Annotated in this window: 105 protein-coding genes, 12 tRNA genes, 1 other RNA gene and 1 riboswitch (1 of these 119 cut by a window edge); of the genes, 60 read left to right on the plus strand and 58 right to left on the minus strand. The window is 60.2% G+C overall.

Annotated features, from left to right (window positions below):
- Positions 1 to 167 precede the first annotated feature (167 nt).
- The 18 genes from ABTW55_RS05590 to cydA all read right to left on the minus strand — a co-directional run bounded on the left by ABTW55_RS05590 (position 168) and on the right by cydA (position 10116).
- Positions 168 to 243: transfer RNA gene (locus ABTW55_RS05590), tRNA-Lys, on the minus strand.
- Between the two features lie 6 nt (positions 244 to 249).
- A tRNA-Val gene (locus ABTW55_RS05595) sits at positions 250 to 325 on the minus strand.
- A gap of 45 nt (positions 326 to 370) precedes the next feature.
- A non-coding RNA gene (locus tag ABTW55_RS05600) (RtT sRNA) lies at positions 371 to 506 on the minus strand.
- A 69-nt stretch (positions 507 to 575) separates the two neighbouring features.
- A tRNA-Lys gene (locus tag ABTW55_RS05605) sits at positions 576 to 651 on the minus strand.
- Between the two features lie 156 nt (positions 652 to 807).
- A tRNA-Lys gene (locus ABTW55_RS05610) sits at positions 808 to 883 on the minus strand.
- Between the two features lie 7 nt (positions 884 to 890).
- Positions 891 to 966: transfer RNA gene (locus ABTW55_RS05615), tRNA-Val, on the minus strand.
- A gap of 29 nt (positions 967 to 995) precedes the next feature.
- Positions 996 to 1071 (minus strand) — tRNA-Lys (locus ABTW55_RS05620).
- A gap of 178 nt (positions 1072 to 1249) precedes the next feature.
- Positions 1250 to 2038, minus strand: a complete 789-nt coding sequence (gene cpoB / locus ABTW55_RS05625; protein WP_060420282.1) for a cell division protein CpoB — start codon at positions 2036 to 2038, stop codon at positions 1250 to 1252.
- Between the two features lie 9 nt (positions 2039 to 2047).
- Complete coding sequence (gene pal / locus ABTW55_RS05630) at positions 2048 to 2557, minus strand: peptidoglycan-associated lipoprotein Pal (RefSeq protein ID WP_025160033.1); 510 nt, start codon at positions 2555 to 2557, stop codon at positions 2048 to 2050.
- Positions 2558 to 2601: 44 nt separating this feature from the next.
- Complete coding sequence (gene tolB, locus ABTW55_RS05635; RefSeq protein WP_004939856.1) at positions 2602 to 3894, minus strand: Tol-Pal system beta propeller repeat protein TolB; 1293 nt, start codon at positions 3892 to 3894, stop codon at positions 2602 to 2604.
- Positions 3895 to 4026: 132 nt separating this feature from the next.
- A complete protein-coding gene (tolA, locus tag ABTW55_RS05640) occupies positions 4027 to 5229 on the minus strand; it encodes a cell envelope integrity protein TolA (RefSeq protein ID WP_033647156.1) in 1203 nt (400 codons plus the stop codon).
- Between the two features lie 81 nt (positions 5230 to 5310).
- Entirely contained in the window at positions 5311 to 5739 is a 429-nt protein-coding gene (tolR, locus tag ABTW55_RS05645; protein WP_004939859.1) for a colicin uptake protein TolR, read from the minus strand.
- A 12-nt stretch (positions 5740 to 5751) separates the two neighbouring features.
- Positions 5752 to 6435 carry a Tol-Pal system protein TolQ gene (tolQ, locus tag ABTW55_RS05650; protein ID WP_004939862.1) on the minus strand — a complete coding sequence of 228 codons (684 nt, stop codon included), beginning with the start codon at positions 6433 to 6435 and terminating at the stop codon, positions 5752 to 5754.
- On the minus strand, positions 6432 to 6836 hold the full coding sequence (gene ybgC / locus ABTW55_RS05655) for a tol-pal system-associated acyl-CoA thioesterase (protein WP_025160034.1): 405 nt from the start codon (positions 6834 to 6836) through the stop codon (positions 6432 to 6434). Before ybgC ends, tolQ begins: the two co-directional genes overlap by 4 nt.
- A gap of 130 nt (positions 6837 to 6966) precedes the next feature.
- Positions 6967 to 7263, minus strand: a complete 297-nt coding sequence (ybgE, locus tag ABTW55_RS05660; protein ID WP_033647158.1) for a cyd operon protein YbgE — start codon at positions 7261 to 7263, stop codon at positions 6967 to 6969.
- The gene (gene cydX / locus ABTW55_RS05665; protein WP_004939868.1) at positions 7263 to 7376 is read right to left on the minus strand and encodes a cytochrome bd-I oxidase subunit CydX; all 114 of its coding nucleotides are present in this window, start codon (positions 7374 to 7376) and stop codon (positions 7263 to 7265) included. The genes ybgE and cydX overlap by 1 nt, the downstream gene beginning before the upstream one ends.
- 17 nt (positions 7377 to 7393) lie before the next feature.
- Positions 7394 to 8533 carry a cytochrome d ubiquinol oxidase subunit II gene (gene cydB, locus ABTW55_RS05670; protein ID WP_019454033.1) on the minus strand — a complete coding sequence of 380 codons (1140 nt, stop codon included), beginning with the start codon at positions 8531 to 8533 and terminating at the stop codon, positions 7394 to 7396.
- A 14-nt stretch (positions 8534 to 8547) separates the two neighbouring features.
- Positions 8548 to 10116, minus strand: coding sequence for a cytochrome ubiquinol oxidase subunit I (gene cydA / locus ABTW55_RS05675; RefSeq protein ID WP_019454034.1), 1569 nt, complete (start codon positions 10114 to 10116; stop codon positions 8548 to 8550).
- Positions 10117 to 10799: 683 nt separating this feature from the next.
- Here cydA and ABTW55_RS05680 point away from each other — a divergent pair.
- Positions 10800 to 12698, plus strand: a complete 1899-nt coding sequence (locus ABTW55_RS05680) for a bifunctional UDP-sugar hydrolase/5'-nucleotidase (RefSeq protein WP_060420284.1) — start codon at positions 10800 to 10802, stop codon at positions 12696 to 12698.
- A 72-nt stretch (positions 12699 to 12770) separates the two neighbouring features.
- Here ABTW55_RS05680 and sucD read toward each other — a convergent pair whose 3' ends face one another.
- The 8 genes from sucD to sdhC form a co-directional block, all read right to left on the minus strand.
- The gene (gene sucD / locus ABTW55_RS05685; protein WP_004939878.1) at positions 12771 to 13643 is read right to left on the minus strand and encodes a succinate--CoA ligase subunit alpha; all 873 of its coding nucleotides are present in this window, start codon (positions 13641 to 13643) and stop codon (positions 12771 to 12773) included.
- Complete coding sequence (gene sucC / locus ABTW55_RS05690; protein WP_025301883.1) at positions 13643 to 14809, minus strand: ADP-forming succinate--CoA ligase subunit beta; 1167 nt, start codon at positions 14807 to 14809, stop codon at positions 13643 to 13645. Before sucC ends, sucD begins: the two co-directional genes overlap by 1 nt.
- A 122-nt stretch (positions 14810 to 14931) precedes the next feature.
- Positions 14932 to 16149: a 2-oxoglutarate dehydrogenase complex dihydrolipoyllysine-residue succinyltransferase gene (odhB, locus tag ABTW55_RS05695; protein WP_033637469.1), complete on the minus strand. Its 1218-nt coding sequence runs from the start codon at positions 16147 to 16149 to the stop codon at positions 14932 to 14934.
- Positions 16150 to 16213: 64 nt separating this feature from the next.
- Entirely contained in the window at positions 16214 to 19021 is a 2808-nt protein-coding gene (gene sucA / locus ABTW55_RS05700; RefSeq protein ID WP_060422263.1) for a 2-oxoglutarate dehydrogenase E1 component, read from the minus strand.
- A gap of 275 nt (positions 19022 to 19296) precedes the next feature.
- Positions 19297 to 20013, minus strand: coding sequence for a succinate dehydrogenase iron-sulfur subunit (locus ABTW55_RS05705; RefSeq protein ID WP_004939885.1), 717 nt, complete (start codon positions 20011 to 20013; stop codon positions 19297 to 19299).
- A 16-nt stretch (positions 20014 to 20029) separates the two neighbouring features.
- Entirely contained in the window at positions 20030 to 21796 is a 1767-nt protein-coding gene (gene sdhA / locus ABTW55_RS05710) for a succinate dehydrogenase flavoprotein subunit (protein ID WP_015376974.1), read from the minus strand.
- The gene (gene sdhD, locus ABTW55_RS05715; RefSeq protein ID WP_004939891.1) at positions 21797 to 22144 is read right to left on the minus strand and encodes a succinate dehydrogenase membrane anchor subunit; all 348 of its coding nucleotides are present in this window, start codon (positions 22142 to 22144) and stop codon (positions 21797 to 21799) included.
- A complete protein-coding gene (gene sdhC, locus ABTW55_RS05720; RefSeq protein WP_004939893.1) occupies positions 22138 to 22527 on the minus strand; it encodes a succinate dehydrogenase cytochrome b556 subunit in 390 nt (129 codons plus the stop codon). The genes sdhD and sdhC overlap by 7 nt, the downstream gene beginning before the upstream one ends.
- 730 nt (positions 22528 to 23257) lie before the next feature.
- Here sdhC and ABTW55_RS05725 point away from each other — a divergent pair.
- Positions 23258 to 24550 (plus strand): citrate synthase, encoded by a 1293-nt coding sequence (locus ABTW55_RS05725; protein ID WP_016928730.1) that lies wholly within the window; start codon positions 23258 to 23260, stop codon positions 24548 to 24550.
- Positions 24551 to 24608: 58 nt separating this feature from the next.
- Here the strand turns inward: ABTW55_RS05725 and nei are convergent, their stop codons facing one another.
- From nei to ABTW55_RS05785, 12 genes are all read right to left on the minus strand, one after another.
- Positions 24609 to 25400: an endonuclease VIII gene (gene nei, locus ABTW55_RS05730; RefSeq protein ID WP_060420286.1), complete on the minus strand. Its 792-nt coding sequence runs from the start codon at positions 25398 to 25400 to the stop codon at positions 24609 to 24611.
- Positions 25401 to 25454: 54 nt separating this feature from the next.
- On the minus strand, positions 25455 to 26099 hold the full coding sequence (gene pcp, locus ABTW55_RS05735) for a pyroglutamyl-peptidase I (protein ID WP_016928732.1): 645 nt from the start codon (positions 26097 to 26099) through the stop codon (positions 25455 to 25457).
- A gap of 8 nt (positions 26100 to 26107) precedes the next feature.
- Complete coding sequence (locus tag ABTW55_RS05740) at positions 26108 to 27127, minus strand: DUF979 domain-containing protein (RefSeq protein ID WP_060420288.1); 1020 nt, start codon at positions 27125 to 27127, stop codon at positions 26108 to 26110.
- Positions 27124 to 27855: a DUF969 domain-containing protein gene (locus ABTW55_RS05745; RefSeq protein WP_015376970.1), complete on the minus strand. Its 732-nt coding sequence runs from the start codon at positions 27853 to 27855 to the stop codon at positions 27124 to 27126. Before ABTW55_RS05745 ends, ABTW55_RS05740 begins: the two co-directional genes overlap by 4 nt.
- Before the next feature lie 62 nt (positions 27856 to 27917).
- A complete protein-coding gene (gene pxpA / locus ABTW55_RS05750; protein ID WP_033647161.1) occupies positions 27918 to 28658 on the minus strand; it encodes a 5-oxoprolinase subunit PxpA in 741 nt (246 codons plus the stop codon).
- A complete protein-coding gene (pxpC, locus tag ABTW55_RS05755; protein ID WP_049221828.1) occupies positions 28648 to 29580 on the minus strand; it encodes a 5-oxoprolinase subunit PxpC in 933 nt (310 codons plus the stop codon). Before pxpC ends, pxpA begins: the two co-directional genes overlap by 11 nt.
- Positions 29574 to 30230, minus strand: a complete 657-nt coding sequence (gene pxpB, locus ABTW55_RS05760) for a 5-oxoprolinase subunit PxpB (protein WP_110621179.1) — start codon at positions 30228 to 30230, stop codon at positions 29574 to 29576. Before pxpB ends, pxpC begins: the two co-directional genes overlap by 7 nt.
- 159 nt (positions 30231 to 30389) lie before the next feature.
- Positions 30390 to 31133, minus strand: coding sequence for a type 2 GTP cyclohydrolase I (locus tag ABTW55_RS05765; RefSeq protein WP_025301873.1), 744 nt, complete (start codon positions 31131 to 31133; stop codon positions 30390 to 30392).
- Positions 31134 to 31151: 18 nt separating this feature from the next.
- Positions 31152 to 32132, minus strand: a complete 981-nt coding sequence (locus tag ABTW55_RS05770) for an MBL fold metallo-hydrolase (protein WP_047568879.1) — start codon at positions 32130 to 32132, stop codon at positions 31152 to 31154.
- Positions 32133 to 32154: 22 nt separating this feature from the next.
- On the minus strand, positions 32155 to 33585 hold the full coding sequence (phrB, locus tag ABTW55_RS05775) for a deoxyribodipyrimidine photo-lyase (protein WP_060420290.1): 1431 nt from the start codon (positions 33583 to 33585) through the stop codon (positions 32155 to 32157).
- 15 nt (positions 33586 to 33600) lie between these two features.
- Positions 33601 to 34557 (minus strand): DUF523 and DUF1722 domain-containing protein, encoded by a 957-nt coding sequence (locus tag ABTW55_RS05780; protein WP_049213575.1) that lies wholly within the window; start codon positions 34555 to 34557, stop codon positions 33601 to 33603.
- Positions 34558 to 34698: 141 nt separating this feature from the next.
- A complete protein-coding gene (locus ABTW55_RS05785; protein WP_004939916.1) occupies positions 34699 to 34908 on the minus strand; it encodes a YbfA family protein in 210 nt (69 codons plus the stop codon).
- A gap of 440 nt (positions 34909 to 35348) precedes the next feature.
- Between ABTW55_RS05785 and ABTW55_RS05790 the strand changes: the two genes are divergently transcribed.
- The 6 genes from ABTW55_RS05790 (at position 35349) to kdpE (ending at position 43286) form a co-directional block, all read left to right on the plus strand.
- Positions 35349 to 35438 carry a K(+)-transporting ATPase subunit F gene (locus ABTW55_RS05790; RefSeq protein WP_016928742.1) on the plus strand — a complete coding sequence of 30 codons (90 nt, stop codon included), beginning with the start codon at positions 35349 to 35351 and terminating at the stop codon, positions 35436 to 35438.
- Positions 35438 to 37126, plus strand: coding sequence for a potassium-transporting ATPase subunit KdpA (kdpA, locus tag ABTW55_RS05795; protein WP_060420293.1), 1689 nt, complete (start codon positions 35438 to 35440; stop codon positions 37124 to 37126). Before ABTW55_RS05790 ends, kdpA begins: the two co-directional genes overlap by 1 nt.
- A 26-nt stretch (positions 37127 to 37152) precedes the next feature.
- Complete coding sequence (gene kdpB / locus ABTW55_RS05800) at positions 37153 to 39222, plus strand: potassium-transporting ATPase subunit KdpB (RefSeq protein ID WP_033637460.1); 2070 nt, start codon at positions 37153 to 37155, stop codon at positions 39220 to 39222.
- 18 nt (positions 39223 to 39240) lie between these two features.
- Complete coding sequence (gene kdpC, locus ABTW55_RS05805) at positions 39241 to 39810, plus strand: potassium-transporting ATPase subunit KdpC (protein WP_060422269.1); 570 nt, start codon at positions 39241 to 39243, stop codon at positions 39808 to 39810.
- Positions 39811 to 39883: 73 nt separating this feature from the next.
- A complete protein-coding gene (kdpD, locus tag ABTW55_RS05810; RefSeq protein ID WP_060420295.1) occupies positions 39884 to 42580 on the plus strand; it encodes a two-component system sensor histidine kinase KdpD in 2697 nt (898 codons plus the stop codon).
- Positions 42581 to 42596: 16 nt separating this feature from the next.
- A complete protein-coding gene (gene kdpE / locus ABTW55_RS05815) occupies positions 42597 to 43286 on the plus strand; it encodes a two-component system response regulator KdpE (RefSeq protein WP_033637458.1) in 690 nt (229 codons plus the stop codon).
- 27 nt (positions 43287 to 43313) lie between these two features.
- Here kdpE and ABTW55_RS05820 read toward each other — a convergent pair whose 3' ends face one another.
- From ABTW55_RS05820 to seqA, 4 genes are all read right to left on the minus strand, one after another.
- Positions 43314 to 43613, minus strand: coding sequence for a DUF3861 domain-containing protein (locus ABTW55_RS05820; protein WP_033655173.1), 300 nt, complete (start codon positions 43611 to 43613; stop codon positions 43314 to 43316).
- Positions 43613 to 44254, minus strand: coding sequence for a PadR family transcriptional regulator (locus ABTW55_RS05825; RefSeq protein WP_060420297.1), 642 nt, complete (start codon positions 44252 to 44254; stop codon positions 43613 to 43615). The genes ABTW55_RS05820 and ABTW55_RS05825 overlap by 1 nt, the downstream gene beginning before the upstream one ends.
- Positions 44255 to 44445: 191 nt before the next feature.
- Positions 44446 to 46089: a phosphoglucomutase (alpha-D-glucose-1,6-bisphosphate-dependent) gene (gene pgm, locus ABTW55_RS05830; protein WP_033638690.1), complete on the minus strand. Its 1644-nt coding sequence runs from the start codon at positions 46087 to 46089 to the stop codon at positions 44446 to 44448.
- Between the two features lie 76 nt (positions 46090 to 46165).
- Positions 46166 to 46708, minus strand: coding sequence for a replication initiation negative regulator SeqA (gene seqA, locus ABTW55_RS05835; protein ID WP_033637454.1), 543 nt, complete (start codon positions 46706 to 46708; stop codon positions 46166 to 46168).
- A 224-nt stretch (positions 46709 to 46932) separates the two neighbouring features.
- Between seqA and ybfF the strand changes: the two genes are divergently transcribed.
- The 4 genes from ybfF (at position 46933) to fur (ending at position 49830) form a co-directional block, all read left to right on the plus strand.
- Entirely contained in the window at positions 46933 to 47706 is a 774-nt protein-coding gene (gene ybfF, locus ABTW55_RS05840) for an esterase (RefSeq protein WP_079656284.1), read from the plus strand.
- Between the two features lie 256 nt (positions 47707 to 47962).
- Complete coding sequence (ybfE, locus tag ABTW55_RS05845) at positions 47963 to 48250, plus strand: LexA regulated protein (protein WP_004939936.1); 288 nt, start codon at positions 47963 to 47965, stop codon at positions 48248 to 48250.
- Positions 48251 to 48514: 264 nt separating this feature from the next.
- Positions 48515 to 49054, plus strand: a complete 540-nt coding sequence (gene fldA, locus ABTW55_RS05850; protein ID WP_025301862.1) for a flavodoxin FldA — start codon at positions 48515 to 48517, stop codon at positions 49052 to 49054.
- A gap of 329 nt (positions 49055 to 49383) precedes the next feature.
- On the plus strand, positions 49384 to 49830 hold the full coding sequence (fur, locus tag ABTW55_RS05855) for a ferric iron uptake transcriptional regulator (protein ID WP_019454058.1): 447 nt from the start codon (positions 49384 to 49386) through the stop codon (positions 49828 to 49830).
- Positions 49831 to 50076: 246 nt separating this feature from the next.
- Here the strand turns inward: fur and ABTW55_RS05860 are convergent, their stop codons facing one another.
- The 5 genes from ABTW55_RS05860 to nagE form a co-directional block, all read right to left on the minus strand.
- On the minus strand, positions 50077 to 52734 hold the full coding sequence (locus tag ABTW55_RS05860) for a beta-N-acetylhexosaminidase (protein ID WP_060420299.1): 2658 nt from the start codon (positions 52732 to 52734) through the stop codon (positions 50077 to 50079).
- A 13-nt stretch (positions 52735 to 52747) separates the two neighbouring features.
- On the minus strand, positions 52748 to 53074 hold the full coding sequence (gene chiQ / locus ABTW55_RS05865; protein WP_004939944.1) for a ChiQ/YbfN family lipoprotein: 327 nt from the start codon (positions 53072 to 53074) through the stop codon (positions 52748 to 52750).
- A 46-nt stretch (positions 53075 to 53120) separates the two neighbouring features.
- Positions 53121 to 54524 (minus strand): OprD family outer membrane porin, encoded by a 1404-nt coding sequence (locus ABTW55_RS05870; RefSeq protein ID WP_033655304.1) that lies wholly within the window; start codon positions 54522 to 54524, stop codon positions 53121 to 53123.
- Between the two features lie 579 nt (positions 54525 to 55103).
- The gene (gene glnS, locus ABTW55_RS05875) at positions 55104 to 56768 is read right to left on the minus strand and encodes a glutamine--tRNA ligase (protein ID WP_060420301.1); all 1665 of its coding nucleotides are present in this window, start codon (positions 56766 to 56768) and stop codon (positions 55104 to 55106) included.
- A gap of 240 nt (positions 56769 to 57008) precedes the next feature.
- Positions 57009 to 59045, minus strand: a complete 2037-nt coding sequence (gene nagE, locus ABTW55_RS05880; protein WP_033647186.1) for an N-acetylglucosamine-specific PTS transporter subunit IIBC — start codon at positions 59043 to 59045, stop codon at positions 57009 to 57011.
- A gap of 334 nt (positions 59046 to 59379) precedes the next feature.
- On the opposite strand from nagE, the gene nagB reads away from it, so the two are divergent.
- From nagB to ABTW55_RS05940, 12 genes are all read left to right on the plus strand, one after another.
- Positions 59380 to 60180: a glucosamine-6-phosphate deaminase gene (nagB, locus tag ABTW55_RS05885; protein ID WP_004939952.1), complete on the plus strand. Its 801-nt coding sequence runs from the start codon at positions 59380 to 59382 to the stop codon at positions 60178 to 60180.
- A gap of 18 nt (positions 60181 to 60198) precedes the next feature.
- Positions 60199 to 61338 carry an N-acetylglucosamine-6-phosphate deacetylase gene (gene nagA / locus ABTW55_RS05890; protein WP_033647188.1) on the plus strand — a complete coding sequence of 380 codons (1140 nt, stop codon included), beginning with the start codon at positions 60199 to 60201 and terminating at the stop codon, positions 61336 to 61338.
- Positions 61339 to 61365: 27 nt separating this feature from the next.
- Positions 61366 to 62586 (plus strand): N-acetylglucosamine repressor, encoded by a 1221-nt coding sequence (locus ABTW55_RS05895; RefSeq protein ID WP_033637448.1) that lies wholly within the window; start codon positions 61366 to 61368, stop codon positions 62584 to 62586.
- Positions 62587 to 62653: 67 nt separating this feature from the next.
- Positions 62654 to 63406, plus strand: a complete 753-nt coding sequence (locus tag ABTW55_RS05900; RefSeq protein ID WP_004939957.1) for an HAD-IIA family hydrolase — start codon at positions 62654 to 62656, stop codon at positions 63404 to 63406.
- A gap of 188 nt (positions 63407 to 63594) precedes the next feature.
- A complete protein-coding gene (locus ABTW55_RS05905; RefSeq protein WP_033655299.1) occupies positions 63595 to 65043 on the plus strand; it encodes a carbohydrate-binding protein in 1449 nt (482 codons plus the stop codon).
- Between the two features lie 284 nt (positions 65044 to 65327).
- Positions 65328 to 66992, plus strand: coding sequence for an asparagine synthase B (gene asnB, locus ABTW55_RS05910; RefSeq protein WP_033637446.1), 1665 nt, complete (start codon positions 65328 to 65330; stop codon positions 66990 to 66992).
- A 219-nt stretch (positions 66993 to 67211) separates the two neighbouring features.
- A tRNA-Met gene (locus ABTW55_RS05915) sits at positions 67212 to 67288 on the plus strand.
- An 18-nt stretch (positions 67289 to 67306) separates the two neighbouring features.
- A tRNA-Leu gene (locus tag ABTW55_RS05920) sits at positions 67307 to 67391 on the plus strand.
- A 30-nt stretch (positions 67392 to 67421) separates the two neighbouring features.
- A tRNA-Gln gene (locus ABTW55_RS05925) sits at positions 67422 to 67496 on the plus strand.
- Positions 67497 to 67540: 44 nt separating this feature from the next.
- Positions 67541 to 67615, plus strand: a tRNA-Gln gene (locus ABTW55_RS05930).
- A 41-nt stretch (positions 67616 to 67656) separates the two neighbouring features.
- Positions 67657 to 67733, plus strand: a tRNA-Met gene (locus tag ABTW55_RS05935).
- Positions 67734 to 67737: 4 nt separating this feature from the next.
- Positions 67738 to 67812, plus strand: a tRNA-Gln gene (locus ABTW55_RS05940).
- An 87-nt stretch (positions 67813 to 67899) separates the two neighbouring features.
- Here ABTW55_RS05940 and ubiF read toward each other — a convergent pair.
- Positions 67900 to 69081, minus strand: a complete 1182-nt coding sequence (gene ubiF, locus ABTW55_RS05945; protein ID WP_033647192.1) for a 3-demethoxyubiquinol 3-hydroxylase — start codon at positions 69079 to 69081, stop codon at positions 67900 to 67902.
- A 197-nt stretch (positions 69082 to 69278) separates the two neighbouring features.
- Here ubiF and miaB point away from each other — a divergent pair, with 197 nt between their 5' ends.
- The 13 genes from miaB (at position 69279) to ABTW55_RS06010 (ending at position 81601) form a co-directional block, all read left to right on the plus strand.
- Positions 69279 to 70703, plus strand: coding sequence for a tRNA (N6-isopentenyl adenosine(37)-C2)-methylthiotransferase MiaB (gene miaB / locus ABTW55_RS05950; RefSeq protein ID WP_049195581.1), 1425 nt, complete (start codon positions 69279 to 69281; stop codon positions 70701 to 70703).
- 118 nt (positions 70704 to 70821) lie between these two features.
- Positions 70822 to 71157, plus strand: coding sequence for a zinc ribbon domain-containing protein YjdM (locus ABTW55_RS05955; RefSeq protein WP_049195580.1), 336 nt, complete (start codon positions 70822 to 70824; stop codon positions 71155 to 71157).
- 234 nt (positions 71158 to 71391) lie between these two features.
- Positions 71392 to 72447 carry a PhoH family protein gene (locus ABTW55_RS05960; RefSeq protein ID WP_033637443.1) on the plus strand — a complete coding sequence of 352 codons (1056 nt, stop codon included), beginning with the start codon at positions 71392 to 71394 and terminating at the stop codon, positions 72445 to 72447.
- On the plus strand, positions 72444 to 72917 hold the full coding sequence (ybeY, locus tag ABTW55_RS05965; RefSeq protein ID WP_033637441.1) for an rRNA maturation RNase YbeY: 474 nt from the start codon (positions 72444 to 72446) through the stop codon (positions 72915 to 72917). The genes ABTW55_RS05960 and ybeY overlap by 4 nt, the downstream gene beginning before the upstream one ends.
- A gap of 84 nt (positions 72918 to 73001) precedes the next feature.
- Positions 73002 to 73880 carry a CNNM family magnesium/cobalt transport protein CorC gene (gene corC, locus ABTW55_RS05970; RefSeq protein WP_004939973.1) on the plus strand — a complete coding sequence of 293 codons (879 nt, stop codon included), beginning with the start codon at positions 73002 to 73004 and terminating at the stop codon, positions 73878 to 73880.
- A 7-nt stretch (positions 73881 to 73887) separates the two neighbouring features.
- Complete coding sequence (gene lnt / locus ABTW55_RS05975) at positions 73888 to 75417, plus strand: apolipoprotein N-acyltransferase (RefSeq protein ID WP_033647194.1); 1530 nt, start codon at positions 73888 to 73890, stop codon at positions 75415 to 75417.
- Between the two features lie 393 nt (positions 75418 to 75810).
- Positions 75811 to 76707, plus strand: coding sequence for an amino acid ABC transporter substrate-binding protein (locus tag ABTW55_RS05980; protein WP_033637439.1), 897 nt, complete (start codon positions 75811 to 75813; stop codon positions 76705 to 76707).
- Positions 76708 to 76920: 213 nt separating this feature from the next.
- Positions 76921 to 77661, plus strand: a complete 741-nt coding sequence (locus tag ABTW55_RS05985) for an amino acid ABC transporter permease (protein WP_033647195.1) — start codon at positions 76921 to 76923, stop codon at positions 77659 to 77661.
- Positions 77661 to 78335, plus strand: coding sequence for a glutamate/aspartate ABC transporter permease GltK (gene gltK / locus ABTW55_RS05990; protein ID WP_033637438.1), 675 nt, complete (start codon positions 77661 to 77663; stop codon positions 78333 to 78335). Before ABTW55_RS05985 ends, gltK begins: the two co-directional genes overlap by 1 nt.
- The gene (locus tag ABTW55_RS05995; protein WP_033637437.1) at positions 78335 to 79060 is read left to right on the plus strand and encodes an amino acid ABC transporter ATP-binding protein; all 726 of its coding nucleotides are present in this window, start codon (positions 78335 to 78337) and stop codon (positions 79058 to 79060) included. The genes gltK and ABTW55_RS05995 overlap by 1 nt, the downstream gene beginning before the upstream one ends.
- 194 nt (positions 79061 to 79254) lie before the next feature.
- The gene (locus ABTW55_RS06000) at positions 79255 to 79716 is read left to right on the plus strand and encodes a hypothetical protein (protein WP_033647196.1); all 462 of its coding nucleotides are present in this window, start codon (positions 79255 to 79257) and stop codon (positions 79714 to 79716) included.
- 99 nt (positions 79717 to 79815) lie between these two features.
- Positions 79816 to 80748, plus strand: a complete 933-nt coding sequence (gene rihA, locus ABTW55_RS06005) for a pyrimidine-specific ribonucleoside hydrolase RihA (RefSeq protein ID WP_060420303.1) — start codon at positions 79816 to 79818, stop codon at positions 80746 to 80748.
- Positions 80749 to 80896: 148 nt separating this feature from the next.
- Complete coding sequence (locus tag ABTW55_RS06010) at positions 80897 to 81601, plus strand: FMN-dependent NADH-azoreductase (protein ID WP_033647198.1); 705 nt, start codon at positions 80897 to 80899, stop codon at positions 81599 to 81601.
- A gap of 40 nt (positions 81602 to 81641) precedes the next feature.
- On the opposite strand, the gene ABTW55_RS06015 is transcribed toward ABTW55_RS06010, so the two are convergent.
- Positions 81642 to 82124: a zinc ribbon-containing protein gene (locus ABTW55_RS06015; protein WP_025301844.1), complete on the minus strand. Its 483-nt coding sequence runs from the start codon at positions 82122 to 82124 to the stop codon at positions 81642 to 81644.
- 285 nt (positions 82125 to 82409) lie between these two features.
- Here ABTW55_RS06015 and leuS point away from each other — a divergent pair, with 285 nt between their 5' ends.
- The 13 genes from leuS (at position 82410) to lipA (ending at position 95899) form a co-directional block, all read left to right on the plus strand.
- Complete coding sequence (gene leuS, locus ABTW55_RS06020; RefSeq protein ID WP_060420305.1) at positions 82410 to 84992, plus strand: leucine--tRNA ligase; 2583 nt, start codon at positions 82410 to 82412, stop codon at positions 84990 to 84992.
- Positions 84993 to 85006: 14 nt separating this feature from the next.
- On the plus strand, positions 85007 to 85567 hold the full coding sequence (lptE, locus tag ABTW55_RS06025) for an LPS assembly lipoprotein LptE (protein WP_033637431.1): 561 nt from the start codon (positions 85007 to 85009) through the stop codon (positions 85565 to 85567).
- A complete protein-coding gene (holA, locus tag ABTW55_RS06030; RefSeq protein ID WP_033647201.1) occupies positions 85564 to 86598 on the plus strand; it encodes a DNA polymerase III subunit delta in 1035 nt (344 codons plus the stop codon). The genes lptE and holA overlap by 4 nt, the downstream gene beginning before the upstream one ends.
- Complete coding sequence (nadD, locus tag ABTW55_RS06035; RefSeq protein WP_015376938.1) at positions 86588 to 87250, plus strand: nicotinate-nucleotide adenylyltransferase; 663 nt, start codon at positions 86588 to 86590, stop codon at positions 87248 to 87250. Before holA ends, nadD begins: the two co-directional genes overlap by 11 nt.
- Before the next feature lie 194 nt (positions 87251 to 87444).
- On the plus strand, positions 87445 to 87762 hold the full coding sequence (rsfS, locus tag ABTW55_RS06040) for a ribosome silencing factor (protein ID WP_016928774.1): 318 nt from the start codon (positions 87445 to 87447) through the stop codon (positions 87760 to 87762).
- A gap of 3 nt (positions 87763 to 87765) precedes the next feature.
- A complete protein-coding gene (gene rlmH / locus ABTW55_RS06045) occupies positions 87766 to 88236 on the plus strand; it encodes a 23S rRNA (pseudouridine(1915)-N(3))-methyltransferase RlmH (RefSeq protein WP_004940002.1) in 471 nt (156 codons plus the stop codon).
- A 38-nt stretch (positions 88237 to 88274) separates the two neighbouring features.
- Entirely contained in the window at positions 88275 to 90170 is a 1896-nt protein-coding gene (gene mrdA / locus ABTW55_RS06050) for a peptidoglycan DD-transpeptidase MrdA (protein ID WP_033637428.1), read from the plus strand.
- A gap of 8 nt (positions 90171 to 90178) precedes the next feature.
- Positions 90179 to 91291 carry a peptidoglycan glycosyltransferase MrdB gene (gene mrdB / locus ABTW55_RS06055; protein ID WP_004940006.1) on the plus strand — a complete coding sequence of 371 codons (1113 nt, stop codon included), beginning with the start codon at positions 90179 to 90181 and terminating at the stop codon, positions 91289 to 91291.
- A gap of 10 nt (positions 91292 to 91301) precedes the next feature.
- Positions 91302 to 92375, plus strand: a complete 1074-nt coding sequence (rlpA, locus tag ABTW55_RS06060) for an endolytic peptidoglycan transglycosylase RlpA (protein ID WP_033637427.1) — start codon at positions 91302 to 91304, stop codon at positions 92373 to 92375.
- A gap of 180 nt (positions 92376 to 92555) precedes the next feature.
- Positions 92556 to 93767 (plus strand): D-alanyl-D-alanine carboxypeptidase DacA, encoded by a 1212-nt coding sequence (dacA, locus tag ABTW55_RS06065; RefSeq protein WP_033637426.1) that lies wholly within the window; start codon positions 92556 to 92558, stop codon positions 93765 to 93767.
- 104 nt (positions 93768 to 93871) lie between these two features.
- A complete protein-coding gene (gene ybeD / locus ABTW55_RS06070) occupies positions 93872 to 94138 on the plus strand; it encodes a DUF493 family protein YbeD (RefSeq protein ID WP_033637425.1) in 267 nt (88 codons plus the stop codon).
- 134 nt (positions 94139 to 94272) lie between these two features.
- Complete coding sequence (gene lipB, locus ABTW55_RS06075; protein WP_033637424.1) at positions 94273 to 94941, plus strand: lipoyl(octanoyl) transferase LipB; 669 nt, start codon at positions 94273 to 94275, stop codon at positions 94939 to 94941.
- Complete coding sequence (gene lipA / locus ABTW55_RS06080; protein ID WP_025301835.1) at positions 94934 to 95899, plus strand: lipoyl synthase; 966 nt, start codon at positions 94934 to 94936, stop codon at positions 95897 to 95899. Before lipB ends, lipA begins: the two co-directional genes overlap by 8 nt.
- A 94-nt stretch (positions 95900 to 95993) precedes the next feature.
- Here lipA and tatA read toward each other — a convergent pair whose 3' ends face one another.
- The gene (gene tatA, locus ABTW55_RS06085; protein WP_004940019.1) at positions 95994 to 96209 is read right to left on the minus strand and encodes a Sec-independent protein translocase subunit TatA; all 216 of its coding nucleotides are present in this window, start codon (positions 96207 to 96209) and stop codon (positions 95994 to 95996) included.
- 218 nt (positions 96210 to 96427) lie between these two features.
- Here tatA and ABTW55_RS06090 point away from each other — a divergent pair, with 218 nt between their 5' ends.
- The 4 genes from ABTW55_RS06090 (at position 96428) to ABTW55_RS06105 (ending at position 100358) form a co-directional block, all read left to right on the plus strand.
- The gene (locus ABTW55_RS06090; protein ID WP_060420307.1) at positions 96428 to 97495 is read left to right on the plus strand and encodes a diguanylate cyclase; all 1068 of its coding nucleotides are present in this window, start codon (positions 96428 to 96430) and stop codon (positions 97493 to 97495) included.
- Positions 97496 to 97750: 255 nt separating this feature from the next.
- Positions 97751 to 97813: riboswitch (Fluoride riboswitch) on the plus strand.
- Positions 97814 to 97892: 79 nt separating this feature from the next.
- Positions 97893 to 98276 carry a fluoride efflux transporter CrcB gene (crcB, locus tag ABTW55_RS06095; RefSeq protein ID WP_039566950.1) on the plus strand — a complete coding sequence of 128 codons (384 nt, stop codon included), beginning with the start codon at positions 97893 to 97895 and terminating at the stop codon, positions 98274 to 98276.
- 288 nt (positions 98277 to 98564) lie between these two features.
- Positions 98565 to 99161, plus strand: a complete 597-nt coding sequence (locus ABTW55_RS06100) for a TetR/AcrR family transcriptional regulator (RefSeq protein WP_060420309.1) — start codon at positions 98565 to 98567, stop codon at positions 99159 to 99161.
- A 6-nt stretch (positions 99162 to 99167) separates the two neighbouring features.
- Positions 99168 to 100358, plus strand: coding sequence for a multidrug effflux MFS transporter (locus ABTW55_RS06105; RefSeq protein ID WP_039566951.1), 1191 nt, complete (start codon positions 99168 to 99170; stop codon positions 100356 to 100358).
- A 57-nt stretch (positions 100359 to 100415) separates the two neighbouring features.
- Here the strand turns inward: ABTW55_RS06105 and cspE are convergent, their stop codons facing one another.
- Positions 100416 to 100625 (minus strand): transcription antiterminator/RNA stability regulator CspE, encoded by a 210-nt coding sequence (gene cspE / locus ABTW55_RS06110; protein WP_004940030.1) that lies wholly within the window; start codon positions 100623 to 100625, stop codon positions 100416 to 100418.
- A gap of 346 nt (positions 100626 to 100971) precedes the next feature.
- Between cspE and ABTW55_RS06115 the strand changes: the two genes are divergently transcribed.
- The 5 genes from ABTW55_RS06115 to ABTW55_RS06135 all read left to right on the plus strand — a co-directional run bounded on the left by ABTW55_RS06115 (position 100972) and on the right by ABTW55_RS06135 (position 106176).
- Entirely contained in the window at positions 100972 to 102135 is a 1164-nt protein-coding gene (locus tag ABTW55_RS06115) for a M20 peptidase aminoacylase family protein (RefSeq protein ID WP_033637419.1), read from the plus strand.
- A 188-nt stretch (positions 102136 to 102323) separates the two neighbouring features.
- Complete coding sequence (locus ABTW55_RS06120; protein WP_047568926.1) at positions 102324 to 103649, plus strand: LLM class flavin-dependent oxidoreductase; 1326 nt, start codon at positions 102324 to 102326, stop codon at positions 103647 to 103649.
- Between the two features lie 244 nt (positions 103650 to 103893).
- Entirely contained in the window at positions 103894 to 104421 is a 528-nt protein-coding gene (locus ABTW55_RS06125; protein WP_033653215.1) for a GNAT family N-acetyltransferase, read from the plus strand.
- Between the two features lie 30 nt (positions 104422 to 104451).
- Positions 104452 to 105339, plus strand: a complete 888-nt coding sequence (locus ABTW55_RS06130; protein WP_033647216.1) for an amino acid ABC transporter permease — start codon at positions 104452 to 104454, stop codon at positions 105337 to 105339.
- A gap of 9 nt (positions 105340 to 105348) precedes the next feature.
- Complete coding sequence (locus ABTW55_RS06135) at positions 105349 to 106176, plus strand: amino acid ABC transporter ATP-binding protein (protein WP_015376924.1); 828 nt, start codon at positions 105349 to 105351, stop codon at positions 106174 to 106176.
- Positions 106177 to 106212: 36 nt separating this feature from the next.
- Here ABTW55_RS06135 and ABTW55_RS06140 read toward each other — a convergent pair whose 3' ends face one another.
- Positions 106213 to 106722: a VOC family protein gene (locus tag ABTW55_RS06140; protein WP_033637415.1), complete on the minus strand. Its 510-nt coding sequence runs from the start codon at positions 106720 to 106722 to the stop codon at positions 106213 to 106215.
- A 165-nt stretch (positions 106723 to 106887) separates the two neighbouring features.
- On the opposite strand from ABTW55_RS06140, the gene ABTW55_RS06145 reads away from it, so the two are divergent.
- On the plus strand, positions 106888 to 107367 hold the full coding sequence (locus tag ABTW55_RS06145; RefSeq protein WP_060420311.1) for a cold-shock protein: 480 nt from the start codon (positions 106888 to 106890) through the stop codon (positions 107365 to 107367).
- Positions 107368 to 107391: 24 nt separating this feature from the next.
- Here ABTW55_RS06145 and ABTW55_RS06150 read toward each other — a convergent pair whose 3' ends face one another.
- From ABTW55_RS06150 to trbL, 6 genes are all read right to left on the minus strand, one after another.
- Positions 107392 to 108840 carry a GGDEF domain-containing protein gene (locus tag ABTW55_RS06150; RefSeq protein ID WP_033653356.1) on the minus strand — a complete coding sequence of 483 codons (1449 nt, stop codon included), beginning with the start codon at positions 108838 to 108840 and terminating at the stop codon, positions 107392 to 107394.
- Positions 108841 to 109610: 770 nt separating this feature from the next.
- The gene (locus ABTW55_RS06155; protein WP_000108283.1) at positions 109611 to 109856 is read right to left on the minus strand and encodes a DUF2274 domain-containing protein; all 246 of its coding nucleotides are present in this window, start codon (positions 109854 to 109856) and stop codon (positions 109611 to 109613) included.
- Positions 109853 to 111133 (minus strand): TrbI/VirB10 family protein, encoded by a 1281-nt coding sequence (locus ABTW55_RS06160; RefSeq protein WP_003092274.1) that lies wholly within the window; start codon positions 111131 to 111133, stop codon positions 109853 to 109855. Before ABTW55_RS06160 ends, ABTW55_RS06155 begins: the two co-directional genes overlap by 4 nt.
- A gap of 2 nt (positions 111134 to 111135) precedes the next feature.
- The gene (gene trbG, locus ABTW55_RS06165) at positions 111136 to 112128 is read right to left on the minus strand and encodes a P-type conjugative transfer protein TrbG (RefSeq protein WP_000776560.1); all 993 of its coding nucleotides are present in this window, start codon (positions 112126 to 112128) and stop codon (positions 111136 to 111138) included.
- Positions 112125 to 112829, minus strand: a complete 705-nt coding sequence (gene trbF / locus ABTW55_RS06170) for a conjugal transfer protein TrbF (RefSeq protein ID WP_001211312.1) — start codon at positions 112827 to 112829, stop codon at positions 112125 to 112127. Before trbF ends, trbG begins: the two co-directional genes overlap by 4 nt.
- 18 nt (positions 112830 to 112847) lie before the next feature.
- A protein-coding gene (trbL, locus tag ABTW55_RS06175) for a P-type conjugative transfer protein TrbL (RefSeq protein WP_023093366.1) crosses the window boundary here: on the minus strand, positions 112848 to 113902 show its 3' portion. 313 nt of this gene lie beyond the right edge of the window; the window shows 1055 of its 1368 coding nt (coding positions 314-1368); its start codon lies beyond the right edge, outside the window; the stop codon is at positions 112848 to 112850.

Below are 113902 nucleotides of genomic sequence, written 5' to 3' on the forward strand. Positions count from 1 at the left end.
GCCTCACCCTGCGGGCAACGCTGCGCGTTGTCGTATCGCTGCGCGATGCTCGAACCTGAGCGCAGGCTCTCACCCGCACGACTCGGTGAACTCTGTTGGCAAGAGGATAAAGCAGAATCTGGTGGCGTAGATGCGAAAAAAGCGCCAAAAGGCGCTTTTTTCTGAATTGGTGGGTCGTGCAGGATTCGAACCTGCGACCAATTGATTAAAAGTCAACTGCTCTACCAACTGAGCTAACGACCCGCAGTGTGGTGGGTGATGACGGGCTCGAACCGCCGACCCCCTCCGTGTAAAGGAGATGCTCTACCAACTGAGCTAATCACCCACTGCTGTGGTACTGCTATTTTTCACACCTTGCTCTATCAAAGAGTGGTGGGTCGTGCAGGATAACTCGGCCTTTGGCCTCGCCCTTCGGGCCATCACCGGAGTGATGTTGTCTCGCTTTGCGAGACTCGAACCTTTACGGCTATCCGTCTATTTCATAGACGGCCCCTTCGGGCCAGCGCAAGCGCTGTTCAAAAGCGTAAACGCTTTTGTCTCATCCTGACGATTTAACACCTTGCTCTATTAAAGAGTGGTGGGTCGTGCAGGATTCGAACCTGCGACCAATTGATTAAAAGTCAACTGCTCTACCAACTGAGCTAACGACCCACTGATGTGGTTTACTGCTGATGGCGAATAGGTTACTGAAACCAACTCGCGGAAAACAAGGATGGGGATGTTCAGGACAACTCGACGGGTACTCGACTCGGACCTTTACTTTGCCACATCAAACCGATTCTGAAGCTGCCATTCTTTCTTAAAGAATGGTGGGTCGTGCAGGATTCGAACCTGCGACCAATTGATTAAAAGTCAACTGCTCTACCAACTGAGCTAACGACCCATAACAGTGGTGGGTGATGACGGGCTCGAACCGCCGACCCCCTCCGTGTAAAGGAGATGCTCTACCAACTGAGCTAATCACCCACTGTTGTGGTTACTGCTACTTCAGAAATTGGTGGGTCGTGCAGGATTCGAACCTGCGACCAATTGATTAAAAGTCAACTGCTCTACCAACTGAGCTAACGACCCAATTTCCCTGCCGCTTTAACATCTTGCAAGATGTCTTGGCAACGGCGGCATATATTACTAATTTATCTTGGCAGCGCAACCTAAATTTTTTACCGATGCGTTCAACTGCTTGTTCTTCACGCGAATGAGCCCAGAAATCGGTCAAATCGACTAACTTCTGGGCTCATTTTTCTGACTGTTAACCGCCTACGCGACTTTTCGCCTGTTTGGCCGCCGCACTGGTTGGGTACTGTTTAATCACCTGCTGGAACACGGCTTTGGCTTTATCGGCCTGCCCTTTCTCCTGCATGATGATACCCACCTTGTACATGGCGTCCGGCGCCTTCGGTGATTTAGCGTAATTCTTCACCACCACCGCAAAATAGTAGGCCGCGTCGTCTTTTTTACCCTTGTTGTAGAACAACTGGCCCAGCCAATAGTTGGCGTTGGGCTGGTAAGTAGACTTCGGGTACTGTTTTACGAAGGACTGAAAGGCGGAAATCGCCTGGTCATACTGTTTTTTTTCCAGTGCCAGAGAAACAGCGGCGTTGTAGTCGCTGTTCTCATCACCGCCGCTCGGCGTGGCGGCTGCGGGAGCGCTGCCGCCCGCATCGGAAGATGCGCCTGCGGCTGCCCCGCCGGCAGCGCCCGCGGCCGCAGAGGCGCTCTGAGCGCCGCCCTGGCTGAGGCTATCCATCTGCTGATAGATTTGCTTCTGGCGTTCAACCATCTGATTCAACTGATACTGGCTTTCCTGGATTTGCCCACGGAGAGAATCAATGTCGCGTTGGTTATCAGAGAGTTGCTGCTGGAGTTGATTTAAAAGCTGGCCTTGAGCATTGCTGATGCGCTCAAGCGAGGTGACGCGGTCTTCGACCGAGCCGGAGCCGACATTACTGATTGGCGCTTGGGCAGTAGCGGCCCAGGGGGCCGCTACGCCAACCAGTAACGACAGACTCAACAGGTGACGTCTGAAGTTACTGTTCATGCGATTCTCTTAGTAAACCAGAACGGCACGACGGTTTTTAGCATAAGCCGCTTCGTCGTGGCCCAGTACTGCTGGTTTTTCTTTACCGTAAGAAACGATAGAGATCTGGTCAGCGGAAACGCCTTTACCCTGCAGGTACATTTTAACGGCGTTAGCACGGCGCTCACCCAGAGCGATGTTGTATTCCGGCGTGCCGCGTTCGTCAGCGTGGCCTTCAACGGTCACTTTGTAAGACGGGTTGTTACGCAGGAATGCAGCGTGCGCGTCCAGCATCTGAGCGAATTCGGAGCTTACGTCATACTTGTCCAGGCCGAAGTAAACGATGTTGTTCTTCTGCAGTTCTTGCATCTGCAGACGAGCTTGTTCTTCGGAAGACAGGTTGCTGCTGCCGTTTTCCATACCAGTGCCAGCGCCCATACCAGATTGGTCGTTGTTTGCGCTTTTGTTAGAACTACAAGCTGCTACAGCCAGAACTGGCAGTGCCAGCAGAAGCCCTTTCAGCACTTTGTTCAGTTGCATTTCTTTGATCCTTTTATAGTTTGCCATACATATTTACACATGCATCACAGATACGGCGACCAGGCAGGGAATTTGACCTGTCCATCAGTTGCCGGAAGACGCGCTTTGAAACGCCCATCAGTTGACACCAACTGCAGCACGGAGCCCATACCTTGCGTCGAGCTATAGATCACCATGGTGCCGTTTGGCGCAATACTAGGCGTTTCATCGAGGAAGGTACCGGTCAAAACCTGAACGGCGCCCGATCCAAGATCTTGTTTGGCGATGTGTTGCGCACCACTGTTGGTGCTGACCATCACCAGGAATTTACCGTCGGAGCTGACTTCAGAATCCTGGTTCTGAGAGCCTTCCCACGTCAGGCGCTGTGCGGCACCGCCGCTGGCGCTGATTTTATAAATCTGCGGACGCCCGCCCTGGTCGGAGGTAAACGCCAGAGACTGGCCATCCGGGAACCAGGTCGGTTCGGTGTTGTTGTTGCGGCCATCGGTCAGCTGCGTGATCTGGCCGGAGCCGAGGTTCATCACGTACAGGTTCAGGCTGCCGCTCTTGGACAGCGCGAAGGCCAGTTTGCTGCCGTCCGGCGAGAACGCCGGCGCACCGTTGTGGCGCGGGAACGAGGCGATCTGGCGGATGGCGCCGTTAGCCAGGGTCTGCACCACCAGCGCGGAACGGCCGCTCTCAAAGGTCACGTAAGCCAGTTTGCTGCCGTCCGGCGACCAGGCCGGGGACATCAGCGGCTCAGGCGAACGGTGCACCGTAAACTGGTTGTAACCGTCGTAATCCGCTACGCGCAGCTCATACGGGAATTTCCCGCCGTTGGTCTGCACGACGTAGGCGATACGGGTACGGAACGCGCCCTTGATGCCGGTCAGCTTCTCGAACACTTCGTCGCTGGCGGTATGGGCAGAATAACGCAACCACTGTTTGGTCACTTTATACTGGTTCTGCGCCAATACGGTGCCCGGCGAACCCGAGGTGTCCACCAGCTGGTAGGAGATCAGGTAGCTACCGTCGGCGCCAGGTTGAACCTGGCCGACAACCACGGCGTCGATGCCCAGCGCAGTCCAGGCCGCCGGCGTCACTTCAGACGCGGAGGTCGGTTGCTGCGGCATGCGCGCCACGTCGATCGGGTTGAATTTGCCGCTGTTGCGCAGATCCGCGCCGACAATCTTGCCGATATCTTCCGGCGGCGTGCCTGGGCCCGCCCATTTAAACGGCACCACGCCAATCGGACGAGCGGAGTCGACCCCTTGGGTGATTTCAATGCGAACTTCCGCGTGCAGCACGGACGCCCACAGAATTAAAAAACCTAGCGCTACTCGAAATGCCTGCTTCATCTCATCTCCCTTATCCAGGCGGGATGCCTGCGATAAATTAGCAGAATTTTAACAAACCAACTTACGTAAAACTACATAATCCCTGTTGGTTACCTTAGTACATCCCTGTGATATCACTCAGTCAATCAACCGTTATTTCGGTTTGAATTCAAGGATAGAATTCTTAAAGTGCTGATACACGGCATCGCTCGGCGGCTTCGGTATATGCGCCAACTTGGCGGCAGACACCGCGGCCTGACACAGAGCCGGATCGCCGCCCGCCGCTTGTACGCTTATCAGCAGGCCGTCCGGCGCCAGCTTGATACGCAGATCGCAGGTTTTGCCGGCGAACGAGCTGGCGTCATAGAACTTGCTCTGAATCGCCCCCTGAATTTGCCCCATATAACCGCTGATATCCGCCCCGCTGGCCCCAGCCGTTTTGGCATTGCCCTGCCCGGCCGGTTTACCGTCGCCCTTCGATTTGGCACCGCCGCCTTTCGGCGCGTTCTTGCCGTCCGCCAGGCCACCAAACAGATCGTTGACCTCCTCCGATTGCTTCGCAGCCTCAGCGGCGGCCTTCTTCTTGGCGTCCGCGGCGGCTTTCTTGGCGGCAGCGGCTTTCTCGGCCGCAGCTTTCTTCTCGGCTTCCGCTGCGGCTTTTTTCTCGGCTTCAGCGGCCGCTTTCTTCTCCGCAGCTTCTGCGGCTTTTTGCTCTGCGGCGGCGGCCGCGGCTTTCTTCGCCTCTTCCGCCTGTTTCTTGGCGGCGGCAGCGGCGGCCGCTTCTTTCTTGGCTTCCGCTTCGGCTTTCTTCTGCGCGTCCGCCTGCGCTTTGGCTATCTTGTCCGCTTCAGCCTTCGCCTTCGCGGCGGCGGCCTCGGCGACCTTCTGTTGCTCTTTGGCCTTGGCTGCGGCGGCTTCCGCCGCTTTTTGCTGCTCGGCGGCCTGTTTCTGCTGCTCCGCCGCCTTCTGCTGTTGCTCAGCCTGCGCTTTGGCGTCCTGCGCGGCTTTCTCCTGCGCCGCCAAACGCTCTTTCTCCAGCTCTTTCAGGCGCTGCTGTTGCTCCGCCTGCTTCTGCTGAAGCTCTTCGGCCTGTTGCTCCGCCTTTTTCTGGCGCTGCTTTTCGGCACGCTGCGCATCGTTGCTCTGCTGCTGCTGGCGATTGTACTGCTCCACCACCGCGCCGGGATCGACCATCACCGCGCCCACCACGGTGCCATCACCGCCACCGCCGGCGCCCATGTCGACATTTTCCTGCAGCGATCCCCAAATCAGCAGGGCAATCAGTATGAAGTGCAGAACGACCGAAACAATAACGGCGCGGTTCAGCTTATCGTTTTGCTCAGTTGCCTTTACCAAAATAGATTCCCAAAAACTGGTGTTGCTTATACGGGGTTCCTGGGCCGCAGCGCAGGAACCGGGTTGCCGTTCGCCTTACGGTCAGATTGGCTGGGTCATCAGCCCCACGGAAGCCACGCCCGCCTGATGGAGAATATTCAATGCTTTGATAATCTCATCGTAAGGGACTTCCTTCGCACCGCCGATCAAAAAGACCGTTTTCGGGTTAGCCGCCAAACGCGACTTGGCTTCGGCCGCGACTTGCTCAGGCGGCAACAGCTCCATACGGTTGTGATCCACCACCAGGGTGTATTGACCTACGCCGGAAACCTCAAGGATCACCGGCGGATTGTCATCGCTGGACACCGTTTTGGAATCGGTGGCGTCCGGCAGGTCAACCTCCACGCTCTGCGTGATGATTGGCGCGGTTGCCATAAAGATCAGCAGCAGCACCAGCAACACGTCGAGCAGCGGAACGATGTTAATTTCGGACTTCAGCTCGCGCCGACTACGTCCACGTACTCTCGCCATGCTACCTCCTACTTATTTGCTGTCGCTGGAGAAGGCCTGACGATGCAGAATAGCGGTGAACTCTTCCATAAAGTTGTCGTAATTCTGCTCAAGCTTGTTGACGCGCTGGTTGAGACGGTTATAGGCCATGACCGCCGGGATGGCGGCGAACAGACCGATCGCGGTGGCGATCAGCGCTTCGGCGATACCCGGCGCCACCATCTGCAGCGTGGCTTGCTTTACCGCGCCCAGCGCGATAAAGGCGTGCATGATCCCCCACACGGTGCCGAACAGGCCGATGTACGGGCTGATCGAACCGACGGTGCCGAGGAACGGAATATGGGTTTCCAGCGTTTCCAGCTCGCGGTTCATCGAAATGCGCATCGCGCGCGACGCCCCTTCGATCACCGACTCCGGCGCATGGTTGTTGGCGCGGTGCAGGCGGGCGAACTCTTTGAAGCCGGAATGGAAGATCTGCTCGGAGCCGGTCAAGCTATCGCGACGCGCCTGACTTTCTTGGTACAGACGGGAAAGCTCGATACCGGACCAGAATTTGTCTTCAAAGGCTTCGGCGTCACGCGTCGCCGCATTGAGGATGCGGGTGCGCTGAATGATGATCGCCCAAGAGGCTACCGAGAAGCATATCAAAATCAACATGATAAGCTTAACCAGCAGGCTCGCCTTCAAGAATAAATCTAGGATGTTCATGTCAGTCACTGCTTAAACTCCGCGACAATAGACTTAGGAAGCGCTCTCGGCTTCATTTGGTGTGGATCAATACAGGCAATCAGGACATCTGCCTGGCTCAGTAGGGCCCCGTCAGAATTGACAATGCGTTGAGCAAACGTGAGAGAAGCCCCGCGCAGACAGGTGATTTCGCTCTGTACCTCCAGTTGCTCGTCGAGACGAGCCGGAGCCAGATAATCCACCGTCATGCGCCGGACGACAAAAGCGACTTGTTCACTGAGCAGCTGCTGTTGATGAAAGTTGTGCTGACGCAGCATCTCTGTGCGCGCTCTTTCAAAAAAGGCGACGTAGCGGGCGTGATAGACCACACCACTGGCATCGGTATCCTCGTAGTAAACGCGAACCGGCCATCGAAACAACGTATTACTCACTCTACTTCCCAGCAATGCAATTTAACGCTGCTACTATACGCAAGACGGATCGGGTTGGGAATGGGTTACAAGATGGGAATGAAAATAATTATGGGCCGTGAGAGCCCATAACATGGGGACATCGGGGAGATTATAAAGAAACGTAAAGTAATCCTGCGCACAAGATCACAATTGCGGGAAGCGGCGCGAAAAAGGCCCGCCAAATGCTGCGCTGCGGGCGGAATCCGAAACCGTGGATCACCCCAGCGCACACCGCCCAAATCAGCAACAGCCCTTCCCAAATCTCCAGCGAGCTGGTTTTGGCGGCGAAACGCGTCGGATCCCAGAACACGCACCCCGCCAAAACCAACGCCAGCACCAGGGAAAGGGCCCGGATCGGGCCCTTGTCGGTGACAGCGTACAGCTTGTCAATCACGGACGAGCTCATCACTTACCGTCTTGCTGAGCTTTGGTTGCTTCGCTCTGCTCAAGCGCCAGCGCCGTGATGATGCCGAAGGCGCAGGCAAGAAGCGTTCCGAGAATCCAGGCAAAATACCACATGGTTTAGCTCCTTATCCTTAGTACAGCGAATGCTTGTTGTTTTCGATGTAGTTCTTGTCGAGGCGACCGAACATTTTGTAGTACGACCAGCTGGTGTACGCCAAAACGATAGGCACGAAGATCGCCGCCACGACGGTCATCACTTTCAGCGTCAACAGGCTCGACGTCGCGTCCCACATGGTCAGGCTGACGTTAGGCACGGTGCTGGACGGCATCACGAACGGGAACATGGTGACCCCGGCGGTGAGGATGACGCAGGCGATGGTCAGCGACGAGGTGACGAACGCCAGCGCGCCTTTCTCCAGACGCGAGAACAGGATGGTGAACAACGGCAGCACCACGCCCAGCGCAGGCAACGCCCACAGCAGCGGATACTTGTTGAAGTTGATCAGCCAGGCGCCGGCCTGATGCGCCACTTCTTTACGCATCGGGTTGGATTCCGCCAGGGTGTCCAGCGCCGACGTCACGACGAAGCCGTCGATGCCTTTCACCAGCCATACGCCCGCCAGCAGGAAGCACACCGCCATGATCAGCGTCGCGATCTGCGCCGCAGCGCGTGAACGCAGGTGGATCTCGCCGGTGGTGCGCATTTGCAGGTAGGTCGCGCCCTGGGTGACCAGCATGGTCAGGCTGACCACGCCCGCCAACAGACCGAACGGATTCAGCAGTTGGAAGAAGTTGCCGGTGTAAAACAGGCGCATGTACTCGTCCATGTGGAACGGCACGCCCTGCAGCAGGTTGCCGAACGCCACGCCGAAGACCACGGCAGGCACAAAGGAGCCGATGAAGATGCCCCAGTCCCACATGTTGCGCCAGCGGCTGCTCTCCAGCTTGGAACGGTAGTCGAAACCGACCGGGCGGAAGAACAAGGCGGCCAGCACCAGGATCATGGCGACGTAGAAGCCGGAGAAGGCCGCTGCGTAGACCATCGGCCAGGCGGCGAACAGCGCGCCGCCTGCGGTGATCAGCCACACCTGGTTACCGTCCCAGTGCGGGGCGATGGAGTTGATCATCACCCGGCGCTCGGTATCGGTTTTCCCGATGATGCGCACCAGAATGCCGACGCCCATGTCGAAACCGTCGGTGACGGCGAAGCCGATCAGCAGTACGCCAACCAGGACCCACCAAATAAATCGCAGTACTTCATAGTCAAACATACGTGGACTCCTGTTTAGCGCGCTTCCTGCACGGCGGCAGTCGGTTGTTCAAAGTGATAGCGGCCGGTTTTCAGGCTGCTTGGACCCAGACGCGCAAACTTGAACATCAGGTACAATTCAGCCACCAGGAACAGGGTGTACAAGCCGCAGATCAGCCCCATCGAGAACAGAATGTCGCCCGCGGTCAGCGAAGAGTTGGCGACCGCCGTCGGCAGCACCTCACCAATCGCCCACGGTTGACGGCCGTATTCCGCCACGAACCAGCCGGACTCGATCGCGATCCAAGGCAGCGGCAAACCGTACAGCGCCGCGCGGTGCAGCCATTTTTTCTGGCCGATGCGGCCGCGGATCACGTTCCAGAACGACAGGCCGATGATCAACAGCATGATCACGCCACAGGCCACCATGATGCGGAAGGCGAAGTACAGCGGCGCCACGCGCGGAATGGAGTCCTTGGTCGCCAGCTGGATCTGCGCTTCCGTCGCGTCGGTGACGTTCGGGGTATAGCGCTTCAGCAGCATGCCGTAGCCCAGGTCTTGCTTGGTTTTGTTGAATTCGGCGCGCACCGCAGGATCGGTGTTGCCACCGCGCAGCTCTTCCAGCAGCTGGTAGGCTTTCATCCCGTTGCGGATGCGCACTTCATGCTGCGCCATCAGATCTTTCAGGCCGGTGACCTGAGTGTCCGTGGAGCGGGTGGCGATCAGGCCAAGCGCATACGGGATCTGAATAGAGAAGGAGTTTTCCATCTTGTCCTGATCGGGAATGCCGAACAGGGTGAAGGAGGCCGGCGCCGGCTGGGTGTCCCATTCCGCTTCGATAGCGGCCAGTTTGGTTTTCTGCACGTCGCCCATTTCGTAGCCGGATTCATCACCCAGAACGATAACGGACAGAATGGCAGCCATACCGAAGCTGGCAGCGATGGCGAAGGAGCGCTTGGCGAAGGCGATGTCGCGGCCTTTCAGCAGGTAGTAGGAGCTGATGCCCAGAACGAACATCGCGCCGCAGGTGTAGCCGGAAGCCACGGTGTGAACGAATTTCACCTGCGCAACCGGGTTAAGCACCAGTTCGGAGAAGCTGACCATCTCCATGCGCATGGTTTCGAAGTTGAAATCCGACGCGATCGGGTTCTGCATCCAGCCGTTGGCGACCAGGATCCACAGCGCGGACAGGTTGGAGCCGAGGGCCACAAACCAGGTTACCGCCATGTGCTGCACCTTGCTCAGACGATCCCAGCCGAAGAAGAACAGGCCGACCAGCGTCGATTCAAGGAAGAACGCCATCAGACCTTCGATAGCCAGTGGGGCCCCGAAGATATCGCCGACGTAGTGAGAGAAATACGACCAGTTAGTCCCGAACTGGAACTCCATGGTCAAACCGGTGGCCACACCCAGAGCAAAGTTAATCGCAAATAACTTTCCCCAGAATTTGGTCATGTCTTTATAGATTTGTTTGCCAGACAGGACATATACCGTTTCCATAATTGCCAGCAAGAACGCCATACCGAGCGTTAATGGGACAAATAAGAAATGGTACATCGCCGTTAAAGCAAACTGTAAGCGCGACAGTTCGACAATATCAAACATCTTGACTCCTTGCTCCTCGCAGGAAGACTCCGACACGCGGTTATCGGCACGCCTCTTTCAAAGCCGCCAGTAACGCCCCGCAGTGAATGCCCTTAAACACAACAAATTTGATCCAGCTTCTCCGCTTTCAACCGCACACTCGGCCAATAGCCCCTCGGGCCCTCGACAAGCACGCCACTGAAAACCGACAACGGGTAACAAATGCAACAAGATCAACCATCCATAATCACAACATGGATGATACTCGCCCAATCCCACACAATAAATAGGTTTTTACGTGACGTGGGTTAGACTTTTGGTTACAGGTCAAATCTTAGCCGAAAGAGGTACTTCGGGCTAATTTGATCTGAGACAATTTAAGCCTATCCGCATCTTATTTCCATATTCATCAGCACATTTCGCATAATTTTCTTAGGGTCATGTTGCGCAATGGTTTAATTGTTTTTTAATGATATTTTTGTGTTAAATAAATGTAATTTAAAAGAGCCGCCATTGTATTATTACGCGCTTATTATGCGACATAATTAACCTTTTATTTCCAATAAGCCGTGACAGTGATAGCAGTCACAAAACAACAAATCTCTCTCCAATATTAGTCTATTTCTCGCGATGGGATCGTAAAGGTTGCGATTTTGTAGCAGAATGACCACTTATGTTAAAATTGCATTGAGTGACAATAACTTATGAAAAAAATCATCTTTGCCTCTGTCTTGGGACTCTCGGGAAACGCCATGGCCGCCGAAACGGTAAATATCACCCTGCTGGGCACCTCCGATCTGCACGGCACCTTCGTGCCCTGGGACTACGCCAGCGACACGGAAAATCTGGCGGGCAGCCTGAGCCAGATAGCCACCCAGGTCAAAAAGGTGCGCGCCGAGCAGCCCAACCTGATCCTAGTGGACGCCGGCGACACCATTCAGGGCAACTTCGTCGAAACCTTCAAGCATGAGGCCGTCAGCCCGATGATGCTGGGCCTCAACGCGCTCAATTATGACGTCTGGGTGATGGGCAACCACGAGTTCGACTTCGGCCTGCCGGTGCTGGCTACGCCGCTCAAGCAGTTCAAGGGCACGGCGCTGGCGGGCAATATCGTCTGGGACAACGGCAAGCCCTATCTGCCGGCCTACACCATCGTCGAACGCCAGGGCGTGAAGATCGGCATTATCGGCATGGACACGCCGATGACCGCGGAATTTGCCAAGGGCACCGATCGCATCAAAGGGCTGAACTTCACCGATCCGGTGCAGGCGGTGAAGCAGGTCATCAGGCAAATCGACGGCCAGGTCGACGCCATCGTGCTGGTGGCGCATATGGGCATCGACAATGAGAACCAGCGCCCCGGCACCGGCGTGGCCGACATCGCCAACGCCAACCCGGAGCTGGCGGCGATCGTCGCCGGCCATATGCATGTGAAGATCGACAAAGCGGTGGTTAACGGCGTCATCATCACCGAACCGGATAAATACGGCCGCGCGCTGTCGCGCATCGATCTGCAGTTTGAGCGCCGCGACGGCAAGTTCACGCTGATCGACAAAAACAGCTACACCTACTCCATCAAGGGGATGACGCCGGACAGCGCCCTGCAGGCGCTCTACCAGCCGTACCATGACATTTTGCGCGCCAATGCCAACCGGGTCGTGGCGAAGCTGAGCGGCAGCGATCTGGTGCCCGCCGACGAATTCCGCGGCATTCCCCAGGTGCACGTGCAGGATACCGGCATCAGCGCGCTGTTCCAGCAGGCCGCCCGCCACTATGCGCCGCTGGCGCAGGTGATCGCCCTACAGATCGACAACGATCGCGCCAAACTGGACGTCGGCGACATCAAGGCCAAGGATATCGCCTTTAACTACCAATACGCCGGCGGCGAGATCACCGTGTATCAGCTCAACGGCAAAGCGCTTAAACGCTACATGGAGTGGTCCGCCGACTATTTCAATCAGCTGCAGCCGGGCGACGTCACCTACAGCTTTAACCCGGCGCGGCGATCGTCCAAATATTCCACCAACGATTTCTTCGACGGCGTCACTTACACCATCGATCTGCGCCAACCCACCGGCGCGCGCATTGTCGATCTGCGCCTGACGGACGGCACGCCGGTCACCGACGATATGCCGATCCGTCTGGGCATGAACAGTTACCGCATGGGCCACCTGACGCAAAAGGGTGGCGCGCTGGAGGGGCAATCCTTCCCGGTGCTGTTCGACAGCAAAGCGCAATACGGTGAAGAAGAAGGCACCATTCGCCACCTGACCCTGCGCTACCTGACGGAGGTGAAACACGGCCAGTATCAGGGCGTGCCGCCGCAGCGCTGGAAGCTGATCGGCATGGAGGGATACGAACCGCAGCGGGCGATCGTCAAACGGCTGCTCAATGAGGGCGTTATCCAGGTACCGACCACCGACGACGGCCGCTACACCAACGTCGCGTCGATCAACGTCAAAAACGCGCTGTTCCGCAACGCCGACGATTACCGCGCCGCCCTCACCTCGCTGGAGCAACAGCGGCAAGCCGCCGTGGATCCGGTGCAACAGCACCGCCTGCAGGATCGGATCGCGCTGATCAAGGCGCTCAACGACTTCTGATCGTCGCCCATAAAAAAGGCCACCCAATGGGTGGCCAAACATGTCGAGATAGTGTTATTTCGTACTAAATGCTTAGCGCTTCAGCACCGCTTTTACCGCGTCGCCGATGTCCGCCAGGCTGCGAACGGTTTTCACGCCCGCCGCTTCCAGCGCAGCAAACTTCTCGTCCGCCGTGCCTTTGCCGCCTGCGATGATGGCGCCCGCGTGGCCCATGCGCTTGCCTTTCGGCGCGGTTACGCCGGCGATGTAGCCGACAACCGGTTTGGTGACGTGTTCTTTGATGTAAGCTGCCGCTTCTTCTTCAGCGCTGCCGCCGATCTCACCGATCATCACGATCGCTTCGGTCTGCGGATCCTGCTGGAACATCTTCAGGATATCGATGAAGTTGGAGCCCGGGATCGGGTCGCCGCCGATACCCACGCAGGTGGATTGGCCCAGACCGGCATCGGTGGTTTGTTTCACCGCTTCATACGTCAGGGTACCGGAGCGGGAAACGATGCCCACTTTGCCCGGCAGGTGGATGTGGCCAGGCATGATGCCGATTTTGCACTCGCCCGGGGTGATCACGCCTGGGCAGTTCGGCCCGATCATGCGCACGCCGGCTTCGTCCAGCTTCACTTTCACGGTCAGCATGTCCAGGGTCGGGATGCCTTCGGTGATGGTGATGATCAGTTTGATGCCGGCGTCGATCGCTTCCAGGATGGAGTCTTTGCAGAACGGCGCTGGAACGTAGATCACCGAGGCAGTGGCGCCGGTCGCTTCAACCGCTTCGCGCACGGTGTTGAACACCGGCAGGCCCAGGTGCTGAGTGCCGCCTTTGCCCGGGGTTACGCCGCCAACCATTTTGGTGCCGTAAGCGATAGCTTGTTCGGAGTGGAAAGTCCCCTGGCTACCGGTGAAGCCCTGGCAAATTACTTTGGTGTTCTTATCGATTAAAATGGACATTATTTACCCTCCACTGCTGCAACAACTTGCTGAGCCGCATCAGTCAGGCTGGTCGCAGCAATGATATTCAGGCCGCTGTCCGCCAGTTTCTTGGCGCCCAGTTCGGCGTTGTTCCCTTCCAAGCGCACCACCACCGGGACGTTAACGCCCACTTCGGCCACTGCGCCGATGATGCCGTCGGCGATCAGATCGCAACGTACGATACCACCGAAGATGTTAACCAGAACCGCTTTCACCTTGTCGTCGGACAGGATGATTTTGAACGCTTCGGTCACGCGCTCTTTGGTCGCGCCGCCGCCAACGTCCAGGAAGTTGGCCGGTTCGCCGCCGTGCAGTTTAACGATGTCCATGGTGCCCATCGCCAGGCCGGCGCCGTTAACCATGCAGCCGATGTTGCCGTCGAGGGCAACGTAGTTCAGCTCCCACTGAGCCGCACGGGATTCGCGCTCGTCTTCCTGGGAAGGGTCACGCATTTCACGCAGTTCCGGCTGGCGGAACAGGGCGTTGCCGTCGGCGCCCAGTTTGCCGTCCAGGCACACCAGATCGCCCTGCTTGGTGATCACCAGCGGGTTGATCTCAACCATCGCCAGATCGCGCTCCAGGAACAGCGTCGCCAGGCCCATGAAGATCTTGGCGAACTGGCTGACTTGCTTACCGGTCAGGCCCAGTTTGAAGGCCAGCTCACGGCCCTGATAAGGCTGTGGACCCGCCAGCGGATCGATGGTCATTTTGTGGATCAGTTCTGGGGTTTCTTCCGCCACCTTCTCGATTTCCACGCCGCCTTCGGTAGACGCCATGAACACCACGCGACGGGTAGAACGATCCACTACCGCGCCCAGGTACAGCTCTTTATCGATGTCGGTCGCCGCTTCTACCAGGATCTGGTGAACCGGCTGGCCCAGCGCGTCAGTCTGGTAAGTCACCAGACGCTTGCCCAACCAGGCTTCCGCGAAGGCACGGATATCTTCTTTGCTGTTGACGACTTTTACGCCGCCCGCTTTACCGCGGCCGCCAGCATGAACCTGACATTTCACCACCCACGGGCCGGAGCCGATTTTGGATGCGGCTTCTTCTGCTTCACGCGGAGTGGTACAGGCGTAACCGGTCGGTGCCGGCATGCCATACCGAGCAAACAGCTGTTTTGCCTGATATTCGTGTAAATTCATGATGTTCTATCCATTCAGTTCTGAAGGTTTTTAGCCGGACCATTATTACGCGGTAAACCGCATGGTTTTCCGGCCACATAGCACAGAGTGCGGGCGCGGCATGCCGCGCCCGGCAAGGGTTACTAGACGTCCAGCAGCAGACGAGCCGGGTCTTCCAGCATCTCTTTGACCGTCACCAGATAACCGACGGATTCTTTACCGTCGATCAGGCGGTGGTCATAAGACAGCGCCAGATACATCATCGGCTGGATCACCACCTGACCATTGACCGCCATTGGGCGATCTTTAATGGCGTGCATGCCCAGGATGGCGCTCTGCGGCGGGTTGATGATCGGGGTAGACATCAGGGAGCCGAATACGCCGCCGTTGGTAATGGTGAAGTTACCGCCGGTCAGCTCTTCCACGGTCAGTTTGCCGTCGCGGCCCTTAACGGCCAGCTCTTTGATTTTCTTCTCGATGTCAGCCATGCTCATGGCGTCCACATCGCGCAGTACCGGCGTCACCAGGCCGCGCGGGGTCGAAACCGCGATGCTGATGTCGAAGTAGTTGTGGTAAACCACGTCAGAACCGTCGATCGACGCGTTCACTTCCGGGAAGCGCTTCAGTGCTTCAACCACCGCCTTGATGTAGAAGGACATGAAGCCCAGACGCACGCCGTGGCGCTTCTCGAAGGCTTCGCCGTACTGCTTGCGCAGATCCATGATCGGCTGCATGTTGATTTCGTTGAAGGTGGTCAGCATCGCGGTGCTGTTCTTCGCTTCCAGAAGACGCTCGGCGACGCGTTTGCGCAGGCGAGTCATCGGCACGCGTTTTTCGCTGCGGCCGGCCAGAGCAGGCTGCGGTGCGGCTTCAGCGGCGGCGGCCGGTTTGGCAGCGGCGCCGCCTTTGGCCAGGTGCGCTTCCACGTCTTCACGCGTGATACGGCCACCCACGCCGGTGCCTTTGATGGCGCCGGCATCGAGATCGTGTTCGGCGATCAGGCGGCGAATCGCCGGGCTGAGCGCGTCATTGCTTTCTTCTTCCAGGCTCGCGGTAGCGCGCTGGGCAGGCGTGGCTTCTTTCTCCTGGCTCTTTTCAGCGGTCGGCTTGCCGGAGCTGTCGCCCGGACGGATGCGGCCGAGCAGCTGGCGAGACAGTACGGTCGCGCCCTCTTCTTCCACGATAGCATCGAGAATGCCCGCTTCACTGGCCGGCACTTCCAACACCACTTTGTCGGTTTCGATTTCAACCAGGACTTCATCACGCTGCACGCTGTCGCCCGGTTTTTTGTGCCAGGTGGCTACGGTCGCATCGGCAACCGATTCAGGAAGGTCAGGAACCAGAATATCTACGCTACTCATTTAGCTTTCCCTTAAGTTTTTTATCATCTGCTTGCCGGCCCCTCGGCCGGCAAGCGAGCGAACATTAGTCAATATTCAGCGCGTCGTTCACCAGAGCCTGCTGCTGCTTCTGGTGCACGGACATATAGCCCACCGCCGGAGAAGCGGAGGCCGGACGTCCTGCGTAACGTAAAGAAGCCCCGAACGGCACCACTTCACGGAAGTTGTGTTGGCTGCAGTACCAGGCGCCCTGGTTCAGCGGCTCTTCCTGACACCAGACGAAATCATGCACGTGCGAGTATTGCTCCAGCACGGCCTGCACGGCCTGATGCGGGAACGGATACAGCTGCTCGATACGCACGATAGCCACGTCTTTCTGCTCGTTCTTGCGACGCTGTTCCAGCAGGTCGTAGTAGACCTTGCCGGAGCACAGCACGACGCGCTTGACCGCTTTCGGATCCAAGTCGTCGATCTCGCCGATCGCCGGCAGGAAGGTGCCGTTGGCCAATTCGTCCAGCGAAGAAATCGCCAGCGGGTGACGCAGCAGCGACTTCGGCGACATCACCACCAGCGGACGGCGCATACCGCGCAGCGCCTGACGACGCAGCATATGGTAAACCTGCGCCGGCGTGGACGGGACGCACACCTGCATGTTCTGCTCTGCGCACAGCTGCAGATAGCGTTCCAGACGTGCGGAAGAGTGCTCTGGGCCCTGGCCTTCATAGCCGTGCGGCAGCAGCATCACCAGGCCGCACATACGGCCCCATTTTTGCTCGCCGGAGCTGATGAACTGGTCGATAACGACCTGCGCGCCGTTGGCGAAGTCACCGAACTGCGCTTCCCAGATGGTCAGCGTGCGCGGTTCCGCCGTGGCGTAGCCGTATTCGAACGCCAGCACCGCTTCTTCAGACAGCACGGAATCCCAGACCTTGAATTCGCCCTGGCCGCTGTGGATGTTCGCCAGCGGAACGTAGACGGAACCGTTTTTCTGGTTGTGCACCACCGCGTGACGGTGGAAGAAGGTGCCGCGGCCGGCGTCTTCGCCGGAGATGCGGATTGGAATGCCTTCATCCGCCATGGTGGCGTAGGCCAGCGTTTCGGCGGCGCCCCAGTCGAACGGCTTGTTGCCCGCCGCCATCTCGGCGCGGTCAGCGTAGATTTTCGCCACGCGCGACTGCATTTCGATCGCTTCCGGCACCGTGCTGATGCGGCGTGCCAGCTCCTGCAGGCGCTTCATCTCAACCTTGCTCGGGTACTCTTCGTCCCACTCGTGGTTCAGATACGGTGACCAGGTGAAGGAGTGCAGGTTCATCGGACGCCATTCTTCAACCACGCAATCGCCGCGGTCGAGCGCGTCGCGGTACAGGTTGACCATTTCCGTGGCATCTTCCAGGCTGGCCACGTTCTGTTCGGTCAGAACGTCAGCGTAGATTTTGCGCGGCGTAGGGTGTTTCTTGATCTTCTGATACATCACCGGCTGGGTGGCGCTCGGCTCGTCGGCCTCGTTGTGCCCATGGCGACGGTAGCAAACCAGATCGATCATCACGTCACGCTTAAAGGTGTTACGGAAATCCAACGCCAGGCGGGTGACGAAGGCCACGGCCTCCGGATCGTCCGCGTTGACGTGGAAGATCGGCGACTGAACCATTTTGGCGATGTCGGTGCAGTATTCGGTAGAGCGCGCATCCAGCGGGTTGGAGGTGGTGAAACCAACCTGGTTGTTGATGACGATGCGCACGGTGCCGCCCACTTCGTAGCCGCGAGCCTGAGACATGTTCAGGGTTTCCTGAACCACGCCCTGGCCGGTGATGGCGGCGTCGCCGTGAATGGTGATCGGCAGCACCATGTTGCTGCGCGCTTCGTCCAAGCGATCGCGACGGGCGCGAACCGAGCCCATGACCACCGGGCTAACGATCTCCAGGTGCGACGGGTTGAACGCCAGCGCCAGGTGAACCATGCCGCCTTCGGTTTCCACGTCGGAAGAGAAGCCCTGGTGATATTTCACGTCACCGGTGCCGAGGTGTTCTTTATGCTTGCCGGCGAATTCGTCGAACAGATCGGCCGGCTTTTTGCCCAGCACGTTGATCAGCACGTTCAGACGGCCGCGGTGGGCCATGCCCAACACCACTTCGCGCGTGCCGTTCTTACCGGCGTGGCGCACCATCTCTTTCAGCATCGGCACCAGCGCGTCGCCGCCTTCCAGCGAGAAGCGTTTGGCGCCCGGGAATTTGGCGCCCAGGTAACGTTCCAGGCCTTCCGCCGCGGTCAGCTCGTTCAGGAAACGGCGTTTTTCGTCGGCGGTAAAGCTGGCGCGCCCCACCACCGACTCGATGCGCTGTTGGATCCAGCGTTTCTCTTCGGTGTTGGTGATGTGCATGTACTCAGCGCCGATCGAGCCGCAATAGGTCTGCTTCAGCGCGGCGTACAGATCGCCCAGCTTCATGGTTTCTTTGCCGATGGCGAAAGAGCCCACGTTGAAGGTTTCCTGGAAATCGGCTTCGGTCAGGTTGTGGTAAGCGGGATCAAGGTCAGGAACTTGCTCGCGCTGCCACAGGCCGAGCGGATCGAGGTTGGCATGCTGATGCCCGCGGAAGCGGAAGGCGTTGATCAGCTGCAGTACCTTGACCTGTTTGGCGTCGGTTTCCGGATCGGTGATGGTGGTGTTATAGCGCGCGGAGTCTTTCGCCAGGCGGCGGAAGTAATCGCGCGTTTGAGAGTGAAGCTGATCGGGTTTGACACCCGCGGTTGGTAGCTGTTGAAAAATGGAACGCCAGCTATCTTCAACGGAACCCGGATCGGTTAAGAAGTCTTCATAGAGCTGCTCTATGTAAGACTGGTTCGCGCCCGCCAGATAGGAGGAATCCAGCCAGGCCTTCATTGCGCCGTTCTGCATCATGATCCCTTAAGCTTTGAAGCTTTAGTTTTCGCCGTGGTTAACATAATTACCGTGATGAATACGGTTTGCCGTAAAACGGTTCACTCGACGTACTTGCGGCCATGACGGCCCGATACGTTCTGTTATGGACCTTGCGGTCCCTTACAAGGAACCTCTAAAAACCGGCGGAAGAACCAGGCTGCATAGCGCCGCAGCCGCGGGTCAGTTTTTAGAGGTTCCCTCCCCTATGGGATGTGCGCCGGAAAAGAGCCCGGCGCAGCATCTCATTCCGTTTATGCGCCGCGTTGCAGCAGCATGGACTTGATATGCCCGATCGCACGCGTCGGGTTCAAGCCTTTAGGACATACACTGACACAATTCATAATGCTATGGCAGCGGAAAACACTAAAAGCGTCGTCCAGATCATCTAAACGTTCTTGCGTTTCCGTGTCACGGCTGTCGATCAGGAAGCGATACGCCGCCAGCAGACCGGCAGGCCCGATGAACTTGTCCGGGTTCCACCAGAACGATGGGCAAGAGGTCGAGCAGCAGGCGCACAGAATGCACTCGTACAGACCGTCCAGCTTGGCGCGCTGCTCCGGCGACTGCAGGTGCTCGCGCGCCGGCGGGTTCTTGCCGTCGTTCAGCAGGTATGGCTTGATCTTTTCATACTGTGTATAGAACTGGCCCATATCCACCACCAGATCGCGCACCACCGGCAGGCCCGGCAGCGGACGGATCACGATCTTGCCGTTACCTTTGCGCAGCGACGAAATCGGGGTGATGCACGCCAGGCCGTTTTTACCGTTCATGTTCAGGCCGTCGGAACCGCACACGCCTTCGCGGCATGAGCGACGGAACGACAGGGTCGGGTCTTTTTCTTTCAGCTGGATCAACGCATCCAGCAGCATCATGTCGCGACCTTCTTCCGCTTCCAGGGTGTAGTCCTGCATGTGCGGCGCGTCATCGACATCCGGGTTGTAGCGATAAATGGAAAATTCGAGTTTCATCTGTCGATCTCCGCAATTAGTAAGAACGCACTTTCGGCGGGAATGCCGGGCGCAGCTTCGGTTGCATGTTCACTTCACGACGCGTCATGCTTTCCGATTGCGGCAGATACAGCGAATGGCACAGCCAGTTGGCGTCATCGCGTTCCGGGTAGTCGAAGCGGCTGTGTGCGCCGCGGCTCTCGGTACGGAAGTTGGCCGACACGGCGGTGGAATACGCGGTCTCCATCAGGTTATCCAACTCCAGGCATTCGATGCGCTGGGTGTTGAACTCGCTGGAGGTATCGTCCAGGCGTGCGTTCTTCAGACGTTCACGGATCACTTTCAGTTCTTCCAGGCCCTTGGCCATCGCATCGCCTTCGCGGAATACCGAGAAGTTGTGCTGCATGCAAGACTGCAGCGCTTTGCGAATTTCGACCGGGTCTTCGCCGGAACGGGTGTTGTTCCAACGGTTCAGACGATCCAGCGAGGCTTCCACGTCGGAGTCGCTGGCGTCACGGCTCACGCCCTGCTCTTCCAGCGATTCCTGCAGGTGCATGCCGGCGGAACGGCCGAACACCACCAGGTCGAGCAGCGAGTTGCCGCCCAAGCGGTTGGCGCCGTGCACCGATACGCAGGCGATTTCGCCCACCGCGAACAGCCCCGGGATCACCACGTCTTCGCCTTTCTCGTTCACGGTCAGCGCCTGGCCGGTCACCTTGGTCGGAATGCCGCCCATCATATAGTGACAGGTCGGGATAACCGGGATCGGCTCTTTCACCGGATCGACGTGCGCAAAGGTGCGGGACAGTTCCAGAATGCCCGGCAGACGGGATTCCAGCACCTCTTTACCCAGGTGATCCAGCTTCAGCTTGGCGTGCGGGCCCCAAGGACCGTCGCAGCCGCGGCCTTCGCGGATTTCGATCATGATCGAACGGGCAACCACGTCGCGGCCCGCCAGATCTTTGGCGTTCGGCGCATAACGCTCCATGAAGCGCTCGCCGTGTTTGTTCAGCAGGTAACCGCCTTCGCCGCGGCAGCCTTCGGTCACCAGCACGCCCGCGCCGGCGATGCCGGTCGGGTGGAACTGCCACATTTCCATGTCCTGCACCGGCACGCCGGCGCGCAGCGCCATGCCGACACCGTCGCCGGTGTTGATGTGGGCGTTGGTGGTGGACTGGTAAATACGGCCTGCGCCGCCGGTCGCCAGCACGGTGGCCTTGGCTTTGAAGTAAACCACTTCACCGGTTTCGATGCAGATAGCCGTAGTGCCGACCACCGCGCCGTCCTGGTTTTTCACCAGATCCAGCGCATACCACTCGGAGAAGATGGTGGTGTGGTTTTTCAGGTTCTGTTGGTACAGGGTGTGCAGCAGCGCGTGGCCGGTACGGTCGGCTGCGGCTGCGGTACGCGCCGCCTGCTCGCCGCCGAAGTTCAGCGACTGGCCGCCGAACGGGCGCTGATAGATGCGGCCGTCGTCCAGACGAGAGAACGGCAGGCCCATGTGTTCCAGTTCCAGAATCGCTTCCGGGCCGGTTTTACACATATATTCGATGGCGTCCTGGTCACCGATATAGTCGGAACCTTTCACCGTGTCGTACATATGCCATTCCCAGTTGTCCTCGTGGCTGTTGCCGAGCGCGACGGTGATGCCGCCCTGTGCGGACACGGTATGGGAACGGGTCGGGAAAACTTTGGACAGCAGGGCACAGGTCGAGCCCGCTTGGGAAATTTGCAGCGCGGCACGCATGCCCGCACCGCCGGCGCCGATTACGACGGCATCAAACTCTCTGACTGGCAGTTTCATTTAAGCACCCCACACTACGATTGTTCCGTACAGTAAATAGACCAGCAACGCGACCACGACAGCCAGCTGCAACACCAGGCGAACCGCCAGCGGCTTGACGTAGTCCGTCAGCACCTGCCACAGCCCGATCCAGGCGTGCACCAGAATCGACAGCAAGGTCAGCAGAGTGAACACTTTCGTAATGGAAGTGGCGAAGAAACCGCGCCAGATGTCATAAGTGAGTTCCGGAGCCGTGACGAAGAAGCCCAGGATATACAGGACGTAAAGGGTGATGATGATAGCGGAAGCGCGCAGCAGCAGCCAATCGTGCACGCCGTTGCGCCCTAATGCAGAAACGTTGTTTACCATACGAGGACTCCAGCCAGAACTGACAGCACGACGGTCAGGCCGATCGCCACCTGGGCGGAACGGGTACCGGCGGCCAAACTCTCTTCGATGTAGCCAAAATCCATTAACAAGTGACGGATGCCACCGCAAATGTGATAGGCCAGCGCCGTGAGGATGCCCCAGAATATGAATTTGACGATGAAGCTATTCATGATGGCGGCCGCCTGCAGGAACCCCTCTTGGGAAGAGAGTGACAGGCCCAGCAGCCAGAGGAGGATACCCACGGCAACGAAGGTAATTACGCCAGAGACTCGGTGTAAGATAGACGCTATCGCAGTTACGGGGAACCGGATCGTTTGCAGATCCAAGTTGACAGGTCGTTGTTTTTTCACGTATTTGCCCACACAGCTCTTATTATTTTCCTTCCTCCGGGCCTGGGCGGGGATCAGACAGCGTTAAGAGCCTAAAACCCTTACACGTCACGCGCTCAAACATCAACATCCTCTGTGCTCAAACGGCGCGCATTTATAACGCTGGGTGCTCCTACTTCAGGGTAATCCGGAGACCTGGCGGCAGTATAGGAGGATCACATTCTGATTACAATTCTCATACAACCGCTTTGATAACATTTCCCCCGAACAGTGATTCAGATCACGGATTTCACAATTAGTGCAAAATTAATTATCTGATTTGACAAGAGATCAACATTTCCATTACATATAGGGGCACAAACGGTCCTATGATGCGCTATGGGTCAGCAGATACACTTCCCCCCGGGTTCGAGTTGTGCAACAGTGTATTTGACGAACCTATCCCAATAGCCGTTGTTTCCCGCTCGATTTTGCCGGCGTCAAAAAGCAAATAAAGCAAATAAAAACAGATTATTGGGATAGGTTCACATCTCTTCGAACAGCTCATAGGTAAGATTAACAGACTATAACGAATTACTATGAATCGTTAACAACTGGTCACCCGTCTCGTTCGCCTGGTCAGCACTCTGTACCCTACCCGCGCACAGTTGCGCAGTCGCTCACAGAGTTAGCGTCCGCACCATTTTTTTGCGGGCAACCTGCAGAGATTTAAGGTATTTCAGTTGTTAGTGGTTTTTAAAATAAGGCGCTAAGGAGACAGTAAATGACTGATAAGAAAGCGACGCTAACCATTAACGACAGCGAAGCTCCGATCGAACTGGGCGTATTGACACCGACACTGGGCCCTGATGTCCTCGATGTCCGCGCTCTGGGTTCCAAAGGTTATTTCACATTTGATCCCGGCTTTACCTCCACCGCTTCTTGCGAATCCAAGATTACCTTCATCGACGGCGACAAAGGCGTGCTGCTGCACCGCGGCTTCCCTATCGAGCAGCTGGCGAAAGAATCTTCCTACCTGGAAGTGTGCTACATCCTGCTCTACGGCGAGACCCCAACGCCGGAAGAGTTCGAGACCTTCAAGACCACCGTCACCCGCCACACCATGATCCACGACCAGATCACCCATCTGTTCCGTGGCTTCCGTCGCGACTCGCACCCGATGGCGGTGCTGTGCGGCGTGACCGGCGCGCTGGCGGCGTTCTACCACGATGCGCTGGACGTCAACAACGAGCGTCACCGTGAAATCACCGCGTTCCGCCTGCTGTCCAAAATGCCTACCGTGGCGGCGATGTGCTACAAATACTCCCTGGGCCAGCCGTTCGTTTACCCGCGCAACGATCTGTCCTATGCTGGCAACTTCCTGCACATGATGTTCGCCACCCCGTGCGAAGAGTACGTGGTGAACCCGGTGCTGGAACGCGCCATGGATCGCATCCTGATCCTGCACGCCGACCATGAGCAGAACGCCTCTACCTCTACCGTGCGCACCGCCGGCTCTTCCGGCGCCAACCCGTTCGCCTGCATCGCAGCCGGCATCGCCTCCCTGTGGGGGCCGGCGCACGGCGGCGCCAACGAAGCGGCGCTGAAAATGCTGGAAGAGATCAAGACCGTCGAGCACATTCCGGAATTCATCAAGCGCGCCAAGGACAAGAACGACTCCTTCCGCCTGATGGGCTTCGGCCACCGCGTGTACAAAAACTACGATCCGCGCGCCACCGTGATGCGCGAGACCTGTCACGAAGTGCTGAAAGAGCTGAACAAGAAGGACGACAACCTGCTGCAGGTCGCGATGGAGCTGGAACACATCGCGCTGAACGACCCGTACTTCATCGAGAAGAAACTGTACCCGAACGTCGACTTCTACTCCGGCATCATCCTGAAGGCGATGGGCATTCCTTCTTCCATGTTCACCGTGATCTTCGCCATCGCGCGCACCATCGGCTGGATCGCCCACTGGAACGAAATGCACGACGAAGGCATCAAAATTGCCCGTCCGCGTCAGCTGTACACCGGCTATGCCGAGCGTGATTTCAAATCCCAGCTGAAAAACAAGTAAGCCGCTTTCCCGGCTGAAGCTGCACAGCGCCGCCCCCTTCGGGCGGCGTTTTTTTTGGTTATTTCTGGCAGCCCGGGCACCAATAAAACGGCCGCGACGACAGATCGGTACGCACGATCATCTCACCGCAGCGTTCGCAGGGCTCGCCGCTGCGATGAAACACCTTGAAGCGAAACAGCGCGCCGTGATGCCGGTTGTCATCCGCCTGCCCGCGCGTCTGGTAGGAAAGGCGCGGCACCGCCAGCAATGCGTCCGCCAGGCGGCGCAGCGCTTCCGGCGGCAGATCCTGCGGTTTGTGCTGCGGCGCCAGTTCGGCCTGCCACAGGATTTCGGCGCGCAGATAGTTACCCAATCCGGCAAGAAACGCCTGGTCGAGCAGCATGCCGCCCAGCTGCCTGCGGCGAAAACGCGGCGTCAGCAACCGCTCCGCCACATCTTCCACCGTCAACGACATGTCCAACACGTCGGGGCCGATGCGTTGCAAAAACGGGTGCTGCTCTATCTCCTCGCGCGGCCCGACGGTAATGTCGGAAGCGCTGTAGAGCAATATCGCGCTGCGGGCGGTTTCCAGCCGCACCCGCAGATCGCGCCGGGTCTCCGGCGTCTCCCCGGCCGCCGCCACTTTCCACACGCCGTACAGCTGGTTGTGGCTGAACATCGTCAACCCATTGGAGAAATGGGTCAGCAGCGCCTTGCCGCGCGGCTCGATGGCGACGATGCGCTCGCCGAGCAGACGCTGGCGATAGTGTTTCAGCTGGGGAAAAGCGAAATCGACGGCGGTCAACGGCTGATCGATCACCGCCGCCGCCAGTTTGTCCGCCGCCCGGCGAATCTCCGGTCCTTCCGGCATAGACCACTCCTTACGTAGACCCGGCGCAGCCCGATGCGCCGGGGATTTTCTTGATTAATGCGTCGCGCCGCCCACCACTTTCAGATCGTGCTCCACCTGCAAAGCGATGGAAACGGCCAGCTCCAATGCAAACAGCACCGTCGAAGCCGCCATGCTCGGCGCGCCGGGGTGCGCCGCCGCCTGCTCCGGCAGATACGGGATATGGATAAAGCCGCCCTTCACCTCACGCTGGCCGCTCAAACGGTGCAGCAGGCCATACATGACATGGTTGCACACATAGGTGCCGGCGGTCTGCGAAACGGCGGCCGGAATGCCGGCCTCACGCATCGAACTGACCATCGCCTTGATCGGCAATGTACTGAAATAGGCCGCCGGGCCGCCGGCGACGATCGGCTCGTCCACCGGCTGTTGCCCCTGATTGTCGGGGATACGCGCATCGTCGACGTTGATCGCCACCCGTTCAATCGTGATGTCGGTGCGGCCGCCGGCCTGGCCGATAGCCAGCACCATCACCGGCTGCACCTCGTCGATCGCCGCATTGAGCGCCTCCAGCGCCGCGCCGAACACGCACGGCAGTTGGCGCGCCACGATGCGCGTGCCGACCAGCTCCATATCATTGAGCTGCTTCACCACTTCCCAGGAGGGGTTGAGGCGCTCGCCGCCAAACGGCTCAAAGCCGGTAATCAATACTTTTTGCATCCTTACTCCTACAGGAACATCAGGAAATACAGCAGGAACACGTTAACCAACAGCAGTAGCACGCCGGTCGGCACCTGCGCCTTGATCACCGCATTCTTGTCCGGCAGATCCAGCAGCGCCGCCGGCACGATGTTGAAGTTCGCCGCCATCGGCGTCATCAGGGTGCCGCAATAGCCGGAGAACATGCCGATCGCCGCCATCACCGCCGGGTTGCCGCCGTGCTGCAACACCAGGATCGGAATGCCGATGCCGGCGGTAACGATCGGGAAAGCGGCGAAGGCGTTGCCCATCACCATGGTCAGCACAGCCATACCGATAGCGTAGACCGCCACGGCGATAAAGCGGTTATCCACCGCCAGATACTCCTGGGTCAAATGCGAGATCGCGGTGCCGACGCCGGCGACGGTAAACAGCAGCCCCAGCGTGGCGAGGATCTGCGGCAGAATGAACGCCCAGCCGATCGAATCCAGCAGGCGCCGCGCTTCCTGTATCGGCTGCAGGGCCTTCTCATGGGTCATTTTCACCGCGATCGCCAGACCGATCAGGCAGCCGACGGTCATCGAGAACAGGGTGATCAGCGTCGCATGGTTGCCGCTGCCGAATACCGCGCTTTGCAACGCCGGCACGTTGTTGAACAGCAGCACGCCGATCACCGTCACCACCGGGATTGCCAGAGCGGGGATAAACAGCTTGTTGCCCAGGCGCTTGGCGCTGGCCTCGCGCTCCTGCGGCGTCCGTTGATGATAGCTGCCGAGGCGCACACCGCCGAAACCGGCAATCAGGGCCATCACCACCACCACCACGCCAACTATGATGTGCAGCATGCGTTTTTCGTTGCTACCCTCGCCCAGCACGTCGCCCAGCAGGCGGTAAGTCCAGTCGCCGACCAGGAACACCAGGCCGTACAGCCCCCAAAACAGCCCGGTGGTGATGCGGCGCGGGTTGGCGCGATCGCGGAAGGACATCACCGCCACAATCAGCAGCACCGCGCCGGCCAGCCAGTAGAGATATTGTTGCTGGAAGTTCATCGTGCCTCCCCCTTCGCCTGCAGCGCCGCCTGATTCAGCTGCGCCAGCTCTGCGCTCAGCTGCTTATCCATCCGATACAGCCGGAACGCGTGGATCAGGAAAGCGAAAATCGCGGTCGGAATGCCCCACAGCGCGATATGCAGCGGCTCGGTCTGAATGCCGCCGGACTCCAGCATAAAGTTGTGCATGAAGATGATCGCGCCGAAGGCGACGAAGATATCCTCGCCGAAGAACAGCCCGACGTTGTCGGTCGCGGCCGACATGGCGCGCAAACGGTGGCGCGTGCGCTCCGGCAGCTCGCCGTAGCGGTTTTCCGTTGCCCCTTCCGCCATCGGCGCCAGCAGCGGCCGCACCATCTGCGGATGCCCGCCCAGGCTGGTCAGCCCCATCGCCGCGGTAATCTCGCGCACGAACAGGTAGACGATCAGCAGACGGCCGGCGGTGGCGCTTTTGATCCTGGCGATCCACGCCTGCGCCCGTTCTTTCAGCCCGTGGCGCTCCAGCAGGCCGATCACCGCCAGCGGCAACAGCAGGATCAGCGGCAGGTTGCGGGTGTTGAGAAAGCCCTCGCCGAGCTTTTCCAGAATGACGTCCAGCGGCATCAGCGCCGCCAAACCGGTGATGATGCCGGCGGCGATCACCACCAGCACCGGGTTGAAACGCAATACAAACCCGACCACGATGGCGGCGATGCCAATCAGTGGCCAGAGATTCACGGCCTGTTCCATAGTCTTCCCTCGATATTTTCTAATAGTTTTTTGCTTGTGATGTTGTGTCTTGCTTTATTGCTTTACTGCTCCGCGCTGACGCGGATGCCCTGCTGAACAAAACTGTCCCGCAGCTTGCGCGCATACGCCAGCGCATGCTCGCCGTCCCCGTGCAGGCAGACGGTTTCCGCCTGAACGGCAGTCCAGACGCCATCCACGCTGCGCACCCGGTGATGGCGCACCATCTCCAGCGTTTGCGCCAGCGCCTGTTCGTCATCCTCAATCAGCGCCCCCGGCAAACCGCGCGGCACCAGCGTGCCGTCGGCCTGATAGCCGCGATCGGCGAACACCTCTTGCCGGGTGGTCAGACCGAGTTGTTCCCCGGCGCGAATCAGCTCGCTGCCGGCCAGCCCCACCAGCCGCAGCGCCGGATCGACCGCCTGCACCGCCCGGGCGATCGCTTCCGCCAGCGCCGGCTCAACCGCCGCCTGGTTGTACAGCATGCCGTGCGGCTTAACGTGCACCATCACCCCGCCCTCGGCGCGGGCGATGGCCGCCAGCGCCCCGAGCTGATACACCACCTGCGCGTACACCGTTTCCGGCGGCAGCTGCATGCGGGTGCGGCCGAAGTTCTCCCGATCGGGAAAACTCGGGTGGGCGCCGATCGCCACGCCGTACTGCAATGCCCAGCGCACCGACTGACGCATGGTCTGCGCATCGCCGGCGTGAAAGCCGCAGGCGATGTTGGCCGAGCTCACCAGTTGCAACAGCGCCTGGTCGTTGGCGCAGCCTTCGCCGAGATCGGCGTTCAAATCAACGATCATGTAACCCCCAGGCAATCTGTCGAAGGAAGAGATCCTGCTCGGCTTTGGCGCGCTGCGCCTCGGCCAGTGAGCAGAGAACGAAGTGGATCGGTTCGCCGAGACGGATCTGCGCCAAGTGGTAGAGATCGGCCTCTATCACACAGGCGATACGCGGGTAACCGCCGGTGGTTTGCGCATCGGCCATCAGCACGATCGGCTGGCCGTTGTGCGGCACCTGCACCACGCCGGACAGCAGGCCGTGCGACAGCATCTCTCGATCGGTGGTGCGCTCCAGCGGCGTGCCGCCGTGCAGGCGGTAGCCCATGCGGTTGCTCTGCGGGCTGAGCTGCCAGGCGGTGCGCCAGAACGTGTCCTGCGCCTCTTCGCTGAACTCAGCGTACTCCGGCCCCGGCAGCGCGCGAATGCGGTTGGTGAACAGCAGCTGCTTCACGCCGCAACGGTGTTGCGGCAGCACGGTGGATTTGCCCAGCGGCAGCCGATCGCCGTCCTTCAGATTACGGCCTTCGTGGCCGCCAAAGGCGGCTTTCATGTCGGTGCTGCACGAGCCCAGCATTTCCGGCACGGCGATGCCGCCCGAGATCGCCAGGTAGCTGCGCATGCCGCGTTTCGGCGTGCCCAGCGCCAGCCGCTGCCCCTTTTTCACCGGGTAGCGCCAGCCGGTCCACAGCGGCTTGCCGTCCAGCTGCGCGTCGCAGCCGGCACCGGTCAAGGCGATCCAGCCAGGGCGGGTAAACTCGGCGCTGAACTGGCCGAGGGTGATCTCCAGCCCGGCGGCCTCCGGCGCATTGCCCACCAGCAGGTTGGCGATCTTCAGCGCCGGTTGATCCAGCGCCCCGCCGGTGCTGATGCCCAGGCGGCGGAATCCCTCGCGGCCCAAATCCTGCACCGTGGTATAGATGCCGGCACGCAGAATAATCAGCATACGCCCTCCTTCTGCGGCACGAAGCGCACGTTATCGCCCGGGCGCAGCAGCGTCGGCGGCATTTCATGCGGATTGAACAGCGCCAGCGGCGTGCGGCCGATCAGCTGCCAGCCGCCGGGCGTCACCAGCGGATAGATACCGGTCTGGCCGCCGCCGATGCCGACGGAGCCGGCCGCCACCGCCAGACGCGGTTCCGCGCGGCGCGGCGTCGCCAGAAGTTCCGGCATGCCGCCCAAATAGGAGAAGCCCGGCTGAAAGCCGAGGAAATAGACCACGTAGGCCGCCGCCGCGTGGCATTCCACCACCTGCCGCGGCGTCATGCCGGTATGGCGCGCCACTTCATCCAGATCGGGGCCTTGCTCCCCGCCGTAGACCACCGGAATATCCACCTGGCGCGATTCCGGCGTCAGGCTCTCTTTGCTTTCCCAACCTTGCTGCAGCAGCGCGAGCATCGCTTCGGCGTCGGCCTGCGGCGTATGCAGCAACAGCGTCAGGTTGTTCATCCCCGGCACCACTTCCCGCACGTCGGGGTGGTGATTCAGCTTTTCCGCCAGCGCCCAGATGCGCTGCTGGCTCGGTAAGGTCACCGGCGGCGACAGTTCAAGCACTACCGCTCTTTCACCCAACAGGTAATAACGTGCTTGTTGCACCCTTATTCTCCTTATTATTATCGCGATGAAAAACACACCAGTTATGCGTGACGCGGCCCCGGCTGTCAATAGAACGCAACCATAGGGAAAATAAGGAAATAGCGCGATAGAAGGATTCAGCCGGCGCACAGGCCGGGCTGGATCCGGGGAAGAAAAAAATCAGGCGGGATTCGGGATGTCGATAAAGGTCACATCAAAGCCGTGGTGCTGCGCCAGCCAGTCGCCCAGCGCCTTCACGCCGCCGCGCTCGGTGGCGTGGTGGCCGGCGGCGAAGAAATGCACGCCCATTTCGCGCGCGCTGTGAATGGTCTGCTCAGACACTTCACCGCTGATGAACGCATCGACGCCGAAGCGCGCCGCGCTGTCGATAAAGCCCTGGCCGCCGCCGGTGCACCAGGCCACCCGGCGAATGTGCTCAGGCGCGTTATCGCCGCAGTGCAGCACCGCGCGCCCCAGCCGGCTTTCGATACGCTGCTGCAGCGCTTCGCCGGTCAGCGGCTGTTCAAATTCGCCGTGCGGCACCAGCGGCTCGACGTCGCCAATCACCCGAATGCCCAGCGCCTGCGCCAGCTGCGCGTTGTTGCCCAGCACCGGATGCGCGTCCAGCGGCAGGTGGTAGCCGTACAGGTTGATATCGTGGGTCAGCAGCGTTTTCAGGCGGTTGCGCTTCATGCCGCGCACCGCCGGCGCCTCGTTTTTCCAGAAATAGCCGTGGTGCACGATAATCGCATCGGCCTGATGCGCCACCGCGGCGTCCAGCAGCGCCTGACAGGCGGTGACGCCGGTCACGATGCGCTGCACGTGCGGGCGGCCTTCTACCTGCAATCCGTTGGGGGCGTAGTCCTGAAACGCCGCGGCGTTCAGTTCCGTGTTGATCAGTTGTTCCAGATCGAGGTTACGCATTCTCTTCTCTCTTCATAGTCAAAATGTCTGCCGGTCGCCCTGCGCCATCAGGATGAATTTCACCCCCAGATCGTTGCCCTGCGCCAGCTGTTGCGCAATGGCGGCGCGCGCATCTTCGCCCTGCTTCAGGCTGGGCTTGATGTGGCTGATCACCACCGGCAAACCGTTCAGCGAGCCATCGCCGCCGCTGTACTGCGTCAGGTTCTTCAGCTCCTTCAGCAGCCAGGCCGGCGTCAAATGGCCGTACAGATGTTTATCCTCCACCCCATTAGGGTAAGAGGTTTCGATAATCATGCCCTTGAGCTTCTTCTGCTCGACAAGCGGCCCCAGCGCGCGCCAGACGGTATCGAGATCGCGCGACTGCTCCACCTTATCCGGCCCGGTATCGCCGAAGTAGGCGAAGAACTCGTTGCCGTTGGAAATCAGCAGCATCGACGACGGATAGCGATCGTGGCTGAGCGGGTACATCACGCCGGTCAATCCGGTCAGGCCGAGGGTAAACCGCTGCTGCGGCCGCACCGTTTGCAGCCGGTAGGTGCCCAGCCGCGAACCGTTGCCGGCGTCGGTAAAGTTCGGCCACGCCTTCCAGTTGAAGTAGTGATTACGTAGGGTCAGCACGGTGTCCGCCTGGGCGTAAACGGTTTTTTTATTGTCCTCGGGTGAGCCGAGGATCAGCCCCGCCACGTGGTCCAGGTGGCCGTGGCTGATAAAGTAGCTGCCGATCAACTGCCGGAACACATAGCCCTGCGGCGTGTAAGGCGCGGCCAGCTCGGGCGTCACCTGCGGGAAGCTGCCCTTCTCCAGCCCTTTGGCGATGCCCGGCAGCAGCGAACCGGCGTCCAGCGCCACATACCGCGGCTGATTGTCGCTGCGGATCAGGTAGGAAGTCAGGTTGCCGTCGCTGACGCCGCCGTCGACGCCCAGCGCCACCACGTCAAAGCCGGCGATCGCCAGCGCCGAATAGCCGCTCAGGCACAGGGCCAGCACCTTTTTCATCATTGCATCGCTCCTTGCAGTTGCCTCAAGACTCTCCCCGTTTTGCCGCCTCGAACGCCGCCAGCGTCTCCAGCCGGGCTTGCTTATGATCGACGATCGGCAGCGGGTAGTTCAGCGTGCATCGCTGCTTTTCCGCCCAGCGATGGGGATGATGGATGTCATTGTCGGGCACATCCGCCAGTTCCGGCAACCATTTACGGATAAAAGTGCCTTGTGGATCAAAACGTTCACCCTGAGTCGTCGGGTTGAAGATGCGGAAATACGGCGCGGCGTCGGTGCCGGTGGATGCCGCCCACTGCCAGCCGCCGTTATTGGCCGCCAGATCCCCATCCAGCAGTTGCGACATGAAATAGCGCTCCCCGGCGCGCCAGTCGATCAACAGATCCTTCACCAGAAAACTGGCGCTGATCATGCGCAGCCGGTTGTGCATCCAGCCGGTGGCGTTCAGCTGGCGCATGGCGGCATCGACGATCGGATAGCCGGTCTCGCCCCGCTGCCAGGCGTGCAGCTTCGCCGCGTCATCGCACCAGCGCACCTTGTCCGTCCAGGCAATAAACGGCCGATGGCGGCACAGATCGGGATAGGCCACCAGCAGATGGCGATAGAACTCACGCCAAATCAGCTCGTTGAGCCAGGCGAAGGCACCGCTTTCGCGATCTTCCAGCAGCTGCGGGCATTCGGCGCGCAGGCGGTTGAAGCACTGGCGCGGCGACAGCACGCCGATCGCCAGATAGGGCGACAGGCTACTGGTGCCGGCGAGGGCCGGCAGATCGCGCTGCCGGAGGTAATCCTGCACCTGCTCGCGGCAAAAGGCGCGCAGCCGCTGCAACGCGGCCTCCTCACCGGCGGGATAGCCATCCCCAGTCTCCGCCATAGGGTAATCGAACGCCGCCGGCGCTTCAGGCATAGGTAACGCACCACCGGCGCGGATCTTCGGCGCCGGCAGGCAGCTCACGTCGGACTCGGTCAGGCGTTGAAGAAAAGCGTTGCGAAACGGCGTATAGACCTTGTACATCTCGCCGCCGCCGGTGAGTACGCTGCCCGGCGGCAGCAGCAGGCTGTCATCGAAACCGTGACACCTCACCCGGCCACTCAACCGCTGTTCCAGCCGCGCATCGCGCCGCCGTTCGTTCAGTTCGTACTGGCGATTGTAAAACAGCGCATCCACCTGCTCTCGCTCGCAATAGTCCGCCAGCCAGTCGATCGACGCGGCAAAGTCCGCACAGGAATGGCAATGCAGCGCAATGCCCTTGTGCGCCAGCGCCTGCTGCACCGCCCGCAGGCTGGCGTGGATCAGCGCCGCCTGCCGCGGCGCCATCTCATGTTGCCGCCACTGCTGCGGCGTGGCGATAAACACCGCCAGCACCCGGGCTTCGGGATCGCTGCAGGCGGCGTGCAGCGCTTTGTTGTCGGTGATACGCAGATCGTTACGCAACCAGACCAGATGCGTGGTCATAAAACTCCTTGTCAATCAATGGCCGTAACGCAAACGCAGCGCCTCCGGATAAGGTTCGAAATAGCGTTGTTCCGCCAGATAGCGATCGGGGTATTCCGCCATGTAATGCTTGAGCAGCGCGATCGGCGCCAACAGCGGCTGCATGCCCTGCCGGTAGCGGTCGATAAGGTGCGCCAGCTCCTGGCGCTGCGCCGTACTGAGCTGACGGCGGAAGTAGCCCTGCACGTGCATCAACACGTTGGTGTGGTTGCGCCGCGTTGCCTTGTGCGCCAACAGCGCCATCAGGCGGCTGCGATATTCCACGGCGAAGGCCTCCAGCGAATCCCAGCGGTGAATATCGGCGACGAAGCGCCCCAATTCGCGATACGCCGGCTGCGAATGCGCCAGCAGCGACAGCTTGTAGCGGCTGTGAAACGCGATCAGCCCGCCGCGGGTCAGCCCCTGGCGCCACAGCATGTTCAACTCGTACAGCGCGTACACCCGCTCGATAAAGTTTTCCCGCAGTGCCGCATCCTGCAATCGTCCGTCTTCTTCCACCGGCAGCCACGGCATCTGGCGCAGCAGTTCCGCGGTAAACAGCCCGACGCCGTTTTTACGTGAGTCCTTGCCGTTTTCGCTGTAGACCCGCACCCGCTCCAGGCCGCAGCTCGGTGACTTGGCGCAGACGATATAGCCGCACAGATGCTGCAAGGCCGCCACGCGCTGCGCGGAGAAGCCGCGCATCTCCTCGGTCAGATCCACGCCGGCGTCGTTGCTGTAGCGCATCGCCGGCCACGGCTGCGCCTGCTTCACCAGGCGCAGCGCCGGGCGTGGTGTAGGCAGGCCGATCGCCATTTCCGGGCAAATGGGCTCAAAGCGCACATAGGGCGCCAACTGTTCCACCGCAAAGGCCAGCCGTTTGTGGCCGCCGTCGAAACGCACCGCGTCGCCCAGTAAACAGGCGCTGATGCCGATAGGGATCTTGTCGCTCATACCGCTCTCCCGTGTTGTTGACCGATGAGGAAAGTGTAGAAGAATGGCTTGCCGAATACGACCTTGCGCTTGATAGGGCCGACTATAGGCATAAAAAAACCCTCGCCGCAGGGCGAGGGTTTTTCGTGAATCGGCAGTGGCTCAGTAGAAATCGCAGGACGCCAGTTCCGCCTGCTGCAGCCAGACCGGCTTATCGCTGGTTTTTGACCAGACGCGGTGCAGGTAGCTGTAAAAACGCCCGCGATCGCTGCGGAACAGCATCACCGGCAGGGCCAAAATGCCCGCGATAACCACTGCGCTGCGGCGCAGGAGAATCCGATGCAGTGAATAAGCGTGATAGGTCGTAGACATGCGAACCTCCTAAAAACGCCTGCCGTTGATTTGTCAGGGAAAACGGCGTCGGCGTATCAAATGAACAATCGGTAATTTGGTAACTGGACAAAATTTTAGCGCACTTGATGAAAGTTTACTACTCATCCGACCACTAAATCGCACAAAAAATCGCTAATCTCCGCCGCGATTCGTAATTTTGTTACAGAAAGGTTAATTTTTAACTTACCATGAGTTACATTGTGGTTATTATTCGGTTCGTCATTTCCTGCTTACGCCCGTTCTCATTCCCCCATCAAGCCCCCTTTCGCCACCGGCCTGATGATTGAAATGCTAAATTTTCGCCGAAATTTCAGCCATTTTTATACTTTTTTTACACCCGCCCGCGCGATTTTTTCATCTTCTTTCTACCCCTCTCCCTACACTGCCTCTATCAAAAACAACACCTCTGGAGGTGTCCCGTGAGTTTCAGCGTTATTGGTGGTGCGCTGTTGGTTCTGCTGCTGTTGGCCTATCTGGTCTACGCCCTGTTTAACGCGGAGGATTTCTGATGGCGGCTTCAGCCTTTTTACTGATCGCCAGCTTCCTGCTGGTGCTTCTGCTGCTGGCCCGGCCGCTGGGCGGCTTTATGGCGCGCCTGATCGAAGGTGAGCCGCTGCCTGCGCTGCGCGGGGTAGAAGCCGGCGTCTGGCGCGCCTGCGGCATCCGCGCCACCGAGATGAACTGGTGGCAGTACGTGCTGGCGATCCTGGCGTTCAACCTGCTCGGCCTGGCGCTGCTGTTTTCCCTGCTGATGACGCAGGGCTCGCTGCCGCTCAACCCGCAAGGCTTCCCGGGCCTCTCCTGGGATCTGGCGCTCAACACCGCCGTCAGCTTCGTCACCAACACCAACTGGCAAGCCTACAGCGGCGAAAGCGCCCTCAGCTATTTAAGCCAGATGGCCGGGCTGGCGGTGCAGAACTTCGTCTCCGCCGCCACCGGTATCGCCGTGGCCTTTGCGCTGATCCGCGCCTTTACCCGCCGCGCCGGCAAGACCGTCGGCAACGCCTGGGCCGATCTGTTCCGCATCACGCTGTATGTGCTGCTGCCGATCGCGCTGCTGATCGCCCTGTTCTTCGTCAGCCAGGGCACGCTGCAAAACTTCCTGCCTTACCTGCACGTCACCACGCTCGAAGGCGCGCAGCAGACGCTGCCGATGGGGCCGGTGGCCTCGCAGGAAGCGATCAAGATGCTCGGCACCAACGGCGGCGGCTTCTTCGGCGCCAACTCGGCGCACCCGTTCGAGAACTCAACCGTGCTGACCAACTTCGTGCAGATGCTGGCCATCTTCCTGATCCCCTGCGCGCTGTGCTTCTCCTTCGGCCAGTTGGCCGGTGAAAACCGCCAGGGCCATGCGCTGATCTGGGCGATGGCGCTGATCTTCGTGGCGGCGGTGGTGGCGGTGATGGTCGCCGAGCTGGCGGGCAACCCGCACCTGAGCGCGCTGGGCGCCGACAGCAACATCAATATGGAAGGCAAAGAGTCGCGCTTCGGCATTCTCGCCACCAGCCTGTTCTCGGTAGTCACCACCGCCGCGTCCTGCGGGGCGGTCAACGCCATGCACGACTCCTTCACCGCGCTGGGCGGCATGGTGCCGATGTGGCTGATGCAGATCGGCGAAGTGGTGTTCGGCGGCGTCGGCTCCGGCCTGTACGGCATGCTGCTGTTCGTGCTGCTGACGGTGTTTATCGCCGGTCTGATGATCGGCCGCACCCCGGAATATCTGGGCAAGAAGATCGACGTTTACGACATGAAAATGACCGCGCTGGCGATCCTGGTCACGCCGACGCTGGTGTTGCTGGGCAGCGCGCTGGCCATCGGCACCGACGCGGGCCGCGCCGGCATCCTCAACCCGGGCGCCCACGGCTTCAGCGAAGTGCTGTACGCCCTGTCCTCCGCCGCCAACAACAACGGCAGCGCCTTCGCCGGGTTGAGCGTCAATACGCCGTTCTACAACCTGCTGCTGGCCTTCGCCATGTTCGTCGGCCGCTTCGGGGTGATCCTGCCGGTGCTGGCGATCGCCGGCTCGCTGAGCGCCAAGCAGCGCCAGCCGGCGGGCAACGGCACCCTGCCGACCTATGGGCCGCTGTTTATCGGCCTGCTGATCGGCACCGTGCTGCTGGTGGGCGCGCTGACCTTCGTGCCGGCGCTGGCGCTGGGCCCGGTGGCCGAGCATTTGCAGCTTTGGTTGGCAAACTAATCGACGTCACAGAGAGAGAATAAGAGATGACTCGCAAACAACGCGCGCTGTTTGAACCGGCTCTGGTGCGCACCGCGCTGATCGATGCGGTGAAAAAACTGGACCCTCGCGTTCAATGGCGCAACCCGGTGATGTTCGTGGTGTATATCGGCAGCATTCTGACCACCGCCATCTGGCTGGCGATCCTCACCGGCCAAACCGACGGCGCCGCCGCCTTCACCGGCAGCGTCGCCCTGTGGCTGTGGTTCACCGTGCTGTTCGCCAACTTCGCCGAGGCGCTGGCCGAAGGGCGCAGCAAGGCCCAGGCGGAAAGCCTGAAGGGCACCAAGAAAACCAGCTGGGCGAAAAAGCTGGCCGGCCCGCGCCGCGACGGCGCCACGGAGAAAGTGGCCGCCGAGAGCCTGCGCAAAGGCGATATCGTGCTGGTGGAAGCCGGCGATACCATCCCGTGCGACGGCGAAGTGCTGGAAGGCGGCGCCTCGGTGGATGAAAGCGCCATCACCGGCGAATCCGCGCCGGTGATCCGCGAGTCCGGCGGCGACTTCTCCTCGGTCACCGGCGGCACCCGCGTGCTGTCCGACTGGCTGGTGGTGCAGTGCAGCGTCAACCCGGGGGAAACCTTCCTCGATCGCATGATCGCCATGGTGGAAGGCGCCAAACGCCGCAAAACGCCGAACGAGATCGCACTGACCATCCTGCTGGTGGCGCTGACCATCGTGTTCGTCCTGGCCACCGCCACGCTGTTCCCGTTCTCGCAATACAGCGTGGAAGCGGCCGGCAGCGGCAGCGTGGTCACCATCACCGTGCTGGTCGCGCTGCTGGTCTGCCTGATCCCCACCACTATCGGCGGCCTGCTGTCCGCCATCGGCGTGGCCGGGATGAGCCGCATGCTCGGCGCCAACGTGATCGCCACCAGCGGCCGCGCGGTGGAAGCCGCCGGCGACGTGGACGTGCTGCTGCTGGATAAAACCGGCACCATCACGCTGGGCAATCGCCAGGCTTCGGAGTTCCTGCCGGCGCCGGGCGTGAAAGAGCAAGAGCTGGCGGACGCCGCGCAGCTGGCCTCGCTGGCGGACGAAACGCCGGAAGGCCGCAGCATCGTGGTGCTGGCCAAACAGCGCTTCAACCTGCGCGAACGCGATCTGCAGGCGCTGAACGCCACCTTCGTGCCCTTCTCCGCCCAGACCCGCATGAGCGGCGTCAACGTGCAGGAGCGCATGATCCGCAAAGGCGCGGTGGACGCCATTCGCCGCCACGTCGAAACCAATCAGGGCCACTTCCCGCGGGCGGTGGACGATCTGGTGGAAAGCGTGGCGCGCACCGGCGGCACGCCGCTGGTGGTGGCGGAAGGCGCCCGGGTGCTGGGCGTGGTGGCGCTGAAGGATATCGTCAAGGGCGGCATCAAGGAACGCTTCAATGAGCTGCGCAAGATGGGCATCAAAACGGTGATGATCACCGGCGATAACCCGCTGACCGCGGCGGCGATCGCCGCCGAAGCCGGGGTGGACGATTTCCTGTCGGAAGCCACGCCGGAAGCCAAGCTGGCGCTGATCCGCCAGTATCAGGGAGAAGGCCGTTTGGTGGCGATGACCGGCGACGGCACCAACGACGCCCCGGCGCTGGCGCAGGCCGATGTGGCGGTGGCGATGAACTCCGGCACCCAGGCTGCCAAAGAGGCGGGCAACATGGTCGATCTGGATTCCAACCCGACCAAGCTGATCGAAGTGGTGCACATCGGCAAACAGATGCTGATGACGCGCGGCTCGCTGACCACCTTCAGCATCGCCAACGACGTGGCCAAATACTTCGCCATCATTCCGGCGGCGTTCGCGGCCACCTACCCGCAGCTGAACGCGCTGAACGTGATGCACCTGCACTCCCCCGCCTCCGCCATCATGTCGGCGGTGATCTTCAACGCCCTGGTGATCGTGTTCCTGATCCCGTTGGCGCTGAAAGGGGTGAGCTATAAACCGATGAGCGCCGCGGCCCTGCTGCGCCGCAACCTGTGGCTGTACGGGGTCGGCGGTCTGCTGGTGCCGTTCGTCGGCATCAAATTGATCGACCTGATCCTGGTCGCGCTGCACGTCGCCGGTTAACCATTGAGGGAAATGAACATGACTTATTTACGACCTGCGCTGGTGATGCTGATTTTGCTGACGCTGATCACCGGCATCGCCTATCCGCTGCTGACCACCGGGCTGGCGCAGCTGCTGTTTCCGGCCGCGGCCAACGGCTCGCTGCTGTACCAAGGCGACAAGGCGGTCGGCTCCGCGCTGATCGGCCAGAACTTTACGCGCGCCGACTATTTCTGGGGCCGCCCGTCGGCCACCGGCGATTCGGCCTATAATCCACAGGCCTCCGCCGGCAGCAACCTGGCGGCCACCAACCCGGCGCTGGATAAGGCTATCGCCGAACGCGCAGCGCAGCTGCGCCAGGCCAACCCGGCAATGAGCGGCCCGATCCCGGTCGATCTGCTGACCGCCTCCGGCAGCGGGTTGGATCCGCAGATCTCGATCGCCGCCGCGCAATATCAGCTGGCGCGGGTCGCGGCGGCGCGTCATCTGCCGCCGGAACAGGTCGCCAAACTGATCGACGACAATACCGATCGGGCCACGCCCAACTTCATGGGGGAATCGGTGGTCAACGTGCTGGAGCTGAACCTGGCGCTGGATGCGTTGAAGTAACGCGCCGTATTCAGCATAGTGATAGGGTTCGGCATGCCGAACCCCTTTTTGCTTGGTAACACAAGGAATTGTCATGGTCGAAGAAGAGCAGCAGCGCCCCGATCCCGATAGCCTGCTGGCGCTGGCCAATGAAAAACCGCGCGGCCGGTTGAAGGTATTCTTCGGCGCCTGCGCCGGCGTGGGCAAAACCTACGCCATGCTGCAGGAGGCCCAGCGTTTGCGCGCTCAGGGGCTGGACGTGCTGGTCGGCGTGGTGGAAACCCACGGCCGCAGCGAGACCGCCGCCCTGCTCGACGGCCTGTCGCTGCTGCCGCAAAAACGCATCCAGCATCGCGGCCGGCTGGTGCATGAATTCGATCTCGACGCTGCGCTGGCGCGCCACCCGGCGCTGGTGCTGATGGACGAACTGGCGCACAGCAACGCCCAGGGTTCGCGCCACCCCAAACGCTGGCAGGATGTGGAAGAGCTTCTGGACGCCGGCATCGACGTGCTGACTACCGTCAACGTGCAGCATCTGGAAAGCCTGAACGACGTCGTGGGCGGCGTGACCGGCGTGCGGGTGCGCGAAACGGTGCCCGACCACGTGTTTGACGAAGCCGCCGAAGTGGTGCTGGTCGATCTGCCGCCGGACGATCTGCGCCGGCGGCTGCACGAAGGCAAAGTGTATATTCCCGGTCAGGCCGAGCGCGCCATCGAGCACTTCTTTCGCAAAGGCAACCTGATCGCCCTGCGTGAGCTGGCGCTGCGCCGCACCGCCGATCGGGTCGATGATCAGATGCGCGAGTTTCGCGATACCCAGGGGCGCGAGAAAGTGTGGCATACCCGCGACAGCATTCTGCTGTGCGTCGGCCACAACAGCGGCAACGAAAAGCTGGTGCGCATCGCCGCCCGACTGGCGGCGCGGCTTGGCTGCCACTGGCATGCGGTCTATGTGGAAACCCCCAAGCTGCACCGGCTGCCGGAAAACCAGCGCCGCGCCATTCTGCGCGCGCTGCGGCTGGCGCAGGAGCTGGGGGCAGAAACCGCCACCTTGGCCGATCCGTCCGAAGAGCGCGCGGTGCTGCGCTACGCCCGCGAGCATAACCTCGGCAAAATCATCATCGGCCGCCGCAGCGAACAGCGCTGGAAGCTGCGCGGCAGCTTCGCCGATCGCCTCGGCCGGCTGGGCCCGGATCTCGATCTGGTGATCGTGGCGCTGGAAAACGACGCCGCGCAGCCGCCGCCGGGCAAGGAGCACGACGGCCGCAGCTTCAATGAGAAATGGCGCATGCAGCTGCGCGGCTGCGCGGTGGCGGTGGCGCTGTGCGCGCTGATCACCCTGCTCTCGCAGTGGCTGCTGCCGGGCTTCGATCAGGCCAACCTGGTGATGATCTATCTGCTCGGCGTGGCGATCGTCGCGCTGTTCTTCGGCCGCTGGCCGTCGGTGCTGGCGGCGGTGATCAACGTCGCCAGCTTCGATCTGTTCTTCGTCCAGCCCGAATGGTCGTTCGCCGTCAGCGATATGCAGTATCTACTGACCTTCGGCGTGATGCTCGCCGTCGGCATCATCATCGGCAACCTGACCGCCGGGGTGCGTTATCAGGCCCGGGTGGCGCGCTACCGCGAGCAGCGGGCGCGTCACCTGTACGAAATGTCGCGCGGGCTGAGCCGCGCGCTGACCGTGGCCGACATCGCCAACACCAGCCGTCACTTCCTCTCCAGCAGTTTCCAGGCGAAAACCGTGCTGCTGCTGCCGCAGGAAAACGGCCGCCTGCAACAGATGGTCGGCGAGGAAGGCGGGCTGCTGTCGGTAGATGAAGCCATCGCGCGCTGGAGCTTCGACAAAGGCCTGCCGGCCGGCGCCGGCACCGACACCCTGCCCGGTGTGCCTTACCAGCTGCTGCCGCTCAATACCCCCAAGCAGACCTTCGGCCTGCTGGCGATCGAGCCCAACAACCTGCGCCAGCTGATGGTGCCGGAACAGCAGCGGCTGCTGCAGACCTTCACGGTGCTGATCGCCAGCGCACTGGAGCGGCTGCACCTGGCGCGCAGCGCCGAAGAAGCCAAGCTGGACGCCGAGCGCGAACAGCTGCGCAACTCGCTGCTGGCGGCGCTGTCGCACGATCTGCGCACGCCGCTGACCGTGCTGTTCGGCCAGGCGGAAATCCTCACGCTGGATCTGGCGGCCGAAGGCTCCAATCACGCCACCCAGGCCAGCCAGATCCGCCAGCAGGTGCTGAGCACCACCCGGCTGGTGAATAACCTGCTGGATATGGCGCGCATCCAGTCCGGCGGTTTCAGCCTGCGGAAAGAGTGGCAGTCGCTGGAAGAGATCGTCGGCGCCTCGCTGCACATGCTGGAGCCGCTGCTCAGCCAGCATCCGATCGTGGTCGAGCTGCCGCCGGAACAGATCCTGGTCAACTGCGACGGCAGCCTGCTGGAACGGGTGTTCACCAACCTGTTGGAAAACGCCAATAAATACGCCGGCGCCGAGGCCACCATCGGCATTCGCGCCCGCACGCTGCCCGAGTGGCTGGAAGTCGAGGTCTGGGATAACGGCCCCGGCATCCCCGCCGATCAGCTGCAGCTGATTTTCGACAAGTTTTCACGCGGCAATAAAGAGTCGGCGATCCCCGGCGTCGGCTTGGGGTTAGCGATTTGCCGTGCCATTATTGAAGTGCATGATGGCCGCATCTGGGCGGAAAACGGCGCCAACGGCGGCGCCAGCTTCCGCTTCGTGCTGCCGCTGGAAAAACCGCCCGAGATCGACGGCGACGCCTTCGATCTGTAATCAACGCAGGGGAAACGTGAGCATAACGCCAACCAACATTCTGATTGTTGAAGATGAAAAAGAGATCCGCCGCTTCGTACGCACCGCGCTGGAGAGCGAAGGCCTGCGGGTGTTTGAAAGTGAAACGCTGCAGCGCGGACTGATTGAAGCCGGCACGCGCAAACCGGATCTGATCATCCTTGATTTGGGGTTGCCGGATGGCGACGGGCTGAGCTACATCCGCGATCTGCGGCAGTGGAGCGCCATTCCGGTGATCGTGCTGTCGGCGCGCAACGCCGAGGAGGACAAGATAGCCGCGCTGGACGCCGGCGCCGACGACTACCTCAGCAAACCGTTCGGCATCGGCGAGCTGCTGGCGCGGGTGCGGGTCGCGCTGCGCCGCCACTCCGCCAGCCAGCAGGAAAGCCCGCTGGTGAGTTTTTCAGCGATCACCGTCGATCTGGTGAATCGCCGGGTGCTGCGCAACGACGAAGACCTGCACCTGACGCCGATCGAGTTTCGCCTGCTGGCGGAACTGCTGGCCAACGCCGGCAAGGTGATCACCCAACGTCAGCTGTTGAGCCACGTCTGGGGGCCGAACTACGTGGAGCACAGCCACTACCTGCGCATCTACATGGGCCATCTGCGGCAGAAGCTGGAAGCCGATCCGGCCCGGCCCAAACACCTGCTGACCGAAACCGGCGTCGGCTACCGCTTCATGCCTTAACCCCGGCGGGCGCGGTGTGCCGCGCCTTTACGCCGCCGGGCCTTTCTTCAATCCGACCATAAATTCCTTAAACGCATCGCGCAGCGGAGCGAACACCGGGTGTTTGCGGTTTTCGATCATCACTTCGGAGAACAGCTTCAATCCCACGGCGAAGGCCGCGCTCTGCTCGGGGCCGAAGTTCAGATCGTCACGCGCCCGGATACGCTCGACGATCTCGAGAATATCGTCGTGGTTGGTCACTTCAAAACTCAGCGGCGCTTTCTCGACGGGATTGCCCTGGCGATCGCTCAGGGCTTCAACGGTAATAGTAAAACGGTGGCCGGGCATCAGTTCTTCTCCTGCTGCGTGGGTTGAATATGCATTTCGCTTTCGATCGCCGCCACGGCGGTCAGCAACGCGGCGTTGATGCGCTCCACCTGCTGCGGCGTAAGATCGGCGCGCATCACGTTGCCGCGCAGCAGGCTGCGCAGGCGGTTCATGGCGTCGTAGATGCCTTCCGCCAGGTTGCCGTGCCGATGATGCTCGCGGCCGGCGCCCGCCAGGCGCGCCAGAATGACGTCAACCGCCTGTTGATGCTTTTGCAGCTCGCCCTCGCCCGCGGCGGTGATGCGGTAGCTTTTGCGGCCGTTGCCGGTGGTGAGCGGCTCAAGGAAATCCTGCTCTTCCAGCAGCGTCAGCGTGGGGTAAATCACCCCCGGGCTCGGCACATACAGGCCGGAAGAGGCTTCCTCGATCGCCTTGATCAGCTCATAGCCGTGGCTGGGCTTGCGCGCCACCAGCGCCAGCAACACCAGGCGCAGATCGCCGTGTTCGAACAGACGATGACGCCCGCCCCGGCCGCCGCGCCCACCCCGGCCGTGCTCTTCGCCGTCGCCGCCGAAATGATGGCGCCCGCCGCGATGACGGCGGCCCTCTTCACATTCATGATGGTGATGGTGATGCCGGTGTAAACCTAATCGATGAAACATAGGGTGATACCTCGCTTTAACAGTGAACATCAATACGAGGTTGTTTAGATATATCTAAACAGCGTCGATAACGCTAATCTAGATCGATATATCTAAATGCGCAAGCGCGCACCGATAAAAAGATATATCTAAATTTCAGGCATAAAAAAAGCGCTGTAAAAACAGCGCTTTTTATCAATCAGGGAAAGTGATTACTTGGCGGAAGCCAGCACTTCGCTGACGATTTCGACCGCTTCATGCTCAATCTTCTCGCGGTGTTCCGCGCCGAGGAAGCTCTCGCAATAGATCTTGTAAGCCTCTTCGGTACCGGAAGGACGGGCCGCGAACCAGCCGTTGTCGGTCATCACTTTCAGCCCGCCGATCGAGGCGCCGTTACCCGGTGCCGCGGTCAAACGTGCGGTGATCGGATCCCCGCCCAGCGTACTGGCCTTGACCATCTCCGGCGACAGCTTGGACAGCGCCGCTTTCTGCGCATGGGTTGCCGGCGCCTGGATGCGGTTATAGCTCGGCGCACCGAAACGCTTGGCCAGATCGTCATAGTGATGCTGCGGATTCTCACCGGTTACCGCGGTGATTTCAGCCGCCAGCAGGCACATGATGATGCCGTCTTTGTCCGTCGACCACGGCTGGCCGTTGAAGCGCAGGAACGAAGCCCCGGCGCTCTCTTCGCCGCCGAAGCCCAGGCTGCCGTCGAACAGGCCGTCCACAAACCATTTGAAACCGACCGGCACTTCCACCAGCTTGCGGCCCAGGTCGGCCACCACGCGGTCGATCATCGCGCTGGACACCAGCGTTTTACCGACTGCGACATCGGCGCCCCACTGCGGGCGATGTTGGAACAGGTAGTTGATGGCTACCGCCAGATAGTGGTTCGGGTTCATCAGGCCTTTCGGCGTGACAATGCCGTGGCGGTCGTAATCCGGATCGTTGGCGAACGCCAGATCGAATTTGTCGCGCAGCGCCAGCAGGCCGGCCATCGCCGACTCGGACGAGCAGTCCATGCGGATGATGCCGTCGTGATCCAGGTGCATAAAGCGGAAGGTCTGATCGATGGAATCGTTCACCAGCGTCAGATCCAGCTTGTAGTGTTCCGCCACGCGCTGCCAATAGGCGATGCCGGAGCCGCCGAGCGGATCCACTCCCAGCTTCAGGCCGGCGCGTTGAATGGCCGGCATGTCGACCACCTCAACCAGGCCTTCGACATAAGGCTGCACCAGGTCTTTGGCGTGCAGGTGGCCACTGTTCCAGGCCTTGTCCAGCGACTGGCGCTGAACGCCTTTCAGCTGCTGCGCCAGCAGTTCGTTGGCGCGCTTCTCGATCACCGACGTCAGGTTGGTGTCAGCCGGGCCGCCGTTCGGCGGATTGTATTTGATGCCGCCGTCTTCCGGCGGGTTGTGGGACGGCGTAATGACGATGCCGTCGGCCTGCGCGCCGCCGCGGCGGTTGTGGCACAGAATGGCGTGCGATACCGCCGGCGTTGGCGTGAAACCGTTATTTTCCTGCACGATCACATCGACGCCGTTGGCGGTCAGCACTTCCAGCACGGAAATGAAGGCCGGCTCAGACAGCGCATGGGTGTCTTTGCCCACGTAGCACGGGCCGGTGGTGCCCTGCTGATGACGAACTTCGGCGATCGCCTGAGCGATGGCGAGGATGTGCGCTTCGTTGAAGCTGTGGCGCTGCGCGCTGCCGCGGTGGCCGGAGGTGCCAAACTTCACCGCGTGTGCGGCATTGCCGGCTTCAGGTTGCAGCACATAGTACTGCGACGTCAGCTGGGCTACGTTGATCAGATCGCTTTGGCGGGCGGGCTGCCCGGCACGTGGATTATTCGCCATCGACATATCTCCCTCATCCCTGTCGGTGACCGGGCAATACGTCGCGCACGGCCAGCATGACGGGCTGTTCGCTAAATTAGACGGTACCGCAAACTTTCTCGATCAGTTCCGCCGGGAACTGCATGGCCTGCATGATGTGTTCGATCATGCTGCGTTTGCGGCCGGTATTGGTATTGGTGATCACCCAGTAAGGGGTGCCCGGTACATGCTTCGGCTTGGTATGCGTGCCGTTGGCCAGCAGGGTCTGCTGATCGCCGGCGAAATAGGTGCGGGTACGGCCGGTCAACGCCTCGGTGGCGGCGGCGAAACCGGCGGCATCGAGGGTGTACAGCGTGGACAGCACCAGCATGAAACGGTTGACCGCTTTGTTCTGCTCGGCGTATTCATCCGATAACAGCAGCTCACGCATGGCGCGCACGCGATCGCGCGGACGCTGCGCCGGCGCCGCTTTTTCCAGCTCGACGGACTGCGGGGCACTGGCGGCAGGCAACGCGCGCACCGGCTGCCCGGCGGTGAATTTCAACATGCGGCGTAAAATATCGGACGCGCTTTCACCGATGTGTTGCGTGTGGCTGGCAATATAACGGTAAAGCTCTTCGTCGACTTCAATAGTTTTCATCTTTATCCAATACTGTTTTTTCTACTTAGAACCTGAAGCCAGATCCTGCATTCAAGCCATGGGATTATAAGGTTAAAAGCGCTGGGGCGAACACAACAATGTGCCTCCGGACGGCAAATGCAGACTAATACCTATAGCCGGCACTGCCAAGCCCGCGCCGCGAAAATTCCGCATGATTCATCGTGCGATTCAATCATGATACCCTAATCTGAATCTCTCTCAGTATGAACTTCGCCATGAAATTACATTATCAACTGCTGGCCGCCGAGTCAGACGCGCTGCCGGTGCTGCTGATCCACGGGCTGTTCGGCAATCTGGACAACCTGGGCGTGCTGGCGCGCGATCTGCATAAACAGCACACGGTGATCAAGGTCGATCTGCGCAATCACGGCCTCTCCCCGCGCGCCGACGACATGAACTATCCCGCCATGGCACAGGATCTGCTGGCGCTGCTCGACGAACTGCAGCTGGAGAAAGCGATCGTCATCGGCCATTCGATGGGCGGCAAAGCGGCGATGGCGCTGACCGCCATCGCGCCCGAGCGTGTCGCCAAGCTGATCGTTATCGACGTCGCGCCGGTGGATTACCAGACCCGCCGTCACGACGAGATCTTCGCCGCGCTGAAGGCCGTCAGCGCCGCCGGCATCACCCAGCGCCAGGCGGCCGCCGAGCTGATGCGCGACTACCTGCAGGAAGAAGGCGTGATCCAGTTCCTGCTGAAGTCCTTCCACAACGGCGAATGGCGCTTCAACCTGCCGGTGCTGATCGCACGCTACGAAGACATCACCGGCTGGCAGGAAGTCCCGGCCTGGCCGCACCCGACCCTGTTCATTCGCGGCGGCCTGTCGCCGTACGTGCAGGACAGTTACCGTGCGGACATCGCCCGCCAGTTCCCGCAGGCCCGCGCGCACGTCGTCGCCGGCACCGGCCATTGGGTCCACGCCGAAAAACCGGAAGCGGTGCTGCGCGCCATCCACCGTTTCCTCGACGAAGCCTGAAAAACACGCTTTCCTGGCGAAAAAACGCGCTAAAGATAACGGCTTAGCGCGTTTAGCCCGCAGTTAGGCATTGTCGCCGCTCCATCTGCTGGGGTAATATGGCGCGCTATAATTTTGCCGCCGCGCCAGCGCGTTCACGAACGCCGGTTCGGGGGTGAATTTGGGTTAGGGTTTATTGGCCCGAAGTGTGTTAACCGATGCCTCCGGAAGCGTGTGAGCGCTTTTTGATGCAAACTCCCTTGCAGTACCGCTACCTATGGCAAAAGAACAAACGGATCGCACGACGCTGGATCTGTTCGCAGATGAACGCCGTCCGGGGCGCCCGAAAACCAACCCGCTCTCCCGCGATGAACAGCTTAGAATCAATAAGCGCAATCAGTTACGGCGCGATAAAGTGCGTGGATTGCGGCGCGTAGAGCTGAAAATCAACGCGGATGCGGTGGACGCCCTGAACAAACTGGCGGAACAGCGCAACATCAGCCGCAGCGAACTCATCGAGCAGATGCTGTTGGCGCAACTGGCGGAAGAACAGCCGGAACATTGATCTCTTCGGCCGCACGCGCGGCGCGGCGTTAAGGACAACGCCGGATCGACCACGCTTTTCTTCATTCTCCGGCATCGCATAAATGCGATAAAACCCCGGCGCCACTTTCTGGCATGATACGCATTTACCGGCTAGAGACTGCGCCTGTCGGCGCCCGCCCCGGAGGCGAAAGGCTCTTGCCATGGCATCATTTTAATCGGCGTCAGCGGCGGCAGTGCCGGCGTCGAGTAATGCAATTACTTGAATTTAAAGGTTATACGCGATATGGCTACTGTAGGCATTTTCTTTGGCAGCGACACTGGCAATACCGAAAACATTGCCAAAATGATCCAGAAAATTCTCCAGAAACAGTTTGGCGACGACGTCTCTGAAGTGCATGACATCGCTAAAAGCAGCAAAGAAGACCTGGAAGGGTTCGATATCCTGCTGCTGGGTATCCCGACCTGGTACTACGGTGAAGCACAGTGTGACTGGGATGATTTCTTCCCGACGCTGGAAGAAGTCGACTTCAACGGCAAACTGGTGGCGCTGTTCGGCTGCGGCGACCAGGAAGACTACGCAGAATATTTCTGTGACGCGATGGGCACCATCCGCGACATCATCGAACCGCGCGGCGCGGCCATCGTGGGCCACTGGCCGACCAAGGGCTACCACTTCGAGGCCTCCAAAGGCCTGGCGGACGACGATCACTTCATCGGTTTGGCGATCGACGAAGACCGCCAGCCGGAGCTGACCAACGAGCGCGTGGACGCCTGGGTCAAACAGATCGTCGAAGAGCTGAGCCTGGCCGATATCGTCGGCTAAGCCCCGGCGCTGGCGAAAGGTTGAACAAAGGCCCTGTAAAGTGCATAGTGTGCCCACAGGGCCGTCATCGGCAGCAGGGATTGCTGCGATAGAAGCTACAGATTTGTAACTTCCCACCCCGTCACGGTAGACTGAGATATCGGTTTATCCCATCCATCAAGGCGTTGCATGCAAAACATGCAATAGTGCAATTATATCTTTGTTAACAACCGGCGGTTTCTATTTAGTACAACCGGTTCTATAATGAGACGCATTAACTCTTTGTGCCGACCGATGCCACAGGCGAGTACGCCTCAACTTGATTAGCATAGTAACAGGACTGAATTCGCATGACCGACAACAACATCGCATTGAAGAAGGCCGGCTTAAAAGTCACGCTTCCGCGACTCAAAATCCTGGAAGTACTGCAAAATCCGGAATGCCATCACGTCAGTGCGGAAGATTTGTACAAAAAACTGATTGATATGGGCGAAGAGATCGGGCTGGCAACGGTTTATCGCGTACTGAACCAGTTTGACGATGCGGGCATTGTGACACGTCACAATTTCGAAGGCGGCAAGTCCGTGTTCGAGCTGACCCAACAGCATCACCACGATCACCTGATTTGTCTGGACTGCGGCAAAGTGATCGAATTCAGCGACGAATCCATCGAAGTGCGCCAGCGTGATATCGCCAAGCAGCACGGCATCAAGCTCACCAACCACAGCCTGTACCTGTACGGCCACTGTGAAACCGGTGACTGTCGTGAAGACGAAACGCTGCACGACAAGAAATAAGCCTGACCGGCTATGAAAAACCGCCTCACACCGAGGCGGTTTTTTTATGCCCGCCGTGCAACGGGCAAAAAAATCCCCGGACAAGCCGGGGAAAATCATGTCATGAAATATCACAATTGCAGCGGCACTGCGACTCCACGTACTACTCTCACTTCAACGTCCGCCCCACGCCGACACGCGCGAAGGCAGACGCATTCCCCCTTCGTTTACGGCCTGCCGCCGGGGCAGCAGGCCGTTGCACCGGGCTTAAACCTTCTCGGCGCGGCTGTAGCGTTTACCGTCCGGGCTGACCGAACGCACCTGAACGTCACCGGAAACCGCCGGTTTGGCCTTGGCGTCATAGCGCTGCCACTGCTTGCCGCCGTCGGTGGAATACTCGATGCCCAATCCCGGCAGCGCGATATTCGCCTCCAGCTTGCCGCCCGCTACGCGCGCGCCCGGCACCGGCAGACGGTAAGCGACGCCGCCTTTGTCCAGCTTGGCCAGTTCACGCTGGCCCAGAATATTGGCGAAGCGCAGCCAGTCTTTCTCCAGCGCCTTGGTATCGACAAAGTGGGTTTCCCCGCCTTTGTATTCGCGGCCGGCGCGATAGTCCTGCTCCCAACCGGCGCGGTGCCAGGCGCGTTCCGCCACCGACAGCGCGCGTGGGAAGATCATGTATTCCATCTGCGGATCGGTGCGCTGGGTTTCGCTCCACAGCTGAGCGGACAGCCCGTAGGCACCCGGCCACGGCTTGTCGCTCTTGGCGCTGAAGGGGTTGCCGTCGCGGTCGACCGAGGTTTCCGCGTTCTGCGGCATGTTGTCCGGCGCAAAGCTGAACACCTTGCGCTCGTCGCTGAAGCGGGTGCCCCAGTAGTAACCGCGCTCGTCCGGGTTCACCTCGTAAGGGAAGTCCATATAGACATAGTCCGGGTTGGAAACCACCACTTCATACCCTTTGTTGGCCCAGTCGTTGACGCTATCGAAACCGCCCCAGTACAGGGTATCCCAGAAGTTGACGCCCACGCGCGAGGTGGCGAACGCCTTCGCGCTCTCGGCGTCTTTCAGGCCGTCCTGCCAGGCCTGCATTCTGTCGATGCCGTGCGCCTTCACCAGCTTGCTGACCTCTTGGCCGAAGTAGCTCGGCAGGTGCTCCATGTCGGCCACCTTGCCTTCTTTGATCATCGTCTGGCACACCTGCGACTTGGCCCACGGCTTGTCTTCGTTGCTCTGATCGATGATGCCTTTGCCCGGCTCCGGTTTCGCCTTGTCGGTATAGCCGGCGCCCAGGCGAATGTTTTTCGCTTCGTCGCCGCCGAAGTGCCAGGTCTTGATCGGCTGGCCGGCTTCTTTATGCATCTGGGCGATTTCGCCGATCACCTTGTCGACAAAGCGCTGGGAAGAGTCCAGGCACGGGTTCAGGTAGCTCTGGCGGTTAAAGAACTGCACGGAGGTGGTGTTGGAGGTATCGGTCGGATCCACCAGGCGGAATTCGTTGGCCTCCTGCTCTTTCCCGGCGGCATGCAGCTTTTTATAGCGCGCTTCCATCGAGACCACCGCGGCGCGGGCGTGCGCCGGCATGTCGATCTCCGGGATCACTTCAATCTGGCGCGCCTGGGCATATTTGATGATGTCGATATAGTCCTGACGGCTGAAGAAGCCGCCGTAGACGTCCGGCCCCTGGCCGTACTGCGGCAGCAGGCAGGTGGTTTCGCTCAGATCGTGGCAGCGCTGGCCGCCGACTTCCGTCAGCTCAGGCAAACCGGGGATCTCGATGCGCCAGCCTTCGTCATCGCTCAGGTGGAAGTGGAATTTGTTGAGCTTGTAGGCCGCCATCTGATCCAGCAGGCGCAGCACCGCGTCCTTCTTATGGAAGTTGCGCGCCACGTCGAGGAAAATGCCGCGATACTCGAAGCGCGGCGCATCGCTGGCGTCCAGCGTGGCGATCTTGCCGCTGCCGTCGCTCGGCACTAACGACAGGATCGACTGCAGCCCGTAGAACACCCCGGCCTGATCGAAACCGATCACTCGCGCCTCTTTCTTGCCGATTTTCAACTCATAGGCGCCTGACACCGCCATCGCGCCTTTAAACTTACCCGGCTGAATGTCGGTCTTGATAGGATAGCCGTTGGCCTGAACCGGCACGCCCAGCAGCGCAAAGCGCTGGTTGACGGCGTCCGCCGCCGGCTTGACCAGCGTGCTCAGATCCGGTGCCACGCCGTTACGCAGATCGGCATCCTGCGCGTGCACTTTCACCTGCATCGGCGTCGGCACGATCTGGCCACGCAGCGCGCCGGCAGGCAGCGTCTGCAGATCGGCATTGCTGACAAAGCGCGAAGCCGGCGTCATCAGAATGTTTTTGTCGTCCTTGGTGCGCTTCCACTGGTCGCCGGTGAACGGCGCCACGAACTGATCCAGATTTTCGGTATCGGTATTCGCCAGCATTTTCGGCTTGGCGTCGCCGGACGTGGCATACCAGCGCGGCAGGAAGTCGTTTCTGAACAGCTGCCAGTATTCGGCCACCACTGGAATTTCCACCGCCTTACCGGCCGGGAAACCGCTGAATTTGGCGGTCGGCTCCAGCTTGTACAGATCGCCGGTGAGGTGAGCGATCTTGAACTGGTCGTTGTCCACCCGCAGGGTCTGGCGCGGGCTGTGGAAATAGATGATCCAGTCTTTGCCGTCGATCGCCTGGCCGTCGTTGCTGAGGGTGAACAACACCCGGTTGCAAGAGGCCCAGTCGGCGCCCAGCGCCGCGCAATCCACGCCGTTTTCGCCGGCGCGGTTATCCAGCATTTTTACGTTCAGCTTCAGCTGACTCAGTTGATCCACCAGCTGTTGATCGGCCATGGCGTTTCCCATGCCGCCCAGGAATCCCATCGTTGCTGTCAAAGCGGCTAATGCGCTCAGTTTGAATGCGTTCATGTTCTTGTCCTTCTTAATTATTGTTATCGCGAATTTCTTGCCACAGCTTGCCGCACTTGGCGTCGTAAGCCTGACCGTTGCCGCTGTGAACCGCCATAATGCAGTTCTGATAATCCATCACCCGTACCGTTTCCTGCGCGGCGAACTGCTGGTGCTGCTTCTCTTGTTTCAGCACGTTCAGCACCGCCTTGCAGGGCTGCAGACGCTCCGGTGAACCTTCGGCGGTGTTGATGCAGGCGCTGTAAGCCTGCTTCAATTTGGCGTCTTCCGGCGGCGCGGCGGGTTGCGCGCAGGCGCTCAAGGCCGCGGCGGCCGCCAACATCAGCATGATTTTTTTCATCGTTGAATTCCCTTAACTGCCCCCGGCGGCGAGGCCGGGGAACGCATCAGAAGATGGTGAATGGCGCGATGACCATGAACTTGACGTCTTTCTCGTCCTGGAAGATGTTGCCGTAACCGCCGCCCCAGCTCGGGATGTTGGTGTGGTTGTCATACTGGGTGTAGTGCAGCTTGATCAGCGTGCCCTTGGCGCGCCCTTCCTGGATGGTGTACATCGCGTCCAGGCTCCAGGCGCTCTCTTTCAGGCGCTGGCTTTGATCGTAGATCGGGTTGGTGCTCGGCTTGGCGTCCCAGGCGTAAACGTAGGAGCCGCCGACCGCCATGCCCGGCAGGTTCCAGTTGCTGAGGTCATACATCACGCCGGCGTACACCGCTTTCTCGCCGTTGGCGTTAAAGTCGGAGCGGTTGTCCCACCACACGTCCAGGCGGCCGTTGGATGAGGCGTAGGTTGGGGTCATGCGCTGCAGGAAGAAGCCCTGGTTACCTTCCGCCTTGACCATGGTGCCTTCCAGACGCCAGTTGAACTGCCCGGTGGTGTAACCGAAGGTCAGCGCCTGCAGCCAGGCCAGGCCGTCGTAGATGCTGTTTGGATCGTTCTTGTCGCTGATACGGTCTTCCGCACCGTAGAACTGGTAACTGGTGGTCAGCGGGTTGCCCAGCAGATCGAATTTGTAAGACGCTTTAGTGAAGTATTGATTCACGTATCCCTGCGCCTGGCCGAAGGCGGCTTCCAGCACCAGATCGTTTTTGAAATCGTATTTGGCGCCCAGCGAGTGCAGGTAGGAGACGCGGGTTTTCCTGTCGTTCTGGCGGAAGTCGTCCACCTCGATATGCCACGGCGCCTTGTATTTGTCAGCCCACATGTAGGAGAAGCTCAACGCGCCGGCATCGCCGTAGTCGAACTTGGCGCCGGCTTCGGCCCCCTGATAGGTGCCCGGCATAAAGCTCCAGTGCGGCGCCAGCAGGGTTTGGCCGCTCGGCTGAATATAGCCGGCGCGCGCCCAGACCGGGCCGTATTTGAATTTGGCGGCGGCTTTGTACAGGCTGATGCCGCCCTTGTCACCGGAATAGTCTTCGTCGTAGGTCCGGTTTTTCGAGGAAAACGCGATCTCGTTCGGGTGGCCGCTGGCGCTGGATTCCGCCAGCTCGATGGCGGTGAAGGCACCGACGTCCAGACCGAACATATCCCAGGCGTAGCCCGAAGCGAAATCCAGGCTCAGGTTGGCGGTGGAGTGCGACAGGTTGGTGGTGTATTGGTTGTAATCCTTGCTGTCCGGATTGAGATCTTTACGGTCGCGCTCACGTTGCCAGTAATAGATGCCGCCGGTCAGCGTGGAATCATCGATAAACCCTGCGGCTTTCGCCTCAGGCGCCATGGCAAACCCTGTTCCCAACAGCGCGCCCGCGACTGCGAGCGCCAGCGTTTTACGCTGAGCACCGTGCGTACCCATATTGAAATTCCTCTTTGACTTAACTTAAAAGTTGCAGCCGCCTGTGTTCACCACTGCCCTGCACGACTGCCAATAAAAAACCCGAACGGGTAAAAAATATTGCCGACGAGATGTTATTCCCACAGCACTAATTGCTACAGACAGACTATTTTTCGCGACGCGAATTATCAAATGAAAAATGCGGGAGATTTGTCAAAGTATGACAAGGAGCACATATCAGTGAGATTTTGTTACGCCGGTGATCATGGAAGGTGTCGAATAAAAAATTCAATTAAATCAGAATAAATTGAGATACCAGGTCAACCAGAGACGATTAATGGTTTCAGCCTGACTAAATCCGTCAGTCAGGCGATAAAAATTGAAAGCGCTCTCTAAATGAAATTAATTCGCATCACGAATATATAAGCAAATATTAAGACTAACAAGGCCAATATCAGAAAGCTTATGGGTTAATGCGCCGTGATTAATTAAACGCGCTCCGGTTAAAATCAGAGAGGAATAGATCGCAGGTGAAACCACAGGCAAAAAAAAAGCGCGGCCTAAGCCGCGCTGATTCATTAATTTTCGAGGCGAATAAGATTAGCCCTCGATTTTCGCCCAGGTGTCGCGCAGGCCGACGGTGCGGTTAAACACCAGATGCTCGGCCGACGAATAACGACTGTCGGCGCAGAAGTAACCTTCACGCTCGAACTGATAGGCTTTCTCCGGCTGTGCGGCCGCCAGGCTCGGCTCGACGAAGCCGTGCTTGATCACCAGCGATTCCGGGTTGATGGTGGAGAGAAAATCTTCCGCCGCGCCCGGGTTAGGCACGCTGAACAGGCGATCGTACAGGCGAATTTCCGCCGGCAGCGCGTGCGCCGCGGACACCCAATGGATCACGCCCTTCACCTTGCGGCCGTCGGCAGGATCTTTGCTCAACGTTTCCGCATCGTAGCTGCAGAAGATGGTGACGATCTCGCCCGCTTCGTCCTTCTCGACGCGCTCGGCCTTGATCACGTACGCATTGCGCAGACGCACTTCCTTGCCCAGAACCAAGCGCTTGTACTGCTTGTTGGCTTCTTCGCGGAAGTCGGCGCGATCGATATAGATCTCGCGGCTGAACGGCACATCGCGGCTGCCCATTTCCGGCTTGTTCGGATGGTTAGGCATGGTGACCATTTCCACCGCATCGCCCATGTTCTCGATGACGATTTTCACCGGATCCAGCACCGCCATGGCGCGCGGGGCGTTCTCGTTCAGATCGTCACGGATGCAGGATTCCAGCGCCACCATCTCGACGTTGTTGTCTTGCTTGGTCACGCCGATGCGCAGGCAGAACTCGCGAATCGAGGCGGCGGTATAACCGCGGCGGCGCAGACCGGAGACGGTTGGCATCCGCGGGTCGTCCCAGCCTTCGACGATCTTCTCGGTCACCAGCTGGTTCAGCTTGCGCTTCGACATGATGGCGTATTCGAGGTTGAGGCGCGAAAACTCGTACTGACGCGGGTGGCAAGGAATGGTGATGTTATCCAACACCCAGTCATACAGACGGCGGTTATCCTGGAATTCCAGGGTACACAGCGAATGGGTGATCCCTTCCAGCGCATCGGAAATGCAGTGGGTGAAATCGTACATCGGGTAGATGCACCATTTATTGCCGGTCTGGTGGTGTTCGGCGAACTTGATGCGGTACAGCACCGGATCGCGCATCACGATAAACGGCGAAGCCATATCGATCTTGGCGCGCAGGCAGGCGGCGCCTTCGGTGAACTCGCCGTTGCGCATCTTCTCGAACAGCGCCAGGTTCTCTTCCACGCTGCGATCGCGGTACGGGCTGTCTTTGCCCGGCGCGGTCAGGGTGCCGCGATATTCACGGATCTGCTCCGGCGACAGCTCATCGACGTAGGCCAGCCCCTTGGTGATCAGCTCGACCGCATACTGGTGCAGCTGATCGAAATAGTCTGAGGAGTAACGAACGTTGCCGCTCCACTCAAAGCCCAGCCACTCCACGTCGTGCTTGATTGACTCCACGAACTCGATGTCTTCTTTCACCGGGTTGGTGTCATCGAAACGCAGGTTGCACTGGCCCTGATAGTCCTTGGCGATGCCGAAGTTCAGGCAGATGGACTTGGCGTGGCCGATATGCAGATAGCCGTTAGGCTCCGGCGGGAAGCGGGTATGTACCGACGTGTGTTTCCCCGACGCCAGATCTTCATCGACGATCTGACGGATAAAATTGGTTGGGCGGGCTTCAGCCTCACTCATTTCACTGTTCCTCAATGCAAAGCGCTACACATAACCGCCTATGATCCAACAAGCCACGTCTGGAAACAACCGTTTGTTGCACGAAAAATGCGGCGCGTTGCCCCCTCGGCGCGCAGCGCACCGCCGTGGGGCGAAACGGGATAAAAAAAGCGGGAAGAGATCGCTCTCTTCCCGCCAAATCGGGGCAAACTCCGCCATGATGCGTGGCCGGCCCCCGGTACTACTCAGGTAAAAACGGCCTTACTTTTGGATCTCGTACAGCTTGGTCTGACCGGCGACCACCGAGCCGCTGGCCAGCGCCGCCAGGCCGGCGTAGTCGTCAGCGTTGCTGACCACCACCGGGCTTATCATCGAACGCGCGTTGGCGTTCAGATAATCCAGATCCAGTTCCAGAATCGGTTGACCGGCTTTCACTTCCGCGCCCTCTTCCACCAGGCGTTTGAAGCCCTGGCCTTCCAGCGCGACGGTGTCGATCCCCATGTGCACCACGATCTCGGCGCCCTTGTCGGTTTCCAGGCAGAACGCGTGGTTGGTATTGAAGATTTTCACCACGGTGCCGTCCGCCGGCGCCACGACGATGTTGTCGGTCGGGCGAATCGCCAGCCCGTCGCCTACCGCCTTGCTGGCGAAAGCTTCGTCCGGCACCTGATCGAGCGCCACGACTTCGCCGGTCACCGGCGCCACCAGCGTTTCAAACGCGGCTTTCGGCGCGTTCGGTACCGCCTGCGGTTTGGCTTCCGCGGCAGGGGCCGCCGCCGGTGCCGCCGCAGCCGCTACCGGGCCGGCTGCAATCACGTTGCGCATTGCGCTGGCGATAAGTTCAGCACGGGTGCCGACGATCACTTGCACGCTCTGCTTATTCAGGCGGATAACGCCGGATGCGCCGAGGCGTTTCGCCAAGGCGTCGTTCACCAGCGCGGAGTCTTTCACGTTCAGACGCAGGCGGGTGATGCAGGCATCGATGCCGGTCAGGTTGTCGGAACCGCCGATCGCGCCGACGTAGCGACGGGCCAGCGTGGTGGTTTCGTTTTCGTCTTTACCGGCGTTGCTGTCGACGTTGACGTCATAACCGTCGGTTTCGTCACCGGCAACCGCCAGTTCGCGGCCCGGGGTCATCAGGTTGAATTTCTTGATGGTGAAGCGGAACACCACGTAGTAGATGACGAAGAACACCAGGCCCTGCGGGATCAGCATGTACCAGTGGGTCGCCAGCGGGTTGCGGGACGACAGCACCATATCCACCAGCCCGGCGCTGAAGCCGAAACCGGCGATCCAGTGCATGCTGGCGGCGATGAACACCGAGATACCGGTCAGCACGGCGTGGATCACGTACAGCACCGGTGCCACGAACATGAAGGAGAACTCCAGCGGTTCGGTGATGCCGGTAAAGAAGGCGGCGAACGCGGCCGCCAGCATGATGCCTGCCACTTTGGCTTTGTTTTCAGGACGCGCGCAGTGATAGATGGCCAGCGCTGCACCCGGCAGACCGAACATCATGATCGGGAAGAAGCCCGCCTGATAACGGCCGGTGATGCCAACAACCGCTTTACCGGCTTCGATTGACTGCTGGCCGCCGAGGAAGTTAGGAATATCGTTGATGCCGGCCACGTCGAACCAGAATACCGAGTTCAGCGCGTGGTGCAGGCCGACCGGGATCAGCAAACGGTTGAAGAAGGCGTAAATGCCGGCGCCGACCGAACCCATTTTCTGAATGTGTTCACCGAAGTTCACCAGACCGTTGAAGATCACCGGCCAGATGTACATCAGAATGAAAGCGACCAGGATCATCAGGAAGGAAATGAGGATCGGCACCAGGCGGCGGCCGCTGAAGAACGACAGCGCCTTAGGCAGCTCGACGCCGCTGAAGCGGTTGTACACTTCGGCGGAGATGATACCCACCAGAATACCGACGAACTGGTTCTGGATCTTGCCGAACGCGGCAGGCACCTGATCGAGCGGGATCTTCTGAATCATCGACACGGCGGCCGGTGAACAGAGGGTGGTCAGCACCAGGAAGCCGACGAAGCCGGTCAACGCGGCGGCGCCGTCCTTGTCTTTGGACATGCCGTAGGCCACGCCGATAGCGAACAACACCGACATGTTGTCGATGATAGCGGAGCCGGATTTAATGAAGAAAGCGGCGAGCGCGTTGTCGCCGCCCCAACCAACAGGGTCAATCCAGTACCCAACGCCCATCAAGATGGCGGCGGCGGGCAGCGTGGCGACCGGCACCATCAGCGCCCGTCCCACCTTTTGCAAATAACTAAGAATGTTCACCTTTTCCCCCTATGTTGTCCGCGGACGGACCCTATTAGTAGTTTATTTGGAGCTCTCACTACCTTTTTAGAAACAACGCATGGCACGTATCACTCATGCCGAGTGTAAAAAATTTATTTTGTATCGCAAATTAAAACCTCCCTTTTTGTGATAAATATCACCAAAAAGTAGTCTTTCCCTCCCGGATTGCTGGCCATCACACAAAACTTATTTTATCATTCAAAAAATCAACCGGACGGACGATTCACGCGAGAATCATAAAGCTGGGTTACGCTTAGGACTCCCGCAGGCCCGTACAGTATAGCTTTAGTTTACTTATCCCAAGAGGTGTTAGATGAGACTTATCCCACTGAAAGATACCGCACAAGTCGGCAAATGGGCCGCGCGTCATATCGTTCAACGCATCAACGCATTCAAGCCAACCGCAGAGCGCCCGTTTGTCCTCGGCCTGCCTACCGGCGGCACGCCGCTGGAAGCCTACAAACATCTGATTGCGATGCACAAAGCAGGTGAAGTAAGCTTTAAGCATGTTGTGACTTTCAACATGGACGAGTACGTTGGCCTGCCGCAGGAACACCCGGAAAGCTACCACACCTTCATGTACCGCAACTTCTTTGATCACGTTGATATCCCTCGTGAAAATATCAACCTGCTGAACGGCAACGCCGCGGATGTCGATGCCGAGTGCCGCCAGTACGAAGAGAAGATCAAGTCTTACGGCAAAATTAACCTGTTCATGGGCGGCGTGGGCATCGACGGCCATATCGCGTTCAACGAACCGGCTTCGTCCCTGGCTTCGCGCACCCGCATCAAAACGCTGACCGAAGACACCCGCATCGCCAACTCGCGCTTCTTCGGCGGCGACGTCAGCCTGGTGCCGAAATATGCGCTGACCGTCGGCGTGGGTACGCTGCTGGATGCCGAAGAAGTAATGATCCTGGTGACCGGCCACGCCAAGGCGCAGGCGCTGGAGGCCGCGGTGGAAGGCAACATCAACCACATGTGGACCATCAGCTGCCTGCAGCTACACGCCAAAGCGGTGGTGGTGTGCGACGAGCCGGCCACCATGGAACTGAAAGTCAAAACCGTCAAATATTTCCGCGAGTTAGAAGCGGAAAGCGTGAAAAGTCTTTAATCTTTGCAGGGGGCTACGATGTTCGCTTTAACCCACGGCCGAATCTATACCGGCCACGACGTACTTGATGACCATGCAGTCATTATCGCTGATGGGCTGATCGAGAGAGTCTGCCCGGCGGCTGAATTGCCCGCCGGCATCGAAACGCGCGACCTGGGTGGCGCCATCCTGGCCCCCGGGCTTATCGACGTGCAGCTGAACGGCTGCGGCGGCGTACAGTTCAACGATTCGCTGGAAGCGATTTCGGAAGAAACGCTGGAGATCATGCAGCGCGCCAACGAGAAATCCGGCTGCACCAGCTATCTGCCGACGCTGATCACCAGCAGCGACGAATTCATGAAGCATAGCGTCGAGGTGATGCGCGCCTATCTGAAAAAGCACCAAAACCAGGCGCTGGGCCTGCACCTGGAAGGGCCGTACCTCAGCCCGGTGAAAAAAGGCACCCATAACCCGGCGTTCATTCGCAAGCCAACGCAGGACATGATCGATTACCTGTGCGCCAACGCCGACGTGATCACCAAGGTGACGCTGGCGCCGGAGATGGTTGAGCCGCACGTTATCAAGCAGCTGACCGAGGCCGGCATCGTGGTCTCCGCCGGCCACTCGAACGCCACCTACGATCAGGCGCGCACCGGCTTCGCCGCCGGCATCAGCTTCGCCACCCACCTGTACAACGCCATGCCGTATATCACCGGCCGCGAACCGGGGCTGATGGGAGCGATCTTCGACACGCCGGAGGTCTATACCGGCATCATCGCCGACGGCCATCACGTGGCCTGGGCGAGTATCCGTAACGCCAAACGCCTGAAAGGTGATAAATTGGTATTGGTCACCGACGCGACCGCACCGGCAGGTGCAGATATTGACCAATTTATTTTCGCCGGTAAAACAATATACTATCGGGATGGGCTGTGCGTGGATGAGAACGGCACCCTGAGCGGTTCCGCGCTGACCATGATCGAAGCGGTGCAAAACAGCGTCGAACATATCGGCATCGCGCTGGACGAAGCGCTGCGCATGGCGACGCTGTACCCGGCGCGCGCCATCGGCGTCGAGCACCGTCTGGGCACCATCGAAGCCGGCAAGGTGGCTAACCTGACCGCCTTCACCCGTGATTTTAAAATCACCAAAACGCTCGTTAACGGTAACGAGGTTTAATTCAATGAACAGCGAGTAACATTATTGATGAGCACCGGCGGACAAGCACAAATAGGGAACGTTGACTTAGTCAAACAACTTAACGGCGCGGCAGTTTACCGCCTGATCGACCAGCAGGGCCCGATCTCGCGCATTCAAATTGCCGAACTCAGCCAGCTTGCCCCCGCCAGCGTCACCAAAATTACTCGCCAGCTGCTGGAGCGCGGGCTGATCAAAGAAGTCGATCAGCAAGCCTCCACCGGCGGCCGCCGCGCGATCTCCATCGTGTCGGAAACCCGTCATTTCCATACCGTCGCGGTGCGTCTCGGCCGCCACGACGCCACCATCACCCTGTATGACATGAGCGGCAAATCGCTCGGCGAAGAACACTATCCGCTGCCGGAACGCACCCAGGAAACGCTGGAGAATGCGCTGTTCGCCGCCATCGCCCAATTCATCGAAGCGAATCAGCGCCGCCTGCGCGAGCTGATCGCCATCGCGGTGATCCTGCCCGGCCTGGTGGATCCGGCGCTGGGCGTGGTGCGCTACATGCCGCACATCAGCGTCAGCAACTGGGCGCTGGTGGACAACCTGCAGCAGCGCTTCAACGTCACCAGCTTCGTCGGCCACGACATCCGCAGCCTGGCGCTGGCGGAGCACTACTTCGGTGCCACCCGCGACTGCGAAGACTCGATTCTGGTGCGCCTGCACCGCGGCACCGGCGCCGGCATCATCGTCAACGGGCAGATTTTTCTCGGCAACAACGGCAACGTCGGCGAGATCGGCCATATCCAGATCGATCCGCTCGGCGAACGCTGCCACTGCGGCAACTTCGGCTGCCTGGAAACGGTGGCCGCCAACGCGGCGATCGAACAGCGCGTGCGCCAGCTGCTGAGCCAGGGCTACCCGAGCAAACTGACGCTGGAAGACTGCGGCATCAACGCCATCTGCAAGGCCGCCAACCGCGGCGATCTGCTGGCCAGCGAAGTGATCGAACACGTCGGCCGCTATCTGGGCAAGGCGGTGGCCATCGCCATCAACCTGTTCAATCCGCAGAAGGTGGTGATCGCCGGTGAGATCACCGAAGCGGACAAAGTGCTGCTGCCGGCGATCCAGAGCTGCATCAATACCCAGGTGCTGAAGGACTTCCGCAAGAATCTGCCGGTGGTGACCTCCGAACTCAATCATCGCTCGGCGATCGGCGCTTTCGCCCTGGCCAAACGCGCGATGCTCAACGGCGTGCTCTTGCAGCGATTGCTGGAAAGCTGATCCGCCGCTTCTGGCAGGTGTGTTATCGTCACCCCTTGCCTGCCGTAATCATGAGAAACAGCGACAAATGAAAATCAAAAACGTTATATGCGATATCGACGGCGTGCTGCTGCATGACAATACGCCGGTGCCCGGCGCCGATCTGTTCCTGGCGCGCATCCAGGAACAAGGCATGCCGCTGGTGGTGCTGACCAACTACCCGTCACAGACCGCGCAGGATCTGGCGAACCGCTTCGCCGCCGCCGGGCTGGAAGTGCCGGAGAGCGCGTTCTATACCTCGGCGATGGCCACCGCCGATTTCCTGCGCCGCCAGGAAGGCAAAAAAGCCTACGTGGTCGGCGAAGGCGCGCTGATCCATGAGCTGTACAAAGCCGGTTTCACCATCACCGACATCAACCCGGATTTCGTGATCGTCGGGGAAACCCGCTCTTACAACTGGGACATGATGCACAAGGCCGCCTACTTCGTCAGTAACGGCGCGCGCTTTATCGCCACCAACCCGGATAGCCACGGCCACGGCTTCTCGCCGGCCTGCGGCGCGCTGTGCGCCCCCATCGAGAAGATCACCGGCCGCAAGCCGTTTTACGTCGGCAAGCCCAGCCCGTGGATCATTCGCGCCGCATTGAACAAAATGCAGGCGCACTCGGAAGAGACGGTGATCGTCGGCGACAACCTGCGCACCGACATTCTGGCGGGCTTCCAGGCCGGCCTGGAAACCGTGCTGGTGCTGTCCGGCGTCTCCACGCTGAGCGACATCGAAACCATGCCTTTCCGCCCGAGCTACGTCTACCCTTCCGTTGCCGATATCACTATTTTCTGACGCATTTATGGCGGCTGCCCGGCCGCCATTATTTCCCTCTTCCTGACCGCAGTTTGAATTTAATTCGTTCATGGCCGCAAAAGGTTTCAGCCTGCCCGCGCTAAAAACCCTCATTATAACCTTACGCCCCGCCAATAGCTGATATTGCCGGCAGGCGAAAATCCCTTACCCTAATTAATGAGGCTACCATGAGCACAAATAACATTATTAATGCCGCCGATGACGCAGCCATTATGCCGACTATCGCCAATAAAAAAATCCTGATGGGTTTCTGGCACAACTGGGCCGCCGGCGCCAGTGACGGTTATCAACAAGGCCAGTTCGCCAATATGAACCTGACCGACATTCCCGCCGAATATAACGTGGTGGCCGTCGCCTTTATGAAAGGCCAGGGAATCCCGACCTTCAAGCCTTACAACCTGTCCGACGCCGAGTTCCGCCGCCAGGTGGGCGTGCTGAACAGCCAGGGCCGCGCGGTGCTGATCTCCCTCGGCGGCGCAGACGCGCACATCGAACTGAAAACCGGCGACGAAGACCGGCTGAAAGACGAGATTATTCGCCTGGTGGAAGTCTACGGCTTCGACGGCCTGGATATCGATCTGGAACAGGCGGCGATCGGCGCCGCCAATAATAAAACCGTCTTGCCTGCGGCGCTGAAAAAAGTAAAAGACCATTACGCCGCGCAGGGGAAAAACTTTATTATCAGCATGGCCCCGGAATTCCCTTATCTGCAGGCTAACGGCAGCTATGGCGATTATATTAATGCGTTAGATGGCTATTATGACTTTATCGCGCCGCAATATTATAACCAGGGTGGCGACGGCATCTGGGTTCCCGAGGCCAATAACGGTGCCGGTGCCTGGATTGCCCAAAACAACGACGCCATGAAAGAAGACTTCCTCTATTACCTGACGGAAAGTCTGGTCACCGGCACCCGCGGATTTATCCGAATTCCAGCCAGTAAATTCGTTATCGGCCTGCCGAGCAACAACGATGCCGCCGCCACCGGCTACGTGATCGACAAACAGGCGGTGTATAACGCCTTCTCGCGTCTCGACGCCAAAAACCTGTCGATCAAGGGCCTGATGACCTGGTCAATCAACTGGGACAACGGCAAAAGCAAAGCCGGCGTGGCCTACAGCTGGGAGTTCAAAACCCGCTACGCGCCGCTGATTCAGGGCGGAGTCACCCCGCCGCCGGGAAAGCCTAATGCGCCGACGGCGCTGACGGTCTCCGAGTTGGGCGCCACCTCGCTGAAGCTGAGCTGGGCCGCCGCCACCGGTGCCTTACCGATCGCCAGTTACACCGTTTACCGCAACGGCAACCCGATCGGCCAGACTGCCGGCCTGTCGTTGGCCGACAACGGCCTGGCTCCGGCCACCCAGTACAGCTACTTCGTTACCGCAACCGACAGCCAGGGCAATACCTCGCTGCCGAGCAGCGCGCTGGCGGTCAAAACCGCCAACGACGGCACGCCGCCCGATCCGAGCGCGCCCGAGTGGCAGAACAACCACAGCTACCAAGCCGGCGACGTGGTGAGTTATAAAGGCAAGAAATACACCTGTATTCAGGCGCACACCTCCAACGCCGCCTGGACGCCGGACGCCGCCTTCACCCTGTGGCAGCTCATCGCCTAATCGCTAATCGATTGCCGGTCAAACCGGCCGGCAATCCCGTCATTACGCTAAAAATTGCATAATCGCTAATTTTCCCCGCCGATAACTGAAAATCCGTCAAAAATCGCGCCCAGGCAAACAACTATTTCTCAGCGTATGGCTAAAACGCTTGCATCTCATGCAGCTTTAGGCGCATTTTCATAACCACAGCGCAGCAAAACCGCGTTATCGCTGATGAATCGGCAATGCTGCCCATAACAGTAAAAAACAACATCACAGTCATAAAAGCCCGTTAGGAGAGTTGTATGTGTTCTATTTTCGGTGTGCTCGATCTGAAGTCCGATCCCGTTGAACTGCGTAAGAAAGCGCTGGAGCTGTCGCGCCTGATGCGCCATCGCGGCCCGGATTGGTCCGGCGTTTACGCCAGCGACAAAGCCATTTTGGCCCACGAACGCCTGTCGATCGTCGACGTCAACAACGGCGCTCAACCGCTGTACAACGCTGCGCACACCCACGTTTTGGCGGTCAACGGCGAAATTTACAACCACCAGGCGCTGCGCCAACAGCTGAGCGACCGCTACGCGTTCCAGACCGGTTCCGACTGTGAAGTGATCCTGGCGCTGTATCAGGAGAAAGGCCCGGACTTCCTCGACGATCTGCAAGGCATGTTCGCCTTCGCCCTGTACGACACCGAAAAAGACGCCTACCTGATCGGCCGCGATCATCTGGGCATCATCCCGCTGTACATGGGCCACGACGAGCACGGCAACCTGTACGTCGCCTCGGAAATGAAAGCGCTGGTGCCGGTGTGCCGCACCATCAAGGAATTTCCGGCCGGCAGCTACCTGTGGAGCCAGGACGGTGAGATCCGCGAATACTATCGCCGCGACTGGTTCGATTACGACAGCGTCAAAGACAACGTGACCGACGCCACCGCCCTGCGCACCGCGCTGGAAGAGTCGGTGAAAAGCCACCTGATGTCTGACGTGCCTTACGGCGTGCTGCTGTCGGGCGGGCTGGATTCCTCGGTCATCTCGGCGATCACCAAGAAGTACGCCGCGCGCCGCGTGGAAGATCAGGAACGCAGCGAAGCCTGGTGGCCGCAGCTGCACTCCTTCGCCGTCGGCCTGGAAGGCTCGCCGGATCTGCGCGCCGCGCAGGAGGTGGCCAACCATCTGGGCACCGTGCACCATGAAATCCACTTCACCGTGCAGGAAGGCCTGGACGCCATCCGCGACGTGATTTACCACATCGAAACCTACGACGTCACCACCATCCGCGCCTCGACGCCGATGTACCTGATGTCGCGCAAAATCAAGGCGATGGGCATCAAAATGGTGCTCTCCGGTGAAGGCGCGGACGAAGTGTTCGGCGGCTACCTCTACTTCCATAAGGCGCCGGACGCCCGCGAATTCCACGAAGAGACCGTGCGCAAGCTGCTGGCGCTGCATATGTTCGACTGCGCGCGCGCCAACAAGGCGATGTCCGCCTGGGGCGTCGAAGCCCGCGTACCGTTCCTGGACAAGAAATTCCTCGACGTGGCGATGCGCATCAACCCGAAAGATAAAATGTGCGGCAACGGCAAAATGGAAAAACACATCGTCCGCGAATGTTTCGAGTCCTATTTGCCGGCCAGCGTGGCCTGGCGCCAGAAAGAGCAGTTCTCCGACGGCGTCGGCTACAGCTGGATCGACACGCTAAAAGAGGTCGCTGCGCAGCAAATCAGCGATCAACAGCTCGAAACTGCGCGTTTCCGCTTCCCGTACAACACGCCGACTTCGAAAGAAGGCTACCTGTACCGCGAAATCTTCGAGGAGCTGTTCCCGCTGCCGAGCGCCGCCGAATGCGTGCCGGGCGGCCCGTCTGTTGCCTGCTCGTCCGCCAAGGCCATCGAATGGGACGAATCGTTCAAGAAGATGGACGATCCTTCCGGCCGCGCCGTCGGCGTACACCAGGCCGCCTATAAATAATCGCGCGGCGCTTTCCCTCAGGGCGGGCCTTTTGGCCCGCCTTTTTGTTGCCTTTTCCCCCCGCCAACTGCCTGAATTGCCGATTTTATCGCCATAATGTTCACAACCCAGACAAACGGCGCTTCCGGGCACTTTTTCGGGAAAAAACTTGTTGACGCAAATCGGTCATATACGCATAATGCGCCCCGCAACGCCGATGAAGGCAAAGCAAAAAAAGAGGGCTACGTAGCTCAGCTGGTTAGAGCACATCACTCATAATGATGGGGTCACAGGTTCGAATCCCGTCGTAGCCACCATCTCTTTTTTTTGCATTTGCGGGAGTGGCGAAATTGGTAGACGCACCAGATTTAGGTTCTGGCGCCGCAAGGTGTGCGAGTTCAAGTCTCGCCTCCCGCACCATTTCTCTTCATCGTCGGCGCAGTATGTTGATGGGGTATCGCCAAGCGGTAAGGCACCGGTTTTTGATACCGGCATTCCCTGGTTCGAATCCAGGTACCCCAGCCATATTCTTTCGGGAATGGGGTTTCAACATAAGATTTGTTTGCAGGTGGGGTATCGCCAAGCGGTAAGGCACCGGTTTTTGATACCGGCATTCCCTGGTTCGAATCCAGGTACCCCAGCCATAACAAACTGCTTGCAAATCAAAGAAGTAAAAAGTACCATCGGCTACGTAGCTCAGCTGGTTAGAGCACATCACTCATAATGATGGGGTCACAGGTTCAAATCCCGTCGTAGCCACCATAATTGGGGTGTCGCCAAGCGGTAAGGCTCTGGTTTCTGATACCAGCATACCCAGGTTCGAATCCTGGCACCCCAGCCATATTTAGAAAAGCCCGCTTCGGCGGGCTTTTTGCTTTCCGGCGCTCGGCCAATCCTAACGAGCCCAGCCGCAGCCGAGCCCTGTCGGTTACAATCCCAACGCGTACTTCAACGCATGCTCTTTCAGCTTGCCCGCCCGCTGCGCGGCCATCAGCGCCAGATTGCGCGCCACGTTCAGCGGCGCCAGGTTATTGCTGAAAGCGGTATAGAACAGATCCATGCCGCTCTGCATCAGCAGATTGTCGGTACGGCGGCGGCGCTGATAGCGCAGCAGTACCGCCTCGCTGCTCCAGTCCTCTCCCTGCTCCCGCGCATCGCTTAATACGTTCAGCAAGGCATCCACGTCGCGATACCCCAGATTGACGCCCTGCCCGGCCAGCGGATTGATGGTATGCGCCGCATCACCCAATAGCGCCAGCCCCGGCAACACGTAGCGCTGCGCATGACGCCGCGTCAGCGGGAACGAACCGGCGGCGTGCACCTTGACCGGGCCCAGTCGCGCCGGGAAAGCGGCGGCGATCTCGCGCTCCAGTTGCGCCGGCGGCATCGCCTGCAGCTGGCGAATGCGCTGCGGGCTGTCATACCACACCAGCGACGCCCAACTGTCGTACAGCGGCAGGAAGGCACGCGGCCCGGATGGGAAGAAGCGCTGCCAGGTCACATCCTGCTGCGGCGCGCCGGTATCGACGGTGATCAACATGCACGCCTGACGATACTGCCAGCCGTTGGTGCCGATCGCCGCCAGCTTGCGCACCTGCGAGTTGGCGCCGTCGGCGCCGACAACCAAACGCGTCTGCAGCGTCTCACCGCCGTCCAGCGTAAGTTGCCAGGCATTGTCCGCCCGCTGCAGCGATTGCAGCCTGGCGGGGCACAGCAGCGTCAAATTGGCGCACTGCGCGAACTGCTGCCACAGCGCCAGCTGCAGAATGCGGTTTTCCACCATAAAGCCCAGCTCCGGCAGCCCCAGGGACACCGCGTCGAACGCCACGCGCGACGACGCCCACTCCCAGGTCTCCAGCCGGCGATACGGCGCCGTGCGCATCGCCGTCACGGCCTGCCAGGCGCCGAGCTGTTTCAGCAGCCCCACCGAGGTGCAGCCGATAGCGGAAATGCGCAGATCCGGCGGGCTTTGCGCCTCGAACGCCTGCGGCGCCTGATGTTCCAGCAACGCCACCGACCAGCCCGCCTGCGCCAGCCCCAGGGCCGCCGCCGCGCCGACCATGCCGCCGCCGACCACCACCGCGTCATACCGATTTTGAGATGTCTTCATATTGGCTATGTTTTCTGTGTGAATGCTCGCCATCCCACCCGGTATGGCGTTTTGCGCAGTGTACCGGATTTTCGCTCCGGCTTCAGGTTGCGTGCCATTTTCCCCCGCGCTGGTCACAACGGCGGCAAATGATTACAATACGCGCCCTGCATGTCGCGTAACGCAACTTTCGCTCCGCACTGAGTAATGGCAAGTCAATGACGAAAAAACTACATATCAAAACCTGGGGCTGCCAGATGAATGAGTACGATTCATCGAAAATGGCCGACCTGTTGAACAGCACGCACGGCTTCGAGTGGACCGAAAACGCCGAAGAGGCGGACGTGCTGCTGCTGAACACCTGCTCGATCCGTGAAAAGGCGCAGGAGAAAGTTTTCGCCATGCTGGGGCGCTGGCGCTTGCTGAAAGAAAAGAACCCGTCGGTGATCATCGGCGTCGGCGGTTGCGTGGCCTCGCAAGAAGGTGAACTGATCCGCAGCCGCGCGCCCTGCGTTGACGTGGTATTCGGCCCGCAGACCCTGCACCGCCTGCCGGAAATGATCAATCACGTTCAGGGCACCCGCAGCCCGGTGGTCGACATCAGCTTCCCGGAGATCGAAAAGTTCGACCGTCTGCCGGAACCGCGCGCCGAAGGCCCGACCGCATTCGTGTCGATCATGGAAGGCTGCAACAAATACTGCACCTTCTGCGTGGTGCCTTACACCCGCGGCGAGGAAGTGAGCCGCCCGAGCGACGACGTGCTGTTCGAAATCGCCCAACTGGCGGCGCAGGGCGTACGTGAGGTCAACCTGCTCGGCCAAAACGTCAACGCTTACCGCGGCGCCACGCATGACGGCGATATCTGCTCGTTCGCCGAACTGCTGCGCCTGGTGGCGGCCATCGACGGCATCGATCGCATTCGCTTCACCACCAGCCACCCGATCGAGTTCACCGATGACATCATCGCGGTGTATGAAGACACGCCGGAGCTGGTCAGCTTCCTGCATCTGCCGGTGCAGAGCGGTTCGGATCGCATCCTGACCATGATGAAACGCGCGCACACCGCGCTGGAGTACAAGGCGATTATCCGCAAGCTGCGCAAGGCGCGGCCGGCCATCCAGCTCAGCTCCGATTTCATCGTCGGTTTCCCGGGCGAAAGCCAGGCCGACTTCGAACAGACCATGAACCTGATCGCCGACGTCAATTTCGACGTCAGCTTCAGCTTCATCTATTCGTCGCGCCCGGGCACCCCGGCGGCGGACATGGTCGACGACGTCAGCGAAGAAGAGAAAAAACAGCGGCTGTATATTCTGCAGGACCGCATCAACCAGCAGGCGCTGCAGTTCAGCCGCCGCATGCTCGGCACCGTCCAGCGCATTCTGGTGGAGGGCACCTCGCGCAAAAGCGTGATGGAGCTGGCCGGGCGCACGGAGTGCAACCGTGTGGTAAACTTCGAGGGCACGCCCGACATGATCGGCCAGTTCGTCGACGTGGAAATTACCGAGGTGCTGACCAACACCCTGCGTGGCGCAGTGGTGCGCACCGAACAGCAGATGGATCTGCGCGTACATGAATCCCCGCAGTCGGTGATCGCCCGTACCCGCAAAGAAAACGCGCTGGGCGTCGGCATTTACCAGCCCTGACGCCGCGGCGGCCGCCTTATCGCCGCCCATTCGCGCTACTCCTTACCGTTTCTCCGCCGGGCGTCCGCGCCCGGTGATTTGCTTTTTTATTTTTTTATTGTTGAAGAGGCGACATAACATGCAACTCCCACACTGCCCGAAGTGCAACTCCGAATACACCTACCAGGACAATGCCCTGTTCATCTGCCCTGAGTGCGCCCACGAGTGGAGCGACAGCGCCCCGGCGGAAGATCAGGACACGCTGATCGTCAAAGACGCCAACGGCAACCTGCTGGCGGACGGCGACGCGGTCACCGTCATCAAAGACCTGAAGGTCAAAGGCAGCTCCTCGATGCTCAAGATCGGCACCAAGGTGAAAAACATTCGCCTGGTCGAAGGCGATCACAACATCGACTGCAAAATCGATGGCTTCGGCCCGATGAAGCTGAAATCCGAGTTCGTGAAAAAGAACTGATTCCCAGCGGCCTTGTTCTGTGATGACGCGGCGGGCTTTGCGCCCCGCCGCGTTTTTTCCTTTTCTTCCCTTGAATTTCGCCGACGGCGCACAGATAGATCAGCGGTAAACTTGCGCCGTTGCGGCGCACCATGAATAATTCAAGAAAGAGAGTATTCAGGCTCGCCCTGAACGCGCGCGTCCCGGACGCGCTATGTGACATCAACCAGGCCCGATGTGACCTAGAGGAATAGTTTGAACGTCGCAACACAAGAAATTTTGTTAGAGCCCGCAGACAACAAGCGTTTGCTCAGCCTGTGCGGCCCGTTTGATGACAACATCAAACAACTCGAGCGCCGATTGGGCATCGAAATCAATCGCCGCGACAACCGTTTCAAGCTGGTCGGCAAAAACCTGTGCGTGGCCGCCGCCGCCGATATCCTGCGCCATCTGTACGTGGATACCGCGCCGATTCGCGGCGTGATCCCGGATATCGATCCGGAGCAAATCCATCTGGCCATCAAAGAGAGCCGGGTGCTGGAACAGGTAGCCGACAGCGTGCCGGATTACGGCAAGGCGGTCACCATCAAAACCAAGCGCGGCATGGTGAAACCGCGCACGCCCAACCAGGCGCAGTACATCGCCAACATTCTCGATCACGACATCACCTTCGGCATCGGCCCGGCGGGCACCGGCAAGACCTACCTGGCGGTCGCCGCCGCGGTAGATGCGCTGGAGCGCCAGGAAATTCGCCGCATTCTGCTGACCCGCCCCGCGGTCGAAGCCGGCGAAAAGCTGGGCTTCCTGCCGGGCGATCTGAGCCAGAAGGTCGATCCCTATCTGCGCCCGCTGTACGACGCCCTGTTCGAAATGCTGGGCTTCGAGCGCGTGGAGAAGCTCATCGAGCGCAACGTGATCGAAGTCGCGCCGCTGGCCTATATGCGCGGCCGCACGCTGAACGACGCCTTTATCATTCTGGATGAGAGCCAGAACACCACCATCGAACAGATGAAGATGTTCCTGACGCGCATCGGCTTCAACTCGAAGGCGGTCATCACCGGCGACGTCACCCAGATCGACCTGCCGCGCAACCAGAAATCCGGCCTGCGCCACGCGGTGGAAGTGCTGTCGGACGTGGAAGAACTGAGCTTCAACTTCTTCCACAGCGAAGACGTGGTGCGCCACCCGGTGGTGGCCCGCGTGGTCATCGCCTATGAGGCCTGGGAAGCGGCCGAACAGAAACGCAAAGACGCGATTGCCGAACAACGTAAGCGCGAGGCGCTCGCCGCCTCCGAGCAGGAGACACCATGAGCCAGGTGATTTTGGATCTGCAGATTGCCTGTGAAAGCGGCGACGGCCTGCCGGATGAGGCCACCTTCCAGCGCTGGCTGGAAGGCGTGCTGCCGCAATTTCAGGAAGAGGCCGAGGTGACCGTGCGTCTGGTTGACGAAGCGGAAAGCCACGAGCTGAACCTGACCTACCGCGGCAAAGACAAGCCGACCAACGTGCTCTCTTTCCCGTTCGAGGCCCCGCCGGGCATCGAGCTGCCGCTGCTCGGCGATCTGATCATCTGCCGCCAGGTGGTTGAACAGGAAGCGATTGAGCAAGGCAAGGCGCTGGAGGCCCACTGGGCGCATATGGTTGTCCACGGCAGTCTTCATCTGCTAGGGTATGACCACATCGAAGACGATGAAGCCGAAGAAATGGAGTCTTTGGAAACCGAAATCATGCACGGACTGGGCTATCCTGATCCGTACCTGGCGGAAAAAGACCCCGTCTGACGTCAGCCGTTTACCCTACAGCCCCCTGCGGGGCTGTCGCTGACGCCCCTTAACTCTGACATGAGTGACAGTAACGAAAACGCCATGAGCGACGACCATTCACAAAGCAATGACAGCCCCAGTCCCAAGAAGGGGTTCTTTACTCTTATCCTTAACCAGCTGTTCCACGGCGAGCCCAAAAACCGTGGCGATCTGGTCGAGCTGATCCGTGATTCCGAACAAAACGACCTGATCGATCCCGATACCCGCGACATGCTGGAAGGCGTGATGGATATCGCCGAGCAGCGCGTGCGCGACATCATGATCCCCCGCTCCCAGATGGTGACGCTCAAGCGCAACCAGACGCTGGAAGAGTGCCTGGACGTGATTATCGACTCCGCCCACTCGCGCTTCCCGGTGATCAGCGAAGACAAAGATCACATCGAAGGCATTCTGATGGCCAAGGATCTGCTGCCGTTCATGCGCGCAGACTCCGAGCCGTTCAGCATCGACAAGGTGCTGCGCACCGCGGTGGTGGTGCCGGAAAGCAAGCGCGTCGACCGGATGCTGAAAGAGTTCCGCTCCCAGCGCTATCACATGGCGATTGTCATTGACGAATTCGGCGGCGTGTCCGGCCTGGTCACCATCGAAGACATTCTGGAACTGATCGTCGGCGAGATCGAAGACGAATACGACGACGAAGACGATCTGGATATCCGCCAGCTCAGCCGCCACATGTACACCGTGCGCGCGCTGGCCCCGATCGAAGACTTCAACGAAGCCTTCGGCACCCATTTCAGCGACGACGAGGTCGATACCATCGGCGGTCTGGTGATGCAGGCCTTCGGCCACCTGCCGGCGCGCGGGGAAACCATTGAAATCGAAGGTTACCTATTTAAAGTTGCCATGGCCGACAGTCGACGTATTATCCAGGTTCATGTAAAAATTCCGGACGATTCTCCACCACCGAAACTGGAAGATTAAATCCAACATGGCTAAAGCCTCATTACTTGAACGCCAGCGGGTTCGCGCCCTGCTGGCGCTGTTGTCAGGTGCCGGCGGGACGCTGGCGTTCTCACCCTACGACTTCTGGCCCGCGGCCATCGTCTCCCTGTTCGGCCTGCTGGCCGTCACCCTCAATCGCACCGCCAAACAGTCCGCCCTGCTCGGCTTTGTCTGGGGCTTCGGGCTGTTCGGCAGCGGCATCAACTGGGTGTATGTCAGCATCGCCGATTTCGGCGGCATGCCTTTCGCCGTCAACGTCTTCCTGGTGGTGCTGCTCGCCGCTTACCTGTCGCTGTATACCGGGCTGTTCGCCGGGCTGTTGACGCGCCTGTGCCCGGCCACCCGCTGGTGGCGGCTGGCCATCGCCGCGCCGGCGCTGTGGCAGGTGACCGAATTCCTGCGCGGCTGGGTGCTGACCGGCTTCCCCTGGCTGCAGTTCGGCTACAGCCAGATCAACGGCCCGCTGAAGGGCATCGCGCCGCTGCTGGGCGTCGACGCCATCACCTTTGTGCTGATGGCCATCGCCGGTCTGCTGGTGTACGCCGTCAATCAGCGCCGCCTGTCGGCTGCGGTCATCGCCGCCGCGCTGCTGCTGTTGCCGTGGCCGCTGCGCCAGCTGCAGTGGTTTACCCCGCAGCCGGAGAAAGCGGTGAACGTCGCCATGGTGCAAGGCAACATCGCCCAGTCGATGAAATGGGATCCGAAAGCGCTGGTCAGCACGCTGCAAACCTATCTGGACGAAACCCGTCCGTACGTGGGCAAGGCGCCGATCGTCATCTGGCCGGAGTCCGCCATCCCGGATTATGAAGCCAACCAGAACGGCTTCCTGACCATGATGGACGACCTGATGCGGGCGAAGAACAGCAGCCTGATAACCGGCATCGTCGACGTGCGCGCCACGCCACAGGGCCAGCAGATCTACAACAGCGCCATCGTACTCGGCGAGCCGACGCCGTACAGCTACCCGGACAAGAATCGCTACAACAAGCACCACCTGGTGCCGTTCGGCGAATTCGTGCCGCTGGAGACGCTGCTGCGGCCGCTGGCGCCGTTCTTCGATCTGCCGATGTCTTCCTTCAGCCGCGGCGACTATGTGCAGCCGCAGCTCAGCGTGCGCGGGTACAACCTGACGGCGGCCATCTGCTACGAAATCGTGCTGGGCCAGCAGGTGCGCGATAACTTCCGCCCGGACACCAACTTCCTGCTGACCATCTCCAACGATGCCTGGTTCGGCCACTCCATCGGCCCGTGGCAACACTTCCAGATGGCGCGCATGCGGGCGCTGGAGCTCGGCCGGCCGCTGCTGCGCAGCACCAATAACGGCGTCACCGCCGCGGTGGACGCGAACGGCGAGGTGATCGCCGAAATCCCGCAGTTCACCCGTCAGGTGCTCGAAGTGAAGGTCACGCCGACCACCGGCGTCACGCCTTATGCGCGCTTCGGCGCCACGCCGCTGTGGGTGATTACCCTGCTGCTGGGCGGCTGGGCGCTGATGTTGGGCCTGCGCCGCAAATAATCCTCTCCGTCGGGGCGCGCCCGCCGCGCCCCACTTTCCCGTCAATATCCCCACCTCAGTCAGAAAATGCCGTTAAATCAACGCGGCTGGCACACTCCTTGCTTTTATCTATGGCGACCTCGCGCGCCGGTTTACTTTTGCTGACGTTTTGTCGCACCTGCGCACATTTTGAGTGCATCAAGCGCACCGCACGAGTGCGTCAGCGTTTTGTTGCATTGATTTGGTGCGCGCGGCGTCTCAAAAAATGAAACATTTTAGTTTCAAGATATTCACAATCGGTTATTTTTTAACGGCTATCCGTTCTAAGACTATCTTTATAACTTGAGCAATAAATAGTCGGTTTAACCTGACGCTCTTTAGTCAGAGCCACCACAACAGCAAAGGAGTTGGACCATGCAAATGCGTAAATTGGCGTTATCGTTACTGCTGCTCGGTATGGCAGGTAGCGTGGCGCATGCGGAAGACCTGACCGGTACGCTGAAGAAAATCAAAGACAATGGCGTGATCGTTGTCGGCCACCGCGAATCGTCAGTGCCGTTCTCCTACTACGACAACCAACAAAAAGTTGTGGGCTACTCTCAGGACTACTCCAACCAAATAGTTGAAGCCGTTAAGAAAAAGCTGAATGCACCGAATCTGCAGGTGAAAATGCTGCCGATTACCTCGCAGAACCGCATCCCGCTGCTGCAAAACGGCACCTATGATTTCGAGTGCGGCTCCACCACCAATAACCTCGAGCGCCAGAAACAGGCCGCCTTCTCCGACACCATTTTCGTGGTCGGCACCCGCTTGCTGGTGAAAAAAGGCTCCGACATCAAAGACTTTAAAGACCTGGCAGGCAAACCGGTGGTGGTCACCTCCGGCACCACCTCCGAAGTGCTGCTGAACAAGCTGAACGACAGCGGCAAGATGAACATGCGCATCATCAGCGCCAAAGATCACGGCGATTCCTTCCGCACTCTGGAAAGCGGCCGCGCCGTAGCCTTCATGATGGATGACGCCCTGCTGGCAGGCGAGCGCGCCAAGGCCAAGAAACCGGATCAGTGGGAAATCATCGGCACGCCGCAGTCGAAAGAGGCCTACGGCTGCATGCTGCGTAAAGACGACCCTGAGTTCAAAAAACTGGTCGATGACACCATCGCCCAGGCGCAAACTTCCGGTGAGGCGGCCAAGTGGTTTGACAAATGGTTCAAACAGCCTATCCCACCAAAACAGCTCAACATGAACTTCGAACTGTCGGACGACATGAAGCAACTGTTCAAAGAGCCTAACGACAAAGCGTTGAACTAAATAGAACAAAAGCCGGGGCGGCCGCCAGGCCAAACCGGCCCAGTTGATGACTGGGACAGACAGGAATGAGGGGGGCCGTTCCCCTCCCTCATTTTCCCCAAGGCGCGCCACCGACATCCGTACACAACAAGCCAGCCAGACTGGCCGCGCGGCGATCGGCGCTCATCAAGTCATCAATCTTCGGCGCCCTGCGCCCGTTTATCGGAGTTTGTTATGTCAATAGATTGGAACTGGGGTATCTTCCTGCAGCAGGCCCCGTTTGGGAACACCACTTACCTCGGCTGGATCTGGTCCGGCTTTCAGGTCACGGTGGCCCTCTCCGTCTGTGCATGGATTATCGCTTTCTTCGTCGGTTCGCTGTTCGGTATCTTGCGTACCGTGCCCAACCGCTTTCTTTCCACTCTCGGCACCTGTTACGTCGAGCTGTTCCGCAACGTGCCGCTGATCGTGCAATTCTTTACCTGGTATCTGGTGATCCCCGAGCTGCTGCCGGTCAATATCGGCACCTGGTTCAAGACCGAGCTGGATCCCAACGTGCAGTTCTTCGTCTCTTCCATGCTTTGTCTGGGGCTGTTTACCGCCGCCCGCGTTTGCGAGCAGGTGCGCGCCGCCATTCAATCCCTGCCGCGCGGCCAGAAAGCCGCCGGGCTGGCGATGGGCCTGACGCTGCCGCAAACCTACCGCTACGTGCTGTTGCCGAACGCCTACCGGGTGATCGTGCCGCCGATGACCTCGGAGATGCTCAACCTGGTCAAAAACTCCGCCATCGCCTCCACCATCGGGCTGGTGGACATGGCCGCGCAGGCCGGCAAGCTGTTGGATTACTCCGCACACGCCTATGAATCCTTTACCGCCATCACGCTGGCTTATATCGGCATCAACGCCGTTATCATGCTGTTTATGCGTCTGGTCGAAAAGAAAGTGCAGTTGCCTGGCAACCTGGGGAGTAAATAATGTACGAATTTGACTGGGCGTCGATCGTCCCAAGCTTCCCTTATCTGCTGCAGGGCATGGTGATCACGCTGAAGATCACCGTGACCGCCGTCGTGGTCGGCATCCTGTGGGGCACCGTGCTGGCGGTGATGCGCCTGTCGCCGTTCAAACCGATCAGCTGGTTCGCCACCCTGTACGTCAACCTGTTCCGTTCGGTGCCGCTGGTGATGGTGCTGCTGTGGTTCTATCTGGTGGTTCCAAGCTTATTACAACAGGTTCTAGGGCTGTCGCCGAAAACCGATATTCGCCTGATCTCGGCTATGGTAGCCTTTTCCCTGTTTGAAGCAGCTTATTATTCGGAAATCATCCGCGCCGGCATTATCAGCATCTCGCGCGGCCAATCTTCCGCCGCGCTGGCGCTGGGCATGACCCACTGGCAATCCATGCGGCTGGTGATCCTGCCGCAGGCGTTCCGCGCCATGGTGCCGCTGCTGCTGACCCAGGGCATCGTGCTGTTCCAGGATACCTCGCTGGTTTACGTACTGAGCCTGGCCGACTTCTTCCGCACCGCGTCGACCATCGGCGAACGCGACGGCACCCAGGTTGAAATGATCCTGTTCGCCGGCTTTGTCTATTTTGTTATCAGCCTCGCCGCCTCGGCGCTGGTAAGCTATTTGAAGAAAAGGACTGTTTGATGATATCCCTGAAAAATGTTTCCAAGTGGTACGGTCACTTTCAAGTGTTGACCGATTGCACCACCGAAGTGAAAAAAGGCGAAGTGGTCGTCGTCTGCGGTCCTTCAGGTTCCGGCAAGTCCACCCTGATCAAAACCGTCAACGGCCTGGAGCCGATCCAGCAGGGAAGCATCCTGGTGAACGGCACGCCGGTTAACGACAAGAAAACCAACCTGGCGCAGCTGCGCGCCAAGGTCGGCATGGTGTTCCAACACTTTGAACTGTTCCCGCACCTGTCCATCATCGACAACCTGACGCTGGCGCAGGTAAAAGTGCTCAAGCGCGATAAGACCGCCTCGCGCGAGAAGGGCCTGAAGCTGCTGGAGCGCGTCGGCCTCACCGCCCATGCCAACAAATTCCCCGGTCAATTGTCCGGCGGCCAGCAGCAGCGCGTCGCCATCGCCCGCGCGCTGTGCATGGATCCGATCGCCATGCTGTTCGATGAGCCGACCTCGGCGCTCGATCCGGAAATGATCAACGAAGTGCTGGACGTGATGGTCGAACTGGCGAACGAAGGCATGACCATGATGGTGGTGACCCACGAAATGGGCTTCGCCCGCAAGGTGGCGAATCGCGTGATCTTTATGGACGAAGGCAAAATCGTCGAAGACCGCAACAAAGACGATTTCTTCAACAACCCTGAATCCGATCGCGCCAAGGACTTCCTGGCCAAGATCCTGCACTGATCGCGCAGTCCCCTAAACCCAAGCGCCCCAAGGGGCGCTAGTTTTTCGGCGCCCATGCGCCTGAATGCCCCTCATTGCCGCCTCAACAAAGTTAGGATTTATCTTAAACCCCCCGTCGCGATGACCGTAAACAACGCGCGATCCTGCAGGCTGTCCTACCTTTGATGATTAACTCACCCACCAGAGAGGCTGGCATGATTCAACTGGTACAAGCGGAGTACAACATCAAATCCGGTTATCCGATTGTTCGACGCACGTTGGAAGACAAGAAGAAACTGATTGAAAAACCGGGTTACGGGCCTGAGTCCTGTTGCGCCACCATCGAATACCAGCTGCGCGGCAGCACTCGCTATGCCTTTGGCAATAGCCAGATGAAAATGGAGATGCCGCCGGATATCTACACCCATAACTGGGTCAAGCTTCATGCCGAAATGGCCGCGCTGGTTGCGGCGATAAGACGTATCGAACGCTTTGACGCCGATAAGGAGCAGGTGCCGATCACCAACGTGTATATCGAGCTGCGCCCCTGCGAGGCCAACTGCATGCAGGCACTGCAAAATATCTTGCCCGACGGCACTACCGTCTATTACTCCTTCTTGCACCCAACCGAGGTGGAAGAATGGAAACGCAGCGCTCATGAACTCTGCGGTGTCTGAACGCCTTATCCTGTCGCGCTAACGCCCGGCACTAAAAGCGCTTGTTTCTCCCCGGTTTTGATCCGATGCTCGCTGGATAACAAACAGAGGAGAAAGAACATGCCCCGCCCTATTATCATCGATTGCGATCCCGGCCTCGACGACGCCATCGCGCTGGCCATGGCGCTGCGTTCGCCGGAGCTGGACGTCAAAGCCATCACCACCTCCGCCGGCAACCAGACGCCGGAGAAAACCCTGCGTAACGCGCTGGGCCTGTTGACCCTGATGGGGCGCGAGGACATACCGGTCGCCGCCGGCGCCGGCGGCCCGCTGATGCGCGAGCTGGTGATCGCCGACTATGTCCACGGCAAAACCGGCATGGGCAACACCCACCTGCCGACGCCGACCCTCAAACCCGATCCCCGCGGCGCCGTCGAGCTGATCGCCGGCCTGCTGCGCGCCAGCCCGCAGCCGATAACCCTGGTGGTGACCGGCCCGATGACCAACATCGCCCTGCTGCTGGCCCAGCATGCCGAGCTGAAAAGCCGCATCGAGCGCATCGTATTCATGGGCGGCGGCATGAACGCCGGCAATACCACGCCGGTCGTGGAGTTCAACATCTTCGTCGATCCCGAAGCCGCCGAAATGGTGCTGAAATCCGGCGTGCCGCTGACCATGGCCGGGCTGAACGTCACCCATCAGGCGCTGGTGTTGCCGCAGGATATCGAGCGCATTCGTCAGATAGCCAATCCGGTCGCGCAGGCGGTCGCGGAGATGCTCGATTTTTACCTGCCGCTGTATCTCAGCCACCCGCGCGGCCTGCCCGGCGCGGCGATGCACGATCCCTGCACCATCGCCTGGCTGCTGGCGCCGCAGCTGTTTACCGGCGTAGAGCGCTGGGTGGGGGTGGAAACCAAGGGGGAATACACCGCCGGCATGACGGTGGTGGACTATTTCCAGCAAACCGGCAACGCGGCCAACGTGGAAGTGCTGACCGGCATCAACCGCGAAGGCTTTATCGATCTGCTGGCCGAGCGCGTAGCGCGTTATTGATCCCATCGGGGCGCATTCACGCCCCTAGTTCAATTTTTTTGATTTAACTCAGCGAATTTTTGCGCTATCACTGTTCCTGTCTTGCCTCTACCATGCGTTTACACCGACTGACATCGTCACCGATTAGACTTCGCCTGGAGATAAGCCAATGAGCCGCGTACTGGTCCTGAAATCAAGTATTCTGGGTGAATATTCCCAGTCTGGAAAATTAGTCGATTTTTTTGTTGAACAATGGCGTGAAACTCACCCTGAAGACAGGTTCACCGTGCGCGATTTGGCCAACCCGACGCTGCCGGAGCTGGATGGTGAAGTGATGGCCGGTTTTACCGCCGGCGATAAACCGCTGACGCCGCACCAGCAAAGCACCCTGGCGCTGTCCGATGAGCTGATTGCCGAGCTGAAGTCGCACGACACGCTGATCATCAGCGCCCCGATGTACAACTTCAACATCCCGACGCAGCTGAAGATCTACTTCGATCTGATTGCCCGCGCCGGTCAGACGTTCCGCTATACCTCCGCCGGCGCCGAAGGGCTGGTGACAGGCAAGAAAGCGATCGTCATCTCCAGCCGCGGCGGCATCCACGCCGACACGCCGACGGATCTGATCACGCCGTACGTGAAGCTATTCCTGGGCTTTATCGGCATCACCGACGTTGAATTCGTGCTGGCGGAAGGCTTCGCCTACGGCCCGGAAGCGGCGGAGAAAGCCGCCCAGGACAGCCGCATCGCGGTCGCGCAGAAAATCCCGGCCGGCGTCGCCGTACCGGCCAGCGCACCGGCGCAGGCGCAAGCCGCCCCGGCTACCGTCAGCGGCGGTTTCCTCAGCAACCTGCTGAAGAAACTGTTCCGCTAAACGCCGGCCTTAGCGTTCCCCGCCCTGCTGGGGAACGCCATCAAGGTTCAAACGGCCGCCGCTGGAACTGGTCGTGGCCGCATTTCGGGCACAGCGGCAGCACCTCCGGCGTGTAGAACGCCAGGTGGTAGTGACACTGCTCGCACACCAGATTGCCCAGCCCCACCACTTCACCGCTGTGGTAAACGCCGTGGTGGCTGACATCCTTGAACACCTCGCGCCACTCCAGCTGGGTTTTGTCGGTGATATCCGCCAGTTCCTGCCACAGGCTCTCTTTGATCACCCGCATAAACACGCTGTCGGTAAACTCGTCCCGGCTCTCCTGATAGCTGCGGGCGAACTCTTCCAGATCGCGCCGCACCGCCTGCGTCACCTGCCGCACCTCATCGCGGGTCAGATCCTCGGCCTCGTTCAACCGCCGCTCCGCGCTGGCCACCAGTTCGTCGATATCGCGTTCACCGTTTTTCAGGCGTTCGGTCAGCGATGCCACCAATTCGCGGTAATACTGAGCAACCTTGTTCATAGACTCTCCTCGATAAACGCTGCGCCGGACTTGGCTGTAGGGATACCCCTAAGCTACTTGTTCTTATTTTAGCCGTAAATGACTGATGTCACTTGGCAAGACGCGGGATCCGCAGGTTGTGAGCCGCGTCATGACGACGCTTTTTTTAAATGCGCCGAGTCAGGCGCTTGGAGTTGTTGCCGGGAGGTCTTATCAGCTATGCTATGCGGATCTACGAATACTAAATGTTCATTGCGTTGCCTCTGACCGGGGCAACGGTTTACACCTACAGGACCACCGGCCGCCATGCAAGAGCAATACCGTCCAGAAGACATAGAATCGAACGTACAGCTTCACTGGCAAGAGAAGCAGACTTTCAAAGTTACCGAAGACGACAGCAAGGAAAAGTACTACTGCCTATCCATGCTGCCTTACCCGTCCGGCCGACTGCACATGGGCCACGTTCGTAACTACACTATCGGCGACGTGATCTCGCGCTATCAGCGCATGCTGGGCAAAAACGTGCTGCAGCCGATCGGCTGGGATGCGTTCGGCCTGCCGGCGGAAGGCGCGGCGGTGAAAAACAACACCGCACCGGCCCCGTGGACCTATGACAACATCGAATACATGAAGAACCAGTTGAAACTGCTGGGCTTCGGCTACGACTGGGATCGCGAAATCGCCACCTGCCAGCCGGAATACTACCGCTGGGAACAGTGGTTCTTCACCAAGCTGTATGAAAAAGGCCTGGTCTACAAAAAGACCTCGGCGGTGAACTGGTGCCCGCACGATCTGACCGTGCTGGCCAACGAACAGGTTATCGACGGCTGCTGCTGGCGCTGCGACACCAAGGTCGAGCGTAAAGAGATCCCGCAGTGGTTCATCAAAATCACCGCCTACGCCGATCAGCTGCTGAACGATCTGGACACGCTTGAAAGCTGGCCGGAGCAGGTGAAAACCATGCAGCGTAACTGGATTGGCCGCTCCGAAGGCGTGGAAATCACCTTCGACGTGGCGGACAGCGAAGAGAAGCTGACGGTTTACACCACCCGTCCCGACACCTTCATGGGCGCCACCTACGTGGCGGTCGCCGCGGGCCACCCGCTGGCGCAACAGGGCGCGCGCTACAACCCGGCGCTGACCGACTTCATCGACGAATGCCGCAACACCAAAGTTGCCGAAGCCGAAATGGCGACGATGGAGAAGAAAGGCATGCCGACCGGCCTGTTCGTTGTCCATCCGCTGAGCGGCGAGAAGCTGCCGGTGTGGGTCGCCAACTTCGTGCTGATGGAATACGGCACCGGCGCCGTGATGGCGGTACCGGCGCACGACCAGCGCGACTGGGAATTCGCCACCAAATACGATTTGCCGATCAAACCGGTGATCCTGAACCTCGACGGCAGCCAGCCTGACGTGAGCGCCGAAGCGATGACCGACAAAGGCGCGCTGTTCAACTCCGGCGAGTTCGACGGCCTGGACAATGAAGCGGGCTTCAACGCCATCGCCGACAAACTGGTCGCCAAGGGCGTAGGCCAGCGCAAGGTCAACTACCGTCTGCGCGACTGGGGCGTTTCCCGTCAGCGTTACTGGGGCGCGCCAATCCCGATGGTGACGCTGGAAGACGGCACCGTGATGCCGACGCCGGAAGACCAGTTGCCGGTGATCCTGCCGGAAGACGTGGTCATGGACGGCATCACCAGCCCGATCAAGGCCGATCCTGAGTGGGCGAAGACCACCGTCGACGGCCAGCCGGCGCTGCGTGAAACCGATACTTTCGACACCTTTATGGAGTCTTCCTGGTACTACGCGCGCTACACCTGCCCGCAGTATGACCAAGGCATGCTGGATCCGGCCGCCGCCAACTACTGGCTGCCGGTCGATCAATATATCGGCGGCATCGAACACGCCATCATGCACCTGATGTACTTCCGCTTCTTCCACAAGCTGATGCGCGATGCAGGCCTGGTGGATTCCGACGAGCCGGCCAAGCGCCTGCTGTGTCAGGGCATGGTGTTGGCCGACGCCTTCTACTACACCGGCAACAGCGGCGAGCGCGTCTGGGTGTCCCCGGTTGACGCCACCGTCGAGCGCGACGACAAGGGTCGCATCATCAAGGCCACCGATCCGCAAGGCCGTGAACTGGTCTATGCTGGCATGAGCAAAATGTCGAAGTCGAAAAACAACGGCATCGACCCGCAGGAGATGGTGGAAAAATACGGCGCGGACACCGTGCGTCTGTTCATGATGTTCGCTTCACCGGCAGAAATGACGCTGGAGTGGCAGGAATCCGGCGTGGAAGGGGCTAACCGCTTCCTGAAACGCGTGTGGAAACTGGCCTACGATCACGTGGAAAAAGGCGCGGTGCAGCCGCTCGACGTGGCGGCGCTGAACGAAGATCAGAAAGCGCTGCGCCGCGATCTGCACAAAACCATCGCCAAGGTGACCGATGACATCGGCCGCCGTCAGACCTTCAACACCGCGATCGCCGCCGTGATGGAGCTGATGAACAAGCTGGCCCGCGCACCGCAGGAGAGCGAGCAGGATCGCGCGCTGCTGCAGGAAGCGCTGCTGGCCGTGGTTCGCATGCTGTATCCGTTCACCCCGCACGTATGCTTCACGCTGTGGCAAGCGCTGGGCGGCGAAGGCGACGTAGACACTGCGCCATGGCCGGTTGCCGACGAGCAGGCGATGGTCGAAGACTCCAAACTGGTGGTGGTGCAGGTGAACGGCAAGGTTCGCGCTAAAATCACCGTATCCGCCGATGCGACCGAAGAGCAGGTGCGCGCGCGCGCTGCCGAAGAGCATCTGGTGGCTAAATATCTGGACGGCGTCACGATTCGCAAAGTGATCTACGTTCCGGGCAAACTGCTTAACCTGGTTGTGGGTTAACACAAGGAGGAATTGTGCGACAACGCATTCTGACGCTGTTGCTGGGGTTGGCGGTGCTGGTCACCGCCGGCTGCGGTTTTCACCTGCGCGGCACCACGCAGGTGCCTAATGAAATGAAAACGCTGATCCTGGACAGCGCTGACCCTTACGGCCCGTTGACGCGCTCGGTGCGCGAACAGCTGCGTCTGAACGACGTGACTATCGTCAGCGATCCGAAGCGTAAAGACGTGCCTTCCCTGCGCATCGTCGGCGCGACGGAAAGCCAGGATACCGCTTCGATCTTCCAGGACGGTAAAACCGCCGAGTACCAGATGGTGCTGACCGTGCAGGCGCAGGTGCTGATCCCGGGCCATGACCTGTATCCGCTGTCGGTGAAAGTGTTCCGTTCCTTCTTCGACAACCCGCTGACCGCGCTGGCCAAGGACTCCGAACAGGAGATCATTCGCCAGGAAATGCGTGAGCAGGCGGCGCAACAGCTGGTGCGCAAACTGCTGGCCGTGCATGCGGCGGAAGAAGATAACCGGCAGAAAGCCGCTGCCGCCGGTGAACGAGCGGCAAGCCAAACCGCACAATGATCCGCATTTATCCGGAACAACTTGCCGCGCAGCTCCGAGAGGGGCTGCGCGCTTGTTATTTATTGAGCGGCAATGAACCGCTGCTGCTGCAGGAGAGCCAGGATTTGCTCCGGCAGGCCGCGCAACAGCAGCAGTTCAGCGAGCACTACAGCATTTCCCTCGACGCCCATACCGACTGGGACGCCATCTTCGGCATCTGCCAGGCGATGAGCCTTTTCGCCAGCCGCCAGACGCTGCTGCTGATCTTCCCCGAAAACGGCCCGACGGCGCCGATCGGCGAACAGCTGACCAAGCTCGCCACGCTGCTGCACGAGGATATCCTGCTGATCCTGCGCGGCCCGCGCCTCACCAAAGCGCAGGAAAACAGCGCCTGGTTCAAGGCGCTCAGCCCGCACGGCGCCCTCGTCAGTTGCCAGACGCCGGAACAGGCGCAGCTGCCGCGCTGGGTCGCCACGCGCGCCAAGGCGATGAAGCTGGAGTTGGACGACGCCGCCAATCAGCTGCTGTGCTACTGCTATGAAGGCAACCTGCTGGCGCTGTCGCAGGCGCTGGAGCGGCTGTCGCTGCTGCACCCGGACGGCAAGCTCACGCTGCCGCGCGTCGAACAGGCGGTGAACGACGCCGCCCACTTCACGCCGTTCCACTGGCTGGACGCCCTGCTGGCCGGCAAGAGCAAGCGCGCCTGGCATATTTTGCAGCAGCTGCAGCAAGAAGACGTGGAGCCGGTGATCCTGCTGCGCACCCTGCAGCGCGAACTGCTGCTGTTGCTGACGCTGCAGCGCCGCATGGCTTCCGCGCCGCTGCGCACGCTGTTCGATCAGCACAAGGTCTGGCAGAACCGCCGCCCGCTGGTGACCCAGGCGCTGCAACGCTTGTCCGGCCCCCAGCTGCAGCAGGCGGTACAGCTGCTGACGCAAATCGAGCTGACCCTCAAGCAGGATTATGGCCAGTCGGTCTGGCCGGAACTGGAAACCCTGTCGATGCTGCTGTGCGGCAAACCCCTGGCCACGAGTTTTACCGATGCCCACTAACCCGGAACACCCCACCGTTTTGCACGCGCTGTTCGGCGGCACCTTTGACCCGATCCACTACGGCCACCTGCGGCCGGTGGAAGCGTTGGCCGCCGAAGTGGGCCTGAATCGCGTCACGCTGCTGCCTAACCACGTGCCGCCGCACCGCCCGCAGCCGGAGGCCAATGCGCAGCAACGCCTGAAGATGGTCGAGCTGGCGATCGCCGGCAATCCACTGTTTGCCGTCGACGATCGCGAACTGCACCGCACCACCCCCTCCTACACCATCGAGACGTTGGAAACGATTCGTAAAGAGCGTGGCGCCGCCCAGCCGCTGGCGTTTATCATTGGTCAGGACTCGCTGCTGACGCTGCATAAGTGGCACCGCTGGCAGGCGCTGCTGGACGTGTGTCATCTGCTGGTGCTGGCGCGCCCGGGCTATAACGATCGCATGGACACGCCGGAACTGCAGCAGTGGCTGGAACGCCATCGCACCGCCGACCCGGCGCTGCTCAGCCGTCGCCCGCACGGCCATATCTATTTGGCCGATACGCCGGAGCTGGAAATTTCCGCCACCGAGATCCGTCAGCGCCGCCATCAGGGCCTCAACTGCGACGACCTGCTGCCACGCCCGGTGCAGCGCTATATCGAGTTGCAGGGTTTATATCGCTAGCGAAAGGTGCGTGATATACTGCGCCGCTATTTTTCAGGTATCCGCTGAAAACCCCGGAAACCTTAGCTGGCCGGGCAGTCACCAGTTAGCTGGCTTTCAGCGGCAGCCTGCCGAAACCATTATCCGGTTACGCCGCGGCGCGCGCATTTTGCCCGCCGCAGCCGACTGAACAGAACACACCCGAGGGGGAACCTTTGCAAGGTAAAGCGCTCCAAGATTTCGTCATCGATAAAATCGATGATCTGAAAGGCCAAGACATTATCGCTCTGGACGTCCAGGGCAAATCCAGCATCACCGATTGCATGATCATCTGCACCGGCACCTCGACTCGCCACGTGATGTCGATCGCCAGCCACGTGGTGCAGGAATCCCGTGCCGCGGGCATGGAGCTGTACGGCATGAAAGGCCAGGAAGCCTCCGACTGGATCGTGGTCGATCTGGGCGAAGTGATCGTACACGTGATGCAGGAAGAGAGCCGTCGCCTGTACGAGCTGGAAAAACTCTGGAGCTAAGCGGTGAAACTGCAATTGGTGGCGGTCGGCACCAAAATGCCAGACTGGGTGCAAACCGGCTTTATGGATTACCTGCACCGCTTTCCCAAAGATATGCCGTTTGAGCTGACCGAGATCCCGGCGGGCAAACGCGGCAAAAACGCCGACATCAAGCGCATTCTGGACAAGGAAGGCGAACAGATGCTGGCGGCGGTGGGCAAAGGCAACCGCATCGTTACGCTGGATATCCCAGGCACGCCGTGGGAAACGCCGCAGCTGGCGCAGCAGCTTGAACGCTGGAAGCAGGATGGCCGCAACGTCAGCTTACTGATCGGCGGCCCGGAAGGGCTGGCGCCCGCCTGCAAAGCCGCTGCCGAGCAAAGCTGGTCACTGTCTCCGCTGACGCTGCCGCATCCTTTGGTGCGCGTCCTGGTGGCCGAAAGCCTCTACCGCGCCTGGAGTATTACTACAAATCATCCTTACCACCGGGAATAGCCGGTGGTGACCGTGACAGAGTGAAATAAAGCAGCGGGATGAAAATAGAACGTAACCCTTTTCGCGACTATACGGCTGAATCCGCCCTGTTTGTACGCCGCGCCCTGGTGGCGTTTCTGGGCATCCTGGTGCTGTCCGGCATCCTGATCGCCAACCTGTATAATCTGCAAGTGCTCCGCGTCGAGGATTACCGCACCCGCTCCAACGAAAACCGCATTAAGCTGGTGCCCATCGCGCCCAGCCGCGGCATTATCTACGATCGCAACGGCACCCCGCTGGCGCTCAACCGCACCATTTATCAGCTGGAGCTGATGCCGGAGAAGGTTGACGATCTCAAAGCCACGCTGCAGGCGCTGCGCACGGTGGTCGATCTGACCGACGACGACATCACCAATTTCGAAAAAGAGCGCAAGCGTTCGCGCCGCTTCGTCTCCATTCCGGTGAAAACCGCGCTGACCGAGGTGCAGGTCGCCCGCTTTGCGGTCAATCAGTTCCGCTTCCCCGGCGTGGAAGTGAAAGGTTACCAGCGCCGCTACTATCCTTACGGCTCCGCCCTCACCCACGTCACCGGCTACGTGTCGAAGATCAACGACCGCGACGTCGAACGCCTGGACAAAGACGGCAAACTGGCCAACTACGCCGCCACCCACGATATCGGCAAACTGGGCATCGAACGCTATTACGAAGACACGCTGCACGGCAAAACCGGTTACGAAGAGGTTGAAGTCAACAACCGCGGCCGGGTGATCCGCCAATTGCACGAGCAGCCGCCTTCCGCCGGTCAGGACGTCTACCTGACGCTCGATCTTGAGCTGCAGCGCTACATCGAGCAGCTGCTGGTGGGCAGCCGCGCCGCGGTGGTGGTGAGCGATCCGCGCACCGGCGCCATCCTGGCGATGGTGTCCAACCCGAGCTACGATCCGAACCTGTTCGTGGACGGCATTTCCAGCAAGGATTATCAGGGGTTGCTGAACGATCCGAATCGCCCGCTGATCAACCGCGCCACGCAGGGGGTTTACCCGCCCGCGTCGACGGTGAAACCTTATATCGCAGTGTCGGCACTCAGCGCTGGCGTGATCACCAAGAACACCGTGGTGTTCGATCCCGGCTGGTGGCAACTGCCCGGCTCGGAAAAACGCTTCCGCGACTGGAAAAAATGGGGCCACGGCCGGCTGAACGTCACCAAGGCGCTGGAAGAGTCCGCGGATACCTACTTCTATCAGGTCGCCTATGACATGGGGATCGATCGGCTGTCGAGCTGGCTGACCAAATTCGGTTATGGCCAGTACACCGGCATCGATCTGGCCGAAGAGCGTTCCGGCCTGATGCCGACGCGCGAATGGAAGCTGAAACGCTATAAAAAACCGTGGTATCAGGGCGACACCATTCCGGTGGGCATCGGCCAGGGCTACTGGACCGCCACGCCGATCCAGATGGCCAAGGCGCTGAACACCCTGATCAACGACGGCACCGTCAAAACGCCGCACCTGCTGCAGAGCACCCGCGTCAACGGCGCGCTGGTGCCGTTCAAACAGGAAGAGAGCACGCAGATCGGCGATATTCACTCCGGCTTCTGGGAAATCGCCAAAGACGGCATGTACGGGGTGGCCAACCGTCCGAACGGGACGGCGCGCAAGTACTTTGCGGACGCACCTTATAAAGCCGCGGCGAAATCGGGTACCGCACAGGTATTCGGCTACGAAACCTACAACGCCCACAAACTGGCGGAGCACCTGCGCGATCACAAGCTGATGACCGCCTTCGCGCCGTTCAACAACCCGACGGTGTCGGTCGCCATCATTCTGGAAAACGGCGGCTCCGGTCCGGCGGTGGGCACCATCACCCGCCAGATCCTCGACCATATCATGCTGGGCGACAACAATACGCAATTGCCAAGCGAGGCCCCGCTGCCGCCTGGCGTAGAAGGTGACTAAGGTAGAACATGACTGAAAGCCAACAAAAAGGCTCGATCTGGACCAAAATCCACATCGACCCGACGTTCCTGCTGCTGATCCTGGCCCTGCTGGTCTACAGCGCCTTCGTGATGTGGAGCGCCAGCGGCCAGGACATCGGTATGATGGAGCGCAAGATCGGGCAGATCGTCATGGGGCTGATCGTGATGGCCGTCATGGCGCAAATCCCGCCGCGCGTGTACGAAAGCTGGGCGCCCTATCTCTATATCTTCTGCGTGATTTTGCTGATCCTGGTAGACGCCTTCGGGCAGATCAGTAAAGGCGCGCAGCGCTGGCTGGATCTGGGCGTGGTGCGCTTCCAGCCGTCGGAAATCGCCAAGATCGCCGTGCCGCTGATGGTGGCGCGCTTTATGAACCGCGACGTCTGCCCGCCTTCGCTGAAAAACACCGCCATCGCGCTGGTGCTGATCTTCCTGCCGACGCTGCTGGTGGCCGCACAGCCGGATCTGGGCACCTCGATCCTGATCGCCGCCTCCGGGTTGTTCGTGCTGTTCCTGTCGGGCATGAGCTGGAAACTGATCGCCGTCGCCGCCGTCGCGCTGGCGGCCTTTATCCCGGTGCTGTGGTTCTTCCTGATGCACGGTTATCAACGCGACCGCGTAATGATGCTGCTCGATCCGGAAAGCGACCCGCTCGGCGCCGGCTACCACATCATTCAGTCGAAGATCGCCATCGGCTCCGGCGGCCTGTCCGGCAAGGGCTGGCTGCACGGCACCCAGTCGCAGCTGGAGTTCCTGCCGGAGCGCCATACCGACTTTATCTTCGCCGTGTTGGCCGAAGAGCTGGGGCTGATCGGGGTATTGGTGCTGCTGGCGCTCTACCTGCTGGTGATCATTCGCGGGCTGATGATCGCCGCCAAAGCGCAAACCACCTTCGGCCGCGTGATGGTTGGCGGCTTGATGCTGATTTTGTTCGTTTATGTCTTTGTTAACATCGGTATGGTCAGTGGCATTTTGCCGGTAGTTGGCGTACCTTTGCCTCTGGTCAGTTACGGGGGTTCGGCGCTGATAGTGTTGATGGCCGGTTTCGGCATCATCATGTCGATCCACACGCATCGGAAAATGCTGTCTAAAAGTTTATAAGAGGTGAGTAATGCGTAAGGAATGGCTTTGGATCGGCGTTGCGGCGGTGTTGCTCTCCGCCTGTACCGCCCCGACCACGGAACAGCAGGCGCCACAGCAGCCGTACAACGGCCCGGTGGTGGAAATCGGTGGCGTCGAGCCTCAATATGAACCCTATAACCCTAACAACATGCAGGATTATAAGGTTAATGGCGATACTTACCGCATCGTAAAAGATCCGCAGAACTTCTCGCAGACCGGCCTGGCGTCCTGGTATGGCGAAGAGGCCAACGGCAACACCACGGCGCTGGGTGAGCAGTTCGATCCCAACGGCCTGACCGCGGCGCACCCAACGCTGCCAATCCCAAGCTATGTGCGCGTCACCAACCTGGCCAACGGTCGTCAGCTGGTGGTGCGCGTCAACGATCGCGGGCCATACACCAAGGGCCGCATCATCGATCTGTCGAAAGCCGCCGCCGACCGCCTCAACCTGTCCAACAACACCAAGGTCAAAGTCGATTTCATCAACGTGGCGCCGGACGGCACGCTGAGCGGCCCGGGCACCATCGGCACCATCGTGGCGAAACAGAGTTACGCCCTGCCGGCACGCCCGGATCTCGGCGCCAGCGGCATGGGCACCCCGATCCAGCAGGATGTGCCGGTCGCCGGCGGCGCGGCGGTGCGCCCGATCGATAACAGCACCCTGCGCACCGACGATGGCGCTCCGGCAAACGCCGGCAACGGCCGCAGCGGTTTCCTCGGCGCGCCAAGCGCAGTACCGGCCGGCGTACTGGAAGGTTCCGAACCTGAAGCCGCCGCCGTGGCCGCTCCGGTTGCGGCCGGCGCTGCGGCGGCCGGCATGGCGGCCGCTTCTTCCTCCGGCGGTTACGTGGTGCAGGTCGGTGCGCTGAGCAGCGCCGAACGCGCCCAGAGCTGGCAGCAAAGCCTGAGCCAACAGTTTGGCGTGCCGGGCAAAGTGGCGGCCAACGGCAGCGTTTATCGCGTCCAGCTCGGCCCGTTCAGCAGCCGTCAGCAGGCGGCCCAGCTGCAGCAACGCCTGGCCAGCGAAGCGCAACAACAGTCTTTCGTTACTGCTGCACCCTAAGCGTTATGCCCGGCGGGCATTCGCGGCTGATAAGCGGTTATTTAGCTGAAACATTTTCTTGCAGCTAAAAGGTCTTTAACCGCAATTAGTCAGATGAATGGATAATGCCTGCCGGGATCGCATCTGCTATAGTGTGGCTCGTTTTTTAACTTTACTTTCACGGATGTTGTAGTCCCGATCATGAAACAAGTAACTTCTTTTCGCTTAATCAAAAGCATCGCACTCGGCACCGTTATCGCAATGAGCGCAGCCTCCGTTGCACATGCCGATGACGTTAACATCAAAACCATGATCCCAGGTGTCCCGCAGATCGATGCGGAAGCGTACATCCTGATTGATTACAACTCCGGCAAGGTGCTGGCCGAGATGAACGCCGACGCGCGTCGCGATCCGGCCAGCCTGACCAAAATGATGACCAGCTACGTCATCGGCCAGGCGCTGAAAGCGGGTAAAATCGGCCAGGACGATCTGGTGACCGTCGGTCAGGACGCCTGGGCGACCGGCAACCCGGTGTTCAAAGGCTCCTCGCTGATGTTCCTGAAGCCGGGCGATCGCGTGCCGGTCTCCAAGCTGACCCGCGGCATCAACCTGCAATCCGGTAACGACGCCTGCGTGGCGATGGCCGACTACGTCGCCGGCAGCCAGGACGCGTTCGTTAACCTGATGAACACCTACGTCAGCAAGCTGGGCCTGCAGAACACCCACTTCCAGACGGTACACGGCCTGGATGCCCAGGGCCAGTACAGTTCGGCGCGCGACATGGCGCTGATCGGCCAGGCGCTGATCCGCGACGTGCCGGACGAGTACGCGATTTACAAAGAAAAAGAGTTCACCTTCAACAATATCCGCCAGATGAACCGCAACGGTCTGCTGTGGGATAACAGCCTGAACGTCGACGGCATCAAAACCGGCCACACCGACGCGGCGGGTTACAACCTGGTGGCTTCGGCGACCGAAGGCCAGATGCGCCTGATCTCCGCCGTGATGGGCGGCCGCACCTACAAAGGCCGCGAAGCCGAGAGCAAGAAACTGCTGACCTGGGGCTTCCGCTTCTTCGAAACCGTGGCGCCGCTGAAGGTCGGTAAAGAGTTCGCCTCCGAGCCGGTCTGGTTCGGCGATGCCGACCGCGTTGAGCTGGGCGTGGACAAAGACGTCTACCTGACCATCCCGCGCGGCCGCATGAAAGATCTGAAGGCCAGCTATGTGCTGAACACGCCGGAAATTCACGCGCCGCTGGCGAAAAACCAGGTGGTCGGCAGCATCAACTTCCAGCTGGACGGCAAAACCATCGACCAGCGTCCGCTGGTGGTGATGAACGAAGTGAAAGAAGGCGGTTTCTTCAGCCGCATCGTGGACTACATCAAACTGATGTTCCACCACTGGTTCGGTTAACGGTTGAAACGGGCGAAATTGGCCCCATATAGTGAATAACACTAACTCCCGCCCCGGCGGGAGTTATACTTTATAGATTAGCTAGCACTCTGGAGCGCACGCACATGCAAAAAACTAAACTGAACGAACTGCTCGAATTCCCTTGCCCGTTTACCTACAAGGTGATGGGCCTGGCGCAGCCTGAGCTGGTTGACCAGGTAGTTGAAGTGGTGCAGCGCCATGCGCCGGGCGACTACAACCCGCAGGTCAAGCCGAGCAGCAAAGGCAACTACCACTCGGTCTCCATCACCATCAACGCCACTCACATCGAGCAGGTCGAAACCCTGTACGAAGAGTTGGGCAACATTGAAATTGTTCGCATGGTGCTGTAATTCCAGCATAAACCCCTGCTTATCAACCCGGGACGGCGCAGCGTCTTCCCGGGTTGCGCATTTTTGGTCAGCGAAAGGCTGGCCGCAGACCGGAGCGCCCGGTATAATGGCTTTACCACTTCTGTAACCTGACGATGACTCTTTTGCAACCAGACAAGATCATTTTGCGTCAGCTGGGGTTGCAGCCCTACGCGCCTGTATCCCAAGCCATGCATAACTTCACCGACAGTCGTACCGAGACCACGCCGGACGAGCTGTGGCTGGTGCAGCATCACCCGGTGTTCACCCAGGGCCAGGCTGGCAAAGCCGAGCATGTGCTGATGCCCGGCGATATCCCGGTGATTCAGAGCGATCGCGGCGGCCAGGTGACCTACCACGGGCCGGGCCAGCAGGTGATGTACGTGATGGTCGATCTGAAACGCAACAAGGTCGGCGTACGCCAATTGGTCACGGCGATAGAAGATACGGTTATCAACACCCTCGCCCACTTCCGCCTCGAATCGCGCGCCCGTCCGGATGCGCCAGGCGTGTACGTGGGGGAGCAGAAAATCTGTTCGTTGGGTTTGCGGATCCGCAAAGGCAGCTCATTCCACGGCCTGGCCCTGAATGTGGCGATGGATCTCAGCCCCTTCCAACGCATCAACCCTTGCGGTTACGCCGGCATGCAAATGACGCAGGTCAGCGCGCTGGCGCCCGGCGTTGGCATTGAAGACATACACCCAATCCTGGTACAGGAATTTGTTCATTTACTCGGCTACCAGACGGTCGAGCTTCGTAACTGGAACCTGCACGATTATGAGTAAACCAATTCAGATGGAACGCGGCGTCAAATACCGCGATGCTGACAAAATGGCGCTGATCCCGGTCAAAACGGTGGTCACCGAACGGCAGGAGCTGTTGCGTAAACCCGAGTGGATGAAGATCAAACTGCCTGCCGACTCAACGCGCATTCAGGGCATCAAAGCCGCCATGCGTAAAAACGGCCTGCACTCCGTCTGTGAGGAAGCCTCGTGCCCTAACCTGTCCGAGTGTTTCAACCACGGCACCGCCACCTTCATGATCCTCGGTGCCATCTGTACCCGCCGCTGCCCGTTCTGCGACGTGGCCCACGGCCGCCCGATCGCGCCGGACGCCAACGAGCCGGAAAAGCTGGCGCAAACCATCGCCGACATGGCACTGCGTTATGTGGTGATCACCTCGGTTGACCGCGACGACCTGCGCGACGGCGGCGCTCAACACTTTGCCGACTGCATCTCGGCCATCCGCGCCAAGAGCCCGAACATCAAAATTGAAACGCTGGTGCCGGACTTCCGCGGCCGTATGGATCGCGCGCTGGAAATCCTCACCGCCACGCCGCCGGACGTATTCAACCACAACCTGGAAAACGTGCCGCGCGTATATCGCCAGGTGCGCCCAGGCGCCAACTACGAGTGGTCGCTGAAGCTGCTGGAGCGCTTTAAAGAAGCGCACCCGGATATCCCGACCAAATCCGGCCTGATGGTCGGCCTGGGCGAAACCAACGCGGAAATCGTCGAAGTGATGCGCGATCTGCGCCGTCACGGCGTGACCATGCTGACGCTGGGGCAATACCTGCAGCCGAGCCGTCACCACCTGCCGGTGCAGCGCTACGTCAGCCCGGCCGAGTTCGACGAGATGAAAGAAGAAGCGATGGCGATGGGCTTCACCCACGCCGCCTGCGGCCCGTTCGTGCGTTCGTCTTACCACGCCGATCTGCAGGCCAAAGGGATGGAAGTGAAATAACGCGTAATAGTTTGTTACGCTAAAGACGGCGGAAACGCCAAAAAAACGGATGTCCGCAAGGCATCCGTTTTTTATTGCGCGCCACCAGGCGGGGTTAAACGTCTTTCTTTTCGACGCTCTGCTGAGCGGACTGGCTTTCAGCGGCGTTGTTGCCGGCGGCCGGCGGCGTGCTGTCGTCGCCCACGGCTTTTTTAAAGCCTTTCAGCGCCGCGCCAAGATCGGCGCCGAGCGTGCGCAGTTTGCTGGTGCCGAACAGTAAAATCACCAACACCGCAATCACCAGAAGTTTGGTAATGCTGATACCTTCCATACTCACCTTCTTATCATAGAGCGCTGCGTGAACAGCGAGAAAAACTGACCTTGCCTGCGAATATTTAGCGTCTTTCCTTCGGCTCGCACAACCGCAACATGTAACAGAGTGAGATCCGTCGCAGGAATGCCACGCGGCCGCACGGCGCGGATTCCAGACTATTCTTAGTTTATCGCCCGCATGATACGCTGCCGTGATACTTATCAGGGAGATGCCGGATGTATATTGCTCCACCCATTTTCGATGCCCGAAAATCCGGCCTCAGCTTCGCCAAACGCACCTATCTGCCCCGCGTCGCCGGCCTGGGACTCGGCTTTATCTGCGTCTGCGCCGCGCTCTACCCCTTGGCTCCGCCCACGGCGGTCTGGCTATTGCTGGCCTTTCACGGCTTTCTCTGGCCGCATCTCGCCTACCGCCTGGCCCGCCGCGCCAAAGATCCGTTCAAAGCCGAGATCCGCAACCTGCTGATCGACTCCGCCTTCGGTGGCTTCTGGGCCGCGATGATGGCGTTCAATGCGCTGCCGGCGATCGTCATCCTGTCGATGATGAGCATGAACAACATCGCCTCCGCCGGCAAAGCGCTGTTTGTCAAAGGGTTGGCGATTCAATTGGCCACGGCGGCGCTGACCGGCGCGCTGCTCGGCTTCCCGTTTCAACCGCACAGCACGCCGCTGCAAATCTATCTGTGCCTGCCGATGATCTACCTGTACCCGACGCTGCTCGGGCTGGTGACCTACCGCACCGCCAAGCGGCTGGCGGAAAAGAAACAGGAGCTACAGCGCATCAGCACCCGCGATGGGCTGACCGGCTTGTACAACCGCCGCCACTGGGAGCACCTGCTGCATCGCCAGTTTGACAGCTGCCGCCGCTACCAGGACAACGCCACGCTGATCCTGATGGATATCGATCGCTTCAAAACCATCAACGACACCTTCGGCCACGCTTTAGGGGATGAGGCCCTGGCGGCGCTGGCGGAAGAGCTGCTGATCGGCTTGCGCAACGTGGATATCGTCGGGCGCTACGGCGGCGACGAGTTTGGCGCAGTGCTGCCGAACACCAGCGCCGAACAGGCGGTAACCGTCCTGCGGCGCATCCAGCAGCGGCTGGACGCCGTCATCTTCAAAGAGGCGCCACAGCTGCGGCTGCAGATCAGCGCCGGCATCGCCAACTACCACCCCGCGCTGGGCGGTTATCTGGACTGGCTGAAAGCGGCCGACGGCGCGCTTTACCGGGCGAAGCAAAATGGCCGTAACCGCCTGGAAACGGCGGCGCCGACGGGCGACTAACTGACTGGTTTAATAACTTGGCAAAATACTTCGGCGCTTCGACAAAGCCTTCGCGCCGGTAAAACGCATGCGCCCGCTCGCTTTCCACCGCCACCAGCAGCGCCTCGGTGCCGGGATAATCCAGCGCCGTCATTAATTCGGCGATCGCTCAGGCACGCCGTTCTGATTTCCATGGGGTGACCTCGCAGATTGTCGATACTACAAAATAGGCGGCGTTAGGTGTAACATCCATCCGGTGCGGCGAAAAAGGCCGTGCGGCACGCTGGAGATGACATTCCTCCCTAACCGCCTTCACAGGCTGATGATGTCTACGTAACCTCTCGGAGAGAGGCGCGTAGCGTTACGCCTGTCCCTTTCCGAGCCCCGTGAATTTCTCTGATTGAAAGGGAGTTGCCCCATGTTGAGCTCTTTACTGGCCGTATTTATCGGCGGCGGCGTCGGCAGCGTTTTGCGCTGGGCGGTAAGCATGAAAATGAACCCGCTGAACGCCCACATTCCGCTCGGTACGCTGATGGTCAATCTGATCGGCGGTTTTATCATCGGCCTGGCGATGGCGATTTTCACCCGCATGACGCATCTGGATCCCACCTGGAAATTGCTGATCACCACCGGGTTCTGCGGCGGCCTGACCACCTTCTCCACCTTTTCGCTGGAGGTGGTATACCTGATGCAGGATGGCCGCTTCGGCTGGGCGCTGGCCAACATGCTGCTCAACCTGGCCGGCTCGCTGGCGATGACGCTGCTGGCTTTCATGCTGGTGATGTGGGCCAACGGGCGCTAAGCCCTTAATGTTTCCTTAATCTTGCATGCGCATAATCTCATCCAGTACTCCTGACTGGATGAGAAACCGCTATGTTTAGCCTGCCGAAAACCGCCGCCGAAGCGATTTCCGTTGCGCTGTGCGTGCTGATCGTCGCCGCCTTTATCAAATCCTACCTGTTCGCTTAAGCGCTTTTTCCCGCAGCACGCGTTCATGTTGCGTCTTTCCCGCCGGTTACACTACAATTGAGAATGAACGTTCACACCCAAAAATGTGAACCCGGCTCACGCGTAGCAAAGGATCGGGCAGATGCTCTCCCCCAACGACAGTAAACAGGCCAAGGTGCAGGCCCGCCGCGATCAGATCGTCGAAGCGGCGAAAACCAGCTTCCGCCGCCACGGCTTCCACGCCGCCAGCATGGCGGAGATCGCCCAGGGCTCGCAGCTCAGCGTCGGGCAAATCTATCGCTATTTCGCCAATAAAGACGCGATTATCGAAGAGATCGTCAACCGCATCATCGCCAGCAAGATGCAGCGGCTGGAAAACCTTGGCGATCACATCAACCTGATCGCCGGCACGCTGGCGGCGCGCACGCTGTTTCAGCAGCCGGGCGAGAGCGAAACCGATCACATGCTGATGCTGGAAGTGACCGCCGAGGCCACGCGCAACCCGATGGTAGCCAAAATGCTCAGCGATGCGGAAGCGCGGCTGTTTCGCCACGTGTGCCACAACCTGCAGCGGCTGTATCCCGATTTCAGCGCGGAAGAGATCGCCGCGAGGGTGGAGTTTATCGCCGTTATGAGCGAAGGCACCGGTTACCGTATCCTTACCACGCAAAAAGCCGATGCGTCCCTGCTGCGCGATCTGTATCAGCAGGCCATTTCTCACCTGTTCAGGAAACGCTAATCTCCCATGACCAAACACTTAGCCAGACAACGTCTGGTGTACGCCGTCGTGCTTGGCCTGTTGGCCGCGCTGGGGCCGCTGTGCACCGATCTCTATCTGCCCGCCCTGCCGGAAATGGCGGGCGAACTGAATACCTCCACCGCCGCCGCACAGCTCAGCCTGACCGCCGGGCTGCTCGGCCTGGGCGTCGGCCAGCTGATTTTCGGCCCTTACAGCGACAAACTGGGCCGCATGCGCCCGCTGTTGCTGTCGCTGATCCTGCTGCTGGGTGCTTCGCTGTGGTGCGCCCTCGCGCCCACCATCGACCAGTTGCTGATCGCCCGTCTGCTGCAGGGCATCGCCGGCGCCGGTGGCGCGGTGATTTCCCGCGCCATTGCCCGCGATCTGTACGCCGGCCATGAGCTGACCCGCTTCTTCGCCCTGCTGATGCTGGTCAACGGCCTGGCGCCGATCGTCGCGCCGGTGCTGGGCGGCGTGATGCTGCAGGTGATGAACTGGCGCGGCATCTTCGGCGTGCTGGCGGCCATCGCCGTGCTGCTGTTCAGCCTGTCGGCGCTGAAGCTGCGCGAATCCCTGCCGGTAGAACGCCGCAGCCAGGGCGGTATCCTGGCGATGCTGATGTCGCTGGGCGGGTTGCTGACCCAGCGCTATTTTATGGGCCTGTGCCTGACGCAAGGCTTCGTGATGGCCGGCATGTTCGCCTATATCGGCGCCTCGCCTTTCGTCTTACAGCAGATTTACGGCCTCAGCCCGCAGATGTTCAGCCTGTGCTTCGCCATTAACGGCGTCGGGCTGATCATTGCGGCGCAGCTGGCCAGCCGCCTCAGTTCGCGTTGGGGGGAGCGCCGGGTGTTGAGGGGCGGGTTAACGCTGGCGGCCGTCGCGTCGCTGTTGCTGCTGTTGGCCGCCGCGCTGCATGCGCCGCTGGTCGTATTGCTGGTGCCGCTGTTCTTCTCGGTGGCGGTGATCGGCATCGTCGGCCCGACCGCCTCTTCGCTGGCGATGCAAAGCCAGGGAGACAAAGCGGGCAGCGCCTCGGCCTTGATCGGCGTGTGCATGTTCGCCCTCGGCGCCTGCGCCGTGCCGCTCACCGGGCTGGGCGGCACCTCGGGCCTGTCGATGGCGCTGACCATCGTCGGCTGTTACGCCATCGCTATCCTGCTGTTCAGCCTATTAAGCCGCCGCAGCGAGGCATAACGCGCCCAATAAAAAACCCGCTCAATGAGCGGGTTTTAAGAAATTCAGCTACGCAGCTTAGATAGCAGTAACGTTAGCGGCAGATGGGCCTTTGGCACCGTTCGTGATTTCAAACTCTACACGCTGGCCTTCAGCAAGCGTTTTGAAACCGTTGCTAACGATGGCAGAGAAGTGAACGAAAACGTCCTTGCTACCATCTTCCGGAGTAATGAAACCGAAGCCTTTGGATTCATTAAACCACTTAACGCTACCTTTAATCTTAGACATCAAACTTACCTTTAACGTGAATGAAAGACACAAAACCTGTGTCGATTACAGTACAGCAAGTAGGCAGGATTTTGTCCACCACCGCGATCACAGAAATCCGATAAAGAGTGAAAAAATCCGTGTAGCCCGGTGTAAATGGATTGCACCGGTTGCGATAAGCTCCCGTTCCAGGTCAATCCTCTCCACGCGCCGGCGAACAATGCGCGAACGGCCAAACCCGCCCGCTTACCCCAGCGTTGACGCCCCCATGCAGACGCAATCGCTATGAAATATAACCAGATGGTCTTTTTGCTTCGGCGGCCGCTGCACTAGGGTTAGGGTTTATTTCCCACTGTGAGCCAAGCCTATGACCAGCCAGTTGGCAGACAAAATCATCGCCTATCGGCGTGAGCTGCACCAAAACCCGGAGCTTTCCAATCACGAATTCGCCACCACCGCCCGGCTGACCCGCTGGCTGCAAGAGGCGGGCATTCGCCTGCTGCCGTTGGCGCTGAAAACCGGCGTCGTGGCGGAGATTGGCAGCGGCAAGGGGCCGATCATCGCGCTGCGCGGTGACATTGACGCCCTGCCGATCGACGAAATCGCCGACGTGCCCTTCAGCTCGCAAAACCGCGGCGTGATGCACGCCTGCGGCCACGACTTTCACACCTCGGTGATGCTCGGCGCCGCACACCTGCTGAAAGCGCGTGAGGCCGACCTGCCCGGCACGGTGCGCATCTTCTTCCAACCGGCGGAAGAGACCTTCAACGGTGCCCGGCATCTGATCGACGCTGGCGCGCTGGATAACGTTGCAGCGGTATTTGGCCTGCATAACGCGCCGGAGCTGCCCACCGGCACCTTCGCCACCCGCGCCGGGCCGTTCTACGCCAACGTCGATCGCTTCCAGATCCTCATCACCGGCAAAGGCGCGCACGCCGCCAAACCGGAACAGGGCGTCGACACCATCGTCACCGCCAGCCAGATCGTCGGCGCACTGCAGACGCTGCCCAGCCGCAGCTTCAGCTCGCTGGAATCGCTGGTGGTGAGCGTAACGCGCATCGAAGGCGGCAATACCTGGAACGTGCTGCCGCAAACCGTGGAGCTGGAAGGCACGGTGCGCACCCACAGCGACGCGGTGCGCCGCCAGGTGCCGGACAAAATTCGCCAGGTGATCGACGGCGTTGCCGCCGCGCTGGGCGCGCAGGCCGAACTCCGCTGGCAGCCGGGACCGCCGGCGGTAATCAATGATCCGCATTGGGCGGCGTTCAGCAAAACCGTCGCCGCCGAGGCCGGTTACCGGGTCGAAGAGGCTGAACTGCAGATGGGCGGTGAAGATTTCGCGCTGTATCTGCACCATGTGCCGGGCGTATTCGTCAGCATCGGCTCCGCCAGCGAATTCGGCCTGCATCATCCGCGTTTCAATCCCGATGAACGCGCTCTGTTCCCCGCCGCGCAATATTTCACGCTGCTGGCGGAACGCACGCTGCAACAATTAACCACCGCACCGGAAAAAGCCCTCAGCAACGCCTGAATAACGGTAAAGCGTATTTTCCCGACGCCGCGGATGCCGCGTCGGGGATTATTTTTTCGCTCGCCGTGATATTTGCAATTTTCAACATTTGAATATGCTGTTTTGTTGTTTTACATCCCGCCGCCGCTCATCAATAGTGGGCACATCAGACACCGCGCGCCTCTGCGGCGCATGACAGGATAATTACGATGAGCGACAACGCGACTAATCAACGGCAATTGCGGCTGGGCGCCATTCTGCATGGCGCATCGGGAAATATGTCCGCCTGGCGCCACCCGGACGCCACCGCCGACGCCAGCATCAACCTCGAATTTAATATCGCCACGGCGAAAAAAGCCGAACAGGGGAAATTCGATTTCGTCTTCGTCGCCGATGGGCTATATATCAACGAAAAGTCCATTCCGCATTTTCTTAATCGTTTCGAACCGCTCACCCTGCTGGCCGCGTTGTCCGCCGCCACCGATAAAATCGGCCTGGTGGGCACCCTCTCCACCTCCTACAGCGATCCGTTCACCGTCGCCCGCCAGTTCGCCAGCCTCGATCACCTGAGCAACGGCCGCGCCGGCTGGAACGTGGTGACCTCGCCGCTGGAAGGCTCGGCCAAAAATTTCTCGCGCAAAGAACACCCGGAGCACAGCCTGCGTTACCGCATCGCCGGCGAGTTTCTCGACGTTGCCAAAGGGCTGTGGGACTCCTGGGAAGACGACGCCTTCGTGCGTAATAAGGCCAGCGGCGAATTTTTCCGCGCCGGCAAACTGCACACTCTCAATCACCAGGGGGAGTTCTTCTCGGTGCAGGGACCGCTGAACATCGGCCGCACGCCGCAGGGGCGCCCGATCCTGTTCCAGGCCGGCGCCTCCGAAGACGGCAAACGGCTGGCGGCCCAACACGCCGATGCGATCTTCACCCATCACGACACGCTGGAGCAGGCGCAGGATTTCTACCAGGACGTGAAGCGGCAGCTGGTGGAACAGGGGCGCGAACCGGACGATCTGCGCATCTTCCAGGGCGTCAGCGTGATCGTCGGCGACGACGACGCGGACGTCGAGCGCCAGTACCAGGAGACCGCCCGCCTGGTCAGCATCGAGAATGCCCTCAACTACCTCGGCCGCTACTTCGAGCATTACGACTTCGCCCGCCATCCGCTGGACGCCCCCTTCCCCGACATCGGCGATCTGGGGCAAAACAGCTTCCGCAGCACCACCGACGCCATCAAGCGCAGCGCCCGCGAGCGCAACCTCACGCTGCGCCAGGTGGCGCTGGAAGCCGCCTCGCCGCGCCCGGTGTTCAGCGGCACGCCGGAAGCGGTGGCGGATGGCCTGCAACGCTGGTTCGACGGTGAGGCCGCCGACGGTTTCATCATCAGCGGCGGTACGCCCAACGCCTTCGGCCACTTCGTCGATCGGGTGGTGCCCGTCCTGCAGCAACGTGGCCTGTTCCGCCAGGCGTACCACGGCGACACGCTGCGTGAACATCTAGGCCTGAAGCGCCCGTTGAACAGATTCACCCAATAATAAGATCGCTTTCAGGGATACCCGCTATGCAGAAAACCGTTACCGCCGCCCTCGTGGCGGCCTTACCGAGCCTGACCGGCGCCGCGCAGGCGGGCACCGGCATCGATTTGCAGGCCTATCAACCCCTATTCACGCGCCGAAGACCCCGCAGGCGAACGCCATGGTCAACCGCTGGGGCGAGAGCGCCAAACGCCTTGCGCAGTCGGAAATCAACCCGCCCGGCCAGGGCGATTAGGAGCGCGCGATGACGCAAGACACCTTCATTCAGACGCTGCCGACCGACCCGCTGATCGCCCCGGTGATCGAAGGGCTGTTCGGCGAATATCGTCAGCGCTACGGCGACTATTTTGGTGACCAGGAACCGGAAGCGCTGGATCTGTACGCGCCGCCGCAAGGAGCCTTCATCGTGCTGCTGCGCGCCGGTGCGCCGATCGCCATGGGCGCCTTCAAACGCTATGACGCGCTAACCGCCGAGCTGAAGCGCATCTGGACGCGGGGCGACCTGCGCCGCCAGGGCCTGGCGCAGCGGGTGCTGCAGCAGCTGGAAACGCTGGCGCTGGCGCAGGGATATCGCCGGCTCTATCTAACCACCGGCTTTCGCCAGCCCGAAGCGGTGGGCCTGTATCTGAGCAACGGGTATCAGCCGCAGTTCGATCCCACCGTCGACAGCGAGATATACAGTCGCCCACCCTACGATGGCCGCCTGCCGTTCCGCAAAAGCCTGATTGCAGAGGACGCGTGTTGTTGCGCGTCGGAAAGGAAAATCGCCTAAGGCCTCTTAATCTGTATCAGGAGACATGACATGTCCAAACAAGAAGTCTTGAAAGTGGTGCCCGCCCGCTATCCGCTGCGGCTGATCGGCGCGCTGTTTTCGCTGTTTATTCTGGCCGCCATCGTGCAATCGGTGGCGGGCAACGCGCGCTGGGAATGGGGCGTGTTCGCCGAGTGGTTCTTCGCGCCGGCGGTGCTGGCAGGGCTGGGGCAAACCCTGCTGCTGACGCTGCTCGGCACGCTGTTCAGCATCCTGTTCGGCACCCTGCTGGCGCTGGCGCGGCTGTCGCGCTCTTACCTGCTGGCGTCGCTGGCCTGGGGTTATATCTGGCTGTTTCGCTCGCTGCCGCTGATTCTGGTGCTGATCATCCTGTACAACTTTTCCTATCTGTATGACGCCATCTCGCTGGGCATTCCCTTCACCTCCGTGGTGTTCGCCAGCTACCCGACCATCGACATTCTCGGCCAGTTCGCCGTGGCGGTGCTGGGCCTGACGCTGGTGCAGTCCGCCTACACCGCCGAGATCATCCGCGGCGGCATCCTGGGCGTGGATTACGGCCAGCACGAAGCGGCGGCGGCGCTGGGGTTGCCGGGCTATCGCCGCACCTTCCGCATCATTCTGCCGCAGGCGCTGCGCTCCATTATTCCGACCGGCTTCAACGAGATCATCAGCCTGGCGAAAGGCACCTCGATCGTTTACGTGCTGGCGCTGCCGGAGCTGTTTTACACCATTCAGGTTATCTATAACCGCACCCAGCAGGTAATACCGCTGCTGATGGTCGCCACCGTCTGGTATCTGTTCATCACCACCGCGCTGTCGGTGATCCAATACTACATCGAGCGCTATTTCGCCCGGGGCGCGGTGCGCGAACTGCCGCCGACGCCCTGGCAGCAACTGGCCGGCTGGCTAAAACGTTAGGAGACCCGCATGTCTGAAGCCATTGATTATTACGCCTTGCCCGAACAGCCGGCGCGCAATCTCACCCCGGTGCCGGCACGCGGCCTGATCGAAATCAGCAACGTCAGCAAGTTCTTCGGCAAGCACAAGGCGCTGGACGACGTCAGCCTGACGCTGCAGCCGGGCACCGTCACCGTGATCCTCGGCCCTTCCGGCTCCGGTAAATCGACGCTGCTGCGGGCGATCAACCACCTGGAGCGCGTGGACGAAGGCTTTATCCGCATCGACGGCGACTACGTCGGCTATCGCCGCAAGGGCAACCGGCTGTATGAGCTGAAGGAAAAGGCCATCCTTCGGCAACGCATCAACGTCGGCTATGTGTTCCAGAATTTCAACCTGTTCCCGCACCTGACGGTGCTGGAAAACATCATCGAAGCGCCGGTGGTGCATAAGATCCACTCTCGCGAACGGGCGAAAGCGGTGGCCTATGAACTGCTGGATACCGTCGGGCTACGCCACAAGGCGGACGCCTACCCGCGCCACCTCTCCGGCGGCCAACAACAGCGTATCGCCATCGCGCGCGCGCTGGCGCTGAACCCGAAGGTGATCCTGTTCGATGAACCGACCTCCGCGCTCGATCCCGAGCTGGTCGGCGAAGTGCTGGACGTGATAAAGGGGTTGGCGGATCTGGGCGTCACGCTGGTGGTGGTCACGCATGAAATCGGCTTTGCGCGCGAAGCGGCGGATCGGGTGGTGTTTATGGTCGATGGGCAGATCGTCGAGCAGGGCGACGCCAGGCAAGTGCTGGCCCAGCCGCAGCATCCGCGCACCGTCAACTTTCTCAACAAAGTGCTGTGATCGTCGGGGCGCCGCGGCGCCCCGTACCCGAGCTGCTTACCGGCCGGCGAAGCGCCGCTTCTCGGCGGCGAAATCCAGCGGCCGGATCCCCTGCTGGTTTTTGTCCTCTTCGGTCAGCAACGCCGGCGGAATAAACCAGGTTACCTCGAACAGCAGCCCGTCCGGATCGTGGCCATAAATGCTTTTGTGCACGCCGTGATCCTCTTCCAGCCCGAGAATGCCGCGTTCGGCCAGCTGGTGACGAATGCGCTCCAGCTCCTCCAGGCTGTCCACTTCCCAGGCCAGATGGTACAGCCCGGCCGCTGGCTCATGCTCCGCCGGCGGCTCGTTGTTGGCGCGAAACACCCCGGCGCGCTGCTGGCCCAGGTTCTTGCTGAACAGCGCCAAATCGTGATCGTTGTCCGAATCGGCGGCCTGGGTAAACACCGCCCGATCGGGGCTGTCGGACGGCTTGAGCTTGAACCCCAACACCTGATGATAAAAGTCGGCGCTCTGCCGCACGTCGCTGACATACAGCACGGCGTGATTGAGACGTTTGATGCCCATCGCTATTCCTTTACGCATTGAATGAAGTCAGCATGAACATAGCATGTGGGGGGAAAGCCGCTAAATGCCGTTATCGCATGACGAAATGCCGCCCGCGCAATCTGTCGCTGCAAGGCATTCCGCGCTATCATAAGCGCTGTATAGAACCCTTTTGTGAGAATAGCGATGAACGGCAAGATAACGACTTTTTTTGAAGACAAAGGCTTCGGCTTTATTACCGACGAGAACGGAGAAAATCGTTATTTTCACGTGATTAAAGTGCAAAACCCGGAGCTGATTAAGAAAAACGCGGCGGTGACCTTCGAACCGACCAACAACACCAAAGGCCCGTCGGCTTATGCAGTCAAAGTGTTGGCGCCCAGCAAATACATCATCATAGCCAATGAAAGAATCAAGATCGCCAGCATCAAGTCTTTCAATACCTTCAGCAAGGAAGTGCCGGCCAAAGCCGACGTGGATAAAGAGAACACCGTGCTGTCGGTCGGCCTGCTGATGAACCGCATTCGCCCGCAGTCAGAAGATCAGGCGCAGACCATGCAAACGCTGCGCATGCTGACCATTACCACCTTCCAGAACACCACCCATACCTTCTCCGAGCACGAGATCGATATGGATGAGACCATTAAGGCGCTGAAAAGCCTGTAAGCGCCGGCTGCCCAGCGTCGAGCCCTAGCGGAACAGGATATGCTCGACGCTGTTGCCGCTCACCACGTTGAACGACTCCACCCGATTACGCCCCTGCGATTTGGCGCGATACAGCGCGATATCCGCCATATTCATCAGTTGCTCCAGCGATTTCACCTCATTCATTGCCAGGCTGGCGACGCCGACGCTGATGGTGATTTTCAGCGTCTGTTTGCCTTCCGCCTGCAGTTCCGCCTGCTCCACCAGCCGGCGCAAATGTTCCCCCAGCGCCACGCCCTGCGCCGCCAGCGCGCGCGGCAGCATGATGGCGAACTCTTCTCCGCCCAGGCGGCCGAACAGCTGATCGTGCCGCAGCTCGCGCCGCACGATGTGCGCGAACGACGCCAAAACCTGATCGCCGGCGCTGTGGCCGTGCGTATCGTTGATCTGCTTAAAATGGTCGATGTCGATCAGCAGTAGCGACACCGCTTCTTTCGAGCGGTGCTTGTGTTCCAGCAGCTCGCCCGCTTTGCGCGTCATCGCGCTGCGCGCCAGCACCCCGGTCAGAAAATCGTGGTTGGCGCTGTGCTCCAGACGCCGCATCAGCTTGCGGTTGGCGGCGATGGAGCTGGCGAGGATCAGCGGCCCCATCACCAGCATGGCGATGCCCAAGCGGGCGGACATCAGCGTGTCGAGGAAGGCGTTGTGGTTGTTCGGCGTTTCGTACAGCACCAGGTTGGCGGAAATGCTGCTGATCTCGGTCATGCCGGTCAACAACGTCAGCAACGTCACGGGGAACAGCGGGTAACGCACCGCGCACCACAGCAGCGCCGGGATCGGGAAGGCGATAGCGCCCGGCCCGCCGATATAGACGCTGAATATCAGCGACAGCAGCAGCGCCAGCAGCGGCAGGCAGCCCTTCAGGCGCCAACGCACCTGCATGCGCAGCAGCTGCTTCAGCCGCGGCGCCGCCATCAGCACCGGCAACAGCAGCAAGGTCGTCGAGAACTGCTCGCTGAACCAGGCTAGCCAGGCGACCACCACCGTGTTGTTGTACAGGCTGTCGTTGCGCAGCACCGACAGCGTCGACGCCACCGCCGCGCCGGCCAGGCTGGCGCTGAACATATAGAGTATCGCCTGGGGTTTGCCCATGCGCCGTTGAGATTGGGGCAGCATCAGCATGATGCCGTAACCGACGGCGATCAGCGACATGTTGCAGGCGTTCAGCCACAGCGCCAGAGACCAGCCTTCGCCGGTGCTGAGATCGGCGGCGACCATGCCCAGATAGGTGGTAAGCCAGCCGAGCGGCGTGGCGTAAACGGGTTTTCGCAGCAGCAGGCCGAGCAGAATCGCATTCACCGGCCAAAATAAGGAAAGCGAGCCAATCGGCCGGCTAAGAATACCCACCAGGGAAAGTAAAAAGGCCAGCATGAAAAGATTGATCAGCTGAACCGTTAGCGGCAGGCCATGCCTGGCGTTTATTCTGGCGTTCATCGCCTCGCCCATATTTTGCTAATAACCAGAATAATAATGTGCATACTCTCTCGCCCGGCCAGTGAGGGATAGTCAATCCGAATTTCAACCAAAAAAGCCAGACAAATCAATAATAAAAAGCATTAACATTTAATTAACAGACTTTTCTTAGCCTGATGCGCCTGCGGCGAACTCCCCCCGCATAGCGTCAGCAAATAATGCCCACTCTGCTGTCAGCATAGCGCATAGCGTAATAGGCCGCCGAGGGCGTTAATTACATTAATAAGTTTATGGTTATTGGTCGTTGAATGCTGTTTGAATAACTGCGCGATTATTTTCCTGCAACTGGGCCGCCCGTGCAATAACAACCCCAAAAAAGCCCGCATAGCGCGGGCTTGCCTGAACAACAGCAAATCGACAGTTACAACACGGCCATGCCTTGCATGCCCGTGCTGCCGCGCAGTATAGCGGTGCAAGCTTAAGCAGACCTTAGCAACAAAAAAGTGCCGGTGTCAATTCTTTCGCGCAAATCAAGAAGGACTTGAAACCGTATATGGGACAGTAGGTTAGCTCCTTTCGGGGCCGCTTAGAAGAAGAGCGGCGTTGTCGGCTAGGAGCGACATAGGAGCGTTGGGAGAGAAAGCCGCATCGCACTGTGTAGTGCTGGATTGCCGAGGAACGGCGGGCCTGTCGCATCATCATAGCCCAACAGGCTCGGCGGCATCCAGAATGAAGAACGCGCAGCCTGGGCTGCGCGTTCGATGGATGCCGTTGAATAGCATGCGGTGCAATCATGGCGGCTTCGGTGGTGTGCTGCGGGTCGCCGTGCCCTTCCTGAATCCTCGATCCCCCGCCATGAACGCTTCCAGCATATGCGGGATCAGCGTCGCCGCATCAACGGCCTCGCCATACGCCTGCGCGTGTAGCGCGGCGTAGCGGTCGAGGTCGACTTTCAAGCTGGTCGGGCAAACGAAAGTCAGCTTGGTGCTCTCGGTCTTCGGCAGCGGGCCGAGCCGCAGCTTCTTGGTCGTGCTCATCGTGAAGTCCCCCGGTTGAAGAACAGCGGCTGGTACGGCCGCAGCACCAGATCCCGGTTGACGATGATGCGAACCGGCAGGCCCGGCCGTTGCGTTAAGGTCGGCTGGATGTTGAGGTTGCGCCGGGTCATCTCCTGGCCGACCTGATTGATGCTGTCCTGCGCGCTGTCGCGCCCAGCGATGATGACGCGATCACCATCCTGCCGGTTCTCCGGCGCGGCCAGCTCGGCACCGACGCCCAGCAGCGTGGTGAGTGCCGCACCGGCAAAGATGCGGCCCCAGTGGTAGTCCACATCGTCCTCCAGCCCGGCATAGCCGGCTGGGTCGGTGCCGGCCAGGTTGTCGAGCGTGAGCGAAGACGTGTCCGGCAGGATGATCCGGTTCCAGACGACTTGAACGCGGCTCTGCCCGTAGCTGACCTGGCTGTTGTATTTGCCCAGGATGCGCGAACCCTGCGGAATCAGCAGGAAGCGCCCGGTGGCTGTGTCATAGACCGGCTCCGTCACCGTGGCGATCACGTCGCCGGGCAAGTCCGACTTGATGCCCGTCACCAAGGCACCTGCGACCACTGTTCCGGCCATAACCTGATACGGCGAAATTGGCAGAGTCAGATTGCCGGAATTACGGGTTTCAGTGGGGCCAGCTTTCATGAAAGCCTCTTTCTGGTCTTGCCGGTTTTGCACCGCTGTCGGGTCAGCAGGTTGGGCCGCCGTGGAGGCCGGCCCGGCCGCCAGCGGGTCAAACGCCGCATTGGCGGCGAAGCCCGGCGCAGCGGCCACCTGTGTCTGCGCTACCGGCGCCGCATTCTGCCCACCCGAGCGGAAGAACACGGACGAGGCCGCGGCCGCCTCGGCTTCTTTTCGCAGGGCATCGTTCGGGTCGTGACCGGGGGCCGCGTAGGCAGCCGTCGCCGGTTGCTGCGACTTCACGATAGCCGGGCCAAGATCGCCCGGCAGCGGTGGCCCTAGTTCGGGAACGGCAGGCAGCAACGCCGGCGGCAGCTTGGAATAGTCCGTCGGCAGCGCATCCAGTCCTTCCGACTTTGACACGCGATCGACGTTGTAAAGCTCGGTCTGCTCGCCTGTGCTGCGTCGATGAGGTTGCAGCGACCACATCAGCGCGCCGAGCACGGCGACCGCTAGGACGCCGGCAAGGATGGCCAGCGAGCGCCGGTTCAGGCGTGTGACTGGACGCGGCTGGGCGCGCAGCGCCACTGCCTCCGGCGCCACCTTGTCCGCCTGCGGCGCGGCAAGGTCGGGAGTGTCATCCTGGCTCATGGTCAGTTCCTCCGTGCAACACCATCGGTGCGCTCGATCCGCACCACGTCGCCGCCATCGCCGCCCAGCCGCAGTTCGGCCGCGCCGAACAGGCGATCCACGACGTAGTACGGCGAGCGAAAACGGTAGTTCACCAGTTGCCCGTCGCCCTGCGCGCCGATGACAAACAGCGGCGGCAGCTCGCCCTGGGCGATGCCCGGCGGGAACTGGATATAGACCTTCTCTCCATCATCGAAGGCGCGCAGAGGCTTCCACGGCGGGTTGCTGCCCGATACCGCGTAGCGGAAGCGGATCTTGTCCAGCGACAGGCCCGTATCGACAGGCGTTGTTGCCTGCGCTGCCTGCGCCTGGCGCTGCAACGCGAGCATTCGGTCTTTCGGATAGTCCCAGGACACCGACGCCATCCATGCCCTCTCGGTCGAGGTCAGCTCCAGCAGGTAGGTGCGCCGACTGGTGGTGATGACGAGATTGGTTTTCAGACCGGAGCGGATAGGCTTGACCAGCACATTGACGCGCAGATCGGCCCCGCCGCCGCTGGACGTGTCGCCCACGATCCAGCGCACGGTATCGCCGGCGGCGACCGTTACCAGTTCCTCGCCCGGTTGAAGCGAAACCACCGTCACGCGCCCCGGCGACGCATAGACCTGATAAAGCGCGCCATCGGTGAACGGCCACACCTGAATCGCGTTGACGTAGCCCTCACGGGTAGGCGCGATACGCGCTTCTGCATTGGCACGGGAAACGCGCACCTTTTCGTCGGCCGGCTCCGGCGCAACGGGGGCCTCATCGAGTTCCGGCAGGGGCTTCAACTGCGCCGGCAGCGCCAGCGGTTCAGGGACGGCGACGACTTCGACGGGCTTGGGCGGTTCGGGCAACGGCTGGGCCAGCACCGTCTCGTCGAGCGAGATGGATGGCGGCGGCTTCCCCTGCGAGGCGCAGCCCGCGAGGGCCAGCAGCGTCAAAGGAACAACGTAAAGGCGGAAACGAAGTTTCATGGTTTGGCTCCTTCGGAAGAATCCAGTTCGCGGCTCCATGACAGGCCGTTGACGTAGATACCCAATGGGTTCTTGAGCAGGCGCTGTTCAGTACGCGGGGTTTGCAGGACGGTCGAAAGCACGGCGTTCCAGCGTTCGGTGCCGGCGGGCGCACCGTTGACATAGCGCTGCTCTGTCCAGCGCACGTTGAAAGACGTGTCGCTCGCGCGAACCACGCTGGTGATTTGCACCGTTACCGATTCCTTGCCGATGCGGGCGAATGGGTCATTGGTGCGGGCGTAGTCGTTGAGCACCGCCGCGCCCTTGTCGGTGGTGTAGTCGTAGGCATCGAGCCAGTTCTGCCGCACCACGATGGGGTCGATGGACAGCGAGCGAACCAGCGTCACGAAGCGCGCCAGGTGGTGCGCGATCTGCGCGTCGCCGGGCCGGTACGGCGTGGCGGCCTCTCCCACGGCGCGCACCTGCCCGGCTTGATCGACCTCGATGACATAGGGCGTCACGATGGACTGCGCCGAGCGCCACACCAGGCCGCCGGCCATCAACAGCGCGAGCACTAGGCAGCCGAAGGCCATCAGGCGCCAATTCTTCGCCTGCACGCGGGCGGAGCCGATACGGTCGTCCCACACCTGGGCGGCGGCTTGATACGGGGTGGCAGGCTGCGGCGTATCGGCGTAGCGCACCTGCGGTCGTTTGAATCGCATGGGTGTTCTCCTTGAAGGTTAGGTATCGGAATCCCGCAGGCTCGGGCCTTGCCCGGAGCCGCCGCCGTCGCCGCCGCGCAGCGTGTGGGCGGCAGTGGTCGCGGCATGGGTAGCCTGCTGGCGGCGGTGCATCCGCTTGGCCCAGGCCGGTTGCTGTTGCTTCTGCGAGCCTGCGGTGCCGTCTGCGGTCTGGCCGGGGCCAGCACCGTCGCTGCCGGCTTCTGTGCCGTTCCAGCCAGCGCGGAAGGAGTCGGCCACCTTCTGCCCAACAGCGGAAGCACCAGAGGTGACGCTGCGGCCTGCGGCTTGTGCGCCAGTCTTGGCGACATTGCCGAGGCCAGCCGCCGCGCCCTTGGCACCGCCGCCGGCCGCAGCGGAACCGGCCTGGAACGCCGATCGGGCACTGCCGGCCGCCGAAGTCGCGGCACGCGCACCGGCACCGGCCAGCTTTGCGGCCGCCGGGGCCATTCGTGCCCCGGCCATGACGGCGCCGCCCACGCCCGTTACGGCGGCGCCGATGGCAACGCCGGTGCCGACAGCCCCGACCGCAGCACCAGCCATCGCGCCCGCACCAAGCTGTGGCGCACCGGACACCAGGCCGGTGGCGATACCGGGGCCGAAAATGCCCAGCGCCAGCAGCGCGAGCGAGGCCAGCATCACGACCAGCGCGTGGTCGATGGATGGTTCGTCGGGATGCACCTGGAACTCGGCGAACAGGCCTGAACCGATGCCGACGATGACGGCCAGCACCAAGACCTTGATGCCTGACGACACCACGTTGCCTAGCACCTTTTCCGCGAGGAACGAGGTCTTGTTCCAGAGTGCAAACGGGATCAAGACGAAGCCGGCGAGCGTAGTCAGTTTGAACTCGATCAGCGTGATGAAAAGCTGTACGGCCAGCACGAAGAAGCAGAGGATCACCACCAGCCAGGCGATGAACAGAACCACGATAGGGTCGATGTTCACGAACACCTCGGGGAACCCAGCCATGTCCCCGATCTGTTCCAGAATCGGCGCGGCTGCGTCGATGCCGGTCTTCGCCAGCCGGCCCGGCTGAAGGAAGTTCTCCATCG

The organism is Serratia sp. SM04, assembly GCF_040280225.1.
GTDB lineage: Bacteria > Pseudomonadota > Gammaproteobacteria > Enterobacterales > Enterobacteriaceae > Serratia > Serratia sarumanii.

Coding starts and splice junctions, on each gene's coding strand:
- cpoB (WP_060420282.1), bottom strand. CDS start 2,038: ATGAACAGTAACTTCAGACGTCACCTGTTGAGTCTGTCGTTACTGGTT.
- pal (WP_025160033.1), bottom strand. CDS start 2,557: ATGCAACTGAACAAAGTGCTGAAAGGGCTTCTGCTGGCACTGCCAGTT.
- tolB (WP_004939856.1), bottom strand. CDS start 3,894: ATGAAGCAGGCATTTCGAGTAGCGCTAGGTTTTTTAATTCTGTGGGCG.
- tolR (WP_004939859.1), bottom strand. CDS start 5,739: ATGGCGAGAGTACGTGGACGTAGTCGGCGCGAGCTGAAGTCCGAAATT.
- ybgE (WP_033647158.1), bottom strand. CDS start 7,263: ATGAGCTCGTCCGTGATTGACAAGCTGTACGCTGTCACCGACAAGGGC.
- cydX (WP_004939868.1), bottom strand. CDS start 7,376: ATGTGGTATTTTGCCTGGATTCTCGGAACGCTTCTTGCCTGCGCCTTC.
- cydB (WP_019454033.1), bottom strand. CDS start 8,533: ATGTTTGACTATGAAGTACTGCGATTTATTTGGTGGGTCCTGGTTGGC.
- cydA (WP_019454034.1), bottom strand. CDS start 10,116: ATGTTTGATATTGTCGAACTGTCGCGCTTACAGTTTGCTTTAACGGCG.
- ABTW55_RS05680 (WP_060420284.1), top strand. CDS start 10,800: ATGAAAAAAATCATCTTTGCCTCTGTCTTGGGACTCTCGGGAAACGCC.
- sucD (WP_004939878.1), bottom strand. CDS start 13,643: ATGTCCATTTTAATCGATAAGAACACCAAAGTAATTTGCCAGGGCTTC.
- sucC (WP_025301883.1), bottom strand. CDS start 14,809: ATGAATTTACACGAATATCAGGCAAAACAGCTGTTTGCTCGGTATGGC.
- odhB (WP_033637469.1), bottom strand. CDS start 16,149: ATGAGTAGCGTAGATATTCTGGTTCCTGACCTTCCTGAATCGGTTGCC.
- sucA (WP_060422263.1), bottom strand. CDS start 19,021: ATGCAGAACGGCGCAATGAAGGCCTGGCTGGATTCCTCCTATCTGGCG.
- ABTW55_RS05705 (WP_004939885.1), bottom strand. CDS start 20,013: ATGAAACTCGAATTTTCCATTTATCGCTACAACCCGGATGTCGATGAC.
- sdhA (WP_015376974.1), bottom strand. CDS start 21,796: ATGAAACTGCCAGTCAGAGAGTTTGATGCCGTCGTAATCGGCGCCGGC.
- sdhD (WP_004939891.1), bottom strand. CDS start 22,144: ATGGTAAACAACGTTTCTGCATTAGGGCGCAACGGCGTGCACGATTGG.
- ABTW55_RS05725 (WP_016928730.1), top strand. CDS start 23,258: ATGACTGATAAGAAAGCGACGCTAACCATTAACGACAGCGAAGCTCCG.
- nei (WP_060420286.1), bottom strand. CDS start 25,400: ATGCCGGAAGGACCGGAGATTCGCCGGGCGGCGGACAAACTGGCGGCG.
- pcp (WP_016928732.1), bottom strand. CDS start 26,099: ATGCAAAAAGTATTGATTACCGGCTTTGAGCCGTTTGGCGGCGAGCGC.
- ABTW55_RS05740 (WP_060420288.1), bottom strand. CDS start 27,127: ATGAACTTCCAGCAACAATATCTCTACTGGCTGGCCGGCGCGGTGCTG.
- ABTW55_RS05745 (WP_015376970.1), bottom strand. CDS start 27,855: ATGGAACAGGCCGTGAATCTCTGGCCACTGATTGGCATCGCCGCCATC.
- pxpA (WP_033647161.1), bottom strand. CDS start 28,658: ATGATCGTTGATTTGAACGCCGATCTCGGCGAAGGCTGCGCCAACGAC.
- pxpC (WP_049221828.1), bottom strand. CDS start 29,580: ATGCTGATTATTCTGCGTGCCGGCATCTATACCACGGTGCAGGATTTG.
- ABTW55_RS05765 (WP_025301873.1), bottom strand. CDS start 31,133: ATGCGTAACCTCGATCTGGAACAACTGATCAACACGGAACTGAACGCC.
- ABTW55_RS05770 (WP_047568879.1), bottom strand. CDS start 32,132: ATGATGAAAAAGGTGCTGGCCCTGTGCCTGAGCGGCTATTCGGCGCTG.
- phrB (WP_060420290.1), bottom strand. CDS start 33,585: ATGACCACGCATCTGGTCTGGTTGCGTAACGATCTGCGTATCACCGAC.
- ABTW55_RS05780 (WP_049213575.1), bottom strand. CDS start 34,557: ATGAGCGACAAGATCCCTATCGGCATCAGCGCCTGTTTACTGGGCGAC.
- ABTW55_RS05785 (WP_004939916.1), bottom strand. CDS start 34,908: ATGTCTACGACCTATCACGCTTATTCACTGCATCGGATTCTCCTGCGC.
- kdpA (WP_060420293.1), top strand. CDS start 35,438: ATGGCGGCTTCAGCCTTTTTACTGATCGCCAGCTTCCTGCTGGTGCTT.
- kdpB (WP_033637460.1), top strand. CDS start 37,153: ATGACTCGCAAACAACGCGCGCTGTTTGAACCGGCTCTGGTGCGCACC.
- kdpC (WP_060422269.1), top strand. CDS start 39,241: ATGACTTATTTACGACCTGCGCTGGTGATGCTGATTTTGCTGACGCTG.
- kdpD (WP_060420295.1), top strand. CDS start 39,884: ATGGTCGAAGAAGAGCAGCAGCGCCCCGATCCCGATAGCCTGCTGGCG.
- ABTW55_RS05820 (WP_033655173.1), bottom strand. CDS start 43,613: ATGCCCGGCCACCGTTTTACTATTACCGTTGAAGCCCTGAGCGATCGC.
- ABTW55_RS05825 (WP_060420297.1), bottom strand. CDS start 44,254: ATGTTTCATCGATTAGGTTTACACCGGCATCACCATCACCATCATGAA.
- pgm (WP_033638690.1), bottom strand. CDS start 46,089: ATGGCGAATAATCCACGTGCCGGGCAGCCCGCCCGCCAAAGCGATCTG.
- seqA (WP_033637454.1), bottom strand. CDS start 46,708: ATGAAAACTATTGAAGTCGACGAAGAGCTTTACCGTTATATTGCCAGC.
- ybfF (WP_079656284.1), top strand. CDS start 46,933: ATGAACTTCGCCATGAAATTACATTATCAACTGCTGGCCGCCGAGTCA.
- ybfE (WP_004939936.1), top strand. CDS start 47,963: ATGGCAAAAGAACAAACGGATCGCACGACGCTGGATCTGTTCGCAGAT.
- fldA (WP_025301862.1), top strand. CDS start 48,515: ATGGCTACTGTAGGCATTTTCTTTGGCAGCGACACTGGCAATACCGAA.
- fur (WP_019454058.1), top strand. CDS start 49,384: ATGACCGACAACAACATCGCATTGAAGAAGGCCGGCTTAAAAGTCACG.
- ABTW55_RS05860 (WP_060420299.1), bottom strand. CDS start 52,734: ATGAACGCATTCAAACTGAGCGCATTAGCCGCTTTGACAGCAACGATG.
- chiQ (WP_004939944.1), bottom strand. CDS start 53,074: ATGAAAAAAATCATGCTGATGTTGGCGGCCGCCGCGGCCTTGAGCGCC.
- ABTW55_RS05870 (WP_033655304.1), bottom strand. CDS start 54,524: ATGGGTACGCACGGTGCTCAGCGTAAAACGCTGGCGCTCGCAGTCGCG.
- glnS (WP_060420301.1), bottom strand. CDS start 56,768: ATGAGTGAGGCTGAAGCCCGCCCAACCAATTTTATCCGTCAGATCGTC.
- nagB (WP_004939952.1), top strand. CDS start 59,380: ATGAGACTTATCCCACTGAAAGATACCGCACAAGTCGGCAAATGGGCC.
- nagA (WP_033647188.1), top strand. CDS start 60,199: ATGTTCGCTTTAACCCACGGCCGAATCTATACCGGCCACGACGTACTT.
- ABTW55_RS05895 (WP_033637448.1), top strand. CDS start 61,366: ATGAGCACCGGCGGACAAGCACAAATAGGGAACGTTGACTTAGTCAAA.
- ABTW55_RS05900 (WP_004939957.1), top strand. CDS start 62,654: ATGAAAATCAAAAACGTTATATGCGATATCGACGGCGTGCTGCTGCAT.
- ABTW55_RS05905 (WP_033655299.1), top strand. CDS start 63,595: ATGAGCACAAATAACATTATTAATGCCGCCGATGACGCAGCCATTATG.
- asnB (WP_033637446.1), top strand. CDS start 65,328: ATGTGTTCTATTTTCGGTGTGCTCGATCTGAAGTCCGATCCCGTTGAA.
- ubiF (WP_033647192.1), bottom strand. CDS start 69,081: ATGAAGACATCTCAAAATCGGTATGACGCGGTGGTGGTCGGCGGCGGC.
- miaB (WP_049195581.1), top strand. CDS start 69,279: ATGACGAAAAAACTACATATCAAAACCTGGGGCTGCCAGATGAATGAG.
- ABTW55_RS05955 (WP_049195580.1), top strand. CDS start 70,822: ATGCAACTCCCACACTGCCCGAAGTGCAACTCCGAATACACCTACCAG.
- ybeY (WP_033637441.1), top strand. CDS start 72,444: ATGAGCCAGGTGATTTTGGATCTGCAGATTGCCTGTGAAAGCGGCGAC.
- corC (WP_004939973.1), top strand. CDS start 73,002: ATGAGCGACGACCATTCACAAAGCAATGACAGCCCCAGTCCCAAGAAG.
- lnt (WP_033647194.1), top strand. CDS start 73,888: ATGGCTAAAGCCTCATTACTTGAACGCCAGCGGGTTCGCGCCCTGCTG.
- ABTW55_RS05980 (WP_033637439.1), top strand. CDS start 75,811: ATGCAAATGCGTAAATTGGCGTTATCGTTACTGCTGCTCGGTATGGCA.
- ABTW55_RS05985 (WP_033647195.1), top strand. CDS start 76,921: ATGTCAATAGATTGGAACTGGGGTATCTTCCTGCAGCAGGCCCCGTTT.
- gltK (WP_033637438.1), top strand. CDS start 77,661: ATGTACGAATTTGACTGGGCGTCGATCGTCCCAAGCTTCCCTTATCTG.
- ABTW55_RS05995 (WP_033637437.1), top strand. CDS start 78,335: ATGATATCCCTGAAAAATGTTTCCAAGTGGTACGGTCACTTTCAAGTG.
- ABTW55_RS06000 (WP_033647196.1), top strand. CDS start 79,255: ATGATTCAACTGGTACAAGCGGAGTACAACATCAAATCCGGTTATCCG.
- rihA (WP_060420303.1), top strand. CDS start 79,816: ATGCCCCGCCCTATTATCATCGATTGCGATCCCGGCCTCGACGACGCC.
- ABTW55_RS06010 (WP_033647198.1), top strand. CDS start 80,897: ATGAGCCGCGTACTGGTCCTGAAATCAAGTATTCTGGGTGAATATTCC.
- ABTW55_RS06015 (WP_025301844.1), bottom strand. CDS start 82,124: ATGAACAAGGTTGCTCAGTATTACCGCGAATTGGTGGCATCGCTGACC.
- leuS (WP_060420305.1), top strand. CDS start 82,410: ATGCAAGAGCAATACCGTCCAGAAGACATAGAATCGAACGTACAGCTT.
- holA (WP_033647201.1), top strand. CDS start 85,564: ATGATCCGCATTTATCCGGAACAACTTGCCGCGCAGCTCCGAGAGGGG.
- nadD (WP_015376938.1), top strand. CDS start 86,588: ATGCCCACTAACCCGGAACACCCCACCGTTTTGCACGCGCTGTTCGGC.
- mrdA (WP_033637428.1), top strand. CDS start 88,275: ATGAAAATAGAACGTAACCCTTTTCGCGACTATACGGCTGAATCCGCC.
- mrdB (WP_004940006.1), top strand. CDS start 90,179: ATGACTGAAAGCCAACAAAAAGGCTCGATCTGGACCAAAATCCACATC.
- rlpA (WP_033637427.1), top strand. CDS start 91,302: ATGCGTAAGGAATGGCTTTGGATCGGCGTTGCGGCGGTGTTGCTCTCC.
- dacA (WP_033637426.1), top strand. CDS start 92,556: ATGAAACAAGTAACTTCTTTTCGCTTAATCAAAAGCATCGCACTCGGC.
- ybeD (WP_033637425.1), top strand. CDS start 93,872: ATGCAAAAAACTAAACTGAACGAACTGCTCGAATTCCCTTGCCCGTTT.
- lipB (WP_033637424.1), top strand. CDS start 94,273: ATGACTCTTTTGCAACCAGACAAGATCATTTTGCGTCAGCTGGGGTTG.
- lipA (WP_025301835.1), top strand. CDS start 94,934: ATGAGTAAACCAATTCAGATGGAACGCGGCGTCAAATACCGCGATGCT.
- tatA (WP_004940019.1), bottom strand. CDS start 96,209: ATGGAAGGTATCAGCATTACCAAACTTCTGGTGATTGCGGTGTTGGTG.
- ABTW55_RS06090 (WP_060420307.1), top strand. CDS start 96,428: ATGTATATTGCTCCACCCATTTTCGATGCCCGAAAATCCGGCCTCAGC.
- crcB (WP_039566950.1), top strand. CDS start 97,893: ATGTTGAGCTCTTTACTGGCCGTATTTATCGGCGGCGGCGTCGGCAGC.
- ABTW55_RS06100 (WP_060420309.1), top strand. CDS start 98,565: ATGCTCTCCCCCAACGACAGTAAACAGGCCAAGGTGCAGGCCCGCCGC.
- ABTW55_RS06105 (WP_039566951.1), top strand. CDS start 99,168: ATGACCAAACACTTAGCCAGACAACGTCTGGTGTACGCCGTCGTGCTT.
- cspE (WP_004940030.1), bottom strand. CDS start 100,625: ATGTCTAAGATTAAAGGTAGCGTTAAGTGGTTTAATGAATCCAAAGGC.
- ABTW55_RS06115 (WP_033637419.1), top strand. CDS start 100,972: ATGACCAGCCAGTTGGCAGACAAAATCATCGCCTATCGGCGTGAGCTG.
- ABTW55_RS06120 (WP_047568926.1), top strand. CDS start 102,324: ATGAGCGACAACGCGACTAATCAACGGCAATTGCGGCTGGGCGCCATT.
- ABTW55_RS06125 (WP_033653215.1), top strand. CDS start 103,894: ATGACGCAAGACACCTTCATTCAGACGCTGCCGACCGACCCGCTGATC.
- ABTW55_RS06130 (WP_033647216.1), top strand. CDS start 104,452: ATGTCCAAACAAGAAGTCTTGAAAGTGGTGCCCGCCCGCTATCCGCTG.
- ABTW55_RS06135 (WP_015376924.1), top strand. CDS start 105,349: ATGTCTGAAGCCATTGATTATTACGCCTTGCCCGAACAGCCGGCGCGC.
- ABTW55_RS06140 (WP_033637415.1), bottom strand. CDS start 106,722: ATGGGCATCAAACGTCTCAATCACGCCGTGCTGTATGTCAGCGACGTG.
- ABTW55_RS06145 (WP_060420311.1), top strand. CDS start 106,888: ATGAACGGCAAGATAACGACTTTTTTTGAAGACAAAGGCTTCGGCTTT.
- ABTW55_RS06150 (WP_033653356.1), bottom strand. CDS start 108,840: ATGAACGCCAGAATAAACGCCAGGCATGGCCTGCCGCTAACGGTTCAG.
- ABTW55_RS06155 (WP_000108283.1), bottom strand. CDS start 109,856: ATGAGCACGACCAAGAAGCTGCGGCTCGGCCCGCTGCCGAAGACCGAG.
- ABTW55_RS06160 (WP_003092274.1), bottom strand. CDS start 111,133: ATGAGCCAGGATGACACTCCCGACCTTGCCGCGCCGCAGGCGGACAAG.
- trbG (WP_000776560.1), bottom strand. CDS start 112,128: ATGAAACTTCGTTTCCGCCTTTACGTTGTTCCTTTGACGCTGCTGGCC.
- trbF (WP_001211312.1), bottom strand. CDS start 112,829: ATGCGATTCAAACGACCGCAGGTGCGCTACGCCGATACGCCGCAGCCT.